At 67.9% G+C, this 110,257-nt stretch carries 110 protein-coding genes (2 of these 110 cut by a window edge); 54 read left to right on the top strand and 56 right to left on the bottom strand.

Annotated elements, in window-relative coordinates; all coding sequences use genetic code 11:
- Window positions 1-395: the 3' portion of a hypothetical protein gene (locus CLD20_RS08880; protein WP_224406257.1), read on the top strand. It extends 115 nt beyond the left edge of the window; only the last 395 of its 510 coding nucleotides appear in the window; its start codon lies beyond the left edge, outside the window; its stop codon occupies window positions 393-395.
- Here CLD20_RS08880 and moaB read toward each other — a convergent pair.
- The 5 genes from moaB to CLD20_RS08905 form a co-directional block, all read right to left on the bottom strand.
- The gene (moaB, locus tag CLD20_RS08885; RefSeq protein WP_224406258.1) at window positions 392-931 is read right to left on the bottom strand and encodes a molybdenum cofactor biosynthesis protein B; all 540 of its coding nucleotides are present in this window, start codon (window positions 929-931) and stop codon (window positions 392-394) included. The genes CLD20_RS08880 and moaB overlap by 4 nt on opposite strands.
- 10 nt (window positions 932-941) lie before the next feature.
- Window positions 942-1,958, bottom strand: a complete 1,017-nt coding sequence (gene cydB / locus CLD20_RS08890) for a cytochrome d ubiquinol oxidase subunit II (RefSeq protein ID WP_224406259.1) — start codon at window positions 1,956-1,958, stop codon at window positions 942-944.
- A 3-nt stretch (window positions 1,959-1,961) separates the two neighbouring features.
- Window positions 1,962-3,365 carry a cytochrome ubiquinol oxidase subunit I gene (locus tag CLD20_RS08895; protein WP_224406260.1) on the bottom strand — a complete coding sequence of 468 codons (1,404 nt, stop codon included), beginning with the start codon at window positions 3,363-3,365 and terminating at the stop codon, window positions 1,962-1,964.
- Window positions 3,366-3,495: 130 nt separating this feature from the next.
- Complete coding sequence (locus CLD20_RS08900) at window positions 3,496-4,764, bottom strand: MFS transporter (protein WP_224406261.1); 1,269 nt, start codon at window positions 4,762-4,764, stop codon at window positions 3,496-3,498.
- Between the two features lie 99 nt (window positions 4,765-4,863).
- A complete protein-coding gene (locus tag CLD20_RS08905; protein WP_224406262.1) occupies window positions 4,864-5,748 on the bottom strand; it encodes a uracil-DNA glycosylase in 885 nt (294 codons plus the stop codon).
- A 109-nt stretch (window positions 5,749-5,857) separates the two neighbouring features.
- On the opposite strand from CLD20_RS08905, the gene CLD20_RS08910 reads away from it, so the two are divergent.
- Both CLD20_RS08910 and CLD20_RS08915 read left to right on the top strand, forming a co-directional pair.
- Window positions 5,858-7,537, top strand: a complete 1,680-nt coding sequence (locus tag CLD20_RS08910; protein ID WP_224406263.1) for an electron transfer flavoprotein-ubiquinone oxidoreductase — start codon at window positions 5,858-5,860, stop codon at window positions 7,535-7,537.
- Between the two features lie 38 nt (window positions 7,538-7,575).
- Window positions 7,576-8,160 carry a GNAT family N-acetyltransferase gene (locus CLD20_RS08915; protein ID WP_224406264.1) on the top strand — a complete coding sequence of 195 codons (585 nt, stop codon included), beginning with the start codon at window positions 7,576-7,578 and terminating at the stop codon, window positions 8,158-8,160.
- A gap of 18 nt (window positions 8,161-8,178) precedes the next feature.
- Here the strand turns inward: CLD20_RS08915 and CLD20_RS08920 are convergent, their stop codons facing one another.
- From CLD20_RS08920 to CLD20_RS08940, 5 genes are all read right to left on the bottom strand, one after another.
- On the bottom strand, window positions 8,179-8,769 hold the full coding sequence (locus CLD20_RS08920) for a Uma2 family endonuclease (protein ID WP_224406265.1): 591 nt from the start codon (window positions 8,767-8,769) through the stop codon (window positions 8,179-8,181).
- Between the two features lie 10 nt (window positions 8,770-8,779).
- Complete coding sequence (locus CLD20_RS08925; protein ID WP_224406266.1) at window positions 8,780-8,968, bottom strand: hypothetical protein; 189 nt, start codon at window positions 8,966-8,968, stop codon at window positions 8,780-8,782.
- Window positions 8,969-8,972: 4 nt separating this feature from the next.
- On the bottom strand, window positions 8,973-9,671 hold the full coding sequence (locus CLD20_RS08930) for a S49 family peptidase (protein WP_370636845.1): 699 nt from the start codon (window positions 9,669-9,671) through the stop codon (window positions 8,973-8,975).
- A gap of 251 nt (window positions 9,672-9,922) precedes the next feature.
- Window positions 9,923-10,696 (bottom strand): tRNA1(Val) (adenine(37)-N6)-methyltransferase, encoded by a 774-nt coding sequence (locus CLD20_RS08935; RefSeq protein WP_224406268.1) that lies wholly within the window; start codon window positions 10,694-10,696, stop codon window positions 9,923-9,925.
- A 5-nt stretch (window positions 10,697-10,701) separates the two neighbouring features.
- Window positions 10,702-10,935 carry a DUF2007 domain-containing protein gene (locus CLD20_RS08940; RefSeq protein ID WP_224406269.1) on the bottom strand — a complete coding sequence of 78 codons (234 nt, stop codon included), beginning with the start codon at window positions 10,933-10,935 and terminating at the stop codon, window positions 10,702-10,704.
- 135 nt (window positions 10,936-11,070) lie between these two features.
- On the opposite strand from CLD20_RS08940, the gene CLD20_RS08945 reads away from it, so the two are divergent.
- From CLD20_RS08945 to CLD20_RS08955, 3 genes are all read left to right on the top strand, one after another.
- Window positions 11,071-12,087 carry a polyprenyl synthetase family protein gene (locus tag CLD20_RS08945; RefSeq protein WP_224406270.1) on the top strand — a complete coding sequence of 339 codons (1,017 nt, stop codon included), beginning with the start codon at window positions 11,071-11,073 and terminating at the stop codon, window positions 12,085-12,087.
- 121 nt (window positions 12,088-12,208) lie between these two features.
- Complete coding sequence (locus tag CLD20_RS08950; protein WP_224406271.1) at window positions 12,209-14,362, top strand: tetratricopeptide repeat protein; 2,154 nt, start codon at window positions 12,209-12,211, stop codon at window positions 14,360-14,362.
- Window positions 14,359-15,234 (top strand): 4-(cytidine 5'-diphospho)-2-C-methyl-D-erythritol kinase, encoded by an 876-nt coding sequence (locus CLD20_RS08955; RefSeq protein ID WP_224406272.1) that lies wholly within the window; start codon window positions 14,359-14,361, stop codon window positions 15,232-15,234. The genes CLD20_RS08950 and CLD20_RS08955 overlap by 4 nt, the downstream gene beginning before the upstream one ends.
- A gap of 88 nt (window positions 15,235-15,322) precedes the next feature.
- On the opposite strand, the gene CLD20_RS08960 is transcribed toward CLD20_RS08955, so the two are convergent.
- The gene (locus CLD20_RS08960) at window positions 15,323-15,679 is read right to left on the bottom strand and encodes a hypothetical protein (protein WP_224406273.1); all 357 of its coding nucleotides are present in this window, start codon (window positions 15,677-15,679) and stop codon (window positions 15,323-15,325) included.
- 184 nt (window positions 15,680-15,863) lie between these two features.
- On the opposite strand from CLD20_RS08960, the gene CLD20_RS08965 reads away from it, so the two are divergent.
- The 3 genes from CLD20_RS08965 to glyS are packed head-to-tail and all read left to right on the top strand — an operon-like array spanning window position 15,864 to window position 19,492.
- Window positions 15,864-16,805 carry a glycine--tRNA ligase subunit alpha gene (locus CLD20_RS08965; protein ID WP_224406274.1) on the top strand — a complete coding sequence of 314 codons (942 nt, stop codon included), beginning with the start codon at window positions 15,864-15,866 and terminating at the stop codon, window positions 16,803-16,805.
- A 1-nt stretch (window position 16,806) separates the two neighbouring features.
- Window positions 16,807-17,262, top strand: coding sequence for a hypothetical protein (locus CLD20_RS08970; RefSeq protein WP_224406275.1), 456 nt, complete (start codon window positions 16,807-16,809; stop codon window positions 17,260-17,262).
- A 7-nt stretch (window positions 17,263-17,269) separates the two neighbouring features.
- A complete protein-coding gene (glyS, locus tag CLD20_RS08975) occupies window positions 17,270-19,492 on the top strand; it encodes a glycine--tRNA ligase subunit beta (RefSeq protein WP_224406276.1) in 2,223 nt (740 codons plus the stop codon).
- Window positions 19,493-19,544: 52 nt separating this feature from the next.
- Here glyS and CLD20_RS08980 read toward each other — a convergent pair whose 3' ends face one another.
- Entirely contained in the window at window positions 19,545-20,120 is a 576-nt protein-coding gene (locus CLD20_RS08980; RefSeq protein ID WP_224406277.1) for a contact-dependent growth inhibition system immunity protein, read from the bottom strand.
- Complete coding sequence (locus CLD20_RS08985; protein WP_224406278.1) at window positions 20,117-21,652, bottom strand: phage minor head protein; 1,536 nt, start codon at window positions 21,650-21,652, stop codon at window positions 20,117-20,119. Before CLD20_RS08985 ends, CLD20_RS08980 begins: the two co-directional genes overlap by 4 nt.
- Before the next feature lie 1,050 nt (window positions 21,653-22,702).
- On the opposite strand from CLD20_RS08985, the gene nadA reads away from it, so the two are divergent.
- The 6 genes from nadA to CLD20_RS09015 all read left to right on the top strand — a co-directional run bounded on the left by nadA (window position 22,703) and on the right by CLD20_RS09015 (window position 30,961).
- Complete coding sequence (nadA, locus tag CLD20_RS08990) at window positions 22,703-23,761, top strand: quinolinate synthase NadA (RefSeq protein WP_224406419.1); 1,059 nt, start codon at window positions 22,703-22,705, stop codon at window positions 23,759-23,761.
- A gap of 23 nt (window positions 23,762-23,784) precedes the next feature.
- Window positions 23,785-24,249, top strand: a complete 465-nt coding sequence (locus CLD20_RS08995) for a GNAT family N-acetyltransferase (protein ID WP_224406279.1) — start codon at window positions 23,785-23,787, stop codon at window positions 24,247-24,249.
- A 1-nt stretch (window position 24,250) separates the two neighbouring features.
- On the top strand, window positions 24,251-25,879 hold the full coding sequence (locus CLD20_RS09000) for an L-aspartate oxidase (RefSeq protein ID WP_224406280.1): 1,629 nt from the start codon (window positions 24,251-24,253) through the stop codon (window positions 25,877-25,879).
- The gene (gene nadC / locus CLD20_RS09005; RefSeq protein ID WP_224406281.1) at window positions 25,872-26,717 is read left to right on the top strand and encodes a carboxylating nicotinate-nucleotide diphosphorylase; all 846 of its coding nucleotides are present in this window, start codon (window positions 25,872-25,874) and stop codon (window positions 26,715-26,717) included. The genes CLD20_RS09000 and nadC overlap by 8 nt, the downstream gene beginning before the upstream one ends.
- A gap of 112 nt (window positions 26,718-26,829) precedes the next feature.
- Window positions 26,830-29,511, top strand: coding sequence for a pyruvate, phosphate dikinase (gene ppdK / locus CLD20_RS09010; protein WP_224406282.1), 2,682 nt, complete (start codon window positions 26,830-26,832; stop codon window positions 29,509-29,511).
- 286 nt (window positions 29,512-29,797) lie between these two features.
- Window positions 29,798-30,961 carry a cell wall hydrolase gene (locus CLD20_RS09015; RefSeq protein ID WP_224406283.1) on the top strand — a complete coding sequence of 388 codons (1,164 nt, stop codon included), beginning with the start codon at window positions 29,798-29,800 and terminating at the stop codon, window positions 30,959-30,961.
- 36 nt (window positions 30,962-30,997) lie between these two features.
- On the opposite strand, the gene CLD20_RS09020 is transcribed toward CLD20_RS09015, so the two are convergent.
- Window positions 30,998-31,765, bottom strand: a complete 768-nt coding sequence (locus CLD20_RS09020; protein ID WP_224406284.1) for a 2-keto-4-pentenoate hydratase — start codon at window positions 31,763-31,765, stop codon at window positions 30,998-31,000.
- 106 nt (window positions 31,766-31,871) lie between these two features.
- Between CLD20_RS09020 and CLD20_RS09025 the strand changes: the two genes are divergently transcribed.
- The 5 genes from CLD20_RS09025 (at window position 31,872) to CLD20_RS09045 (ending at window position 37,013) form a co-directional block, all read left to right on the top strand.
- The gene (locus CLD20_RS09025; protein WP_224406285.1) at window positions 31,872-33,110 is read left to right on the top strand and encodes an MFS transporter; all 1,239 of its coding nucleotides are present in this window, start codon (window positions 31,872-31,874) and stop codon (window positions 33,108-33,110) included.
- Between the two features lie 56 nt (window positions 33,111-33,166).
- Window positions 33,167-34,162 (top strand): MDR family oxidoreductase, encoded by a 996-nt coding sequence (locus CLD20_RS09030; RefSeq protein WP_224406286.1) that lies wholly within the window; start codon window positions 33,167-33,169, stop codon window positions 34,160-34,162.
- An 83-nt stretch (window positions 34,163-34,245) separates the two neighbouring features.
- Window positions 34,246-35,301 (top strand): glycosyltransferase family 2 protein, encoded by a 1,056-nt coding sequence (locus CLD20_RS09035; protein ID WP_224406287.1) that lies wholly within the window; start codon window positions 34,246-34,248, stop codon window positions 35,299-35,301.
- Entirely contained in the window at window positions 35,276-36,421 is a 1,146-nt protein-coding gene (locus tag CLD20_RS09040; protein ID WP_224406288.1) for an acyl-CoA dehydrogenase family protein, read from the top strand. Before CLD20_RS09035 ends, CLD20_RS09040 begins: the two co-directional genes overlap by 26 nt.
- Before the next feature lie 10 nt (window positions 36,422-36,431).
- Complete coding sequence (locus tag CLD20_RS09045; RefSeq protein WP_224406289.1) at window positions 36,432-37,013, top strand: class I SAM-dependent methyltransferase; 582 nt, start codon at window positions 36,432-36,434, stop codon at window positions 37,011-37,013.
- A 16-nt stretch (window positions 37,014-37,029) separates the two neighbouring features.
- Here CLD20_RS09045 and fabI read toward each other — a convergent pair whose 3' ends face one another.
- On the bottom strand, window positions 37,030-37,851 hold the full coding sequence (gene fabI, locus CLD20_RS09050) for an enoyl-ACP reductase FabI (protein ID WP_224406290.1): 822 nt from the start codon (window positions 37,849-37,851) through the stop codon (window positions 37,030-37,032).
- A gap of 115 nt (window positions 37,852-37,966) precedes the next feature.
- Between fabI and CLD20_RS09055 the strand changes: the two genes are divergently transcribed.
- Window positions 37,967-39,403, top strand: a complete 1,437-nt coding sequence (locus CLD20_RS09055) for an FAD-binding oxidoreductase (RefSeq protein WP_224406291.1) — start codon at window positions 37,967-37,969, stop codon at window positions 39,401-39,403.
- Window positions 39,400-39,864, top strand: coding sequence for a GNAT family acetyltransferase (locus CLD20_RS09060; protein WP_224406292.1), 465 nt, complete (start codon window positions 39,400-39,402; stop codon window positions 39,862-39,864). Before CLD20_RS09055 ends, CLD20_RS09060 begins: the two co-directional genes overlap by 4 nt.
- Here CLD20_RS09060 and CLD20_RS09065 read toward each other — a convergent pair.
- Window positions 39,861-40,607 (bottom strand): SOS response-associated peptidase, encoded by a 747-nt coding sequence (locus CLD20_RS09065; RefSeq protein ID WP_224406293.1) that lies wholly within the window; start codon window positions 40,605-40,607, stop codon window positions 39,861-39,863. The genes CLD20_RS09060 and CLD20_RS09065 overlap by 4 nt on opposite strands.
- Window positions 40,608-40,652: 45 nt before the next feature.
- On the opposite strand from CLD20_RS09065, the gene CLD20_RS09070 reads away from it, so the two are divergent.
- The 3 genes from CLD20_RS09070 to CLD20_RS09080 all read left to right on the top strand — a co-directional run bounded on the left by CLD20_RS09070 (window position 40,653) and on the right by CLD20_RS09080 (window position 42,535).
- Window positions 40,653-41,105, top strand: coding sequence for an NUDIX domain-containing protein (locus CLD20_RS09070; RefSeq protein ID WP_224406294.1), 453 nt, complete (start codon window positions 40,653-40,655; stop codon window positions 41,103-41,105).
- Window positions 41,102-41,563, top strand: a complete 462-nt coding sequence (locus CLD20_RS09075) for a TIGR02301 family protein (RefSeq protein ID WP_224406295.1) — start codon at window positions 41,102-41,104, stop codon at window positions 41,561-41,563. The genes CLD20_RS09070 and CLD20_RS09075 overlap by 4 nt, the downstream gene beginning before the upstream one ends.
- Before the next feature lie 75 nt (window positions 41,564-41,638).
- A complete protein-coding gene (locus CLD20_RS09080; RefSeq protein WP_224406296.1) occupies window positions 41,639-42,535 on the top strand; it encodes a hypothetical protein in 897 nt (298 codons plus the stop codon).
- A 16-nt stretch (window positions 42,536-42,551) separates the two neighbouring features.
- Here the strand turns inward: CLD20_RS09080 and CLD20_RS09085 are convergent, their stop codons facing one another.
- Both CLD20_RS09085 and CLD20_RS09090 read right to left on the bottom strand, forming a co-directional pair.
- Window positions 42,552-43,973 carry an oligosaccharide flippase family protein gene (locus tag CLD20_RS09085; protein ID WP_224406297.1) on the bottom strand — a complete coding sequence of 474 codons (1,422 nt, stop codon included), beginning with the start codon at window positions 43,971-43,973 and terminating at the stop codon, window positions 42,552-42,554.
- 93 nt (window positions 43,974-44,066) lie between these two features.
- Complete coding sequence (locus tag CLD20_RS09090; protein ID WP_224406298.1) at window positions 44,067-45,389, bottom strand: dihydroorotase; 1,323 nt, start codon at window positions 45,387-45,389, stop codon at window positions 44,067-44,069.
- Between the two features lie 90 nt (window positions 45,390-45,479).
- On the opposite strand from CLD20_RS09090, the gene CLD20_RS09095 reads away from it, so the two are divergent.
- Genes CLD20_RS09095 through CLD20_RS09115 form a run of 5 tightly spaced genes read left to right on the top strand, consistent with a single transcriptional unit; the run spans window position 45,480 to window position 49,124 of the window.
- The gene (locus CLD20_RS09095) at window positions 45,480-46,331 is read left to right on the top strand and encodes a folate-binding protein YgfZ (protein ID WP_224406299.1); all 852 of its coding nucleotides are present in this window, start codon (window positions 45,480-45,482) and stop codon (window positions 46,329-46,331) included.
- A gap of 2 nt (window positions 46,332-46,333) precedes the next feature.
- Window positions 46,334-46,999, top strand: coding sequence for a YfbR-like 5'-deoxynucleotidase (locus CLD20_RS09100; protein WP_224406300.1), 666 nt, complete (start codon window positions 46,334-46,336; stop codon window positions 46,997-46,999).
- The gene (locus CLD20_RS09105; RefSeq protein ID WP_224406301.1) at window positions 46,999-47,514 is read left to right on the top strand and encodes a tyrosine phosphatase family protein; all 516 of its coding nucleotides are present in this window, start codon (window positions 46,999-47,001) and stop codon (window positions 47,512-47,514) included. Before CLD20_RS09100 ends, CLD20_RS09105 begins: the two co-directional genes overlap by 1 nt.
- On the top strand, window positions 47,486-48,532 hold the full coding sequence (locus CLD20_RS09110; RefSeq protein WP_224406302.1) for an NAD regulator: 1,047 nt from the start codon (window positions 47,486-47,488) through the stop codon (window positions 48,530-48,532). The genes CLD20_RS09105 and CLD20_RS09110 overlap by 29 nt, the downstream gene beginning before the upstream one ends.
- A gap of 10 nt (window positions 48,533-48,542) precedes the next feature.
- Window positions 48,543-49,124, top strand: a complete 582-nt coding sequence (locus CLD20_RS09115; protein ID WP_224406303.1) for a histidine phosphatase family protein — start codon at window positions 48,543-48,545, stop codon at window positions 49,122-49,124.
- 15 nt (window positions 49,125-49,139) lie between these two features.
- Here the strand turns inward: CLD20_RS09115 and CLD20_RS09120 are convergent, their stop codons facing one another.
- Window positions 49,140-49,619: an Lrp/AsnC family transcriptional regulator gene (locus CLD20_RS09120; RefSeq protein WP_224406304.1), complete on the bottom strand. Its 480-nt coding sequence runs from the start codon at window positions 49,617-49,619 to the stop codon at window positions 49,140-49,142.
- 144 nt (window positions 49,620-49,763) lie between these two features.
- Here CLD20_RS09120 and CLD20_RS09125 point away from each other — a divergent pair, with 144 nt between their 5' ends.
- From CLD20_RS09125 to ribB, 3 genes are all read left to right on the top strand, one after another.
- A complete protein-coding gene (locus CLD20_RS09125; protein ID WP_224406305.1) occupies window positions 49,764-50,783 on the top strand; it encodes a 1-aminocyclopropane-1-carboxylate deaminase in 1,020 nt (339 codons plus the stop codon).
- 158 nt (window positions 50,784-50,941) lie between these two features.
- Window positions 50,942-52,042: a chorismate synthase gene (gene aroC / locus CLD20_RS09130; protein ID WP_224406306.1), complete on the top strand. Its 1,101-nt coding sequence runs from the start codon at window positions 50,942-50,944 to the stop codon at window positions 52,040-52,042.
- Window positions 52,039-53,145: a 3,4-dihydroxy-2-butanone-4-phosphate synthase gene (ribB, locus tag CLD20_RS09135; protein WP_224406307.1), complete on the top strand. Its 1,107-nt coding sequence runs from the start codon at window positions 52,039-52,041 to the stop codon at window positions 53,143-53,145. The genes aroC and ribB overlap by 4 nt, the downstream gene beginning before the upstream one ends.
- Before the next feature lie 63 nt (window positions 53,146-53,208).
- Here ribB and CLD20_RS09140 read toward each other — a convergent pair whose 3' ends face one another.
- From CLD20_RS09140 to CLD20_RS09155, 4 genes are read right to left on the bottom strand one after another with little or no spacing between them, the layout of a single operon-like run.
- Window positions 53,209-53,490 (bottom strand): hypothetical protein, encoded by a 282-nt coding sequence (locus tag CLD20_RS09140; RefSeq protein WP_224406308.1) that lies wholly within the window; start codon window positions 53,488-53,490, stop codon window positions 53,209-53,211.
- On the bottom strand, window positions 53,491-54,564 hold the full coding sequence (locus CLD20_RS09145; protein WP_224406309.1) for a class I SAM-dependent methyltransferase: 1,074 nt from the start codon (window positions 54,562-54,564) through the stop codon (window positions 53,491-53,493). It abuts the gene before it with no gap.
- 52 nt (window positions 54,565-54,616) lie between these two features.
- A complete protein-coding gene (locus tag CLD20_RS20375) occupies window positions 54,617-55,846 on the bottom strand; it encodes a class I SAM-dependent RNA methyltransferase (protein WP_224406310.1) in 1,230 nt (409 codons plus the stop codon).
- Entirely contained in the window at window positions 55,839-56,582 is a 744-nt protein-coding gene (locus tag CLD20_RS09155; RefSeq protein WP_224406311.1) for a TlyA family RNA methyltransferase, read from the bottom strand. The genes CLD20_RS20375 and CLD20_RS09155 overlap by 8 nt, the downstream gene beginning before the upstream one ends.
- A 361-nt stretch (window positions 56,583-56,943) precedes the next feature.
- Here CLD20_RS09155 and CLD20_RS09160 point away from each other — a divergent pair, with 361 nt between their 5' ends.
- A complete protein-coding gene (locus CLD20_RS09160) occupies window positions 56,944-57,471 on the top strand; it encodes a superoxide dismutase family protein (protein ID WP_224406312.1) in 528 nt (175 codons plus the stop codon).
- An 86-nt stretch (window positions 57,472-57,557) separates the two neighbouring features.
- On the opposite strand, the gene dxs is transcribed toward CLD20_RS09160, so the two are convergent.
- The 4 genes from dxs to CLD20_RS09180 form a co-directional block, all read right to left on the bottom strand.
- Window positions 57,558-59,486: a 1-deoxy-D-xylulose-5-phosphate synthase gene (gene dxs / locus CLD20_RS09165; RefSeq protein WP_224406313.1), complete on the bottom strand. Its 1,929-nt coding sequence runs from the start codon at window positions 59,484-59,486 to the stop codon at window positions 57,558-57,560.
- Window positions 59,487-59,642: 156 nt separating this feature from the next.
- Complete coding sequence (locus CLD20_RS09170) at window positions 59,643-59,891, bottom strand: exodeoxyribonuclease VII small subunit (RefSeq protein WP_224406314.1); 249 nt, start codon at window positions 59,889-59,891, stop codon at window positions 59,643-59,645.
- 23 nt (window positions 59,892-59,914) lie between these two features.
- Complete coding sequence (locus tag CLD20_RS09175) at window positions 59,915-60,841, bottom strand: histone deacetylase family protein (RefSeq protein WP_224406315.1); 927 nt, start codon at window positions 60,839-60,841, stop codon at window positions 59,915-59,917.
- A 270-nt stretch (window positions 60,842-61,111) separates the two neighbouring features.
- On the bottom strand, window positions 61,112-62,101 hold the full coding sequence (locus tag CLD20_RS09180) for an L-threonylcarbamoyladenylate synthase (protein ID WP_224406316.1): 990 nt from the start codon (window positions 62,099-62,101) through the stop codon (window positions 61,112-61,114).
- Between the two features lie 203 nt (window positions 62,102-62,304).
- On the opposite strand from CLD20_RS09180, the gene CLD20_RS09185 reads away from it, so the two are divergent.
- From CLD20_RS09185 to CLD20_RS09195, 3 genes are read left to right on the top strand one after another with little or no spacing between them, the layout of a single operon-like run.
- The gene (locus tag CLD20_RS09185; RefSeq protein ID WP_224406317.1) at window positions 62,305-64,131 is read left to right on the top strand and encodes an acyl-CoA dehydrogenase; all 1,827 of its coding nucleotides are present in this window, start codon (window positions 62,305-62,307) and stop codon (window positions 64,129-64,131) included.
- Window positions 64,128-64,892 carry a crotonase/enoyl-CoA hydratase family protein gene (locus CLD20_RS09190; protein ID WP_224406318.1) on the top strand — a complete coding sequence of 255 codons (765 nt, stop codon included), beginning with the start codon at window positions 64,128-64,130 and terminating at the stop codon, window positions 64,890-64,892. The genes CLD20_RS09185 and CLD20_RS09190 overlap by 4 nt, the downstream gene beginning before the upstream one ends.
- Window positions 64,893-64,924: 32 nt before the next feature.
- Window positions 64,925-65,788, top strand: a complete 864-nt coding sequence (locus tag CLD20_RS09195) for an NAD(P)-dependent oxidoreductase (RefSeq protein ID WP_224406319.1) — start codon at window positions 64,925-64,927, stop codon at window positions 65,786-65,788.
- On the opposite strand, the gene CLD20_RS09200 is transcribed toward CLD20_RS09195, so the two are convergent.
- From CLD20_RS09200 to CLD20_RS09225, 6 genes are all read right to left on the bottom strand, one after another.
- Window positions 65,785-66,867 carry an MBL fold metallo-hydrolase gene (locus CLD20_RS09200; protein WP_224406320.1) on the bottom strand — a complete coding sequence of 361 codons (1,083 nt, stop codon included), beginning with the start codon at window positions 66,865-66,867 and terminating at the stop codon, window positions 65,785-65,787. The genes CLD20_RS09195 and CLD20_RS09200 overlap by 4 nt on opposite strands.
- Complete coding sequence (locus CLD20_RS09205; RefSeq protein WP_224406321.1) at window positions 66,864-67,919, bottom strand: ABC transporter ATP-binding protein; 1,056 nt, start codon at window positions 67,917-67,919, stop codon at window positions 66,864-66,866. The genes CLD20_RS09200 and CLD20_RS09205 overlap by 4 nt, the downstream gene beginning before the upstream one ends.
- Window positions 67,907-69,628, bottom strand: coding sequence for an iron ABC transporter permease (locus tag CLD20_RS09210; protein WP_224406420.1), 1,722 nt, complete (start codon window positions 69,626-69,628; stop codon window positions 67,907-67,909). Before CLD20_RS09210 ends, CLD20_RS09205 begins: the two co-directional genes overlap by 13 nt.
- A gap of 7 nt (window positions 69,629-69,635) precedes the next feature.
- A complete protein-coding gene (locus CLD20_RS09215; protein WP_224406322.1) occupies window positions 69,636-70,628 on the bottom strand; it encodes an ABC transporter substrate-binding protein in 993 nt (330 codons plus the stop codon).
- 160 nt (window positions 70,629-70,788) lie between these two features.
- Window positions 70,789-71,826, bottom strand: coding sequence for a DnaJ C-terminal domain-containing protein (locus CLD20_RS09220; RefSeq protein ID WP_224406323.1), 1,038 nt, complete (start codon window positions 71,824-71,826; stop codon window positions 70,789-70,791).
- 100 nt (window positions 71,827-71,926) lie between these two features.
- Window positions 71,927-72,397 (bottom strand): RT0821/Lpp0805 family surface protein, encoded by a 471-nt coding sequence (locus CLD20_RS09225; RefSeq protein ID WP_224406324.1) that lies wholly within the window; start codon window positions 72,395-72,397, stop codon window positions 71,927-71,929.
- 20 nt (window positions 72,398-72,417) lie between these two features.
- Here CLD20_RS09225 and pdxH point away from each other — a divergent pair, with 20 nt between their 5' ends.
- On the top strand, window positions 72,418-73,050 hold the full coding sequence (gene pdxH / locus CLD20_RS09230; protein WP_224406325.1) for a pyridoxamine 5'-phosphate oxidase: 633 nt from the start codon (window positions 72,418-72,420) through the stop codon (window positions 73,048-73,050).
- A gap of 16 nt (window positions 73,051-73,066) precedes the next feature.
- Here pdxH and CLD20_RS09235 read toward each other — a convergent pair whose 3' ends face one another.
- Both CLD20_RS09235 and CLD20_RS09240 read right to left on the bottom strand, forming a co-directional pair.
- Entirely contained in the window at window positions 73,067-73,684 is a 618-nt protein-coding gene (locus CLD20_RS09235) for a cell wall hydrolase (protein WP_224406326.1), read from the bottom strand.
- A gap of 185 nt (window positions 73,685-73,869) precedes the next feature.
- Window positions 73,870-74,766, bottom strand: coding sequence for a heme-binding protein (locus tag CLD20_RS09240; protein WP_224406327.1), 897 nt, complete (start codon window positions 74,764-74,766; stop codon window positions 73,870-73,872).
- A gap of 146 nt (window positions 74,767-74,912) precedes the next feature.
- Between CLD20_RS09240 and CLD20_RS09245 the strand changes: the two genes are divergently transcribed.
- From CLD20_RS09245 to CLD20_RS09255, 3 genes are all read left to right on the top strand, one after another.
- On the top strand, window positions 74,913-76,145 hold the full coding sequence (locus tag CLD20_RS09245; RefSeq protein ID WP_224406328.1) for a lytic murein transglycosylase: 1,233 nt from the start codon (window positions 74,913-74,915) through the stop codon (window positions 76,143-76,145).
- 33 nt (window positions 76,146-76,178) lie between these two features.
- Complete coding sequence (locus tag CLD20_RS09250) at window positions 76,179-77,129, top strand: cation diffusion facilitator family transporter (RefSeq protein WP_224406329.1); 951 nt, start codon at window positions 76,179-76,181, stop codon at window positions 77,127-77,129.
- A gap of 93 nt (window positions 77,130-77,222) precedes the next feature.
- Complete coding sequence (locus CLD20_RS09255) at window positions 77,223-77,735, top strand: BA14K family protein (RefSeq protein WP_224406330.1); 513 nt, start codon at window positions 77,223-77,225, stop codon at window positions 77,733-77,735.
- A gap of 63 nt (window positions 77,736-77,798) precedes the next feature.
- Here the strand turns inward: CLD20_RS09255 and CLD20_RS09260 are convergent, their stop codons facing one another.
- Both CLD20_RS09260 and CLD20_RS09265 read right to left on the bottom strand, forming a co-directional pair.
- On the bottom strand, window positions 77,799-78,302 hold the full coding sequence (locus tag CLD20_RS09260; RefSeq protein WP_224406331.1) for a 2'-5' RNA ligase family protein: 504 nt from the start codon (window positions 78,300-78,302) through the stop codon (window positions 77,799-77,801).
- 4 nt (window positions 78,303-78,306) lie between these two features.
- Window positions 78,307-78,984 carry an HAD family phosphatase gene (locus CLD20_RS09265; protein WP_224406332.1) on the bottom strand — a complete coding sequence of 226 codons (678 nt, stop codon included), beginning with the start codon at window positions 78,982-78,984 and terminating at the stop codon, window positions 78,307-78,309.
- Between the two features lie 97 nt (window positions 78,985-79,081).
- Here CLD20_RS09265 and thrC point away from each other — a divergent pair, with 97 nt between their 5' ends.
- The 4 genes from thrC to CLD20_RS09285 all read left to right on the top strand — a co-directional run bounded on the left by thrC (window position 79,082) and on the right by CLD20_RS09285 (window position 85,328).
- Window positions 79,082-80,488, top strand: a complete 1,407-nt coding sequence (gene thrC, locus CLD20_RS09270) for a threonine synthase (protein WP_224406333.1) — start codon at window positions 79,082-79,084, stop codon at window positions 80,486-80,488.
- Between the two features lie 10 nt (window positions 80,489-80,498).
- The gene (locus tag CLD20_RS09275) at window positions 80,499-81,764 is read left to right on the top strand and encodes a M16 family metallopeptidase (protein ID WP_370636846.1); all 1,266 of its coding nucleotides are present in this window, start codon (window positions 80,499-80,501) and stop codon (window positions 81,762-81,764) included.
- 16 nt (window positions 81,765-81,780) lie between these two features.
- Window positions 81,781-82,362, top strand: a complete 582-nt coding sequence (locus CLD20_RS09280; protein ID WP_224406335.1) for a GNAT family N-acetyltransferase — start codon at window positions 81,781-81,783, stop codon at window positions 82,360-82,362.
- Window positions 82,363-82,445: 83 nt separating this feature from the next.
- On the top strand, window positions 82,446-85,328 hold the full coding sequence (locus CLD20_RS09285) for an EAL domain-containing protein (RefSeq protein ID WP_224406336.1): 2,883 nt from the start codon (window positions 82,446-82,448) through the stop codon (window positions 85,326-85,328).
- A gap of 28 nt (window positions 85,329-85,356) precedes the next feature.
- On the opposite strand, the gene CLD20_RS09290 is transcribed toward CLD20_RS09285, so the two are convergent.
- On the bottom strand, window positions 85,357-85,953 hold the full coding sequence (locus CLD20_RS09290; RefSeq protein WP_224406337.1) for a YqgE/AlgH family protein: 597 nt from the start codon (window positions 85,951-85,953) through the stop codon (window positions 85,357-85,359).
- 124 nt (window positions 85,954-86,077) lie between these two features.
- Between CLD20_RS09290 and CLD20_RS09295 the strand changes: the two genes are divergently transcribed.
- Both CLD20_RS09295 and CLD20_RS09300 read left to right on the top strand, forming a co-directional pair.
- On the top strand, window positions 86,078-86,899 hold the full coding sequence (locus CLD20_RS09295; RefSeq protein WP_224406338.1) for a protein-disulfide reductase DsbD domain-containing protein: 822 nt from the start codon (window positions 86,078-86,080) through the stop codon (window positions 86,897-86,899).
- 131 nt (window positions 86,900-87,030) lie between these two features.
- Complete coding sequence (locus CLD20_RS09300) at window positions 87,031-87,516, top strand: peroxiredoxin (protein ID WP_224406339.1); 486 nt, start codon at window positions 87,031-87,033, stop codon at window positions 87,514-87,516.
- A gap of 28 nt (window positions 87,517-87,544) precedes the next feature.
- On the opposite strand, the gene rnhA is transcribed toward CLD20_RS09300, so the two are convergent.
- The 11 genes from rnhA to coxB all read right to left on the bottom strand — a co-directional run bounded on the left by rnhA (window position 87,545) and on the right by coxB (window position 96,634).
- Complete coding sequence (rnhA, locus tag CLD20_RS09305) at window positions 87,545-88,039, bottom strand: ribonuclease HI (RefSeq protein WP_224406340.1); 495 nt, start codon at window positions 88,037-88,039, stop codon at window positions 87,545-87,547.
- Window positions 88,036-89,004: a homoserine kinase gene (locus CLD20_RS09310; protein WP_224406341.1), complete on the bottom strand. Its 969-nt coding sequence runs from the start codon at window positions 89,002-89,004 to the stop codon at window positions 88,036-88,038. Before CLD20_RS09310 ends, rnhA begins: the two co-directional genes overlap by 4 nt.
- 9 nt (window positions 89,005-89,013) lie before the next feature.
- A complete protein-coding gene (ispH, locus tag CLD20_RS09315; protein ID WP_224406342.1) occupies window positions 89,014-89,970 on the bottom strand; it encodes a 4-hydroxy-3-methylbut-2-enyl diphosphate reductase in 957 nt (318 codons plus the stop codon).
- An 80-nt stretch (window positions 89,971-90,050) separates the two neighbouring features.
- Window positions 90,051-90,812, bottom strand: a complete 762-nt coding sequence (locus tag CLD20_RS09320) for an SURF1 family protein (RefSeq protein ID WP_224406343.1) — start codon at window positions 90,810-90,812, stop codon at window positions 90,051-90,053.
- Entirely contained in the window at window positions 90,809-91,198 is a 390-nt protein-coding gene (locus tag CLD20_RS09325; protein ID WP_224406344.1) for a DUF983 domain-containing protein, read from the bottom strand. The genes CLD20_RS09320 and CLD20_RS09325 overlap by 4 nt, the downstream gene beginning before the upstream one ends.
- 61 nt (window positions 91,199-91,259) lie before the next feature.
- The gene (locus CLD20_RS09330; RefSeq protein ID WP_224406345.1) at window positions 91,260-92,093 is read right to left on the bottom strand and encodes a cytochrome c oxidase subunit 3; all 834 of its coding nucleotides are present in this window, start codon (window positions 92,091-92,093) and stop codon (window positions 91,260-91,262) included.
- 110 nt (window positions 92,094-92,203) lie between these two features.
- Window positions 92,204-92,800, bottom strand: a complete 597-nt coding sequence (locus CLD20_RS09335) for a cytochrome c oxidase assembly protein (protein WP_224406346.1) — start codon at window positions 92,798-92,800, stop codon at window positions 92,204-92,206.
- Window positions 92,797-92,949 (bottom strand): hypothetical protein, encoded by a 153-nt coding sequence (locus CLD20_RS09340; RefSeq protein WP_224406426.1) that lies wholly within the window; start codon window positions 92,947-92,949, stop codon window positions 92,797-92,799. The genes CLD20_RS09335 and CLD20_RS09340 overlap by 4 nt, the downstream gene beginning before the upstream one ends.
- Window positions 92,950-92,960: 11 nt before the next feature.
- Window positions 92,961-93,896 (bottom strand): heme o synthase, encoded by a 936-nt coding sequence (locus CLD20_RS09345; protein ID WP_224406421.1) that lies wholly within the window; start codon window positions 93,894-93,896, stop codon window positions 92,961-92,963.
- Between the two features lie 139 nt (window positions 93,897-94,035).
- Window positions 94,036-95,682 carry a cytochrome c oxidase subunit I gene (gene ctaD / locus CLD20_RS09350; protein ID WP_224406347.1) on the bottom strand — a complete coding sequence of 549 codons (1,647 nt, stop codon included), beginning with the start codon at window positions 95,680-95,682 and terminating at the stop codon, window positions 94,036-94,038.
- A gap of 37 nt (window positions 95,683-95,719) precedes the next feature.
- On the bottom strand, window positions 95,720-96,634 hold the full coding sequence (gene coxB / locus CLD20_RS09355) for a cytochrome c oxidase subunit II (protein WP_224406348.1): 915 nt from the start codon (window positions 96,632-96,634) through the stop codon (window positions 95,720-95,722).
- 347 nt (window positions 96,635-96,981) lie between these two features.
- On the opposite strand from coxB, the gene CLD20_RS09360 reads away from it, so the two are divergent.
- The 3 genes from CLD20_RS09360 to CLD20_RS09370 all read left to right on the top strand — a co-directional run bounded on the left by CLD20_RS09360 (window position 96,982) and on the right by CLD20_RS09370 (window position 99,755).
- On the top strand, window positions 96,982-97,494 hold the full coding sequence (locus CLD20_RS09360) for an invasion associated locus B family protein (RefSeq protein ID WP_370636847.1): 513 nt from the start codon (window positions 96,982-96,984) through the stop codon (window positions 97,492-97,494).
- Window positions 97,495-97,612: 118 nt separating this feature from the next.
- On the top strand, window positions 97,613-99,481 hold the full coding sequence (locus CLD20_RS09365) for a monovalent cation:proton antiporter-2 (CPA2) family protein (protein WP_224406349.1): 1,869 nt from the start codon (window positions 97,613-97,615) through the stop codon (window positions 99,479-99,481).
- Window positions 99,482-99,536: 55 nt separating this feature from the next.
- Window positions 99,537-99,755, top strand: a complete 219-nt coding sequence (locus tag CLD20_RS09370) for a DUF2093 domain-containing protein (RefSeq protein ID WP_224406350.1) — start codon at window positions 99,537-99,539, stop codon at window positions 99,753-99,755.
- A gap of 10 nt (window positions 99,756-99,765) precedes the next feature.
- Here the strand turns inward: CLD20_RS09370 and lpxK are convergent, their stop codons facing one another.
- The 6 genes from lpxK to CLD20_RS09400 are packed head-to-tail and all read right to left on the bottom strand — an operon-like array spanning window position 99,766 to window position 105,726.
- The gene (lpxK, locus tag CLD20_RS09375; RefSeq protein WP_224406351.1) at window positions 99,766-100,776 is read right to left on the bottom strand and encodes a tetraacyldisaccharide 4'-kinase; all 1,011 of its coding nucleotides are present in this window, start codon (window positions 100,774-100,776) and stop codon (window positions 99,766-99,768) included.
- A gap of 3 nt (window positions 100,777-100,779) precedes the next feature.
- A complete protein-coding gene (locus tag CLD20_RS09380; protein ID WP_224406352.1) occupies window positions 100,780-102,084 on the bottom strand; it encodes a 3-deoxy-D-manno-octulosonic acid transferase in 1,305 nt (434 codons plus the stop codon).
- Entirely contained in the window at window positions 102,077-102,775 is a 699-nt protein-coding gene (locus CLD20_RS09385; RefSeq protein ID WP_224406353.1) for a lysophospholipid acyltransferase family protein, read from the bottom strand. Before CLD20_RS09385 ends, CLD20_RS09380 begins: the two co-directional genes overlap by 8 nt.
- A 5-nt stretch (window positions 102,776-102,780) precedes the next feature.
- The gene (locus CLD20_RS09390) at window positions 102,781-104,622 is read right to left on the bottom strand and encodes an ABC transporter ATP-binding protein (RefSeq protein ID WP_224406354.1); all 1,842 of its coding nucleotides are present in this window, start codon (window positions 104,620-104,622) and stop codon (window positions 102,781-102,783) included.
- Window positions 104,606-104,860 (bottom strand): DUF4170 domain-containing protein, encoded by a 255-nt coding sequence (locus CLD20_RS09395; protein ID WP_224406355.1) that lies wholly within the window; start codon window positions 104,858-104,860, stop codon window positions 104,606-104,608. The genes CLD20_RS09390 and CLD20_RS09395 overlap by 17 nt, the downstream gene beginning before the upstream one ends.
- Window positions 104,861-104,874: 14 nt before the next feature.
- A complete protein-coding gene (locus CLD20_RS09400; protein WP_224406356.1) occupies window positions 104,875-105,726 on the bottom strand; it encodes a 3'(2'),5'-bisphosphate nucleotidase CysQ in 852 nt (283 codons plus the stop codon).
- A gap of 194 nt (window positions 105,727-105,920) precedes the next feature.
- Here CLD20_RS09400 and CLD20_RS09405 point away from each other — a divergent pair, with 194 nt between their 5' ends.
- The gene (locus CLD20_RS09405) at window positions 105,921-106,448 is read left to right on the top strand and encodes a hypothetical protein (protein WP_224406357.1); all 528 of its coding nucleotides are present in this window, start codon (window positions 105,921-105,923) and stop codon (window positions 106,446-106,448) included.
- Between the two features lie 40 nt (window positions 106,449-106,488).
- Here CLD20_RS09405 and ubiA read toward each other — a convergent pair whose 3' ends face one another.
- Window positions 106,489-107,451, bottom strand: a complete 963-nt coding sequence (gene ubiA, locus CLD20_RS09410) for a 4-hydroxybenzoate octaprenyltransferase (RefSeq protein WP_224406358.1) — start codon at window positions 107,449-107,451, stop codon at window positions 106,489-106,491.
- Between the two features lie 121 nt (window positions 107,452-107,572).
- Here ubiA and purD point away from each other — a divergent pair, with 121 nt between their 5' ends.
- The 3 genes from purD to CLD20_RS09425 all read left to right on the top strand — a co-directional run.
- Window positions 107,573-108,835, top strand: coding sequence for a phosphoribosylamine--glycine ligase (gene purD, locus CLD20_RS09415; RefSeq protein ID WP_224406359.1), 1,263 nt, complete (start codon window positions 107,573-107,575; stop codon window positions 108,833-108,835).
- A gap of 195 nt (window positions 108,836-109,030) precedes the next feature.
- Entirely contained in the window at window positions 109,031-109,924 is an 894-nt protein-coding gene (locus tag CLD20_RS09420) for a patatin-like phospholipase family protein (RefSeq protein ID WP_224406360.1), read from the top strand.
- A gap of 124 nt (window positions 109,925-110,048) precedes the next feature.
- On the top strand, window positions 110,049-110,257 hold the beginning of the coding sequence (locus CLD20_RS09425) for a VOC family protein (RefSeq protein ID WP_224406361.1). Its footprint extends 274 nt past the window's final position; 209 of the gene's 483 nt are visible here — the first part of the coding sequence; it begins with the start codon at window positions 110,049-110,051; its stop codon lies off the right edge, out of view.

Consider the following 110,257-nt stretch of genomic DNA (forward strand, 5'->3'; position numbering starts at 1 on the left):
GCGATTCGGCATCGGAGGAGATGCTGGCCGTGACCGAGGCGGCCGGCGCGGAATTCTTCGCCCACCACCAGCTCGCCGACGCCGTGCGCACGGCGCGGGGCGACTGGCTCCTCGTGATGGAGGGTGGCGCAAGGCCGCTCGATGGCTGGATGGGAGAAGTGCGCGCCTTCGTCGCCGATGCCGACGGCGCCTCGGCGGTCTTCACGCTCGCAGGCTCGCGGCTCGGGCGGCTTGCCCATTATTTCTCAAGGCCCCCTGCCCTGCGCCGCGGTCTCCTCATCCGCCGCGAGGAAGCCGCCGAGGCGGCAAGGAGCGCGTGCCATATCGAAACGCTCGCCCGCCGGCGCGGCAGCAGGCGCCTGGCGGCAAGGCTGGAGCCACCCGCGCGGGCCTAGCTCTTCCTGCGCCGCAGATGCTCGTCGAGCCGCGGCATGATCTCCACGAAATTGCAGGGCATGGTGCGGTAGTCGAGCTGGGCCTTCAGGATGCCGTCCCAGGCGTCGCGGCAGGCGCCCGGCGAGCCGGGCAGGACGAAGATGTAGGTCGCGCCGGCAACGCCGGCCGTCGCCCGCGACTGGATGGTGGCAGCGCCGATCTTGTCGAAGGACAGGCGGTGAAACAGCGCCGAAAAGCCCTCCATGCGCTTTTCGAAGAGGGGCTCGATGGCTTCCGGGGTGATGTCGCGGCCGGTAAAGCCGGTACCGCCGGTGGTGATGACGACGTCGACCCCGGGATCGGCGATCCATTCCCGCACGATGGCGCGGATCTCCTCCACCTCGTCGCGCACGATCCGGCGGTCATGGAGGCGGTGGCCGGCTTCGGCAAGGCGCGCCTGCAGCGTGTCGCCCGAACGGTCGCCCGCCAGGTCGCGGGTGTCGGAGACGGTGAGGACCGCAATCGCGAGCGGGATGAAGGGGCGGGCTTCGGCCATTCGGGCTGCCTCAGTGATAGGTGTCGCCCGGGCGGACCCTGCCGCGGAACGTCCAGTAATTGAAGGCGGTGTAGGCAAGGTTCACCGGGATCAGCGCCAGCGCCCCGACGAGAAGGAAAAGCTGCGTTTCCGGCGAGGAGGCGGCTTCCATGACGGTGACGCCGCCCGGCCCGTCGCCCGGCGGCGGCACGATGAAGGGCCAGGTGGAGACGGCAAGGCCGAGGAAGCAGAAGAGAAAGATCCCCATCGTGCCGAAGAAGGGCAGGAAGCGCCCGTCCGCCCAGATCGCCCGCAGGACGAGGAAGGCGAGGCCCGCCGTCAGGATCGGCAGGGGCCAGAGCATGCCGATATTCGGCCAGGCGAACCAGCGTTCGGCGATGCGCGAGACCGTCAGCGGCGTCCACAGGCTGACGAGCGCGACGAAGACCATGACGGCGGCGAGCAGGGGCACGGCGAGCGCCCGCATGCGATCGCGCACGGGCCCTTCCGTCTTCAGCATGATCCAGGTGACGCCGAGCAGCCCGTAGCCGGCGATCAGCCCCAGCGCGCAACACAGGGTGAAGGCGTTGAACCAGTCGAACGGGCCGCCGGCGAAGGCGCCGTCCCTCACCACGACGCCCTGGATCAGGCCGCCGAGGATGAGCCCCTGCGCGAAGGTCGCCACCAGCGAGCCGAAGAAGAAGGTGAAGTCCCAGGCGCGGTTTTCCGAGACGACGCGGAACTCGAAGGAGACCCCGCGCAGGATCAGCGCCAGCAGCATGACGATGACGGGGATGTAGAGCGCCGGCATGATGATGGCGTAGGCCTTCGGGAAGGCGACCCACAGGCCGCCGCCACCGAGCACCAGCCAGGTCTCGTTGCCATCCCAGAAGGGCGCCACGGAACTCATCATCTGGTCGCGCTCCACCCGGTCGCGGGCGAGCGGGAAGAGGATGCCGAGGCCGAGGTCGAAGCCGTCCATCAGGACGTAGAGCGTGACGGCAACGCCGAGAAGGCCGATCCAGATCGCCGGGAGCCATTCTTCCATCGTTCAGACCCTCGCCTGCGTCGAAGGTTCGGCGCGCCCGCCGCCCGCCCCGGAGAGCGGGCGGTGCGGCACGCCATGCTCGGTGGCCGACCCCCGCTCCGGTCCCTTGTTGAGAAGCCGGTTCATGTAGAAGATCCCGGCGGCGAAGATGATGGCGTAGACGAGGACGAAGAGCGCCAGCGAAGCGCCGACCTGCGCGGCAAGCACCGGCGAGGCCGCCTCGGAGGTCCTCAAAATGCCGGTCGCCACCCAGGGCTGGCGGCCGATCTCCGTCACCATCCAGCCGGCGAGAATGGCGATGAAGCCGAGCGGCCAGGAATTGGCGGCGACGAAGAGAAAGCGGTCGGCGGAAAAGAGCCGGCCGCGCAGCCAAGCATAGCCGCCCCAATAGGCGAGCGCGATCATGAAGAGGCCGAGGCCGACCATGATGCGGAAGGAATAAAAGACCGGCCCGACCGGCGGCCGGTCCACGGGCGCGAAGGCCTTCAGGCCGGTGACCGTGCCGTTCCATTCATGCGTCAGGATGAGGCTCGCCAGATTCGGCAGGGCGATCTCGTAGCGGTTCTCCTCCGCCTCCATGTCCGGGATGGCGAATAGGATGAGCGGCGCCACGGCCTCGGCCGGCCAGTGCGCCTCGATCGCGGCGATCTTCGCCGGCTGGTATTCTTGGGTGTTGAGCCCGTGCCGGTCGCCGATGAAAAGCTGCAGGGGCGCCAGCACCATCAGGAGGCCGAGGCCCATCCTGAGCATGGTGTGCGCATCGTCGAGATGGCGGTTGCGCAGGATGAAGCGCGCGCCGACGGCCGTCACCACCAGCGCCGTGGTGATGTAGGCGGCGGTGAGCATATGGGCGAAGCGCCAGGGGAAGGTGGGGTTGATGATGATCGCCCACCAGTCGGTCGGATAGGCGATGCCGTCCTTCATCTCGTAGCCCGCCGGATACTGCATCCAGGAATTGGCGGAGAGAATCCAGAAGGCGGAAATCGCCGTGCCGAGGGCGACGAGGATGGAGGCGGCAAAGTGCACCGAACGCGGCACCCGCTGCCAGCCGAAGAGCATGATGCCGAGGAAGCCGGCTTCCAGGAAGAAGGCGGTCAGCACCTCGTAGCCGATGGCCGGGCCGATGACGTTGCCGACGACTTCCGAATAGCGGCTCCAGTTGGTGCCGAACTGGTAGGAGAGGACGATGCCGGAGACGACGCCCATGGCGAAGGAGACGGCGAATACCTTCGTCCAGTAGCGGGCGAGGTAGCGGTGCCGCTCGCTGCCGGTGGCGAGCGCATAGCCTTCCAGCGTCGCCACGAAAGCGGAGGTGCCGATGGTGAAGGCCGGGAAGATGATGTGGAAGGCGATGGTGAAGGCGAACTGCACCCGGGCGAGGATCAGTCCGTCGAGCTGCCAGTCCACAAAGCGCCTCCCTTGACGGCACGATTGTTCCCGAGAAGGGCGGCAACTTCCACCCCTGTCATGGCAGGCCCGTGACGCCATGCGCCAAAAGCCGCCAAAGACCGGACCCAGCCCGCAGCTAGGGCGCCCGTCACTCCTCGGCGAGGATTTCCTCGTCCGTGACGATCGATTCCGGATCGGGCTGGAGCACGGCCGTCTGCGGGGTCATCGCCCGCGAACTGGGCACCGCCGCGAAGCTCTCGCGCTGCTCCTGCGGCACAGGGCCGCGGCGCTGCGTGCGGTAGACGGCAAACACGGCGATGGCGAAGTGCGACACGGCCGTCAGCCAGAAGAGGCCGGATGGCCCCAGACCATCCATGGCGAGAGAGGCGACGAGCGGTCCGACCATGGTGCCGGCGCCGTAGAGCAGCAGCAGGCTGCCCGAGATCTGCACGAAGCTCTGCTGCGAGGCGTGGTCGTTCGCATGGGCGACGGCGATCGAATAGAGGGTGTAGGAGGCCGCGCCATAGACGGCGAAGAGACCGATGAGAAGAAAGCCCTCCGTCGGCTGCAGAAGGGCGACGCCCAGGCCGGCGAGGCCGGAGACGAGGCCGGCCCCGGCGATGACGAAGCGGCGGTCGAGGCGGTCGGAGATGCGCCCGGCCGGCATCTGGGCCAGCGCGCCCATGATGATGGCAATGCTCATCAGCCCGGCGATCTGCGTGGAAGGAAGGCCGATCCGGACGCCGAAGAGCGGCCCCAGCGTGCCGAAGGAGCCGTTGGCGACGCCGACCAAAAGGACGGAGACGAAGGCGACCGGCGAATTGCGGAAGAGGGCCGGCAGGTCGAGCTTGACGCCGGCGAGCGGCTGCGGGACCGCGGCGCGCGACAGCGCCAGCGGCATCAGGGCGAGGCAGAAGAAGATGGCGCCGACCATGAAGAGATGCGGCGAATGCGGATCGCCCGCGCCGACGAGGAGCTGGCCGACGACGATCGCCGCATAGGTGATCGTCATGTAGACGCCGAAGACGAGGCCGCGGTTCTCGTTGGTGGCGCGCTCGTTGAGCCAGCTCTCGATGATCATGAAGCAGGAAGCGAGGGCAAAGCCGGAGAAGAAGCGCAGGAAGATCCACGAGACCGAATTCACCCACATCCCGTTGAGCAGGACGATGACGGCGGCGGCCGCCGCGGCGGCCGCGAAAGCCCGGATATGGCCGACGGAGGCGACGATGCGCGGCGCGGCGAGGCAGCTCGCCACGAAGCCGAAGGCCCAGCCTGTGCCGACGAGGCCGAGAGAGAGCGTGGAAAAGCCCTCCATGCCGCCGCGGATCGGCAGCAGAATGGCGTGCAGACCATTGGCCGTGAGAAGGAAGGCAACGCTGAGCAATAGCGCCGCGATCGGCAGAAGTTGACGTGCCATCTTTGAATCGGGTGCGGCCAGAGTTGAGCGCTGGGCGGTAGACCCCGCAATGGCGGACGGTCAAGGCCCGGCTACATCACGGTTTACGACAGCTTGATCTCACTGCGTGTCGCCGGCCTGCGACAGCGCCTCCGAAAGCGCCAGAAGATCGCGCCAGACGAGCTTCTTCTGCATGGCGTTGCGCAGCAGATAAGCGGGGTGGAAAGTCGCCATGACGCGGATCTTGCGGCGGCCGGTGTCGAACTCCGACCAGCGGCCGCGCAGGCGCGTGATGCCCATCGTGGTATCGAGCATCTCCTTGGCGGCGGCATTGCCGAGCAGGACGAGGAAGTCGGGATCGGCGAGCTCGATCTGCCGCGAAATGAAGGGCCGGCAGATCGCCCGCTCCATCGGCGAGGGCTCGCGGTTGCCGGGAGGGCGCCAGGGAATGGTGTTGGCGATGTAGACCATCGTGCGGTCGAGGCCGATCGCCGCCAGCATGCGGTCGAGCAGCTGGCCGGAGCGTCCGACGAAGGGCAGGCCCTGGATGTCCTCGTCGCGGCCCGGCGCCTCGCCGACGAACATGACGCGGCCTTGCGGGTTGCCGTCGGCGAAGACGAGCTGGGTCGCGGTGCGCTTCAGGTTGCAGCCCTCGAAGCCTGCCATGATCTCCTTCAGCGCCTCCAGCGAGGCGGCGCTGCGGGCCGCCTCCCGGGCGGCCATGACGGCTTCCTCCGATGGAAGCTGGGCCGGGGCGACAGCGGGCGCTTGGGCATGCGCCGGCTCGCCCGCAGCAGCTTCCGGGCGCCGCGTCTCCTCGCCGCCGGAGCGGCGCTCCTCGGCTTCCGCTCCAGCCTGGCGCCGCGCGGCCTGCCGCCTTTCGGCGAGTTCCCGGCTTTCCGCATAGCGGTCGACCGGCTCCTCGGAGAGCGCGCAATCGACGCCCGCCTCCACATAGAAGCGCAGAAGCTCTTTCAGGGCCGGCTTGGAGAGGGCGGGGTTCACGGCACCACTTCTGCCACCAAGCGCGTCTTTGCGGAAGGCCAATCGGCCGCAGCAATTGAACAGGAGCGTCGCGGCAGTCTATGCGTTGAAGGACAAACGGGAGACAGTCATGGAAGCTGCCCAGACGCCGGAGGGGGAAACCCCGGAGCGCGAAAGCATGGAATACGACGTGGTGATCGTCGGCGCAGGGCCGGCCGGTCTTGCCGCCGCGATCCGACTGAAGGAACTCGACGAGAACATCTCCGTCGTCGTCCTGGAAAAGGGCTCGGAAGTCGGCGCGCACATCCTTTCCGGCGCGGTGATCGATCCGGTCGGGCTCGACAAGCTGATCCCCGACTGGCGCAATGACCCGGACCGGCCGCTGACCACCCATGTGACGCAGGACAGGTTCCTCTATCTCGGCCCCGCCGGCTCGGCGCGACTGCCGAATTTCATGATGCCGAAACTGATGAGCAACCACGGCAGCTATATCGGCTCCCTGGGGCGCATCTGCCAATGGCTCGCCGGCAAGGCCGAGGCGCTCGGCGTGGAGATCTATCCGGGCTTTGCCGCGGCCGAAATCCTGACCGACGACGCCGGCAAGGTCATCGGGGTCGCCACCGGCGACATGGGCGTCGGCCGCGACGGAAAGCCGGGTCCGGCCTACCAGCCCGGCATGGCGCTGCTCGGCCGCTACACGCTTTTCGGCGAAGGCGCGCGCGGCTCGCTCTCCAAGGAACTGATCGCCCGCTTCGCGCTCGACGAGGGCCGCGATCCGCCGAAATTCGGCATTGGCCTGAAAGAGCTCTGGGAGATCGACCCGGAGAAGCACGAGCCCGGCCTCATCCAGCATTCCTTCGGCTGGCCGCTCGACAATTCCACCGGCGGCGGCTCCTTCCTCTACCATTTCGAGGACAACAAGGTGGCGGTCGGCTTCGTCGTCCACCTCAACTATTCCAACCCGTATCTGGAGCCCTTCCAGGAGTTCCAGCGCTTCAAGACGCATCCGACGATCGCGCCCCTCTTTGAAGGCGCCAAGCGGATCGGCTACGGCGCGCGCGCCATCACCGAGGGCGGCTGGCAGTCGGTGCCGAAGCTCTCCTTCCCGGGCGGGGCGCTGATCGGCTGTTCCGCGGGCTTCGTCAACGTGCCGCGCATCAAGGGCACGCACAACGCCATGCTCTCGGGCATGCTGTGCGCCGAGCATGTCGCCGAAGCGCTCTCCGCAGGACGCAGCCACGACGAGGTCGCCGGCTACGACGCCGCCTGGCGGCATTCGGAGATCGGCGACGACCTCAAGAAGGTGCGCAACGTCAAGCCGCTCTGGTCGCGCTATGGCACGGTGGGGGGCGTGATGCTCGGCGGCATCGACATGCTGATGAATTCCTGGTGGGGATTTTCGCCCTTCGGCACGCTCTCCCACGGCAAGCCGGACTATGCGAGCCTGAAGCCGGCCGACAAGGCGAAGAAGATCGCCTATCCCAAGCCCGACGGCGTCCTCACCTTCGACAAGCCCTCCTCGGTGTTCCTGTCCAACACCAACCACGAGGAGGACCAGCCGGTGCATCTGAGGCTCGCCGACCCCATCATCCAGAAGGAGAGCGAATGGGGCACCTATGCCGGCCCCTCGGCGCGCTACTGCCCGGCCGGAGTCTACGAATGGATCGCGGAGGATGGCGCGGAGCCGCGCTTCCAGATCAACGCGCAGAACTGCGTCCACTGCAAGACCTGCGATATCAAGGATCCGAACCGCAACATCACCTGGGTGCCGCCGCAGGGCGGTGAAGGCCCGATCTATACGGGCATGTAGGCGCCCCGCTTCGCCGGGCACGCCGGAAGGAGACGCCGATGAAGCTTGAGCCCCCCTTCCGGCGCGCGACGCCGGACGACGCAGCCGCGATGGCCGAACTCGTCAACATGGCCGGCGAGGGCCTGCCCGTCTATCTGTGGTCCGGCATGGCGGCCGAGGGCGAGGACGTCTGGGCGCTCGGACGCCAGCGAGCACAGCGGGAAGAAGGCAGCTTCTCCTACCGCAACACAGTGGTCGCGGAGGCGGGCGGCAAGGTCGCCGCCTGTCTCATCGGCTATCCGCTCGCCGCCGAGCCGGAGCCGATCGGCCCCGACATGCCGGCGATGTTCGTGCCCCTGCAGGAGCTGGAGAACCTCGCCCCCGCCACCTGGTACGTGAACGTGCTCGCCGCCTATCCCGAGCACCGCGGAAAGGGTCTTGGGCGCGGCCTCCTCGCCATCGCCGACGCCATCGCCGCCGAAGCCGGGCTTTCAGGCCTTTCCATCATCGTCTCGGACGCCAATCACGGCGCGCGCCGGCTCTACGAGAGCTGCGGCTATGCCGAGATCGCGATGCGGCCGATGGTGAAGGAGGGCTGGGAGAACGGGGGCGAGAACTGGGTCCTGCTGGTGAAGCGGCTCTAGCGAGCGAACGTCCATGCCTCACCTCGCGAGGCTGGTGCCCCGATAGATATCCGAAAGTCTCGCCTCGAAGCCGAAGGCCGGGAGGCGGAGCACGTCGTCAAGCTCGGCGAGCTCGGTCATCGCCCAGCCCTCCTCGCGCGCCCACAGGCGGACGCGCACCTCGTCCTGATGGATCGCCAGGCAATAGAGATTGTCGGGGTGGCGCTGATAGAGCTCGATCTTGCGGGCGATCATCTCGGCCGTGTTGGAGGGCGACAAAATCTCCGCTGCGAGGTGAAAGATCGTGGCATACCGGCCGGACAATCTCGCCGTCGATACCACGACCACGTCCGGCTCGGGATTGAAGTCCTCGACGCCGGGGATACGCACACCCATCTCCTCGAAGGCTTCCCGGTCGGGGCAGGTCGCCTCCAAGGCGTCGTCGAGCAGGCGTGCAAGCCGCTTGGAAATGACGTGGTGAGCGGCATCAGGGGGGACCATCATCATGGCGCAACCATCCACAAGCTGCCAGCGCTCCTCGTCCGGCCGGCCCATGTAGAATTCCAGGAATTGATCGGCCGTCCAGAGCCCGGTGCCGCGACGTTCCGCCTCCTTCGCGAGAGCCGTCATCGCGCCGGCCTCAGCCCCGTTCGCGCGGGCGGTAGTGGCCGGTCTCCGGATCGCGCTCGAGCAATTCGCCGCGGTCCTCGGCGCTGACGCGCTCGGCCTCGCGGACCTTCACGTCGACGCGCGCCATCTCTTTCTTGAGCGTCTTCCAGGCGTAATAGCCGCCGGCGGCGACCAGTCCGAGAAAGATGAGCTGTGGCATCGCGCTAACCTCCGAAACGCTGCCTCAGACTACGCTCTTCAAGCGTCGCCCAAAAGCCCTCGCCGGCCCCTTCGGCAAGGCTGGCGCCGAGGCCGGTCGCCCCCTTGCCGGAGCGCAGACCGAAGAGGCCGCGCTCGGAGGAGATGATTTTCAGGCGGACTTCCTCGCCGTATTTCTCGCGCAGCACATGGCGCATGTCGCCGAGCCGGTCGGCAAGACCGAGTGAAACGGCCGTCTTGCCCGACCAGAAGGCGCCGGAGAAGATTTCAGGATCGTCGGCGAGCACCGAGCCGCGGCGCGCGCGCACGAGGTCGATGAAGAGGTCGTGCACCTCCTCCTGGATGGCCTTCAGCCGCTTCACGTCCTCCGCCTTCTCCGGCTGGAACGGGTCGAGGATCACCTTCGATTCGCCCGAGGTGTAGACGCGCCGCTCGATGCCGAGCTTGTGGATCGCCTCCACGAAGCCGAAGCCCGCCGAGACGACGCCGATGGAACCGACGATGGAAGCCGGATCGCAGATGATCTCGTCGCCGGCGCAGGCGATCATGTAGCCGCCGGAGGCGCAGACATCCTCCACGAAGACGATGACGTGCTTTTCCTTCTCCTCGGCCAGCGCACGGATGCGCTTGTAGATGAGGTGCGACTGGACCGGCGCGCCGCCCGGCGAATCGATGATGATCGCCACGGCCTTGGCGTTCTTCATCGCGAACGCCTTTTTCAGGGGGGCGGCGACGGAGGCGAGCGAAAGGCCCGGGCGAAAGCGGCTCCCTCGGCCTATGACGCCGGAGAGGCGGACAACCGGCACTGTCGGATGGCCCTGCAACGCGGCCGGCAAAAATCTCTTGATCGGGTTCGGCATGTCGGAGGCAAATCTCTGTTCGGGTGACTTCGTTCCTGAGTATCTGCGGCTACATGGTCGCGACCGGCGGCTTTGGCCAGTGGCGGCGGGCCTGCTTACGGCGCCAGAAGGGAAAAATCGGCGCGCCCGCGCAGCACCGCGTCGATCCTTTCCGTCCAGCCTCCGCCCGCCTCGTGGAGAACGAGGCCGGGAAGAAGCTTCAGCGGCGCCCTGCCCGCCAGCCTTGCGACGACGAGGATGCGGCTCGCCGGCTCGCCCGCATGCGGATGGAAGGGCAGCACGGTGACGGCGCCGAAACGGGGCGCGAGGGCGGCGAGAATTTCGCCGAGCCGGTCGGCGCGGTGGATGAGGGCCAGCCCGCCCGCGGGTTTCAGGAGACCTGCGGCGGCCGCCACCCAGCCCCGTAGCGGATCGGCGGCGGCATGGTGGGCGAAGCGGCGGCGCCCGTCCGGCGAGACGCTGGAAGCGCTCTCCACGTAAAAGGGCGGGTTGGCGAGGACGACATCGGGCCGGCGCTCGCCGGCAAGCTTTCCGGCAAGATCCTGATCCATTATGTCGCACTCCAGGAAGCCGGCGCGCGCGGCAAAGGCGGCATTGGCGGCAAGGCCGAGCGCGGCCTCGGCCTCTCCAAAGGCCACCGGATCGGCCTCCAGGCCGAGAACGGAAAGACCCGCACAGCGCGCGGTCAGAGACAGCGTGACGGCGCCCGTCCCGCAGCCGAACTCCACGGCGAGCCCTTTCGCCGAGGCGGCGAGCGCGGCCTGCAGGAGCGCCGCATCGAGGCCGGGCCGGTGGCCGGAAGCCGGCCGCACCAGCGCGACGCGATCTCCGAGAAAGCCGTGCGTGGCGGGCTCCGCCAACCCCTGCATCGCCCTCAGTGCCCCCGGTTCAGGTCGAGTTCGTCCGAAAGCCCCGCTTCCTTCAGGATGCGCTCGGCACGATCCTTCTCTCCCGCCTCAACGAGGATGCGCCGCGGCAGGACACCCAGCGAGCCTTCCATGATGCTCATATTGGCGTCCGCGATGGTGTAGCGCAGCTTCGCTTCCTTCATCAGCGCCTCGATGAAAGAGATCAGCGCGAGATCGTTGGTTCGGATAAGCTCTTCCATCCTCGCTCCCTTCCGGCGTAGAGACGGCACCCTGAAAACGCCGGCCGAGACACCGGCCGGCACGCCGCGTGCGAATCTGTCTCTTTGCTCGGCGCGGTATCCGCTCTAACGTTCGTCCCAGCAAGGAGTTCTCAATTGGGCGTTATCCTGTCGCTTGAGGAGCGGAAGTCGGGCGGAGCCACGCTCGAGCCGCTGGTCGAGATTACCCGCGCTGGCATGGATGCCGTGAACCGGCTGATCCTAGAGCGCACCGGCTCGCAAGTCACTCTGATCCCCGAGGTGGCCCGCTATCTCGTCGATTCGGGGGGCAAACGCATGCGGCCGATGCTCACGGTCGCCTGCGCGCAGGCCTGTGGCTACGAGGGCGAGGGCCATGTCCGCCTCGCCGCTTCCGTGGAGTTCATGCATACGGCGACGCTCTTCCACGACGACGTGGTGGACGAGAGCGACACGCGGCGCGGCAAGCGCACGGCGCGGCTGCTGTGGGGCAACAAGGAAACCGTGCTCGTCGGCGATTTCCTGCTCGGCCAGGCCTTCAAGATGATGGTCGATGTCGGCTCGCTCGATTCGCTGCGGGTCCTGTCGGAGGCCTCCGCCACCATCGCCGAGGGCGAGGTGATGCAGCTCGGCACGGCGAAGAATACCGAGACGACGGAAGACGAATATCTGGAGGTGATCCGCTCCAAGACGGCCGCGCTGTTCCAGGCCGCGGCCGAGGTCGGGCCCATCGTCGCCGGCGCCGACCGCGCCACGCGCGCCGCCTTCCGCTCCTTCGGCGCCAATCTCGGCATCGCCTTCCAGCTGATCGACGACGCTCTCGACTATGGCGGGGCGACGCCGGCCCTCGGCAAGAATGTCGGCGACGACTTCCGCGAGGGCAAGCTGACGCTGCCCGTCGTCCTCGCCTATCGGCGCGGCACGCCGGAAGACCGGGAGTTCTGGCGCAAGACGCTCGTCGATGGCGAAGCTTCCGACGAGGGGCTGAAGCACGCCATGGAGCTTCTGGAAAAGACCGGCGCGCTCGCCGACACGGTCGACCGCGCCAAGCATTACGGCGCCATGGCGCGCGACGCGCTCGCCCCCGTTCCGGAAAGCCAGGAAAAAGCCGCACTTCTGGGGGCAGTTGAATTTTGTGTCGCACGCGTCCATTGAACGGGTGCGGCATTCGGTCTGAAATGTGGGGGATGGGGGACGTTTCCGCCCGGCGCGGAAGCGCCCTTTGCATATATCGGAAGCCGATCACGCTTTCCTGGGCCGATATGGGAGTTCCCGCATGACCCTTTCTCGCTCGCTTCGGACGCCCGCCAGCCGGGCACGCACCCTGTTTTCCAGGGTCTCGCTCGCAGCCCTCGTCTCGGCCGGCCTCTCCTTCGCCGCCCTTTCCGCGGAGGCAAAGACGAGCGCCGAGGACCGGGTGGAGCTCACCAACCTTGCCGGCACGCTGCTGGCCGCGCGCGCGGCCGACGACAGCAAGGACATCGTCCGCGGCGCCCGCTTCTACCGCAAGGCCTACGAACGGGATCCGAGCAATCCGCTCTGGCTGGAGCGCGCGGTGGTGCTGACCACCGCCGAGGGCGACATCCGCACGGCCCTGCCTTTGGCGCGCGACCTTGCCGAAAAGGCGAGCGACAGCCAGATCGCGAGCTTCATCCTCGCCGCCGATCTCATCCGCGAGAAGAAGTACGACGACGCGCTGAGCGAGGTCGAAAAGTCCGACAAGGGCGCGCTCGCCAAGCTCACCTCCGGCCTTCTGAAGGGTTGGGTGCTCTACGCGCAGGGCCACGGCAAGGAAGCCGTTGCCGCCATCGACGCGCTTGAGGGCGAGACCTGGTACGAGCCCTTCAAGCTCCTGCATGCCGGCTACATCGCCAACCTTTCGGGCGACAAGGAAGCCGCGCTTTCGCATCTGTCCAAGGCCTTCGAGCGCGACCAGAGCGCCGTTCGCATCGTGGAGGCCTATGCGCGCCAGCTCGCCGCCAACGGCGACACGCCCAAGGCGAAGAAGACGCTGTCGGAATTTCTGGAGCGCTTCCCCGACAATGCGCTGGCGCTCCAGGCGCTTGAGGACGTCTCCTCCGGCAAGCCGGTCCGCCAGGGCGTCACCGACCCGGTCGAGGGCGCCGCCGAGGCCTTCTCCGGCATCGGCGCGGCGATCGGCCAGGAAGGCGGCTTCGAGCTCGCCGCCGTCTATCTCCGCCTCGCGCTCTATCTCGATCCCTCGACCGGCGGGGGCCTCGCGGCTCTGTCGCTCGGCAACCTCTTCGAGGCCAACGGCCTCGGCGACCAGGCGATCGCCGTGCTGCAGGCCATCCCGAAGAAGGCGCCGTTCCGGCCGCTCGGAACGCTGCGCTCGGCCATCGTCCTCGACAAGGAAGACCATGTCGAGCAGGCCCGCAACGCCTTCGAGGAGGCGATCGCGCGCAACCCGGACGACCTGCAGGCCTACATCGCCTACGGCAACATGCAGCGCGGGCGCGAGAAATACGAGGCGGCGGCGGAAATCTACGGCCGCGCCATCGACAAGCTCGGCAAGCCGACGCGCAACGACTGGACGCTCTTCTACTTCCGCGGCATCGCCTATGAGCGCTCCAAGGCCTGGCCGAAGGCGGAAGCGGACTTCAAGAAGGCTCTGCAGCTCTACCCGGACCAGCCGCTGGTGCTGAACTACCTCGGCTATTCCTGGGTCGACATGGGCATGAACCTCGACGAGGCGCTGGACATGATCAAGAAGGCGGTGGAGCTGCGTCCCAATGACGGCTTCATCGTCGACAGCCTCGGCTGGGCCTATTACCGGCTCGGCCGCTACGACGAGGCGGTGGAGGAGATCGAGCAGGCCGTCGCCCTGCAGCCGGCCGATCCGGTGATCAACGATCACCTGGGCGACGCCTACTGGAAGGCCGGCCGCAAGCTGGAAGCCCAGTTCCAGTGGCGCCATGCGCGCGATCTCGGCGCCAAGCTGCCGGAACTGGAAGTGATCAACCGCAAGATCGCCGCCGAATCGCTGGTGGAGACGGCGCCGCGCATCGAGCCGCAGAAAGACAAGGATTCCGGCCGCGCCGAGCCTGAGCAGAAGGACGCGGCGACGGAGAACGACATGAAGGCGGCCACCGCCCCGGCGGAAGAGCCGGCCGCCAAAGACGTGAAAGCTGGCGAGGCGAAGACTGGCGAGGCTGAAAAGGCGGCTACGGAAGCCGCCGGCACCGCCATGACCGCTCCGGCCTCCAATGCGGCGAGCGCGCCACAGGACGATGCCTCGCAGAAGGATTCCTACCTTGTGCAGCCGGGCGATTCGCTCTGGACGATCGCCGACCGCCTTCTCGGCAATGGCGAGGCCTATCGCTCGATCCTGGAAGCCAACCGCGACATTCTGAAGAACGCCAATGCCCTGCGCCCGGGCATGCGATTGAAGATTCCGGGCGAGCTTTGAGGCCACCGGACGAAGCCATCGCCCGGACGGCCTTCGCCAAGGTCAATCTCGCCCTGCATGTGACCGGCCGCAGGCCGGACGGCTACCACCTCCTCGATACCCTCGCCGTCTTCGCCGATATCGGCGACGACCTGCGCTTCGTCTCGGCCGAAGCGCTCTCGCTGGAGGTGACGGGCATCTTCTCGGCCGAGGTGCCGCGCGGGCCCGACAATCTCATCCTGCGCGCCGCCGAGGCGCTCGCCGCCGAATGTCCCGACCGGCGCAGGCGCGGCGCGGCGATCTTCGTGCGCAAGGAACTGCCGGCCGGCGCCGGGCTCGGCGGAGGCTCCGCGGATGCGGCCGCAACGCTGCTTGCGCTGTGTGAGCTCTGGGAGTGCGACTGCCGCACCGAAAGGCTTGTCGAGCTGGCGACGAAACTCGGGGCCGACGTGCCGATGGCGCTCTTTTCCAAGGGGCTCAGGGCCGGCGGGATCGGCGAGGACATCCGCGTCCTGCCGGATATGCCGCCCCTGCCGATGGTGCTCGCCTGGCCGGCACGGCCGGTCTCCACCGCGCGTGTGTTCTCCGCCCTCGCCTCGCATGACGGCGCGGGCCTGCCGGAAATGCCGGAAGGGCTCGCCGACGTCGCGGCCGTCGCCGACTACCTCGCCGCCACCGACAACCATCTCCAGGGCGCGGCCATGGAGATCGAGCCGGCGATCGAAGAGGCGATCCGCCTGCTGGAGGAGACACCTGCGCTGATGGCGCGCATGTCCGGCTCCGGCTCGGCCTGCTTTGCCCTCTACCGCGACGAACAGGCGGCGGATGCGGCGGCCGAGGCGCTGCGCGAGGAGCGGCCGAACTGGTGGGTGCGCGCGGCGGTGGCAAGCTGACGCCTCCCCTGCCGCGCATGTCCTGCCGCGCATGTGAGGAAACGGGCCCGCCCGAAGGCGAGCCCGTCCGGCATCCCTGCCGCAAGGCCTAGCGCGCGCAGTAGTTCATCTGCACCCGCCCGTTGATGCGGTTCAGCTCGTAGCAGTCGCGCACCGGCTGCAGATAGCCGTTGATGCGGATACGGCGCACGCGGCAGGTGCAGTCGCTGTCCGCCTTCGGCAGGATGCGACGCACGCGCCGCGTCGGGCGCGGACGCTCCGGCCGCTTGGGGTCGACATGGGTGAAGGGCCCGATATCGAGACGCGAGAAGGCCGCGCCTCCCCCGCCGCCACCGCCGCCGCCGCCGCGACCGCCGCCGCCGCCCTGGCTCTGGGCGGCCGCCATGGTGACACCGCCGATGAGGATCGCGGCCGAAACCGCAAGGGTTGCAATCTTCCTGTTCATGATCGTCACTCCTTCAGGCTCCATGCCTCGCGGAGTGGGTGGATCGGGGAGGGCAAAAGGTTCACTGCAGCGGAAGGCTCTCGCAACCGCCTTCGCCTTGACCGGCCCGCCCCGGCATGGCAGGCAGCGTGCGCGGCGCTAGGTTTCCGTCCTGAAGCGCCGCGTTTCCCGAAAGCCGAGACCGATGAGAGAGACTGCCGCTTTGGAGCATATGAGCCCGACGCGCTCCTTCCAGGGCCTCATCCTCACGCTGCAGCGCTACTGGGCCGAGCGAGGCTGCGTCATCCTGCAGCCCTACGACATGGAAGTGGGCGCCGGCACCTTCCATCCGGCGACGACGCTGCGCGCGCTCGGGCCGCGACCGTGGAACGCCGCCTATGTGCAGCCCTCGCGCCGGCCGGCCGACGGGCGCTACGGCGAGAACCCCAACCGCCTGCAGCACTACTACCAGTTCCAGGTGATCCTGAAGCCTTCGCCGCCGGATCTGCAGGAGCTCTATCTCGGCTCGCTGGAGGCGATCGGCGTCAGGGCCGACCTGCACGACATCCGTTTCGTGGAGGACGACTGGGAGAGCCCGACGCTCGGCGCATGGGGACTCGGCTGGGAGTGCTGGTGCGACGGCATGGAGGTCTCGCAGTTCACCTATTTCCAGCAGGTCTGCGGCTACGATTGCGCGCCCGTGGCGGGCGAGCTCACCTACGGGCTGGAGCGGCTGGCCATGTATGTGCAGGGCATCGACAACGTCTACGACCTCAATTTCAACGGCCGCGAAGGCGCGGAGAAGGTCTCCTACGGCGATGTCTTCCTGCAGGCCGAGCGGGAATATTCGCGCCACAATTTCGAGCATGCCAACACCGAGCGGCTGCTCACCCATTTCCAGGACGCGGAAGCCGAATGCAAGGCGCTGCTGGCGGCCGGGCAGGAAGAGGCCGAGCGCGAGGGCGGCCACCACCGGATGGTGCTGCCGGCCTACGACCAGTGCATCAAGGCGAGCCACATCTTCAATCTCCTCGACGCGCGCGGCGTGATTTCGCCGACCGAGCGGCAGAACTACATCCTGAGGGTCCGCAGCCTCGCGACCGCATGCGGCGGCGCCTGGCTGATGACCGAAGCCGGAGGCGCCTGAGATGTCCGACGAGACGAATGCAGGCGGGGAGAACCCGGCGCCCCCGCCGCCGGCCAAGCGCATCCCCATGGTCTTCACCGCCCAGTCCTGGACGGCGAGCTTTCGCCTGAACCGCTCCGGGCGCATGGAGAGCGAGGCGGCCTATGCGATCGGCGAACTCGCCTGGCGCGGCGAGGATGGCACGCACAACCAGGCCGCGCGGCTTTCGCTGGTCAAGCGCGACGCCAACGAGAGGCTGGAGCTTTCGTTCGCCCAGGAGATCGCGCGCCTCACCGTGCCGATCGACGAATCCGCCCTGCAGCGCATGATCGAGCGCATCAAGGATTACGTCAGCGGCCACGACATGCTGATGCGCGTCGTCTTCAACGCCGCCGCGGGCATGTCCCACCAGTATCTGGAGGCGGTCGACATCTCCTTCTCCTCCCGCTCGCCCAAGTCCGGGCCGGACCAGGACTGACCCAAAAATGCCCGACCTTCTCATCGAGCTCTTCTCGGAGGAAATCCCCGCGCGCATGCAGGCGCGCGCCGCGGACGACCTGAAGCGCCTCGTCACCGACGGCCTCGTCGATGCCGGCCTCACCTATGAGGGCGCCAAGGGGTTCGCGACGCCGCGACGCCTGGCGCTGACCGTGCACGGGGTCACCGCCCGCTCGGCCGACCTGAAGGAAGAACGGCGCGGGCCGCGCGTCGGCGCGCCGGAAAAGGCGCTGGAAGGCTTTCTGCGCGCCGCCGGGCTCGCCTCGATCGAGGAAGCCAAGGTGGAGAGCGATCCGAAGAAGGGCGACTTCTACGTCGCGGTGATCGAAAAACCCGGCCGCGCCGCCGAGGAGATCATCGCCGAACTGATGCCGAAGGTGATCCGCGGCTTTCCCTGGCCGAAATCGATGCGCTGGGGCGCCGGTTCGGCGCCGGCCGATTCCCCCTTCGCGGCGCCGGGCGCGGAAGGCACCGCGGCGCTGCGCTGGGTGCGCCCGCTGCGCTCGATCCTGTGCACCTTCGGGCCGGAGACGGAAGACCCGCAGGTGGTAGAATTCGCGCTCGGCGAACTCTCCTCCAGCAACGTCACCTATGGCCACCGCTTCCTCGCGCCGGAGCCGATCACGGTCCGCCGCTTCGACGATTATGTCGACAAGCTGGAGGCGGCGAAGGTGGTGCTCGACGCCGAGCGCCGGCAGAAGATCATCGAGGCGGAGGCGAAGAACCTTTCCTTCGCGCAGGGGCTGGAGCTGGTGGAGGACGAGGGCCTTCTCGCCGAGACGGCCGGACTGGTGGAATGGCCGGTGGTGCTGATGGGCGCCTTCGACGAAGCCTTCCTCGACATTCCCGAAGAGGTCATCCGGCTCACCATCCGGCAGAACCAGAAATGCTTCGTGCTGAAGGGCGCGGACGGGGCGCTGACCAACCGCTTCCTGCTCGTCTCCAACCTCGTCGCCAGCGACGGCGGCAAGGAGATCATCGCCGGCAACGAGCGGGTGATCGCCGCAAGGCTTTCCGATGCACGCTTCTTCTACGAGCAGGATCTGGCGACGCCGCTGGAGGAATGGGCGAAGAAGCTTCAAGCCGTCACCTTCCACGACAAGCTCGGCACGCAGGCGGAGCGGGTTGAGCGTATCGCCAGCCTCGCCGGCGAACTCGCGCCGCTGGTCGGCGCCAGCCGCGCGGCGGCCGAGCGGGCGGCGCGGCTCGCCAAGGCGGACCTTCCGACCGGCATGGTCGGCGAATTCCCCGAGCTGCAGGGGGTGATGGGCCGCTACTACGCGAAGGCGCAGGGCGAGAGCGCGGACATCGCCGATGCGATCCGCGACCATTACCGGCCGCAGGGGCCGGGCGATGCGGTGCCATCGGAGCCGGTGGCCATCGCCGTGGCGCTCGCCGACAAGCTCGACACGCTGACCGGCTTCTGGGCGATCGACGAGAAACCGACCGGCTCCAAGGACCCGTTCGCGCTCAGGCGTGCGGCGCTCGGCGTCATCCGCATCGTTCTGGAGAATTCGCTGAGGCTGCGGCTTCTTCCTACCATCGCAGCGCACCTCGGCACATTCGGCAGGAACGGCACAATTTGGGGGGATGCACCGAACGATCCGCTCTCTCGACCGGACAGGGGCGTCACGATCGCGCCTCTGACGGATCTGCCCGATGCCCACGCGCTCTCGGCCGATCTCCTCGCCTTCTTCGCCGAGCGGCTGAAAGTGCATCTGCGCGAGGAAGGCGCCCGGCACGACCTGATAGACGCCGTCTTCGCGCTTGCCGGCCAGGACGACCTCGTCATGATCGTGCGCCGGGTGGAGGCGCTGGCGGGCCTCCTCGATTCAGAGGATGGGCAGAACCTCCTCACCTCCTATCGCCGCGCCGCCAACATCTTGCGCGCGGAGGAGAAGAAGGACGGCACCAGCTATGCGGGCGAGCCCGACCATGCGCTCATCCACGCGAAGGGCGAGCCGGCCGAGCGCGAGCTTCTCGCCGTCATCGGGAGCGTCGAGGCGCATGTGGAAGAGCACCTTGCGGCGGAAGATTTTGCAGGGGCCATGGCCTCGCTCGCCGAGCTGCGCCCGGCGGTCGACGCCTTCTTCGACCATGTGACGGTGAACGCCGAGGATGCGGGCCTGCGCGCAAACCGCCTGAAGCTCCTCGGCCGCATCCGCCAGGCGATGCACAAGGTGGCCGATTTTTCGAAGATCGGCGGCTGAGGGTTTTTGGGCCGCTTCGGCGATAACCAGGCAGCAGCCCGGAACGGCGCCGCTAGTCCCGGCAGGCGTTGCGGCTGACTTCCAGCGCCGCGTTGATCGCCGCGCCGAACTCTTCGTCGGAGACGCTTTCGGGCAGGGTCGTCGGCCCGATGCCGGAGACGGGTTCCCAAGCGCCACGGCCCGCATAGCGCCACGGATCGACGGAGATCCGGCCGTCCTGCAACGTAAGGCTGACCGAGCCTGAGCCTTCAAAAAGCGCCTTTTGCGTCCTGATGCGCGCATGAGCCAGCTCCCGCGCCACATCTGCTCGAATCTCGTCATCCGAGCCAAACCGAATGAGCCGGTCCCATTCCGGGTGGTCCGGCGTAATGAACCGGCTCGCCCGAAGCGCCGCCCGCGCTTCGCGTCCCATATCGAGATCGGTCATCTTGGACGTAAAGCGCTTTTCATATCCGTCCGGGTCCGCGTGAACTGAGCTGTAGACGGCCTGGGAGAAAATCAGAGTATGAGTCAGGAATGCGTGGATTTTTGCCCTCTTCCGCTCTTTCGGGGGGGATGGCTTAGGTTCGAACCGTCGTTCTCGGCGAATCCTGGCTCTGAGCTGCTCGATAGCGCGTTCACGGTTCATCTTATGAAGCTCACCTTGAGTTCAACTCCCTGACTCTCAGCATACCTCACGGCACGTCGAAGCTGAACGATTTGCTCTTTGGTCGTGCCTTCGGGAACAGCCAGCTCGATTTTCTTCGTCTGGATCTCTGAGACCTCCAAGCCTTGACGTAAGCCCTCTCTTCCATCGAATGACTTTGTTCGATCAACATATCTCTTGACGGCGGAGAAAATTCTACTCGGATTCCGCGCGTATCCACCTGCCGTAGTGTCAAGAGTTTTTGCGCTCGTGGCCGTCTTGGTGACGGGGTCGTAAAAATCGATCGTCTTGAAGTTCTGCGGCAACCGCTGGCCGAACTGGCCGGTCGCCTCCAGAGCATCCTCCCAGGGAATCCCCTGCTCCTTGATACCTCGGCCCCAGACGATGCCCGGATTGTCGACGACGTTGTGGCCGACATGGCCGAGGCGGCGGCGAAGGCGAGCTGCCTCTCGTGCGAACGCCTCGACCAGGGCCTTTGCGTCGCCAGCCAGGTTCCGCAGCCGGGTGAGCTTGCCCGCCCGCAGGGCGAGAGAAACCGGCGAGACGTTGAGAAGGACGAGCGTGTCGACATAGGCCCGCTCGCGATAGGCGGCCTCAACTTCTTGGCGGGTGACAAGGCCCTGCCGATATGCCTCGTCGAGGAGCGCCGGCCGCCTCTGCAGAGCAAGGAGGTAGGCGCCGAGCGCCTTTGCCAGCTCCGGCGCGTCGCGGAAGAAGGCCTCCGCCTTGTCCCGGGCGGCCTCGCGCACGCCGTCGAGCTCGGCACGTTCGGCATCTGTCAGCTCGCCCCGCGCCTCGCGGCGCAGGAGGAAGACCAGCCGGCGCGCCGCCGGCAGGTCTTCGAGCGTCTCGCCGAGCGAGCGAAGGTTGTCGAGGGCAAAGTCGCGCGCAGCGTCCGCAACGCCGCCGACTGCCGCCCCCGAGAGCCCGAGCCGGTAGGTGAGGCCGGTCTCGGGCGGGGCTTCCGCCTCTTCCTCCACGAAGGGCTCGGCCCAGCAGCGACAGTTCCAGGCCTCGCCCGGATGGCCGCCCTCCGGCGGCTCGTCCCAGAAAAAGACCCTGTCGTCGTGGCGGGCGTGGAGGGGGCGGACCTTCTCGTCGTCGCGCGAGCGCCAGACATAGCGGTCGATGCCGAGGGCCTGCTGGCGGAGCGCGTTGATGCGCCCGGAGAAGCGGCGAAAGAGCGCCTCCTCCATGACGCGCCGCGCCTCTTCGAGGCGTTCCGGTTCCTCGACAAGATGCGCCGCAAGGCCGGAAAGGCGCCGCTCCCATTCGGCCAGCGCCGCGTCGCGCTCTTCGGAGACGTCGAGAAGATCGGATGGCCGCAGCCTGCGTCCGAGGAAATCCGGCAGGGAAGCGGCGAGGCTCGCGGCATTCCGGTGGATCTCGGCATTGAGCCGCACCCGGAAACGGAGGCGCCGCGCTTCGGCTGATGGCGGCTCGGCCGGAGCGCTCTCGCGGCGGGCGATCTCGGCGGCCTTGAAAGCGCGCAGGCGGAGACGCGCCGCAGCCATTCCCGGCCGCCATGCCGACGCTTCCCTCTGGGTTTCCGGCCGCTGGATCTCCGGCATCTCGCCTCACCTCGACAATCCGTTCGAAGTGTGCCGGCGCGGCGGAGGGCGGGGATAAGTGGGAGGCGGGCGCAGGGACGCGGGTGATCGGGCCGGGCTTGGCCGCGCAGAGGGCCCACCCTCCCCATCGCGGAGAGGGGGGCCAGCGTTGCCGACCGGTGAGGCTACGGGTTCGACACCCAAGAGAGGCCACCAGGCGGGTGATCGTTCCCGCTCGCAAAAACCTTCGCGGAACGAGGGCTCACCCTCACCCGGCATTCCCTCGCTTCGCTCGGGACTTGCCGACCTCTCCCTTCAAGGGAGAGGTTTGGCGCCGTTGCACCTGTCGCCGCCTGCACGGCTCCCGGCCGAAACCAAGCGCTCACGCGGCGCAGCGCGCTCCACCCTCTCCCCTCCGAGGGAGAGGGTGGCTGCCGGAGGCAGCCGGGTGAGGGAGAGCTCTCAGCGCGCACCGAGCCCAAGAGCGGCCGCAGCGCAGAACCCGCTCGCAAAGGACTTCACCGGACGAGACCTCACCCTCACCCGGCTCCGCGTCGCTGCGCTCCGCGCTCGCCGACCTCTCCCTTCGAGGGAGAGGTTTGGCGCCCTGCCAAAAGACACCGCCACGGCAGCTTCGGCGCCGGTCACGACACGGTGCAACTCGCTCCACCCTCTCCCCCATTTCTCGGAGGCGGGAGAGGGTGGCTGCCGGTTGAGGGAGATGCCGCAACCGGCAAGGCGCCGGCCACCAGGCAATGATGCGCAAACAAACGCCCTCCCCATCGAGGGGCAGCACCCGGCCGGCGAAACGCCGGAGTTGCGCGGCCTTTGGCGAGGAAGATGCACGCCGTGCATGGCGCCCCTGCGTCATATGACTTGCACAAAGGCCCCAGCGACCTTATTTCAACGCCATCCGGCTCTGCCGGGTTTTGTTTGGCTCAGCTTATGCTCAAACTGAGTATAAACAGGTGAAAGGGAGGGGCGAGTATGGCCCATAATAATGCGGCGACCGCGATGAAGGTGCCCGAGACCCGCCGGCTCAGCGATGCGGCCGAGCGCTTTGGCGTCAAGCCTTACCCCGACCTTGCCTACACGCCCGAGATCGCCGAGGCGACGGCGCCGATCTACGAGAAGGTCCGGCACGTCATCCCGGCGCTCGAATGGCCGGTGCACGCGCCCTACGTCTTCCACATCAACCGCCTGAAGGCGGAGCGGGGCGCGATCCTGCTCGTCCACAACTACCAGACGCCCGAGATCTTCTACGGCGTCGCCGATATCGTCGGCGACTCGCTCCAGCTCGCCCAGGAAGCGGCGAAATCGGAGGCGGAGATCATCGTCCAGTGCGGCGTGCACTTCATGGCCGAGACGTCGAAGATCCTCTGCCCGGAAAAGACCGTCCTCATCCCGGACAGCCGGGCCGGCTGCTCGCTCGCCGCCTCCATCACCGGCGAGGATGTCCGGCTCCTGCGCGAGGCGCATCCGGGCGTGCCGATCGTCGCCTATGTCAACACCTCGGCCGACGTCAAAGCCGAGGTCGATATCTGCTGCACCTCCTCCAACGCCGTGGAAGTGGTGGAAAGCCTCGGCGCCAAAGAGGTGATCCTCCTGCCCGACCGCTATCTCGCCAGCTGGGTGGCTTCCCAGACGGATGTCAAAATCATCACCTGGCACGGTGCCTGCGAAGTGCACGAGCGTTTTACGGGCGAGGAGCTCCGCGCCTATCGCGAGGCCGATCCTTCGATCCGCATCATCGCGCATCCCGAATGCCCGCCGGACGTGCTGGCGGAGGCCGATTACACCGGCTCGACCGCCAAGATGATCAAATGGGTGCATGACGAGCAGCCGAAGAAGGTGCTGATGGTCACCGAGTGCTCCATGGCCGACAACGTCGCCGGCGAGGCGCCGGATGTGGAGTTCGTGCGCCCCTGCAACCTCTGCCCGCACATGAAGCGCATCCAGCTGCCGAAGATCCTGGACAGCCTCGTCTTCATGACGGAGGAGGTGGTCATCGACCCGATGATCGCCGAAAGGGCCCGCCGCTCGGTCGAGCGGATGGTGAACCTGAGGAGCTGACGCCCGTTCATGGGAATGTCTTCATGCGCATCAGAAAGGCCGAGCCCGGCGATGCGGAGGCGATGAGTTCCGTCTTGACCGCTTCGATTGCCGAACTTTGCGTGCCCGACCATGGGGGGCTGCCCGCCAATATCGAACGCTGGACGTCCAACAAGACGCCGGAGAACGTGCGGGCGTGGATCGCGGACCCGGCATCGCGGGTGCTCGTCGTGGAGGATGGCGGCGAGATCGTCTGCGTCGGTTCGTTCGCCGGCCCCGAAGTGCTTCTCAACTACGTGAAGCCTTCGGCCCGCTTTCGCGGCGCGAGCAAGGCGCTGCTTGCCCATATGGAACAGGAAATGCGCGACCAGGGCGTGGCCGAGGCCCGGCTGACGAGTACGGCGACGGCGCACCGTTTCTATCGCGCCTCCGGCTGGACCGACGCCGGCGAGCCCGGAAAAATGTTCGGCATTGCCAAGGCACACCCGATGCGCAAACAGCTCTCCTGACGTGACCCTTTCCCCCTCCCCTTTCCCGCCCACCTCCTGGGCCGGCATCGACGATGTCGTCATCGTCGGCGGCGGGCTCGCCGGGCTCTTCTGCGCGCTGAAGCTGGCGCCGCGGCCCGTCACCATCATCACCGCCGCGCCGATCGGCGAAGGCGCCTCCTCCGGCTGGGCGCAGGGCGGCATCGCCGCGGCGATGGACGAGAGCGACAGCGTGGAGGACCATCTCGCCGACACGATCGCCGCCGGGGCGGGCCTCGTCGACGGGCCGATCGCGCGCGGCATGGCGCAGGAAGCGCCCGAGCGCATCCGCGACCTCCTCGCCTATGGCGTTCCCTTCGACCGCGATCTTGAAGGCAGGCTCACCCTTTCGCGCGAGGCGGCCCATTCGCGCCGCCGCATCGTACGCGTCGGCGGCGACCGGGCGGGCGCGGCGATCATGCAGGCGCTGATCGAGGCGGTGCGCCAGACGCCCTCCATCCGGGTGCTGGAAGGCTTCGTCGCCGAAACGCTGAAGGCCGAAGGACCCTATGTGACCGGCCTCATCGCGCGCGACCGGCGCGGCGGGCTCTCGGCCCGCATCCTGTTGCAGACGCGCGCCGTGGTTCTGGCGTCCGGCGGCATCGGCCACCTTTATGCCGTCACCACAAACCCGCCGGAAGCGCGCGGCGAAGGCCTCGGCATGGCCGCGCGCGCCGGCGCGCTCGTGGCGGATGCGGAATTCGTGCAGTTCCACCCGACGGCGGTCGATGTCGGCCGCGATCCTGCCCCGCTCGCCACCGAGGCGCTGCGCGGGGAAGGCGCGGCGATCGTCGACCGGAAGGGCGAGCGCTTCATGTTCGAGATCCACGAGGCGGGCGAGCTCGCCCCGCGCGACATCGTCGCCCGCGGCGTGCACGAGGCGAAGATGTCGGGGCGCGGCGCCTTCCTCGACTGCCGGCAGGCCGTCGGCGAAGAGTTTCCGGAGCGCTTTCCGACCGTCTTTTCCGCCTGCATGGAGGCCGGCATCGACCCGAGGACGACGCCGATCCCGATCGCGCCGGCGGCGCACTACCATATGGGCGGCGTGCATGTGGACGGGCTCGGCCGCACCTCGCTCGACGGGCTGTGGGCCTGCGGGGAAGTCGCCTCGACCGGCGCACACGGGGCGAACCGGCTTGCCTCCAACTCCCTCCTGGAAGCCGTGGTCTTTGCCGCGCGGATCGCGGAAGACGTGCAGGGGCTCCTGCCCAACCACCGGGTCATCGGCTGGTCGGGCGAATCGACGCCGGAAAGCCCTGCCGACGAGCTCAGCGAGGACGTGCTCCTGACGCGCCTCCGCCGGCTGATGGCCGCGGAGGTCGGCGTCGTGCGCACGCAGACGGGGCTGGAAAAGGCGCTGGAAGAAATCGCCACGATGGCGGAGGGAGCGCGCCATCCGAGCCTCGTCAACTCGCTCGCGGCGGCGAAGCTGGTGACGGTGGCCGCGCTGCGCCGCGAAGAGAGTCGCGGCGCGCATTTCCGCTCCGACTTTCCGCATCCCGTGCCGGCGGAGGCGCAGCGCAAATTCCTGACGCTCGGCCGCGCCGACGCCATCGCCAAGGGGATTGCGGCCGCCTACCACGACAAGCGCATCGCGGGTGCCCATGGCTGAGCTGGCGACAATCCTGATCGAGGACGCCGTCCGCGGCGCGCTGAAAGAAGATCTCGGCCGCGCCGGCGACATCACCTCGGCGGCGACGATCCCGCAGGGACGAACCGCGCGCGCGGTGCTGCGCGCCCGCTCGCCGGGGACGCTGGCCGGGCTCGCCTTTGCCCGCGAGGCGTTCCTGCAGATGGATCGGAAGGCGCATTTCGAGGCGCGTCTCGAGGATGGAGCGCGCCTTGAAGCGGGCACGGAGGTCGCCAGCATCTCGGCCGATGCGCGGGCGATGCTCTCGGCCGAGCGGACGGCTCTCAACTTCCTCTGCCACCTTTGCGGCGTCGCCAGCGCGACGGCCGCCTTCGCCGCGGCGATTGCGCACACCCCGGCCAAGATCACCTGCACGCGCAAGACCCATCCGGGGCTGAGGGCGGCGCAGAAATACGCCGTCAGATGCGGGGGCGGCTCCAACCACCGCTTCGGGCTCGACGACGCCATCCTGATCAAGGACAACCACATCGCCGTCGCCGGAGGCGTCGGCGAGGCGGTGCGGCGGGCCAAGGCCTTCGCCGGCCATCTCGTCAAGGTGGAGGTGGAGGTCGACACGCTCGCCCAGCTCCGCGAAGCGCTGGAGGCGGGACCCGACGTCGTCCTCCTCGACAACATGGCGCCGGAGCGGCTTGCCGAGGCCGTTTCCATAAATGCCGGCCGCGCCGTGCTGGAGGCTTCCGGTCGGGTCACGCTGGAGACGGTGGCGGCCATCGCCGAAAGCGGCGTCGACTACATTTCCTCCGGCTGGATCACCCATTCGGCGCCCATTCTCGACCTCGGTCTCGACATCGACATCTGATGGCCGGCGCTGAGGGGGCAGCCTTGCCCCACACCGCATTGTGCGAAGCACTCTAAGCCGTTACAGCCGGAGCGCAGCCACATCTGCGCAAAGAGAATTCCGGGGAAGACGGATGACAAAGTGGGTCTATTCCTTCGGCGGCGGTGAAGCCGAAGGCTCGCGCGAAATGCGCAATCTCCTTGGCGGCAAGGGTGCCAATCTCGCCGAGATGGCCAGCCTCGGTCTTCCCGTTCCCCCGGGCTTCACCATCACCACCGAAGCCTGCAATTTCTACTACGCGAACGGTCAGGAAATGCCCGAGGGCCTCACCGAACAGGTGGAGGCGGCCCTCGCGCGGCTTGAAGAGATCCAGGGCAAAAGCTTCGGCGGCGGCGAACTGCCCCTCCTCGTCTCCGTGCGCTCGGGCGCGCGCAGCTCCATGCCGGGCATGATGGACACGGTGCTCAATCTCGGCCTCAACGACGATACGGTCGAGGAGCTCGCCAAGAGCGCGGACCGGCGCTTCGCCTACGATTCCTACCGGCGCTTCATCCAGATGTATTCCGACGTCGTGCTCGGCGTCGACCACCACGAATTCGAAGCGATCCTGGAAGAGGAACGCGACACACGCGGCGTGGCCGGCGACACCGACCTTTCGGCCGACGACTGGGTTGAGATCGTCAAGCGATTCAAGGCGCTCGTGGACGAGGTGCACGGCGCGCCCTTCCCGCAGGCCCCGCGCGACCAGCTCTGGGGCGCGATCGGGGCGGTCTTCTCCTCCTGGATGAATGCGCGCGCCATCACTTATCGGCGCCTGCACGACATTCCCGAAAGCTGGGGCACGGCCGTCAACGTCCAGGCGATGGTGTTCGGCAATATGGGCGAGGACAGCGCCACTGGCGTCGCCTTCACCCGCGATCCGGCGACGGGCGAGAAGGCGCTCTACGGCGAGTTCCTGATCAACGCCCAGGGCGAGGACGTCGTCGCCGGCATCCGCACCCCGCAATACCTCACCGAAAAGGCCCGCACCGAGGCCGGCAGCGATTCTCCGTCCCTGGAGACGCTGATGCCGGAGCAGTTCGCCGAATTCCTGGCGCATTCCAACCGGCTCGAAGAGCATTACCGCGACATGCAGGACATGGAGTTCACCATCGAGCGTGGACGCCTGTGGATGCTGCAGACGCGCAACGGCAAGCGCACCACGCGCGCGGCGCTGAAGATCGCCACCTCCATGGCCGAGGAAGGCCTCATCAGCGAGGAGGAGGCGGTGATGCGCATCGAGCCGACCTCGCTCGACCAGCTCCTGCATCCGACCCTCGATCCGAAGGCCGAGCGGACGGTCATCGCGCGCGGCCTGCCCGCCTCGCCGGGCGCGGCATCCGGCGAAATCGTCTTCTCGCCCGACAGGGCCGACTTTCTGACCAAGGAAGGCCACACGGTCATCCTGGTGCGGCTGGAGACGAGCCCGGAGGACATCCAGGGCATGGTCTCGGCACGCGGCATCCTCACCTCGCGCGGCGGCATGACGAGCCATGCGGCCGTCGTGGCGCGCGGCATGGGCAAGCCCTGCGTCTGCGGCGCGGGCGCCCTGAAGATCGACCACAAGACCAACACCATGCTGGTGATGGGCAAGGCCTATCACGAGGGCGACCTGATCACGATCGACGGGGCGACCGGCGAAGTGATGGAGGGCCGGGTGGCGATGCTGCAGCCGGAGGTCTCCGGCGACTTCGCCAAGCTGATGGTCTGGGCGGACAGGACGCGCCGGATGCGCGTCAGGGCCAATGCGGAGACGCCGGAGGATGCGCGCGCGGCGCGCGATTTCGGCGCCGAAGGAATCGGCCTTTGCCGTACGGAGCACACCTTCTTCCAGGACGACCGCATCGTCGCCATGCGCGAGATGATCGTTGCCGAGGACGCCGAGTCCCGGCGCTCGGCGCTCGCAAAGCTCCTGCCGCTGCAGCGCCAGGACTTCCTGGAGCTCTTTCAGACGATGCGCGGCCTGCCGGTGACGATCCGCCTCCTCGATCCGCCGCTGCACGAGTTCCTGCCGAAAGGCGAGCACGAGATCGCGGAAGTGGCCGAGGCGATGGGCGCCGACCCGGCGCGGCTGCGCGACCGGATCCTGGAACTGACGGAATCCAACCCGATGCTGGGCAGCCGCGGCTGCCGGCTCCTGCTCCTGCATCCGGAGATCCCGGAGATGCAGACCCGCGCCATCATCGAGGCGGCCCAGCACGCCGCCAGGCTGACGGGCGAGCCGGTCGTTCCGGAGATCATGGTGCCGCTGGTCGGCATGCTCGGCGAATTCGAGCGGGTGAAGGCCGTGATCGACGCAACCGCCAAGGAGGTGAACGCCTCCGGCGAGCCGAAGATCGAATACAAGGTCGGCACGATGATCGAGCTGCCGCGGGCCGCCATCCGCGCCCGGGAGATCGCTTCGGCCGCGGAGTTCTTCTCCTTCGGCACCAATGACCTGACGCAGACCACGTTCGGCATCTCACGCGACGATGCGGCCTCCTTCCTGACCCACTACCAGGAGCTCGGCATCATCGAGAAGGATCCGTTCGTCACGATCGACGTCGACGGTGTCGGCGCGCTCATCACGCTCTCCGTGCGGGAAGGAAGGATGGGCCGGCCCGACCTCAAGCTCGGCATCTGCGGCGAGCATGGGGGCGACCCCGCCTCGATCCGCTTCTGCGAGGATGCCGGCCTCGATTACGTCTCCTGCTCGCCATACCGCGTACCGGTGGCGCGGCTGGCTGCCGCGCAGGCAGTCATCGGCAAGAAAACAGCATCTTCCGAGACGGCGTAGGCGCCCCTGCGCCAGCCTGGGGCAAGGTCTCGTCAATATCTTGCCCCATTCGCTGGCGATAGCGTGTCTGTGCAAGGCGGGGCTTCGGGGCAAAGGGGCACTGTCGGGCGAAACGGGTCCAAAGCTGTTCAAGGCTGAGGGCCCTAATTAACCGGTTGTAAACCGCAATTTGTTTGATTGGCTTCCATCGGACGGGAGCCGAACGCGGGCGTTCCTCGTGAGAGGACGGCTGTGCGCGCGGCAGTGGGGTACGTTGATGGCAGTAAAGCGGACTAACGCGAAATTCTTGCGTTCCGCATCCGCAGCAAGCCTGCTCGGCATCTGCGCGCTGGTCGCCGCGACCTCGCCGATCGCCTATCAGGACGCCGCTGCGATGGTCTCCGGCAACGAGCCCCAGCAGCGCTGGCAGACCCGCATCGAGGCGATGACGGCCGGCACCATCCAGCAGGCCAGCCTCTCATCCGACAAGAACGTCGGGGACGCCCGAACGGTTCCCGTCTCCGGCCTCAATGCCGAAGTCGCCATTCCGGCTCCCGAGGAAATGCCCACCACCGAGCGCGTCAACCGCGATCGCAAGGGCGACCTCCTGATGACCCGCAGCCCCGTCGCGCGAAAGAGCGACAGGCTTCCGGCCGCGGGCCAGCTCTGGAACATGGACGACATCTTCTCCGCCACAGAAGAGGCCGACCTGCCGAAGGTCGCGCTGCAGATTCCGAGCGAAAAGGACACGGCCGAGCTGATGGTCGCCTATTCGCACTTCATGCGCGAGCAGACGATCTCCACCGAGAACGGCATCCTTTTGGCGCGCAGCGGCGCCGGCACCGCCAATTCGACGCTGGTCGCCTATGCCCCGACGGACAGCGACATCGATGCGCCCTTCGACGCCGTCATCGGCTCGACGCCCGCCGACGGCACCCTTGTCCAGGAGCCTCGCGCCAAGCCGGACGATTCCCCGTCCTTCTGGGACTGGCTGCGCGGCCACCGCAGTTCCAAGCCCGAGCATAGCTGGATGCTCAACCCGCTTCCGGCCAGCGTTCACGAGGACAAAGAGCAGGCGTGCCTCGCCCGCGGCGTCTATTTCGAGGCGCGCGGCGAATCGGAGCTCGGACAGGTCGCCGTCGCCCAGGTGATCCTCAACCGGGTGAAGAACCCCGCCTATCCGGAGACGATCTGCGGCGTCGTCTACCAGAACAAGAACTGGCGCAATCGCTGCCAGTTCTCCTTCGCCTGCGACGGCATCCGCGACCGCATCCGCTCCGCCTCGGCCTGGGCGAGCGCCAAGAAGATCGCCGCGGACGTGACCGCCGGCAAGGCATGGTCGGAGGATGTGGGCGATTCCACCCACTACCACGCGACCTATGTGCGGCCCCGCTGGGCCCGCTCCATGAAGAAGACCGACCGCATCGGCCGGCACATCTTCTACCGCACCTATGGCGGCGGCTGGACGTAAGCCGCCATCCGCGTCCGGGGCCGTGAAGGCCCGCTTCTACTGCCCGAAGCGGACGCTCACCTTGCCGAGATCACCGAAATCGCCCGTCACCACGGCGCCCCTCTGCGGCTTGACGATGCCCATCGTCGTGCCGGTCGAGACGTAGTCGCCGGCCTCCAGGCGCTTGCCGGCAGCGACCAGCTGCTCCACCAGCCACAGGAGCGCGTTGAGGGGATTTCCCATCACCTTGGCGCCGGAGCCCTCATTGGTGACCTCGCCGTCGCTCAGCCCTTTTACGGCGACGCTTGCAAGGTCGACATCCGCCCAGTTCGGAACTTCCGGTCCGAGGATAAAGGCGCAATGGGCGCCGAAATCGGCAAGCACCGCCGGATAGCGCGGAAGGCCTTCGCCGGCTGTGCGCCTGCCGACCACCTCCAGCGCCAGATGGCACTGCGAGATCGCCTCCTTCAGGCTGTCGGCGCCGGGCGTCTCGCCGACCATCGGATAGGTTCGCGCCATGCGGAAGGCGAACTCGCATTCCACGCCGCGATAATGGTCCTTCCAGGCGAGCGTCGATCCGTCCTCGCGAATGTCGGTGTCGAGCAGCGGCGCGAACCAGGGACCGGGAGCGCCGGTCGCCTTCTGAGCCGCCTCGTTGGTGGCGCCGATCTTGTAGCCGACCGGGCTGCCACCGAAGGCTTCGATGGCGCTCGCCTGGACCGCTTCGGCAAAAGCCCGGTCCTCTACGGCGCCGAGGTCGAGATTGGCGTATTCGCCCGAGGTGCGCGCCGCGGCGAGCACCGCGGCCATGTCGTCATGGCTCATTTCTTCTCCAGTTCAGAATCTCTTCAGTCAGGCATGAAGGCTTTTCGTTTCCGCTGCGTCGCGCTTTGCGGATAAGTTGCGCGTTCTGTCGCATCGCCGGAGCACCATGTCCACCATCGGCCAGACCTCCAAGCCCGCCGGAACGGCGGCAACCGCCCTGCCCTGGCTGATCATCGGCTCAGCCTGCGCCGTGGCGCTGATGACCTTCGGTCCGCGCTCGGCAATGGGCTTCTTCCAGCTTCCGTTGCTGGCCGAGAAGGGCTGGGACCGCACGACCTTCGGGCTTGCGATGGCGATCCAGAACCTTGCCTGGGGCATCGGCCAGCCCTTCTTCGGGGCGCTGGCGGACCGCTTCGGTTCGGCGCGGGTCCTTATCCTGTGCGCCGTGATGTATGCGGCCGGGCTGCTCATCATGGCCTGGTCGCCGGCGCCGATCTGGCTGCATATCGGCGGCGGGGTGCTGATCGGCCTTGCCGTCGCGGCCGGCTCCTTCGGCATCGTCATGGCCGCGCTGGCGCGCCGGGTGCCGGCGGAAAAGCGCTCCTTCGTCTTCGGGCTCGCCACGGCCGCAGGCTCCTTCGGCATGTTCGCCTTCGCGCCGCTGTCACAGGCGATGATCAACGCGCTCGGCTGGTCGGACGCCCTCGTCGGGCTGGCGCTGCTGATGGGCCTCATCCCGCTCCTGGCGATCCCGCTGCGCGGCCAGCCGAGGCACCAGCTCGCCCTCGGCGAGGTGGAGCAGACGGTCGGCGACGCACTCGGCCAGGCCCTGCGGCATCCGAGCTTTCTCCTGCTCACGTCCGGCTTCTTTGTCTGCGGCTTCCAGGTCGCCTTCATCACCGCGCATTTTCCGGCCTATATCGGCGATCTCGGCCTTTCCGCGCGCTGGGCGGTGGTGGCGATCAGCCTGATCGGCTTCTTCAACGTCATCGGCTCGCTCGCCTCCGGAGCGATCGGCCAGCGCTATTCCAAGCCGCACTTCCTGTCGCTCATCTATGTGGCCCGTTCGGTCACCGTGACGGCGTTTCTCTTCGCCCCGCCGACGCCCACCTCCGTCGTGATCTTTTCGATCGTCATGGGCCTTTTGTGGCTCTCCACCGTGCCGCCCACGAATGCGCTCGTCGCCATCATGTTCGGCACCCGCCATCTCGGCATGCTGGGCGGCCTCGTCTTCTTCTCGCACCAGATCGGCTCGTTCCTCGGGGTGTGGATGGGCGGCTATCTCTACGACAAGACCGGCTCCTACGACGCGGTGTGGTGGCTCGGCGTCGCCCTCGGGCTCTTTGCAGCCGTGGTCCACTGGCCGATCAAGGAGCGCGCCGCGCCCGCCTTCGCCGCCGCATGAGCCCTTGCCTTCCCGGCTCGCCTGCGCGAGTTCATGGGAAGACAAGGGAGACGCTCATGGCAGAGACATTTCCGGCCCTCCTCATCTCGCGCGACGAGGAGAAGAAGCAGTCGGTCAACCGCGTGACGATGACGCCCGACGAACTGATGGAGGGCGACACGCTGGTGCGCGTCTCCCATTCCACGCTCAACTACAAGGACGCGCTGGCCGTCACCGGCAAGGCGCCGGTGGTGCGGCGCTGGCCGATGATCCCGGGCATCGACCTTGCCGGCGAGGTGGTCTCCTGCGAGAGCGGCGCCTTCGCCGAAGGCGACCCCGTGCTGCTCAATGGCTGGGGCCTCGGCGAGACGCATTACGGCGCCTATGCCGGCATGGCGCGGGTGAAGGCCGACTGGCTGATCCGCCGGCCGGACGCGCTGACGGCGGCCGAGACGATGGCCGTCGGCACCGCCGGCTATACCGCAATGCTGTGCATCCTGGCGCTCGAACGCCACCGCATCACGCCGGAACGCGGGCCGATCGTCGTCACCGGCGCCTCCGGCGGCGTCGGCTCGGTGGCGACCGCCATCCTCGGCAAGCTCGGCTATCACGTCATCGCCTCGACCGGCCGCACGGAGGAGGAGGATTACCTGAAGGGCCTCGGCGCCGCCGAGATCATCGACCGCAAGGAGCTTTCGGAGCCCGGCAAGGCGCTCGGCAAGGAGCGCTGGGCGGGAGGCATCGACTCGGTCGGATCGACGACGCTCGCCAACGTCCTCGCCCAGACGAATTACGGCGGCGCCGTCGCGGCCTGCGGGCTCGCCGGCGGCATGGACCTGCCGGCTTCCGTCGCCCCGTTCATCCTGCGCGGCGTGTCGCTGCTCGGCATCGATTCGGTGATGGCGCCGAAGAAGGTGCGCGAAGAGGCCTGGGCGCGGATCGCCCGCGACCTCGATCGCGCCAAGCTTTCGGCGATGACCACGACGATCGGCTTCGACGATGTGGAAAAGGCGGCGGCCGACCTTCTTGCCAACAAGGTGCGCGGGCGCACGGTCGTCAGGATAGGCAGCTAAGGCGAAAGCCGGCTATCGGCCTGCAACGGAGGGGCGCTATGCGTGTTTGGGGATGACGTTGTCGTCAAACCCCGAGGCTGTGCTTGTCCCATCGCCGTCCCGCCATCGCCGTTCCGGCCCGCAATGAGGAGAAGCGGCTCCCCCGGCTGATCGCCGCCCTCGGCAGCCAGGACTGGCTTCATGGGGGCTGGCGCCTGCCGGTGGTCATCGTCCTCAACAATTGTACAGACAATTCACGCGAAGCGGTGCTGGCCACCGCCGCGCATTTTCCGCAACTCGATATCGAGCTCTTCGATCTCACCCTGCCGCCGGCCGAGAGCCATGTCGGCTGGGCGCGGCGCATCGCCATGGATGCGGCGCTGCTGAAGCGCTGCGAGGTGATCCTGACGACGGACGCCGATGCCGAGCCGCGGCCGAGCTGGGTCTCGGCCAACCTCGCGGCCGTCGCCGGCGGCGCCGATATCGTCGGCGGGCGCCTGATCGGCGACCCCGACGAGGAGAGGCGGCACGGAAAGGCCTTCCTGCGGCGGGCGGCGCTGGTCGCCCGCCACCAGCAGCTGGCCGACCGGCTCGCCTCGCTGATCGATCCGCTCCCCTACGACCCCTGGCCGCGGCACGTGCACCATACGGGCGGCAGCCTCGCCATCCGCGCCGATCTCTACCGCCATCTGGGCGGCCTGCCGCCGCTTGCCTGCCGCGAGGATCTGGCGCTCGTCTCGCGCGCCCGCGCCGCCGGGGCGCGGCTTCGCCATGCGCCCGATGCGGAGGTCGTCGTCTCGGCCCGCCTCGCCGGCCGCACCGGCAACGGCATGGCCGAGTGCATCAGCGGATGGATCGAGGACGAGCGCTGCCGCCGGCCCATTCTCGTGGAGGACCCGGAGCGCGCCGCGGCGCGCTTCCGCCTGCGCCGCGAACTGCGTGAACTCGCCACCCCCGACGGGCGCTGGCGGAACCCGCATGCCCCGGAACGGCTTTCGCTTCTGTCGATGGCCGGCGGCCCGATCATGGAACGGCCGCTTTCGCTCATCGAGAGGATCGCAGGCGACGAGCCCGACGCTCCGTGTACCAGGCCAATCGCCGAAGCGATCGCCCAACTGGAGGAGCTGGTGAGGGATGCTGAAAGAAGCCACGCGGCCTGAGCCGTTCAGCCGCACGGAAAGGGAAAGACAGGACGCCGCCCCGGTCGATCTTGACGCCCTTGCCTGCGAGATCGCGCGCCATGGCGCGCGCCACGACGAGGACGGATCCTTCCCGGCCGAGGGCTTTGCCGCGCTCGGCCGCGCCGGGCTGCTTTCCGGTCCCCTTCTTTCGGCCGCCCGGATGGAAGACCTTCTTTTCCTGGTCGCCGCGGCCGGCCGCGGCGACCTCAATGTCGGGCGCATCTTCGAGGGCCATGTGAACGCCCTGCAGCTCCTGGAGCTTTACGGCACGGGCGCGCAGCAGAGGCGCTACCAGGCCGAGGCGTCGGAGGGCGCGCTCCTGGGCGTGTGGAACACCGACCGGCCGGACGATCCCCTGCGGCTGGAGGCCGGCGTCCTTGCCGGGGCGAAGAACTTCGCCTCCGGCGTCGACGGGGTGTCGCACGCCATCGTCACGGTGGAGATCGAAGGCGGGCGGCAGATGCTGATCGTGCCGGTCGCGGGCCGGCCGGTCGACCGCTCCTGGTGGAAGCCGCTCGGCATGAAGGCCTCCGGCAGCCACATCGTGGACTTCACCGGCTATCGGCCACGCGCGGACGAATTCCTCGGCGCGCCGGGCGACTATGTGCGCCAGCCCTGGTTCTCGGCGGGCGCGATCCGCTTCGCCGCGGTCCATCTCGGCGGGGCGCATGCCGTGGCCGAATGCGCCCGCACGCATCTTTCGCGCACCGGCCGCGCCGCAAATCCCTATCAGGCGCACCGGCTCGGCGAGATGGCCCGGCTCGTGGAAGGCGGCTATGGCTGGCTGACCCGCGCCGGCGCGGCGTGGCGCGAGGGATGCACCGGGAAAACGGGCGAAGCGGGCCATGAGCGGGCGGTGGCCAGCGCCAATGCCATGCGCGGCGCCATCGAAGAGCTCTCCATGCAGGTGCTGGCCCTCGCCGAGCAGGCCGTCGGCGCCGCCGGAATGGTGAAGCCGCACCCGCTGGAGCGCCTGATCCGCGATCTGAGGACCTATCTGCGGCAGCCCAACCCGGACGGGGCGCTTGCCGCCCTCGGAGAAGCCTACGCCTCAGGCGCCTTCCAGCCCGGCCGCCCGCTTCGCCCGCTCACCAACTGACGGCGGCACGATGCCCGTCACCGCGATCGATCCCGCCGGGTTCGAGGCCAAGTTTCGCGCCGATATCGATCCGTGGGACTACCGCGCCTCGCGGCTGGAACGGGTGAAGCGGCGCGACCTTCTCCTCGCCTGCGGCCACCGGCCCTATGGGCGCGTTCTGGAACTCGCCTGCGCCATCGGCGTCACCAGCCGCGCGCTCGCCCCGATCTCTCTGCGGCTCCTCGCCCTCGATTCCTCGCCGACCGCCATCCGGGAAGCTCAGAAGGGCGGCAAGGATCTGAAGAACGTCACATTTCGGCTGGCGACGCTGCCGGCGGAGATGCCGGCCGGCCCGTTCGACCTCATCGTCGTCTCCGAACTCGCCTATTACCTTCCGCCGGCGGAGCTTGCCCGGCTAGCGAAGATGCTGGGCGGCCGGCTTTCGCGCGGCGGCCGCGTCGTCGTTCTTCATCACCTTCGCCCCTTCCGGGACGCGGCGATCCATCCGGCGCTCGCCCATGGGCGCCTCGTCAGGCTCTTGGCGCGCGCCCTGGTGCCGGACTGGCGGCGCCAGACCGCCCGCTACCGGGTCGACGGCCTGGTGAAGCCCTAGGCGGAAAGAGCGCGCGTCAGTCCTTGACGACGGTGGAGATATCCGGCGCGTCGACGGCCTTCATGCCGACGACATGGTAGCCGGAATCGACGTGATGTACCTCGCCGGTGACGGCGCGCCCCATATCGGAGAGGAGATAAAGGGCCGACTGGCCGACATCGTCCGGCGTCACGGTCCGGCGGAGCGGCGCGTTATACTCGTTCCACTTCAGGATGTAGCGGAAATCGCCGATCGCGGAGGCCGCCAGCGTCTTGATCGGGCCGGCCGAGATGGCGTTGACGCGGATCCCCTTCGGACCGAGATCGACCGCAAGGTAGCGCACGCTCGCCTCCAGCGCCGCCTTGGCGACCCCCATGACGTTGTAGTGCGGCATCACCTTTTCGGCGCCGTAATAGGTCAGCGTCAGGATCGAGCCGCCGGGCGACATCAGCTTCTCCGCCCGCTGGGCCAGCGCCGTCAGCGAATAGCAGGAGACGTAGAGGGACTTCTTGAAGTTGTCCTCTGTCGTGTCGATGTAGCGGCCGTCCAGTTCGTCCTTGTCGGAATAGGCGACGGCGTGAACGAGGAAATCGAGCCCACCCCATTCGGAGGCGATCTTCTCGAAGACGGCGTCCATCGTGGCCGCATCCGTCACATCGCAATGGCCAACCACGATCGCGCCGAGTTCGGCCGCCAGAGGCTCCACACGCCTCTTCAGCGCATCGCCCTGATAGGTCAGAGCAAGCTGCGCTCCCGCATCGCTCGCGGCCTTGGCGATCCCCCAGGCTATCGATCTGTTATTGGCAACTCCGAGGATAAGCCCACGTTTTCCCGCCATGATACCGTTTGCTGCGGTCATGTTCCTCTCGCCGTTTCTCGACGCTACGCTTCGTTGTGCCGTGCCCTAATGGCACGGGTTTCAGGGGCCTGCAACAGCCCTTCAATCGGGCGCGGCAACTGCTATCCTGCCGCCCATGCAGCCAAAACCTGAGCCCGAGCCGGGCAACCTCGACCTGCCCGCCGCCCTCTCGGCCATCGTCGGAGACGCGCAGGTCCTCACGGGCGAGAAGGAAGTTCTCCCCTATTGCCGGGAGCTGCGCGACCTGTGGCACGGCACGCCCGCGGCCGTGGTGCGGCCCGCGAGCCGGGAGGAAGTAGCGGCAATCCTTGCGCTCGCCAACGCGCATGGCGTGCCCATCGTGCCGCAGGGGGGAAATACCGGCCTCGTCGGCGCGCAGGTGCCGGACGAGAGCGGGCGCGAAGTGGTGCTGTCGCTGGAACGCATGAAGGCGATTCGCGACGTCGACGCGGAAGGCGCGACGCTCGTCGTCGAGGCAGGGGTGATCCTGGAGGAGATCCACGCCGCGGCGAGCGAAGCGGGCCTGTTCTTTCCCCTCTCGCTCGGCGCGCAGGGCTCCTGCCGAATCGGCGGCAACATCGCCACCAATGCCGGGGGAACCGGCGTGCTCGCCTACGGCAATACGCGCGAACTCGTCCTCGGGCTGGAGGTCGTGCTTGCCGACGGGCGCATCTGGAACGGGCTCCGGCGCCTCAGGAAGGACAATACCGGCTACGACCTCAAGCAGCTCTTCATCGGCTCGGAAGGCACGCTCGGCGTCATCACGGCGGCGGCGCTGCGCCTGTTTCCCGCGCCCAAGGGCCGCTCGGTCGCCTTCGTGGCGGTCGAAAGCCCCGCCGAGGCGCTCACCCTCTTTCGCCGCTTCAGCGCCAGCGCGGGCTCGGGACTGACGGGCTTCGAGCTGATGCCGCGCATCGGCATCGAATTCACGCTGAAGCACCTTGAGGGCGCGCGCGATCCGCTCGCCGAGCCCTATCCCTGGTACGCGCTGGTGGAAATATCCTCCGGGCGCAGCGAGGAGGAGGCGGCGAGCATCATGCAGGCGACGCTGGAGGCCGCCTTCGAGGCCGAAGAGCTTCTCGATGCCGCGCCCGCCGCGAACCTGTCGCAGGCCGCCGATTTCTGGCGCATGCGGCACGGCCTTTCCGAAGTGCAACGCCACGAGGGCGGCTCCATCAAGCACGACGTCTCCGTGCCGGTGGCGAGGGTGCCGGAGCTGCTGGAGCGGGCCTCGGCCGCCGTCATCGAGCGCATTCCGGGGGTACGGCCCGTCCCCTTCGGCCATCTCGGGGACGGCAACATCCATTTCAACTTCAGCCAGCCGGAAGGCGCCGAAAAGGCGGAATTCCTCGACCGCTGGGACCAGGTCAACGAGATCGTCCATGCCATCGTGACGGAGCTTTCCGGCTCGATCTCGGCCGAGCACGGCATCGGCCGGCTGAAGCGCGAGCTTCTGAAGGAGGTCAAGGACGAGGTCGAGATCGACCTGATGCGCAAGATCAAGCGCGCCTTCGACCCGAACAACATTCTGAGCCCGGGACGGGTGCTGTGAGCGGCCCGCTCGTCATCGCGGAACTCGGGGCTGAGACCGCGGCGGAGGACGTGGAGGCTCTCGCCGCCCTGTGGGAGCGGGCCGGCCTGACACGCCCGTGGAACGATCCGAAGGCGGATATCCGCTTCGCGCTTGCCGCGCCTTCCTCCGCCATCCTCGTCGGGCGCGCGCCCGGCGAGAGCGCCATCGTGGCGAGCGCCATGGTCGGCCATGACGGGCATCGCGGCACGGTCTATTACGTCGCCACGGATCCCGCCTGCCGCGGCCGGGGTTACGGGCGGGCGATCATGCAGGCGGCGGAGGCGTGGCTTGCCGAGCGCGGCCTGTGGAAGCTCAACCTCCTCATTCGCGGCGACAACGAAGCGGCGAAGGGCTTCTACGAGGCGATCGGGTTTCAGGCGCAGGACCGCATCTGCATGCAGAAGGAGATCGGCTCCTCCAAAGGGGGCGGAACGCGCTAGAGCAGCCGCTGCTGCACGGGCTCTTGCGGCGCCTCTTCTGCCTTTTTCTCTTCCTCCCCGGCCGGATCCTCCCGCACGGGCTCGATCAGTCCCGGATCGTCGTCGACGGCGCGGTTGACGCGGCGCGAGACGGGCACCGCGACGAGGTCGGTCGCCATGCCCTGTTCGGCGAGAAGATCGAGCGCGGCCTCCGTCATCTCCTCGCCGGACAGCCACAGGTCGAAATCCTCCGGCCGGATGATGGCGGGCGAACGGTGATGCAGGGCGTCGAGCGGCGGGCCGGCGGCGACGGTGACGATGGCGGCGGTGTCGATCTCGCTGCCATCGGCCCCGATCCAGGTCTCCCAGATGCCGGCGAAGGCGAGCGTGCCCATGCCGGTCGGGCCGATGAAATAGGGCTGTTTCGGGCCCTTGCCGCGCGCCTGCCATTCGTAGAAACCGGAGGCCGGCACGAGGCAGCGGCGCCGGCGGATGGCGTTCCGGAAGGCGGGCTTGGCGCGGATATCCTCCGCCCGCGCATTGATGATCAGCGGGAACTTCGCCGTATCCTTCACCCAGGAAGGCAGGAAGCCCCAGCGCATCGGCACCGCCTCCCGGCCACGATCGCCCTCGCGGATGACGACGATCGGCTGGGTCGGCGCGATGTTGTAGCGCGGCACGAAAAGCCGCGCATCGAGATCGGCCAGACGGAAAAGCCTCTTGATGGCCTCGCCATCGGCGGTGAGAACGAAACGGCCGCACATGAGAAGCGAAGTAGCACGGGCGGCGCCGATTGGGAGATCACCGGCGTGGATTTCGACGCGAACGAGACATTCGACGGGGCAAGCATCGTACTCCTGAAACCCGGCCATGTGCTGCTGGTGCGCCGGGCAAAGCAGCCTTTCGCCGGCATCTGGAGCTTTCCGGGCGGGCGGATCGAAGAGGGCGAAGAGCCCGACGCGGCGGCGCGGCGCGAGCTTTTGGAAGAGACCGGCCTTGCCGCCGACAGGCTCTTCCCTCTCGGGGCCCACACCGCCGGCAGCGAGAGGAAGCTGCGGCTTGCCGTCTTCGCGGCCGCCTGGACGGGCGGTGAGCCGGTGGCGGCCGACGATGTGGACCGGGCCCTCTTCATCCCCTTCGAGGAGACAAGCAATCTCTGGCTGACGCCCGGCGCCACAGGCTTCATCGCCCGCGCCATCGTCTCGGGCGCCCTGCCCTCCTGCCGCGGGGAGAATGCGCCCGCAGCGCGCGGGCAGCCTTGAAGCGAAAGACGGCGCGGGACATCATGACGGCGATGCGGATTCGTCACCATGCGGCGGGGGTTCTCCTCGCCCTCTTCCTTGCGGGCGCGGCCTCGGCCGTTGCGGCCCAGGATGCGCCCGTCATCGGCGAGAGTGCGCAGCCGTCCGAGCCGCCGCCGCCCATCTACGAGCCTCGGCTCCTGCGGCTTGCAGAGATCCTCGGGGCGCTGCACTTCCTGCGCGAACTCTGCGATGCGGGCGACGGCGCGGCCTGGAAGCAGGACATGGAGGCACTGATCGCCGCCGAGGCGCCGGGGCCGCAGCGCAAGGCAAAGCTCGTCGGCCGCTTCAACCACGGCTTCGAGACCTACCATTCGGTCTACCGAAGCTGCACGCCGGCGGCGAAGGAATCGATCGCGCTGTATCTCAAGGAAAGCGCCGAAATCGCCGCCGACATCCGCACGCGCTACGGCCAGTAAGCACGAATCAGCCGGCCCGCCTCGCTCCTGCCACGGAGAGAAGGTTTGGAGGGCGGAAGCCAAGGGGAGCCAGCGGTGACGATCATCTGCAAGCGAGAGACGATTTTCGGCAGCGCCGCCCGTGCCAGGCGCCGGCCGATCCAGCTCATGGCGGCTGCAGCTTTCCTGCTCCTCGCCGGCCCGCTTCTCCTTGCCGGGCCGGGGCACGCCCAGGATACCGCTTCCGAGCCGAAAGAGGCTCCGGCCGCCGAGGCGGCTGCGCAGGCGCCGGCGGATGCACCGGCCACCGAGGCCCCGGCCACCGAGGCTCCCGCCACCGACCAGGCCCTGAGCGAGGAGCCGGCCGCGCCGACTGTGCCGGCTCCGGATTCGGCCGCTCCGGCGGAAGAAAGCGCGCCTGCCGAAGAAGCGACGCCCGAGGCAGCCCCCGCCCCCGAGGCGGCGCCCGCTCCAGATGCCGCGCCGGCCGCAACGGAGGAAGCCACCACAGCCGAAGAGCTTCCGGAATATCTCGACATCAAGCGCAGCCCCGATGCCATGCCGGAACCGGTGAGGCGCACCTGGCAGGCGCTGCGCGCCGCCGCGCTGTCGGGCGACATCGAGAGCCTTCGCCCGCTGATCGAGGCGCAGGATCCGCCGCCCGCCTTCGCCTTCGACAATGTGGGCGATCCGATCGACTACCTGAAATCGCTGTCCGGCGACGCGGAGGGCCGCGAGATCCTCGCGATCATGCTGGAGATCCTCGATTCGGGCTATCTCGACGTCGACCGCGGCACGCAGAACGAGATGTATCTGTGGCCCTACTTCGCCCGGTATCCGCTCGACCGGCTGACGCCCGAGCAGATCGTCGAGCTCTTCACGCTGATCACGGCGGGTGACTGGCAGGACATCCAGTCCTACGGGGCCTACATCTTCTTCCGTCTCGGCATCGACCCGCAGGGGCGCTGGCACTTCTTCCTCGCCGGCGACTGAGCCGGCCCGGCGGCGCCTATTCTGCGGGCGCCGGAGAGGTGCCGCGCCAGCGGGCGAGGAACTCCTTCAGGAAAATCATCGCGCCGACGACCGTGGTGTCGAGGCCGAGCAGGCGCCTTGCGGCAAGCGCCAGCCATGCCGAGCGCACCGTCAGTGCGATCGTCGTGGCGAGGGCCGCGCCCAAGACCCCGAAGGGGATGATCAGCGCGACGGAGAGCGCGGCGCTGGCGATCACCATCACCACATAGGTCCGTGCCGAGAAACTGCCGAAGCCGGTCATGTTGAGGATATCCTCTGCCGGGCCGAAGAAGGCGCGCAGGATGACGCCCGCCGCGAGGATGAGCAGCACCGGATAGCCCTCGCTGAAGCCATCGCCGAAAAGCGACAGGAGGAGCGAGCCGCACAGCACGACGGCACCCGTCGCAAGGGCCGAGGAAACGAAGGTGAGCAGACTCACCTCCCGCGTCAGGAGCTTCAGGCGCGGCGCGTCACCGTTGGCGTGGGCGGCGGAGAAGAGATGCGCCGAGCCGACCGCCGCCGCATAGGGGATGAGCGCCACCACCTGGATGATGCGCGTCGCGGCGAAGAAGACGCCGATATGCACGGGGCTGACGAAGAACGACATGACGATCACGGACATGAAGCTGAACAACGGCTCCATGCCGCGCATGATGGCGAAGGGCGCCGAGCCGCGCAGCCATTCGCGGATGCGATAGACGCGCGGGCCGGGTGGGACGACCTTTCTCAGCTTGGCATAGATGGCGATGAACTGGCCGATGCCGGCGAACGCCATGCCGAGGAAGGCGCAGGCGAAGGCGGTGACGGCGGTCGCCTCAAAGCCCATGAGCACCGCGGCCAGCATGAACATCAGCAGGAAGCCGTGGCGCAGGACGTAGATCGGCACCAGCGCCGAGACGGTCCAGAAATGGGCGCGGCCGACATCCTCCAGATAGGCCTGCAGGCACATGAAGGGGATGACGGCGGCCATCATCATGATCGGCAGGACGTAGGCGCTCTGCATCAACGGCGCGGCGAACCAGACGCCGCCGGCAAGGGCGAGGCCTATCGCCAGCGGCAGGAGCGAGGACATGAGAAGCGCCAGGCGCAGGAAGCCGCGCAGTTCGTCGGGGGTGCCCCTTTCGCGCAGGGCCGGCACGTAGCGCACGCAGGAATCGGCGAAGCCGAAGGTGCCGATCGACTGGAAGACGAGCAGCCAGACCCAGGTGAAGGCGAAGATGCCGTATTCGAACTGGCCCATCAGGCGGGCGAGCACGACCTGCGTCACATAGGCGAGGACGGCGTTGAGGACGCGGATGGCGAGAGCGAAGATGGAGGCGCGGCGGGCCTTGCCGCGCTCGTCGGCGCTCGTCAGCGCCCTCAAGCCGATGGCGAGGACGCCGCCGAGGCGGCCAGACGGCATCTTCCCATTCGCGCTCAAGCAAGGCTCCAGCATGTCCCGAAGCCGAGACTTAACAGGCGCCTGTTAATTGCAGCTAAAGCGGCCCGAATACGGTTAAGCGAGCCCGGCGCCCTAGGTGGAGGCGAAGCGCACCGGCTCGCCGAGGCCGGGGGCGACAATCTCGCCCTCCCACATGACGCGCCTGCCGCGGATGATGGTGCCGACGGGCCAGCCCGCCACCTCGTAGCCGTCATAGGGCGTCCAGCCGGCGCGCGAGCCCATCATGGCATCGGTGATGGTTTCCTGCCGGCCGAGATCGACGACGGAGAAATCCGCATCGTAGCCGACCGCGATACGGCCCTTGCCGCGGATGCCGAAAAGGCGCGCCGGACCGGCGCTGGTCATGTCCATCAGGCGCAGGAGGCTCAGCTTGCCGCGCGCCGCATGGTCGAGCATCACCGGCAGCAGCGTCTGCACGCCCGGCATGCCGGAGGGCGAAGCGGGATAGGGCTCGGCCTTTTCCTCCAGCGTATGGGGGGCGTGGTCGGAACCCAGAATGTCGGCCGTGCCGTCGGCGAGGCCCTGCCAGATGCGGGCGCGGTGGCGCGCGGCGCGGATCGGCGGGTTCATCTGCAGGCGCGTGCCCAGAAGGGCGTAGTCCTCGGCGGCGAAGGTGAGGTGCTGCGGCGTCACCTCGAGCGAGGCGATGTCCTTGTGATCGCGCAAGAAATCCATCTCCTCGCCGGTGGAGATGTGGAGGATGTGGATGGAGGCGTTGTGGCGGGCGGCGATGGCGACGAGCCGCCGCGTGGAGGAAAGCGCCGCCTCCTCGTCGCGCCACACCGGATGGCTCGACGGATCGTTGGCCCGGCGCTCGTCGAGGCGCGCGCGAAGGCGCATCTCGTCTTCCGAATGGAAGGCGGCGCGCCGGCGGGTGCGCCTCAAAATCTCTTCCACGCCCGCATCGTCCTCCAGCAGGAGATCTCCCGTGGAGGAGCCCATGAAGACCTTGATGCCGGCCGCGCCCGGCAGGCGCTCCAGCTCCGGCACGTCGGCGGCGTTCTCGCGCGTGCCGCCGACCCAGAAGGCGTGGTCGCAATGCATGCGGCCCTTCGCCCGGGAGAGCTTGTCGGCCAGCGCCTCGGGGCTCGTCGTCAGCGGGTTGGTGTTGGGCATCTCGAAGACGGCGGTGACACCGCCCAGCACTGCGGCGCGCGAGCCGGTCTCAAGGTCTTCCTTGTGCTCGTTGCCCGGCTCGCGGAAATGCACCTGGCTGTCGATGACGCCCGGCAGGATGGTAAGGCCGGTGGCATCGATCACCTCGCCCGCGTCGGCGGCGTGGAGGCTGCCGAGCGCGGCGATGCGCCCGTTCGTGACGCCGATGTCGCGCAGGCCGATGCCGTCGTGGTTGACGATGCTTGCGCCGCGGATGAGGAGGTCGAAAGTCTGTGTCATGGCACGCTGCTTGCCAATTGCCGGCAGGGAGCGCAAGCGGCATTGCCCCCGCAGGCGATCCGCCTTAGCTGAGAACCGGAGGACGAGGCGATGGCGCTGGCACGACTGACAGAGCGGACGATCCTGAAGGTGGGGGGGCCGGAAGCCCGGCACTTCCTCGCCAATATCGTCACCTGCGACCTGCCGCCGGACGAGGGCGGCCTCGCCTACGGCGCGCTGCTGACGCCGCAGGGAAAGATCATCGCCGACTTCTTCATCCACAGGCTGGGCGAGGGCTTTGCGCTCGATATCGCGGCGGCCGCGGCGCCGGACCTTTTGAAGCGGCTGACGCTCTACCGCCTGCGGGCGAAGGTCGACATCGCCGAAGCGGGCGAGGCGCTCGCCGTCTTCGCCGGCTGGGACGGGGCCGCGCCGGAGGGGGCCCATGCCGATCCCCGGCTCGAAGCGCTCGGCTGGCGGATGGTTGCCGCGCCGGATGCGCTCTCGCCCGACACGGACGCGGTCGCCTATCACGCCCGCCGGGTCCTGCTCGGCGTGCCGGAGGGCGGCACCGACTTTCTCTACAACGACGCCTTCCCGCACGACGCGGCCATGGACTGCCTTCACGGCGTCGCCTTCCGGAAGGGCTGCTATATCGGCCAGGAGGTCGTCTCGCGCATGCAGCACCGCGGCACCGCCCGCCGGCGCATGGTGCTTCTCACCGCCTCCAATGGCGGCGCGCTGCCAGAAACCGGAGCAGATGTGCTGGCCGGCGAGAAGGTCGTCGGACGGCTCGGTTCCTCGGCAGATGGCAAGGCGATCGCTCTGGTGCGGATCGACCGGCTCGGCGAGGCGATCGCCGCGGGCCAGGAGATCAGCGCGGGCGGCACGCCCGTCGCCGCCGCCCTGCCGGACTGGGCGTGCTACACATGGCCGGAGGCAACGGCCGGCGGACAGGGATAGCCATGCCCGATCGTTCCAGCGCCCCGGGGCGCGCCTGGCAGCGCATGCTCTCGGGAAGGAGGCTCGACCTCCTCGACCCTTCCCCGCTCGACGTGGAGCTGGAGGATATCGCCCACGGGCTTGCCCGCGTGGCGCGCTGGAACGGCCAGACGCATGGCGACCACGCCTATTCGGTGGCGCAGCACTCGCTGCTGGTGGAAGCCGTGCTCGCCCTTCTCCTGCCCACGCTCGACGCGCCGGCGCGGCTCACCGCGCTTCTCCACGACGCGCCCGAATACGTGATCGGCGACATGATCTCGCCGTTCAAGGCAGTGCTCGGCGGCGAGTACAAGGATGTGGAGCGGCGCCTCCAGCACGCGGTGCATCTGCGCTTCGCGCTGCCGGCCGAATGCGAGCCGAAGCTGAAGAAGCAGATCAAGAAGGCCGACCAGGCCGCCGCCTATTGGGAGGCGACGCTGCTTGCCGGCTTCGCCGAGAAGGAGGCGCGTCGCTATTTCGGCGATCCCTCCGTCTCCCGCGAGGCGGTCGGCGCGTTGCTCACGCCCTGGCCGGCGACGGAGGCGGAGCGCCGGTTCCGCGAGCGATTTATCGAGGTCGAGACGGGACTTGCAAAAAGGGCGGAGGCACCGGCCGCGCGCCCCGCCGCCCGGCAGCGGAGGAGCGCCTGATGCCGGCCATCTATGTCTGCCCGCTGGCGCACCTTGCCGCCACCGTGAGGGCCACCGGCGCCCGCCACATCGCCACGCTCATCAATGCCGGCACCAACGTGCCTCGGCCAGAAAGCGTGCCCGCGGAGAACCATCTCTTTCTCGGCCTCAACGACATCTCCATGGAGGTGGACGGCATGATCCTGCCCGGCGAGGAGCATATCGCCCGCTTCGTCGCCTTCGTGGAGGAATGGGACCGAAAGGCGCCGCTTGTCGTGCATTGCTGGGCGGGCATCAGCCGCTCCACCGCCGGCGCCTTCACCGCCTATTGCGCGCTGCGGCCCGACGTTTCCGAGGAGGTCGTCGCGCGGCGCCTTCGCGCGCGCTCGCCGCAGGCCACACCCAATGCCCGCATCGTCGCGCTCGCCGACCAGTACCTGAAACGCGAGGGCCGCATGGTCGCCGCGATCGAGGGGATCGGCCGCGGCGCCAACGCCTTTGAAGGCAATGTCTTCGCGCTCCGCATCGACGAGTGAGCCGGGGCCCGCCGCGGCGCTGCCGGCGGCCGGGCGCGAGGCTCCCGCGCGCATCGAGATCGGCCTCAACGCGGCCATCGTCGCCGTCGACCGGCTGACGCCGCTCATCCTCGTCACCCAGCCCGGCGCGAAGGGCCGCGAAGAGGGCCTGCCCTTCGGCCCGTTCGACCCGCTCGAGCACCGCACCATGGAGATCGGGCTCCGCGCCTTCGTGGAGGAGCAGACGCGCCTGCGCCTCGGCTATGTGGAACAGCTCTACACCTTCGGCGACCGGGGCCGGCATGCAAGGCGCGGCGACACGGCCGCGCATGTCATGTCGGTCGGCTACCTCGCCCTCACCCGCCGCGACGAGGACGGCGAGGAGGCGCTGAAGGAGAGCGGCGCGGACTGGCGGCCCTGGTACGGCTATTTTCCCTGGGAGGACTGGCGCACGGGCCGGCCGCCGATCCTCGACGCGGCCATCGAGCCGGCGCTGGAGCGCTGGTGCGCCATGGCGCCCTCCGCCGAGCGGCCCGACCGGCCGCTCGCCCGGCGCGAGCGGGTGCGCCTCGCCTTCGGCTGGGGCGGCGTGCCCTTCGACGAGGAGCGGGTGCTCGACCGCTACGAGCTTCTCTACGAAGCCGGGCTGGTGCCGGAAGCGCGGCGCGACGGGCGCGCCAGCGCCGCCCTGTGGAAGGACCTTCCCCCCATCGGCCGGCCGATGCGCTTCGACCACCGGCGCATCCTCGCCACCGCCATCAGCCGCCTGCGCGCCAAGCTGAAATACCGGCCTGTCGTCTTCGAGCTCGTCGCCGATTCCTTCACACTGACCGAACTGCAGAAGGTGGTGGAGGCGATTTCCGGCCGGCATCTGCACAAACAGAACTTCCGGCGGCTTGTGGAACAGACCCGACTTGTGGAACAGACGGGCGAGACGAGCATCTCCACGGGCGGGCGTCCGGCCGCCCTTTTCCGGTTCCGGCGGGAAGTGATGAAGGAAGGCGCCTTGGCCGGTCTCCGGCTCCGCGGCCGCCCCTAATGGAGTTTTCATGACCGGCGATGTCATCCTGCTGCTGCGCCACGGCCTGACCGACTGGAACGTGGAAGGCCGCTTCCAGGGCGTGCGCGAAATCCCCATCAACGCGATCGGCCGGCGCCAGGCGGCGCGCAACGGGCGGGTGCTGCCCTCGCTGCTTGCCGATCACGAATGGAAATTCGTCGCCTCGCCGCTCGGGCGCGCCATGGAGACGATGCAGATCGTGCTGAAGAACGCCGGTCGTGCCGACCAGCCCTTCACCACCGATCCGGCGCTGCGCGAGGTCTCCTTCGGCGACTGGGAAGCGCATACGATCCGCGAATTGAAGGAAGAGCACCCGGAGGCGGTGGCCACACGCAAGGCGGACAAGTGGAACTTCGTGCCGCCGGCAGGCGAGAGCTACGCCATGCTGGCCGAGCGTTTCGCCGAGTGGATGAAGGGCCAGAGCGGGCGCACCGTCCTCGTCGCCCATGGCGGCATCACGCGCGTCGCCCTCCACCACCTCATCGGCCTGCCGGCAGCCTCGGCGCCGCAATTCTACGTACCCCATGACCGCATCATCGCGGTCTTCGAGGGCAAGGCCATGATGATCTGAGCGCCCCGGCGCGCCTCAGAACTCCAGGGGCGCGTTGTCGACCACTTCCTTCATGACGAAGAAGGTGCGCGTCTGACGCACGCCGGGCAGCGCGATCAGGCGCTCGCCGTGCAGCCGGTTGAAGCCGGCGATGTCCTGCACCCGGATCTTCAGGAAATAGTCGAAATCCCCGGCGACGAGGTGGCAGTCGAGCACGAAGCGGAGCTTGGCGATGGCCGCCTCGAAGGCCGCGAAGCTCTCCGGCGTTGAACGATCGAGCACCACCCCGACGATGACGAGGGCCTCGCGCCCCACCTTGTCCGGCGCGATCTCGGCCCGCACATGCCGCACATAGCCCTCATCGAAAAGGCGCTGGGTGCGGCGGTGGCAGGTGGCGGGGCTGACATTCGCGGCCCTGGCGATCTCGGCGTTGCTCATCCGCCCGTCGCGCTGCAGCAGCGCCAGGATACGTCGATCGACCCGGTCGAGGCCCGGAGCCGCGGAAGCCTCTTTCATTCCTGGCCTCACCCTGCGGATTTCTCATTCATTTGCGCCGCAATGTGATCGAAGAGCGCCGCTGGAGGCAATAACTTCGGGAGCACCTTTCACAAGAGCTTCGCTATGAATGAGCGACGATGACCCCTGCGCCTGGAGGGCCGAATGCTCCGCCTCGACAAGTTCGAACGATACCCCCTCACCTTCGGCCCGACGCCGATCGAGCATCTGCCGCGCCTTTCGCAGGCGCTGGGCGGCAAGGTGGAGATCTACGCCAAGCGGGACGACTGCAATTCCGGCCTCGCCATGGGGGGCAACAAGCTGCGCAAGCTGGAATACATCGTGCCTGATGCCATCGCCTCCAACGCCGACACGCTGGTCTCCATCGGCGGCGTGCAGTCGAACCATACGCGCCAGGTGGCCGCGACGGCGGCCAAGCTCGGCATGAAATGCGTCGTCGTGCAGGAAAGCTGGGTGCCGCACGAGGACGCCGTCTACGACCGCGTCGGCAACATCCTCCTGACCCGCTTGATGGGCGCCGATTCGCGCATCCTGCCGGACGGCTTCGACATCGGCATCCGCAGGAGCTGGGAGGAGGCGATCCAGTCGGTGAAGGATGCCGGCGGCAAGCCCTACGGCATCCCGGCCGGCGCCTCGGTGCACAAACTGGGCGGGCTCGGCTATGTCGGCTTCGCGGAGGAAGTGCGCGCCCAGGAAAAGGCGATGGGCGTCACCTTCGACTACATCATCGTGTGCGTCGTCACCGGCTCCACGCAGGGCGGCATGATCGTCGGCTTTGCCGCCGACAACCGCGCCGACAGGGTGATCGGCATCGACGCCTCGGCGACGCCCGAGCAGACGCGGGCGCAGGTGCGCCAGATCGTCGACGGAACGGCGGAACTCGTCGAGCTCGGCCGGCCCGTGCGCGAGGACGAGATCGTCATCCTCACCGACTACGCCTATCCGGCCTACGGCATTCCGAGCCACGAGACGAATGAGGCGATCCGCCTTGCGGCGCGCACGGAAGCGATGATCACCGACCCGGTCTATGAGGGCAAATCGATGCAGGGCCTTATCGACCTGACCCGAAAAGGCTTCTTCCCCGAGGGATCGAAGGTGCTCTACGCCCATCTCGGCGGGGCACCGGCGCTGAACGGCTACAGCTACACGTACCGGAACGGGTAGGCGGCAGCGGTTCCTGCGCGGCCCGGGAGCGCTCCCTGCCCCCTGGCGCAAGCGGGAGGGTGGTTTGTGGAGACGACGCCCCTTCAACCCGGGCCAAAAAACGCCTAGAACCGGCGCCCGTTCGCAAAGGCAAGGTGCCGGCTCAGCCCGGCAGGAACATGTCCCACAACAGCTTCGGCCATCTCTTCCGCGTCACGACCTGGGGCGAAAGCCACGGACCGGCCATCGGCTGCGTCGTCGACGGCTGCCCGCCGATGATCCCGCTCACGGAAGCGGAGATCCAGGCGGAGCTCGACCGGCGCCGGCCGGGCCAGTCGAAATACACCACCCAGCGCCGCGAGCCGGACACGGTGAAGATTCTTTCCGGCGTCTTCGAGGATGACCGCACCGGCGGGCCGGTGACGACCGGCACGCCGATCTCGCTGATGATCGAGAATGTCGACCAGCGCTCCAAGGATTATTCGGAAATCCGCGACCGCTTCCGGCCGGGACATGCCGACTATACCTACGAGGCGAAATACGGGCTGCGGGATTATCGCGGCGGCGGGCGCTCCTCCGCGCGCGAGACGGCCATGCGCGTCGCCGCCGGGGCGATCGCCCGCAAGGTGGTGCCGGGACTCGTGGTCCGCGCCGCGCTGGTGGAGATGGCCGGGATCGGCATCGACCGCGAACGCTGGGACTGGGACGAGAGGGCGAAAAACCCGTTCTTCTGCCCGGACGCGGAGGCCGCGGCACGCTGGGCGGCGCATCTCGACGAGGTGCGCAAGGCCGGCTCCTCCGTCGGCGCCATCGTGGAAGTGGTCGCCGAGGGCGTGCCGGAAGGGCTCGGCGCGCCGGTCTACGGCAAGCTCGACCAGGATATCGCCGCGGCGATGATGTCGATCAACGCCGTGAAGGGCGTGGAGATCGGCAACGGCTTTGAGGCCGCGCGCATCCGCGGCGAGGAAAACGCCGACGCCATGCGGGCGCGCAACGACGGCCGGCCAGTCTTCCTTTCCAACAATGCCGGCGGCGTTCTCGGCGGCATCTCGACGGGCCAGGCGGTGGTGGCGCGCTTTGCCGTCAAGCCGACCTCTTCCATCATGGTGCCGGTCAAGGGCATCACGCGCTCGGGCGAGGAAGTGGAGATCACCACCAAGGGACGGCACGACCCCTGCGTCGGCATCCGCGCGGTACCAGTCGGCGAGGCGATGATGGCCCTCGTCGTCGCCGACCATTATCTGCGCCACAGGGCGCAGACCGGACAATCACTGACATGAGAGACGAAGTGGAAAAGGTCGCAGAAGCGATCCGTGCCTTCGAGCGCGGGGAAATCGTCGTCGTCACCGATGACGACGACCGGGAGAACGAGGGCGACCTTTTCGTCGCGGCGAAGCACTGCACGCCGGAGAAGATGGCCTTCATCATCCGCCATACGAGCGGCATCGTCTGTGCGCCGCTGCCGCGCGACATGGCGCAGCGCTTCCAGCTGACGCCGATGGTGAGCGAGAACGACGCGCCGCTTTCCACCGCCTTCACCGTCTCCGTGGATTTCCGCCACGGGCTGACGACGGGCATTTCGGCGGAGGAACGGACGGCGACGGTGCGCGGGCTCGCCAACGAGAATGCCGGGCCGGCCGATTTCGTGCGCCCCGGCCACGTCTTCCCGCTGATCGCGCGCGACGGCGGCGTCCTGGTGCGCTCCGGCCATACCGAGGCCTGTGTCGATCTCTGCCGGCTGGCCGGCCTGCCGCCGGTGGGCGTGCTCGCCGAGCTCGTCAACGACGACGGCACGGTGTGCCGCGGCCAGGAAGTATCGGCCTTCGCCGAGAAGCACCAGCTGGTGCAGGTCTCGGTCGCCGACCTCATTGCCTGGCGCCAGCGCAACGAAAAGCTCATCACGCGCCAGAGCGAGCAGAAGGTGACGACGCCGGCGGGCCCGGCGACGGCCTATTCCTTCGCCACCCCGCTCGACCCGATGGACCATCTCGCCCTCGTCTTCGGCGATATCCGCGACGGGCGCGAGATCCCGGTGCGCATCCATCTGGAATCGGTGCTCGACGACGTCTTCGGCGCCCGGCGCATGCTCGACGAGATGATGGCCGATTTCGCCAAACGCGGACGCGGCATCATCGTCTATCTGCGCGACGGCTCGGTCGGCGTTGCCCGCCAGTCGCGGCGCACCCGCGACCTGGAGACTTTTGAGAGCCACGGATCGGCCGCCGGCCGCAAGGAAGCCTGGCGCGAGGTCGGGCTCGGGGCGCAGATCCTGAAGGATCTCGGGGTCCAGTCGATCCGCCTCCTGTCCACCCGCGAGCGCCGTTATGTCGGCCTCAGGGGCTTCGGCATCGAGATCGAGGATACGGAGATACTGGGGGACTAGGCGAACACGCCGCAAGGCGGCGGCGTGGCCAAAGTCCTTCCCGAGTTCCCCTGCTTCTGAAGCCTAGACCGCCGGCCGCCGGGGCAGCCGGCGCGGGCTCGTCTTTCGCAGAACGCGACCGAGACGGCGCCCGCCCCGGCGTTCCAGGAAGCTGATGCTCTTGTCGGCAAGCGGCACGGCGTAGCGGAAGCCGGCGACGATGCGGGTGGCGCGCCGGCTGGCCGCGATGGCGAGGACCAGCGAGGCGGCAAAGAGCGGCGCACCTAGGGGGATCGGCGTCGCGATGAAGGCAAGGCCGACCAGAAACGCCAGCAGCGCCAGGAAAAGCAGGGTCGCCTGACGCATCTATGCCGCCCGCCGGAACGTCACGATCTTGGAAAAGAACGCGGTTTCGACCTTTTCGGCAACAAGGCCATGCGGCGCAAACAGGCGCGCAAGATCCTCCTTGAGGTAGCCGTTGTAATAGGGCTCGTGAAAGAGCTGCGGGAAGACTTCCAGCAGCCCGTCATAATCGGGCGCATCGCCCGGCTGCAGGGAATCGACGAGGATGAAGGTGCCGCCCGGCTTGACGACACGGGCGATCTCGCCGGCCACCTGTCGGCGCACCTTCGGCGGCAGCTCGTGGAAGAGATAGATGGCGCTCGCCAGATCGAGGCTCGCATCGGACAGGGGAAGCGCCTCGGCCTTGCCGACCATCGGGCGGAGCGTGGCGGCACGGCCGACATGGCGGCGGGTCTCGCCGACATATTCCTCCGAAAGATCGAGGGCGATCACCGGCAGGCGCGGATAGGCGCCGCGCAGATCGCCGACGAAACGGCCCGTGCCGCAGGCGATATCGGCGGCGAGAAGCTCTCTCTGGTCGCGGCCCTTCAGCGCCTGCGCCACAGGCACCAGCGCCTGACGGCGCATGGCGCTCGCCGCCCCGTTGAAGAGAACCTCGACCTGCATGTCGTAGAGGCGGGCCGATTCCTCGCTCATCCAGCCGCCGGACTGGAAGTGGAAATTCTGCATGTAGTAACGCGGGCGATTGCCCTCGCCGCGCTTGCCGCCGACCTCCTGGCTCGCCCCTTCGCGGCGGCGGCGGGCGACCTCCGGCACATCGGCGAAGAAGGCGCGGCTCGTGGCCAGGACCCGGCCGAGATCGGCCTCTTCGGGATCGGGCATCGGGTAGAGCCCGGCGCGCACATTGGCATAGTCGCGCGCCATCAGCTTGCCGACGTCGCGCAGGAGACGGGGAAGATCCGGCACGGGCGTGGAAGGGGGCGCGACGCGCGGAGCCGCCTGCGGGTGCTTAGCGGCAATACTCTTCAGCATCCGCCGCATGGCAAGGCCATGGCCCGTATACCAGGCGACGCGCGCGCCCTGCACGGCGGCATAGCGCATCCCGTTCGCCCAATCGTCAATCGACACCGAAGCCATGATCACTCTCTTTCAGCGCAGAAATGGGGTGCCGCCAAGGCGAAGTCGAGCGCTAAGTTCGCCTGAGGAGAACGACGACTTCCGTCTCTGCCGAATAGACGAACTGATCGACCGGCACGACGCGCTCAATGCCATAGCCGCCGGCAAGGACGATGGAAAGATCGCGGGCAAGGCTCGCCGGATTGCAGGAGACCATGGCGATGCGCTTCAGCCCGGAAGCCGCCAGCATTTCCGCCTGCGCCCGCGCCCCGTCCCAGGGCGGATCGACGACGGCCGCGTCGAAGCGCTTCAGCTCATCCGGCCCCAGCGGGAACCGCAGGAGATCGCGCGAAAGCCCCTCGACCGGCTTCAATCCCTGCGCCCCGCGTGCGCCGGCAAGCAGCGCCTCGAGCGAGGCCTTCTCGGCCTCGACGGCAAGGACCGGCATTTGCCGCGCCAGCGGGAAAGTGAAGGTGCCGAGGCCGGAGAAGAGATCGACCGCCCGTTTTGCGCCGGAAAGATGCCCCGCCACGAGCGCCGCCATCGCCTCTCCCGCCTCCGCGGACGCCTGCAGGAAGGCGCCCGGCGGCGGGTCGACGAAGACGCCGGCGATGGGGATCCGCGGCGCGGCAAGCTCCATCAGCATCTCACCGTCGAGCGAAAGACGCGCGAGCGCGGCGCCGCGCCCCAGGCCGACGAAGCGGGAGACGAGCCTGGAGGTCGCCGGCGCGCCGCCTGTCACCGCGACGTCGAGACCGACGGAGGTCTCCAGGACGCTCATGCGCAGTTCGCGCTTCTCGCGCGCCAGGAGAGCGGCAATCTCGCGCAGGAGCGGAAGGGCGGCGAGGATGCGGGGGCGCACCACGAGGCATGTCTCGATATCGACGAGCCGGCGCTCGCCGCGGCGATGGAAGCCGAAGGCGACCTTCCTGCCGCTTCGGCTGGCGGAAAAGACAGCCCGGCGGCGGGAATCGACGGGCGCGCCGATCGTTTCCTCCACCTTCGCCTCGATGCCGGCGCGCAGAAGCGCTTCCTCGACGAAGCCGCGCTTGAGGCGCCGCGTCTCCTCCAGCGGCAGCATCTGAAGGGCACAGCCACCGCAGACGCCGAAATGCGGACAGGGCGGCGGCACGCGCTTCTCGGACGGCTCCAGCACCTCCAGGAGTTCGCCGCGCTTGCCGCTGCGGGCGACCTTTACCCTCTCGCCCGGCAGGGCCAGAGGCACGAAGAGCGGGCCTTCCTGCGTCTCGGCGATGCCGTCGCCGCGATGGCCGAGACGGGAGATCGTGACGGTCTCATCCACGGCAGGCACCGAGGCAATATTCCTGGTTGCCGTCGCCACCGGCAAGCGGGGCGGGCGCAATGCCTTTCACGGCCCAGCCGGAGCGGCCATCGAGCCATTCGGCGAGCGCTTCGGCGATGCGAGGCCCTTCGTCCGGATCGCGGAGGATGCCGCCCTTGCCGAGCGCTTCGCGGCCGGCCTCGAATTGCGGCTTCACCAGAAAGACGCCCCAGCTGCCGGGCGCGGCGAGTTCCAGCGCCGGCGGCAGGGCAAGGCGGAGGGAAATGAAGGAAAGGTCGGCGGTGACGGCGTCTATCGTCTGGCCTCCAAGGTCGGAGCGCTTCAGGTCGCGGGCGTTGAGGCCCTCTACCAAGCGCAGGCGCGGATCGGATGAAAGGCTTTCATGCATCTGGTCGTGGCCGACATCAACCGCCAGAACGTGGCTGGCGCCGCGCTCCAGGAGGAGCTGCGTGAAGCCGCCCGTGGAGGCGCCGAGGTCGAGAACGGATCGGCCGGCGGGCTCGAAACCGAAAGCATCAAGGCCCGCCGCAAGCTTCAGCGCGGCGCGCGAGACATAGCGGGCGGCCGGATCATCCAGGCGGATTTCCTCATCCAACCCGACCCGCGTCGCCGGCTTCGTCACCGTCCGGCCGCCGACGCGCACCGTGCCGCGCAGCACGGCATCGCGGGCGCGCGCACGGCTCGGCAGCAATCCAGCCCGGACGAGCGCCTCGTCGAGGCGAAGGCGTTCTGTCATCGATCCAACCGGTGGTGATGGGCGGAGGGGCAGATCCGTTCAATGCAGAGTTGCGCTGACGAAACCCCGGTCAACGGCGATATGGTTGTGAGACATGCCCCGGCCCGGCGCGCCATACAACGCAAAAAGAAGCGCCATGGCCGTCAAGATGGAAGCAAAAACAACCGAAATCCAGAGCCGCATCCGAACCTCACAGGCCGGAATCGTCCCAGACTTCGCATCGCTTGGCCATCTGACAGAAAGCCGCGAGCGCCGCAAGGTCGCGGCGAACCGGCGATCCCGCGCCGGGCCGCTTCAGATGGCGGGGAACCGCGACCCCTCTGGCGAGTTCGCCTCACGGTCCGAACAGGAGGAGAACGGCATGCGCAGCTTTGCCATGGCAGCCATCGTGCTCATCGCCAGCCCGGCCCTCGCCCAGGAGGCGAGTAAGCCGGCTACGTATTCAACGGAGCTCACGGGCGCCGAAGGCACACTCGGACAGGTTGAGCTGGCCGACACGCCCGGCGGCGTCATCCTCCACCTTTCGATTCCTGCGGGCGCGCTGAAGCCGGGCATGCATGCGGTGCATTTTCACGAGAAGGGCGACTGCTCCGATGCGCCGGCCTTCAAGGCCTCCGGCGGACATTACAATCCGACGGGGCACCAGCACGGCATCCTCACGGCGAACGGCATGCATGCCGGCGACATGCCGAACTTCATGGTGGTGGAGGGTGCCAAGACCGAGGTCGAACTCTTCAACACCCAGCTCCGCTTTTCGGAAGATCCCGCGCCGCTGATGGATGCGGACGGATCGGCCCTCATCATCCACGAGGGCACCGACGATTATCAAAGCCAGCCTTCGGGCGATGCGGGAACGCGCGTCGCCTGCGCCGTCATCTCCAAGAAATAGCGCGAAAAGAAAGGGCGGCCTCGGCCGCCCTGATCGATCGCGGCAAGACAATCCCGCCCGGGGGCGATCCAGCCAAAGGCCGGGCCTCAGGCCCGCAGCGCCTCTTCCGGCACCTCGCGGCCGAGCGCCTGGAAGACGCGGGCGACGATGGCGTCCTTGTCGAGCCCGGCAAGGCGGTACATCAGCTCCGGCTTGTCGTGGTCGATGTAGCGGTCGGGGAAGGTGAGCGTGCGCACCTTCAGCCCCTCCTCCATCCTGCCGGCATTGGCGAGGAGGCCGAGGACGCGGCTGCCGAAGCCGCCTTCGGAACCCTCCTCCACCGTCACCAGGACTTCGTGGCTCCGCGCCAGCCGAAGCAGGAGGTCGGCGTCGATCGGCTTGGCGAATCTTGCATCGGCAACGGTCGTGGAAAGCCCCGCCCGCTCCAGCACATCGGCGGCGGCGAGCGAATCGGGAAGCCTTCCGCCGAGCGAGACGATCGCGACCTTGCTGCCTTCCCGGACGATGCGGCCGCGGCCGATCTCGAAAATCTCGCCGCGCTCGGGCATTTCCACGCCCATGCCCTCGCCGCGCGGATAGCGGAAGGCGATCGGGCCCTCCTCATAGGCGACGGCGGTGCGCACCATGCTGCGCAGCTCCGCCTCGTCGCCCGCGGCCATGACCACCATGTTCGGCAGGCAGGAGAGATAGGCGATGTCGAAGGCGCCGGCATGGGTCGGCCCGTCGGCCCCGACAAGGCCGGCGCGGTCGAGCGCCAGGCGCACGGGGAGCTGCTGCAGGTCGACATCGTGCACGACCTGGTCGTAGGCGCGCTGCATGAAGGTCGAGTAGATGGCCACGAAGGGCTTCATGCCTTCCGCGGCGAGGCCGGCGGCGAAGGTGACGGCATGCTGCTCGGCGATGCCGACATCGAAAGTGCGGTCGGGGAATTCGCTCTCGAAGAGGTCGAGACCGGTGCCGGCGGGCATTGCCGCCGTGATCGCCACGATCCGGTCGTCCTCGCGCGCCTCGTTGACGAGGCTGGTGGCGAAGACCTTGGTATAGGAAGGCGCGTTCGACTTGCCCTTGGCCTGCTGGCCGGTGACGACGTCGAACTTGGAGACGCCGTGATACTTGTCGGCGGAGGCCTCGGCCGGCGCGTATCCCTTGCCCTTGCGGGTGACGACGTGAAGGAGGATCGGGCCGCCCTGGGCGTCCCGCACGTTCCGCAGCACCGGCAGCAGATGGCTCAGATTGTGGCCGTCCACCGGGCCGACATAGTAAAAGCCGAGCTCCTCGAAGAGGGTGCCGCCGGTCCAGAAACCGCGGGCATATTCCTCGGTGCGCCGCGCCTTCTCGTGGATCATGTCGGCGAGCGGCAGGCGCTTGGTCAGCTGCTTGGCCGCATCGCGCAGCGAAAGGTAGGTCTGGCCGGAGACGAGACGGGCGAGATAGTTGCTCATCGCCCCGCTCGGCGGGGCGATCGACATGTCGTTGTCGTTGAGGATGACGACGAGACGCGAGCCGAGATGGCCCGCATTGTTCATCGCCTCATAGGCCATGCCCGCCGACATCGCCCCATCGCCGATGATGCAGACGACCTTGAAATCCTCTTCCTTCAGATCCCGCGCCACGGCCATGCCGAGGCCGGCGGAAATGGAGGTGGAAGAATGGCCGGCACCGAAGGGATCGTATTCGGATTCCTTGCGCTTGGTGAAGCCGGACAGGCCCTCACCCTGGCGTATGGTGCGGATACGGTCGCGCCGGCCGGTCAGGATCTTGTGCGGGTAGCACTGGTGGCCGACATCCCAGATGATCTTGTCGCGCGGCGTGTCGAAGACGCGGTGCAGCGCCACCGTCAGCTCCACCACGCCGAGGCCGGCGCCCAGATGGCCGCCCGTCACGGAGACGGCGTCGATCACCTCGGCACGCAGTTCGTCGGCGAGCTGGCGCATGTCGCGCTCGCTCAGGCGACGCAGATCCTCAGGTGACTTGACCTGATCGAGCAGCGGCGTGGAAGGGGGATTGTGGGACATGACACCCTGCGAAAAACGCGCAAGCGGATACGGCAACGGGCGGCGACCATAGCCATTCGCCGCGAGGCGCGCAAACCGTAACAATGCCGCCCCCGGCCTCCCGGCCGCGACGAAAAGCGGCGGTATCAGCAGGAATTAGGGGTTTTCCCGAGGTGCTCAGGAATCGAGCGGCTCCACCCCGGCGGCTTCGCCATCGGCGCCGGCCCGGATCTTCTCCACCCGCTCCTCGGCGCGCGACAGGAGCGCCTCGCAGCGCTTCTTCAGCTTCTCGCCACGCTCATAGAGCGCGACGGAGCGCTCGAGCGGCACCTCGCCGCGTTCGAGATCGGTGACGATCTTCTCCAGTTCGGCGAGGGCGGTCTCGAACGACATCTTGTCGATCGCTTCGCCCGTCTCTTCAGTCATCGGCAATCCTTCGCGAAGCTTTTTCAGGCGCTCATCAGCATGCGGATATGGGCGGCGGCGGAAACGGCGAGGCCGCGCAGATCGTAGCCGCCCTCCAGAAGCGAGACGAGCCTACCCTCGCAATGATGGTCGGCAAGGTCCATCAGCTTTCCCGTCGCCCAGGCAAAATCCTCGTGGCTGAGGTTGATCTCCGCAAGGGGGTCTCGCTGGTGGGCATCGAAACCGGCCGAAACGATGATGAGATCGGGGGCGAAATCCTTCACCCGCGGCAGGATGCGCTCGCAGAAGGCCTCGCGGAACATCTCCGTGCCGTCGCCGGCGGAAAGCGGCGCGTTGCAGATGTTGCCGGCGCCCGTCTCCGTCAGCGCACCGGTGCCGGGATAAAGCGGCATCTGATGCGTGGAACAGTAGAGCACGCTCGGATCGGTCCAGAAGATGTCCTGCGTGCCGTTGCCGTGGTGCACGTCCCAGTCGACGATGGCGACGCGCTCCATGCCGTGCTCGCGCTGGGCGTAGCGGGCGGCGATGGCGGCGTTGTTGAAGATGCAAAAGCCCATCGCCTGGTCGCGCTCGGCATGGTGGCCGGGCGGGCGCAGCGCCACGAAGGCATTGGAAAATTCCCGCCGATTGACGGTGTCGACGGCACGGCAGACCGCGCCGAGGCCGCGCATGGCCGCATTCCAGGAGCCGGGCGAGACGACCGTATCGGCGTCGATGCGCGCCAGCCCGACCTCCGGAATGGCAGAGCGCACCTTGTCCACATATGCCTCTGGATGGGCGAGAAGGCCGATCTCGGGTTCGGCCATCGGCGCCTCCTCGCGGGCGAGGCCGGCAAAAGCCTCGTGGTCGAGCGCGGCATGCAGCGCCTTGAGGCGATCGGGCCGCTCGGGATGGCCGGGCGCCGTCAGATGCTCCAGGAAATCGGAGTGGTGAAGAAGAAGGGTGGTCACTCCGCCGCGTCCCGCGGCCGGCGACATGTCCCCGATATGCCGTGCCGCCGCCCCGTGCGTACATCGGCCCGTCCATAGGACGGCTTTGCACAGACTTTCGCCATTTCGGCTGCCGTTTCGCTCCCCAAATATTGATTCAACGCCTAGCAGCGTCTGCCGACAAAGTCATCGGCCTGAAACACTTCCGTCAAACTAGACTGACGCCGCCCGCCGTCCAGCCGAAAGATGGTGCCGCAGCGGCTGCGGCTGCTGCGCTCGCGCCCCGGCGGCTCAGGCGCGGGGCGCGGCGGCGCGGGCGAGCCTGTCGTTGATCGCCGCGCCGAGGCCCTGCCGCGGCACCGGGGCGACGGCGATCACCGCGGCGCCGGAGCGATCGAGCTCGTGCAGGAAGGCAAAGAGGCTGGCCGCCGCCTCAACGAGGCTTCCGGCCGGGCTGAGGTTACGTGTCGCAACCGCCTCGCCGGCGTTTTCCGGAAGGGCCGGTCCGAAGGCAAGGAGCGCCTCGCCGGGCTCCACGCGCGCCGCATCGAGCCGCAGCGCGGCCCGTGGCGCGTAGTGGCTCGACATCATGCCGGGCGCCTCGATTTTCCGGGCCTCGCCCGAAACCGTCTCGGGGGCCAGGAGCCGCTCGCCGAGCACCGCCTCGATCTGAGCGGCATTAAGGCCGCCGGGGCGCAGCAGGCGGGGCGCCTGGCCGGCGAGAGAGACGATCGTCGATTCCAGCCCGACGCGGCATGGACCGGCATCGATGATGGCGTCGATGCTTTCGCCGAGGCCCTCCGCGACATGGGCGGCGCTCGTCGGGCTGAGGCGGCCGGAAGGGTTGGCGCTCGGCGCCGCGAGCGGCCGGCCGAACCGGGCGATCAATTCGGCCGAAGGGCCCGATGGCCGCCTGATGGCGATGGTGCCGAGGCCCGCCGTGACCAGCGGATGCACCGGCGCGCCCTCCGCCAGCGGCAGGACAAGCGTGAGCGGGCCCGGCCAGAAGGCCTGCGCGAGCCTTTCGGCGCGCGCATCGAAGCGCGCGCAGCTTCGCGCCATGGCAAGGTCGGCGACATGGGCGATCAGCGGGTTGAAGCGCGGCCGGCCCTTGGCGGCGAAGATCCTCGCCACCGCCTCGCCGTTCGTCGCGTCGGCGGCAAGGCCGTACACGGTCTCGGTCGGAATCGCGACGAGGCCGCCATGGGAGAGGATATCGGCCGCTTGCTTCAGCAGCTTTTCGTTGTCACCCTCCCGCCAGCGTAGAATCCTTGCGCTCATGCCGCTTCGTCATCCTTGCAGCTTACGTAAACGGCACATACAACCGGAGGCATAGATCGCCTTGGCTCTGCGGCGCTGGCCGGCCTGTCCGCATCGCCCCATATTCGGGGCGCGTCAAGGGCCGGAGAGGCTGCCGGGGTGCCGGGAGCCGGCGAGGATCGGACAAGGGCAGCGCCACGAAACGCGCCTGGGAGGGAGACCATATGTATCGTGCGCCCGTCGCGGAAATCGCCTTCACGCTGAAAGAGATCACAGGCCTCTCCAAGGCCATCGAGGCCGGACATCTCGGCGAGCTCACCGACGACCTGGTCGATGCCATCCTCGAGGAGGCGGGACGCTTCGCATCGGAAGAGATCGCCCCGCTCAACGCGACCGGCGACCGTGAGCCCGCGCGCTTCAAGGACGGGGCCGTGACGATGCCCCCCGGATGGGCCGAGGCCTACCGCAAATGGTGCGAGGGCGGCTGGGCCGCGCTTTCGGCGCCGGAGGAGTTCGGCGGCCAGGGCCTGCCCCTGATGCTGCAGGTCGCCGCCTTCGACATCTGGAACGGCGCCTCGCTCGCCTTCGCGCTCGGCCCGACGCTGACCGTCGGCGCGGTGGAAGCCCTGCATCTGCATGCCAGCGACGAACTGAAGGCGCGCTATCTTGCAAAGCTCGTCTCCGGCGAGTGGACGGGCACGATGAACCTCACCGAGCCGCAGGCCGGCACCGATCTCGGCGCGCTGCGCTGCCGGGCCGAGCGCCGCGACGACGGCACCTACCGCCTCTTCGGGCAGAAGATCTTCATCACCTATGGCGAGCACGACATGACGGACAACATCGTCCACACCGTGCTCGCGCGCCTGCCCGACGCGCCGGACGGCACCAAGGGCATCTCCCTCTTCCTGGTGCCGAAATACCTCGTCAACGAAGACGGCTCGCTCGGGGCGCGCAACGACGTGGTCGCCGCCTCCATCGAGCACAAGCTCGGCATCCACGCCTCCCCGACCTGCGTCATGCTCTATGGCGAAGGGCGGGCTGGCGCCGGGGGCGTCACGGAAAAGGGCGCCGTCGGCTATCTGATCGGCGAGGAGAACCGGGGCCTCGCGGCCATGTTCACGATGATGAACAATGCCCGCCTGATGGTCGGCATCGAGGGCGTCGGCATCGCCGAGCGGGCGACGCAGCAGGCCAGCGCCTATGCGGCCGAGCGCCGGCAAGGCCGCGCCGTCGGCAGCGGCGACAGCGAGATGAGCCCGATCATCGTCCATCCCGACATCCGCCGTACGCTGCTCGCCATGCGCGGGCTGACGAGCGCCAGCCGGGCGATCTGCTACGCCTGCGCGCATGCGATCGACATGGCGAAGGCCGGCGCGCCGGCGCCGGAGGGCGCGGGCGGAGAGAAGTTCTGGGGCGAGCGGGCGGCGCTGCTGACGCCGATCGCCAAGGCCTTCTCCACCGATGCGGGCGTGGAGGTCGCCTCGCAGGGCATCCAGGTGCATGGCGGCATGGGCTTCATCGAGGAGACCGGCGCGGCGCAGCACCTCAGGGATGCACGCATCACGCCGATCTACGAGGGCACCAACGGCGTGCAGGCCATCGACCTCGTCACCCGCAAGCTGCCGCTCTCGCAGGGCGAGGCGATCCGCCTCTATCTTGCCGAGCTCGGCGAGATCGCCGAGGCGGTCCGCGCCTCCAACCGGCCCGAGCTCGGCCATATGGGCGAGGCCGTCGCCGCCTCCCTCAAGGATTGCGCGCAAGCCAGCGAGCACCTGCTTTCGGAGCTTCTCGCCGGCCATGTCGAGGCGGCGCTCGCCGGGGCGACGCCGTTCCTGAGGCTCTTCGGCCTTGCCGCCGGCGGCGCCTATCTCGCCAGGGGCGCCCTCGCCACCGACATGGAGGGCGGCGACGCGGCGAAGCTGCGCATCCAGGTGGCGCGCGCCTTCTGCGAGCGCCTCGCCCGCCAGACACGGGGACTGAAAGAGGAGGTCGTGGAAGGCGCCGACGCTGTGCTCACGACCTCCGGCGAACTTCTGGCGGCCGCATCATGAGCGACCTTCTGATCGAGGACCGCCCCGCCGACAGCGGCTCCATCCGCCTCATCCGGCTCAACCGGCCGCACAAGAAGAACGCCCTGACCACCGCCATGTACCACGACATGGTGGAGGCGCTGCGCGAGGCCGGAGAGGACGCCGACATCGCCGCCTGCGTCTTCCTCGGCCATCCGGGCGTCTTTTGCGCCGGCAACGACATCGCCGACCTCAAGAATGCCGGCACCGACCGAGAGGGCAGCTTCGGCCTCGCCGCCGATATCCTCAACTTCCTCAAGGAGCTGGCGCTCAGCGAGAAGCCGCTGATTGCCGGCGTCGACGGGCTCGCCGTCGGCATCGGCACGACGCTTCTCATGCATTGCGACTATGTCGTCGCCGCCGAGACGAGCACCTTCAGGACGCCGTTCGTCGATCTGGCGCTGGTGCCGGAAGCCGCCTCCAGCCTGCTGGCACCGCGGGTGATGGGCCACCAGCGCGCCTTCGAGCTGCTCGTCATGGGCTCGGCCTTCGACGCGCGGAAGGCGGAGATGGCGGGCCTCGTCAACACCATCGTGCCGGAAGGGGCGGCGGAGGAAGCCGCGCTGAAGGCGGCGGGCATCCTGGCGGCCAAGCCGCGCGAGGCGATGCTGGTGTCGCGCCGGCTCCTGCGCGGCGACCGCGAGGCGGTGCTGGCGCGCATCGACGCGGAGGCCGAGCTCTTCGGCGAGAGACTGGCGAGCCGAGAGGCGCAGGCCCTCTTCGCGGCCTTTCTCGGTTCCTGACCCAACCCCATCCGACCAAGCGGAGACATTCCATGAGCCTTGCCGGCAAGACCCTCTTCGTGACCGGCGCCTCGCGCGGCATCGGCCTCGCCATCGCGCTGAAGGCGGCCGCCGACGGCGCCAATGTTGCTGTCGCCGCCAAGACCGCCAAGCCGCATCCGAAGCTGGAAGGCACCATCTTCACCGCCGCCGAGGAAATCGAGAAGGCCGGCGGCAAGGCGCTGGCGCTCGAAGTCGACATCCGTGAGGAAGAGGCGGTGAAGGCGGCGATCGCCAAGACGGCCGAGACCTTCGGCGGCATCGACATCGTCGTCAACAACGCCTCGGCGATCCAGCTGACGAAGACGCCCGACACGCCGATGCGCCGCTACGACCTGATGCATCAGGTCAATGCCCGCGGCACCTTCATGGTGACGAAGACCGCCCTGCCCTTCCTGGAGAAGGCGAAAAATCCGCATGTGCTGATGCTTTCGCCGCCGCTCGATCTTTCAGAGCGCTGGTTCGCCCCGCATGTCGCCTATTCGATGGCGAAATACGGCATGAGCCTGTGCGTTCTCGGCTTTGCCGGCGAGTTCCGCTCCAAGGGGATCGCCGTCAACGCGCTGTGGCCGCGCACGACGATCGCGACGGCCGCGATCAAGCATGTCGTCGGAGGAGAGGCGATGATGCGCGCCTCGCGCAAGCCCGAGATTCTCGCCGACGCGGCCTACCGGATCTTTCAAAAGCCGGCGGACGAATTCACCGGCAACTTCCTCATCGACGACACATTCCTCGCCGGCGAGGGCGTGACCGATTTCGATCCGTACCGCGTCGATCCGACCGTCGCGCTGCAGCCGGATTTCTTCGTGCCGGCCGATTCGGTGCCGCCCGCCTCGCTGAAACCCGCCGGAAGCTAGCCGACAGCGAATTCGCCCGAGATATCGACCCGGGCGGGCGTGAAGGCCTCTTTCCAGGCCGCGAGATGATCCGGGTTGCCGAAAGCCGGCACGACGCGGCTGGCGCCGACGGCGGCGGCAAGGCGCGCATTTTGCGCCAGCGTCGGATGGACGTTGTAGCGCCGGAAGACCGCCTCTCCCGCTTCCACCATGCGATAGCCGCGCGTCTGTGCGTGAAGGTGGCCGGTGAAGACGGTCGAAAGCCCCGGGATGGCGCGATCCAGGATCTCGGCCGTCACGCCGGAATCGCCATCGGCGTCTGCCGAGAGATAGACCTCGGCATCGGCATCCGGATCGGCCGCATCGGCGGCCGTGCGCGCGAGCTTTTCCGCCCGTTCCGCCACGCCCGGCGCGGCATAGGCGCTGTCGGGGCCCGCCACCCGCGTGAGATATCTGCGAACCTCGCCATCGACGGCGATCCGGCGTCCGGCCTCGTCCATGATCAGCGCCAGCTCGATGCCGCGCCCATCGGCCGGGATCGGGATCAGCACACGGCCAGCCTCCGCCAATTGCAGGATGTCGCCAAGCTGCGCGGCACGCGGCTCCTGCGCCGCTCCGTAGGAGGCGTCGAGGACGATGGTGGCGGCGGGCGGCGGCGGATCGAAGGCGAAGACGTTCGATTCGTCGCTGTGGTCGCCCATGTAGAGGAAGCCGCCGCCGGCATCGATGCGCGTCCAGACGCCGCCGATGGCGTGGCCGCCGCGCCCCGTCTCGGCGGCGAGGCCTGCGATCTCCGTCCGCCCGCGCACGGGAAGCTCGAAGGCGTTGCCGCGCGGGCCGAGCCGGGCGAGCACAGCGGCCGTGGCGTAGAGGGGCGGATCGCCGAGCATCGGAAGAAGGTCGAGCGCCCCGATGTGGTCGTGATGGCCGTGGCTAAGGACGACAGCGTCGACGCGGCCGATGCCGGAAAGGTCGGCGCGCCTTCCGGTCGCCTTCTCCTCGCCGAGATCGAACAGGATGCGCCGGCCCTCGGCCTCCACCAGAAAGGTGGCGGGCTGTTTGGGGCCGAGCCCGGAGATGGCCTTGAAGCGCAGCGTCACGCGCCGACCTTTCCCGGCAGAAGCCAGCCATCGCGCAGGCAAACATGGACCAGATCGCCCTCTGCGGGCGGCGCGCCATGACATTCGAGCGTGAGCGCCTCCTCGCCGGCCTCCGCAAGGACGGTGACAACCGTGGCGGCTCCCTGGAAGGTGGCCGCGGTGACGCGGGCGGCGATGCCGGAAGCGCCAAGGCCGAGATCGGCCGGACGCACGCAGAGAAGCCGCTGCTCTCCCGCCTCCCCGCTGCCGCGCACGCAAACCGGCGATCCAAGGGCTTCGGCGACAATAAAGCCGTTCTGCCGGCCGCGAACCGTCGCCGGCAGGAGCATGCCGCGGCCGACGAAGCGGGCGACCATCTCGGTCGCCGGCTCCCGGTAGAGGCTTTGCGGCGCCGCGACCTGCTGCAGGGCGCCCCTGTCCATGACGGCGATGCGGTCGGCGAGCGCCATCGCTTCGTTCTGGTCGTGGGTGACGTAGACGAAGGTCGCGCCGATCTCGCGGTGGAAGCGGCGGAACTCGGCCTGCATCGATTCCCGCAGATGCGCGTCGAGATTGGCGAGGGGCTCGTCGAGGAGAACGACGGCGGGCCGCATGGCGAGGCAGCGCGCGAGCGCCACGCGCTGCTTCTGCCCGCCGGAGAGCTGCGCGGGCTTGCGCTCGGCGAAGCCGCCGAGACCGACGAGATCGAGCGCCTCGGCGACGCGGCGTCTGCGCTCGCCGGCCGCAACGCCGCGCACCCGGAGCGCGAAAGCGACATTTCCCGCCACCGACATATGCGGCCAGAGCGCATAGGACTGGAAAACCATGCCGACGTTGCGCGCTTCCGGGGGCAGCGCCCAGCCGGCGCGGGCGACAATCTGCCCGCCGAGGCGCAGCTCGCCCGCATCGGGTACCTCAAAGCCCGCCAGGAGCCGCAGGAGCGTGGTCTTGCCGCAGCCGGAAGGCCCCAGCAGCGCCAGGAACTCGCCGTCCTCGATGGCAAGGTCGACGGCCTTCAGCGCCTCGGTCCGGCCGAAGCGCTTCGTCAGGCCAGAGGCCGTCACGCCCGCCATGGCACCATCCCGGAAGGCAGTTTTCGCGCGAAGAAGGCGGCGATGCCGGCAAGCCCGAGCGCGGCGATCAGCGCCAGGGTGGCGAGCGCGGCGGCGGCGGTGGTGTTTCCCTCCCGGTGCAGGAAGAAAACCATGACGCCGAGCGTTTCCCAGCCGCTCGACCACAGGAGCGCGGAAACCGTCAGCTCGTTGAAGGCCTGCATGAAGATGAGGAGACCGCCGGCGGCGAGCGTCGGCGCGACCAGCGGCGCCAGCACCGCCCTCAGCCGCATGAACATGCCGGCGCCGGCGGCGCGTGCCGCCTCGTCCATGCCGGGATCGAGGCTCTCCATGGCGGCGACGGTCGGGCGCAGGACGAGCGCGAGGAAGCGGGCGAGATAGGCGATCAGGATGATCCATCCCGTGTTGTAGAGGCTGACGCCGAGGCCGGGCAGCGGCGGCAGGAAGACAATGATGATGGCGATGCCGAGGACGGTGCCGGGAATGGCATAGGGCGCATCCGCGACGACGTCGAGGAGGCGCGCGACCGGGCGCCGCTCCACGACCGAGAGGTAGGCGAGCGGCAGCGCGACGGCGGCGCTGATCGCCGCGGCGGCGAGCGCTAGGCCAAAGGAGTTACGGAAGGCGCGCTCCGCCGCCTCGTAGCCGAAGAGGACGAAGCGATAATTGTCGAGCGTGACGGTATCGAGCGTCAGCGGCACGCCGAGCGCCGGCAGGAGCGAGGTGCCGAGGAGGGCGAAGAGCGGCAGGACGGCGATGACGAGGAGGAAGAGCCCGATGCCCGCCTCCGCCGGCAGGCGCCAGCGGCCGAGCGGAAATGGCACAAGCGGGGCGCTGGAACGCTCGATCGCCGCCCCCAGACGGCGCGCGGCGAGGCTGCGGGCCAGAAGGCCCACGGCCGCAATCAGCGTGAGGATGACGGCAAGCGCCGCGACCTGGCCGAGAACGCGGGGGCCGAAGCCCTGCAGGCGCTGGTAGATGAGCGTCGTCAGCATGGTGTAGCGGCCGGGGATGCCGAGGAGCGCCGGCACGCCGAAATTGCCGATCGAGGCGACGAAGGCGAGCGCGCCGCCGCTGAGGACGGCGGGAAAGGCAAGGGGCAGCAGGATGCGCAGGGCGATCCTGAGCGGCCTTGCCCCGGCCAGCCTTGCCGCCTCGACGATGTCGGAGGGGAGCGAGGCGAGGGCCGCCCGAACCGTCAGAAAGACGAGGGCGGCATGCTCCACCCCCATGACGAGGACGATCCCCCATTTGGAATAGAGCGGATTGGTGGTGCCGGCCTCCGGCGCAAGGCCGAGCGGCGTCAGGACCGGGCTCGTCGGGCCGGTCAGCTCGATCCAGGCGAGCGCGGTGATCTGCGAGGGGATGAGCAGCGGCAGGAGGAGCATGAAGACGATGACGCCCTTGCCGCGCATGTTGGTGAGGACGAGCATCGTCGCCGTGACCGTGCCGATCGCGACGGAGACGACGGTGGAGAGAAGCGAGGCTTCGAGCGTGTTGGTAAGCGCCCGGATGGCCGCGCGGCTCTGCCACTGGTCGAGGAAGACGCCGAAGAGCTCGCCAGCCTTGTTGGGCGCCAGCGCCTCGGCGAAGAGGCGCGCCAGCGGCCAGAGGGCGAAGGCGGCGAGGTAGAGCGCGACGAGGACGAGGAGAAAATGGCGCTCGACAAAGCGCCGGAAAGGCGGGCGCGCGAAGGCCGCGCCCGCCAGACCTCGATCAACCGCCGAAGAGCTCAGCGAATCTCTCCTTGTTCGCCTGGTCGTCCTTCAGGAGCGCTTCGGCATCGGTCGGCAGGATCTTCAGCGTGCCCACCTTCGGATAACCCTCCGGCGGCGTGACGTCGTCGAAGATCGGGAAATAGCCCTGGCCCACCGACTGTTCCTGCGCCTTTTTGGAAAGCTGCCAGTCGACGAAGGCCTTGGCCGCCTCCTCGTTGTCCGTCGATTTCAGAATGGCTACCGGCTGCGAGATCGCCGTCACGCCCTCCGCGGGAAAGACGAACTCGACCGGCGAGCCCTTCTTCTTCGCATTGAAGGCCATGTATTCGATGATGATGCCATAGGCCTTCTCGCCGCGCGCGACGGCCTCGATCACCGAGCCGTTGCCCTGGCCGGCGACGGCGCCGTTATCGGCGAGCGTCTGGTAATAGTCCCAGCCGAATTCGGGCTGCTGCACCATGGTACCGACATGGATGACGGCGGCGCCGGAGTAAAGCGGCGAGGGCATGATCGTCTTGGCCGCAACGGCTTCGGCCGTCAGGTCCTTCCAGGAGGCCGGCGCGTCTTCGACCAGCCCGGTGTTGTAGACGATGCCGGTGGTGATGAGCTTGGTGCCGAAGAAGGTATGGTCGGGATCGATCAGCGCGTCCGGGATGTCTTCGATCGGCGCATCGTCATAGGCCATGAGCCGGTCGTCGTTCTTCAGCTGCGTCATGGCGACCGCGTCGGCGATCAGGACGACGTCGGCAGGCGAGGAGCCGGCGGCGAATTCCGCCTGCAGCTTGTTCATCACCTCGGTCGTGCCGGAGCGGAAGAGCTCGACGTCAACGTCCGGATAATCCTTGTTGAAGGCTTCGATGACGGTCTGCATCTGCTCTGTCGGCTGCGAGGTGTAGACCGTGAGCGTGCCGGCGGGCTCGGCATGGGAGATGCCGGTGGCGCCGGCAAAGGCGATGGCCAAAGCGGCCAAGCCGGTAAGCGGCCTGAACATGGGGCGTTTTCCTTCTGCGGTGAAAGATTGGTGCAAGGCTGGAACCCCGGCTAGCAGAGCCGTGTGACGCTTTTCTAACGGCTGTTCCAGCGTCCTTCACGGCGGAAGCACGCGGCCGAAGCGCGCTGCGTGCAGCCCAAGCCGGGGCCCCGACGAATGCTCAGGCGGAGGCCTTCCTGGAGGAGGCACCGGCCTCGCGCCATTTGCGCATCAGCGCTTCAAGCTCCGGATCGGTGTGGTCCGGCAGTTCGATGCGCAGCGTGACGAGCAGGTCTCCCCGCCCCTTGTCCGTCGGCAGGCCCTTGCCCTTGAGGCGCAGCACGCGCCCGCCGCTCGTATGGGGCGGGATGGTGAGGCTGACGGATCCCTGCAGCGTCGGCACGGTCGCCTTGCCGCCGAGGACCGCCTCGTCGAGCGCCACGGGCACCTCGATCCTGAGATCGGAGCCATCGACGCGGAAGCGCGGATGCGGCACGAAGCGCACCGTGACGAGCGCATCGCCCGGCGGACCGCCCGTCGGCGAGGCATGCCCCTGCCCCTTCAGGCGGATCACCTGGCCGTCCCTGACGCCCTTCGGCAGGGTGAGCGCCACATCGCGCCCGCCCGGCAGGCTGACCGTCGGCTTGGCGCCCGAGGCGAGGTTTTCCAGCGTGACGGCGATCTCTGCCTTCACGTCCGTGCCTTTCTGCGGCCGGGCGCGCGGCGGCTCCTTGGCACGTCCGCCCCCGCCGCCGAAGGCGCCGAAAATCGAATTGAGGATGTCCTCGTCTCCTGCCGAGCCGCCCGTATGCGTCGCGCGGCCGCCCGGACCGGTGGCGAAGCGGAAGGTGCGGGAGCGCCCGCCACCGGGGCCACCGGCCCCGCCGCGGGAAAAACTCTGAAAGACGTCAGAGAAGTCTCGCGGGTCGAATCCGCCCGCCCCGCCGGGGCCGCCCGGGCCACCGCCGGCAAAGCCCTCGAAGCCGGCAAAGCGCGGCTTGCCTTCCGCGTCGATCTCGCCGCGGTCGAACTTCTCGCGCTTTTCCTTGTCTCCAAGGAGCTCATAGGCGGCGTTCGCTTCGGTGAAGCGCTCCTGGGCTTTCTTGTCGCCGGGATGATGGTCCGGATGGTTGGCCTTGGCCAGCTTGCGATAGGCGCGCTTGATCTCCGCCGCGCTCGCGCTGCGTGAAAGACCCAGAATGTCGTAAGGGTCGCGCATCTCATCCATTCCCAAGAATTACGATTGGTTTCACGGGGAATATGGGAATGGAAAGGGCCGGATGCCAACCCTTGGGCGGCTTATCGGGCCTTGTCGCCGGCTAGCTCGCCGAGCCGGTCGCCTCGATCTCGACCTGGCCGGTGGTCTCGTCCTTGCAAAGCGTGCCGCCGTAGCGATGCACGCCGCCGATGCTGGTTACCGTCGCCTCGATGTCACGGCAGGTGCGCGCTTCCTGCTGGACGGGAGAGGACAGGGGACGCACGACGCCGGCCGAGCCGGTGACCTCGTTGATCCAGTCGATTCCGTCCTTCGGCATGACGTCGAGGCCGGCAATTCCCGCCGTCTGGCCGATCCGCGCCGCATCGGAATAGGACAGAGCATCCGGCAGCGGCTCGTGCACGGTGACGGCCGGCGCGACGGAGCCGGTGGTGATGGCGGCCGAATCGGAGGAGCCGCCGGAAAACGGCATCGTCACCGTGCCGCATCCGGAGAGCGAGACGGCGAGGATGGCCGCGATGGCAGCTTGCCTGTGGAGAATGACGGGCTGACCGTGGTAGGGGCAGTAACTCAACGCAGCTAACCGACACCGATATGACACTTCGCGAGCAAGATGCCTCTGCACAGTTAACAAGCCGTGACTTCACCGAGCGTGGAGACCCGATCGCGCTTTTTTCCGAATGGCTTAAGGAGGCCGAAGCTTCCGAGCCGAACGATCCGAACGCCGTCGCGCTGGCGACGGCGGATGCGGACGGCCTGCCCGATGTGAGGATGGTGCTGCTCAAGGCCTACGACGAGGACGGCTTCGTCTTCTACACCAACCTTGAAAGCCGCAAGGGCGAGCAGCTCGCCGCCAATCCGAAGGCCGCGCTGTGCTTCCACTGGAAGTCGCTCGCCCGCCAGGTGCGCGTTCGGGGGAATGTGAGCCCCGTTTCCACCGAGGAGGCCGACGCCTATTTCGCCAGCCGGGCGCGGCTTTCGCGCATCGGCGCCTGGGCGAGCCGCCAGTCCCGGCCGCTGGAGAGCCGCTTCGCGCTGGAAAAGGCGGTCGCCACCGAAACGGCGCGCTTTGGAACCGGCAAGATCCCGCGCCCGCCCTATTGGAGCGGCTTTCGCATCGCCCCGGTGCAGATCGAGTTCTGGAACAACGGCGCCTTCCGCCTGCACGACCGGGTGCGCTTCACGCCGCATGGCGATGGCTGGATGAAACAGCGGCTCTATCCGTAAGCCCGAGCTCCACGCCTTACGCCCGCGCTTCGTAGAAGAAGCGGTGCAGGCCCACCTCTCCGGTCGGGCGCATGCGCTTTGCCCAGCCCGGGCTCACATAATTCGCATGGTAGTGGGTGGAGCGCCACAGGGCACCCCGCCAGATCGGCGTGTCGGCGCATTCGGAACGGCAGGAGAGCAGCCAGTCGGCGCGCTGCACGATCTCCCGCCACAGCTTCGGGTCGGCAACCTTGTCGGCCTTGCCGTCGCAGGCGAAGGAGAACTGGCAGCGATTGCGCTTCTTCGCATTCTGGAAGACGACGCCGCAGATCGTATCGGGATAGCGCTCGTCCTTCACCCGGTTGAGGATGACGCGGCCGACCGCAATCTGCCCCTTGGCGGTCTCGCCGCGCGCTTCGAAATAGAGCGCCTTGGCCAGGCAACGGCGCGGCGTGCGCGCGGCCGCCGGTGCGCCGGCCTTCGCTTTGCCGGCCATTACGGAGGAGGCCCGCTCGGCCGGCTTCGGCCGTGGCAGCTCGACCAGCGCGGAGGATGCCCGAGGCCCCGCATGGGCCGTGCCGCCGACTCCAACCGCGAGGATGGCGAGCGCGAGCGCCAAGGCGCCGCCACGCCTCGCGCGAACGGTGTTGTACATGAAGATCCCTTTGCCGCATCGGAGGCGGTCGAACCGCCCCTCTTCTTCCCGCAGCCGGCTTCTGCGGGAAACGAGGCGACAATGGGGACCTCAGGTGGAGATTTCCCGACCCGCTCGCCTCAAATGAGGCGAGGAGCTGGCAGGGGCTCTCAAGGCTGGCGCGGGCCTTGCGCCAGCCGCGGAAGTCAGCCCTTCTCCACCTCGATCATGATCTCGTTGCGGCGCAGGAAGCCGGGCACCATCGGCGGATTGTAATAGGCGTAGACCGGCTCGCCCTTCGCGGTCAGCTTGCGATCGGCGATGAACATGCGCAGCGCGGCAAGGTTTTCCAGCGCAAGCCGGTCGCTCATCTTTCCGGCGAAGGTGACGGAGGCGACGCGGCGCGCCGGCACTTCCTTGAGATCCACCTCCTCCTGGACCGGCTCGGGCAGATCGGCCCGGCCGAGCTTGGCCGGCATCAGGAACTGGACGCGCCAGCCACGGCGGGCACCCGTCTCGCCGACGACGGGAACCTGCATGACAGGCGCCGTCATGGCGATCTTCCGGCCGGGGCGCTGACGGGCGAAGATATAGTCGGCGAGGCGCTGGAAGGCCGCGCTCGCAGCCTGCTCGCGCCGGCCGGCCGCATGCGTCTCGGCGACAATCTGCGGGCCGTAATCGCGCACCTCGAACTCGCTCTCCTTGTCGACGACGTCGTAGTCCGGCTCCTCCACGTAGAGGGAGGTTCGGCGCGCCGCATAGATCGCCCCGCCAACGAGGATCAGCGCGGCGCCGGCCGCGACGAGGCCGGTCATCGTCGGACGCTCGCGGGCATAGTTGGCGCCGGCCCGCGCATATTCGGCGCCGAGCTTGGCGCCCGCCCGGGCATAGCCCGCGCCCGAGCGGGCATAGTCGCCTGCCGTCTCGCTGCCCTCGCGGTACCATTCGGCCGGCCGGTCGTACCAATGCTTGGGCTGGCGCCGCCACGGCGCGGCGCCTTCAATCCGTTTCGGCAGGGATCGACCGGCATCCTCCAGCTTCTCCTGGAGTTCGTCCAACTGGTCGCGGATTTCGGAATACGAACGGGAAAGCGCGTTCGCCATCATGATCCTCCTTGGCGCCCTGTGGTGAATCCGGGGCGCGAATGTTGCGTGTCGCCTCACCAACGCGCGCGCCCGGTTCCGGTTGCCGGCCGAGGCCGGTGGCGAAAAAGGGTTCCGGTCGCGCGGCCGACATGCTTCCATCCGGCATGCTGAATCGGAGCCCCTTCCCCCGCCCCCTGCGGCGAGGCCTTTGCATCGCCGTCGCGCTGCTCGCGGGCGGCATCCTGCCGACGCTTGCCCATGCCGACACGGCCTGCCGGGGCGGGCAGAGCTTTTCGGCCTTCCTCGCCGCCTTCCGGCAGGAGGCGGGGCGCAAGGGCATCTCAGAGAGGACGCTCAAAAACCTCGACGGGCTGACCTTCGACGAAAAGGTCCTGTCGCGCGACCGGGGCCAGCCGACGCTTTCGCTCAGCTTCCTGCAATTTGCCGACCGGCTCGTCTCGAAGAGCAGATTGCAGCGGGGCCGCGCCATGCTGGAGCGCCACCGCGCCACCTTCGCGAAGATCGAGCGCGAATACGGGGTGCCCGGACCGGTGATCGCGGCCTTCTGGGGGCTGGAGACCGATTACGGCGCCTATATGGGAGACTTCTCGTCGCTGCGCTCTCTGGCGAGCCTTGCCTATGATTGCCGGCGCTCGGAGCTCTTCTCGGACGAACTGATGGCGGCTCTCACCCTCCTGGAGCGCGGCGACCTTGCGCCGGCGGAGATGCACGGCGCCTGGGCGGGCGAACTCGGACAGGTGCAGTTCACCCCCTCGAACTACCTGAAATTCGCCGTCGACTACGACGGCGACGGCCGGCGCGACCTCGTCGGCAGCGTGCCCGACGCGCTCGCCTCGGCGGCGAAGTTCCTCCTCCATCTCGGCTGGAGGGCGAACGAGCCCTGGCTCGAAGAGGTGGAGGTCGGGCCGAAAGTGCCTTGGGAGCATGCGGGAAGAAAGCGCTACAAGCCGCGCGCCGAATGGGCGGCGGACGGCGTGAAGCGTCGCGGCGGCTCGGCGCTGCCGGCCGACAATGCCCTTGCCGCACTCGTCCTGCCGATGGGGCGCGCGGGGCCCGCTTTCCTCGCCTATCCCAATTTCGACATCTACTGGGAGTGGAACAACTCCTCCAACTATTCGCTCGCCGCGGCCTATCTCGCCACCCGGCTCGCCGGCGCGCCGCCGATGCAGCGCGGCGATCCGGCCGCGATGCTCTCTTCGGCGGAGCTCGCTGAAGTGCAGAAGCGGCTCAATGCGCGCGGCTGGGATGCGGGGCCGGCCGACGGCAGGCTCGGCCAGAAAACTCGCGACGGCGTACGGGAGGCACAGCTCGCTTTTGGCATGCCAGCGGATGGATATCCGACGCGAGACCTACTAGACCGGCTTCGCCGCAACTAGCCGCACCCGCCGCGAGAGACGAGCTCCCCCAAGATGAACGCCCCGACCAAGACCGCCGCCACCCCGGCGAGCTTCGCGCTCGGCTCCATTGCCGTCGCCATCGCCGGCATCCTGCTGAAGGCCTTCGCCTGGCAGCTGACGGGCTCCGTGGCGCTCTTTTCCGACGCGCTGGAGAGCCTGGTGAACCTCGCGGCAGCCTGCGGCGCCTATATCGCGCTCCGCCAGGCGGCGCGCCCGCCCGACGTCTCCCATCCCTTCGGGCACCACAAGGCGGAGTATTTCTCCGCCGTGGTGGAAGGCGTCCTCATCATCATCGCCGCGCTCCTGATCATGAAAGAGGCGTGGGACGTGCTCTTCGATCCGCGCCCGTTGCAGGATCTCGGCGTCGGCCTCTTCGTCAACAGCCTGGCGGCGATCCTCAACGGGGCATGGGCCTGGCACATCCTGCGCCGCGGACGCGCCTTCCGCTCGCCCGCCCTCGTCGCCGACGCCAAGCATCTGTTCGCCGACGTCGCCACCTCCATCGGCGTCATCATCGGCGTCATCGCGGCGGGCATGACGGGCTGGTACATCCTCGATCCGCTGCTGGCGGCGGCCGTCGCCGTCAACGTCCTGTGGTCCGGCTGGCACCTGGTGCGCGATTCGGTGGGCGGGCTGATGGACGAGGCGGCACCCGAGGAGATCAGGCAGGAAATCCACGAACAGATCCAGCTGCATGGCGCCGGCTCCATCCAGGCGCATGACCTGAGGACGCGCGTCGCCGGGCAGCGGACTTTTCTGGAATTCCATCTCGTCGTGCCCCGCGACATGCGCGTCGCCGACGCGCACCGCATATGCGACGCCATCGAGGACGGACTGCGCGGCAAGCTTGGCGACATCCATATCGCCATCCATGTGGAGCCCGCGGAGAAGGCGAAACCAGAGGCCGAGGTCATTATCGCGGAGAGCCCACCACCGCCCGCGAACCCAGCTTCCGCCGGCTAAGTTACGCGACTGTCATCTTTTTTCATGGAACGCTGGCGTACCCTTCCCGATTGTCGGTCCGAAGGGGCTTTGCAAGCAAGCCAGGAGAACAAGATGAAGAAGTTGACCCACCGCGCGGGTCTGACCGCGCTGGCGGCCAGCATCGTGCTGACCATGGCGCCGATCGCGGCGGGAGCGGCGCCGCTCATGCCGAACGCAATGCCGGGCGCCAGCGACGTCGTGCAGATCCAGGGAGAGCGCTGGATGCAGAATCGGCCCGGAGCCCGAACCGAGCGCTTTGGGGAGCGCTCCGGAGATCGCACCCGCCATCGCGATTCCCGCGCTTCCAACCATTGGGACCGCAATCGCCACGGCCCGCGCTACCGCAATCGCAGGAACGGCTACACGCATTATCACGACGGCTACTACTACGCGACGCCCTGGTGGCTCGCAGCCGGCGCCATCGGTGCCTTCATCGGCGCACAGACGCAGCCGAATCGCGGCGGCGAGCGGGCGCACGACGATTGGTGCTCGCAGCGCTACAAGAGCTACAATCGCCGCTCCAACACCTTCCTGGGCTATGACGGCCGCCGTCACGCCTGCAACAGCCCCTACGACAACCGCTGACAGGCCCTGAGCGGCCAGCCAGAACGAGCCCCGGCGCCAGCGCCGGGGCTTTTTCGTGCCGCCTCAGCCGCGGAAGGGAAACTGCGCCTCGCGCAGCCACGGCCCGCCGAGATAGCGCCAGAGGAGAAGGCCCTCCCCCTTCGCCCCGAAGGGCCGGAAATCCTTCTGGAGCTCGCGCCTCAGCGCCTCGCCTTCCTTGACCGGGACCTTGTTCTGCACGGTCACATGCGGCGAGAACCCGCCACGATCCTGCATCGTCAGGAAGGGCTCCATCTCCCGCTGAAGGGCTTTTCGGAGCGCCGACAGCGCCGGGGCCTGCAGGGTGAAGGCGGTACCCCCGCCGAGCGACTTGACGCCCGTCACCTTCATATCGATACGCCGCTGGTCCCGGGCCGCGCCCGCAAGGAGCGGACGGATCGTCGCCATCTCCTCGCCCGGCAGGGCATGGAAGAGCGTCAGATGCGCCGGGACCTGGTTGCGCTCCGGCGGAAAATGCCGCCGCCGCAACGCGTCGAAAAAGGCGAAGCTCTTCTCGTCCAGCTTCAGCGTCAGGACGAAGGCGTCCATCGCCTCAGGCGAGCGCCGACCAAGCGGCGAGCGCCGCCACCGTCTGCGGCACGAGAGCGAGGCGGTTGACCACGGTGACGGCGCCCGCCTCCGTCAGCGCATCGGCATGGCCCGGCCAGGAATGCGAGGCGCCGGTGAAGCCGATGACGCGCATCCCCGCCGCCACGGCGCCGGCGACGCCATGGGTGGAATCCTCGACGACGATGACCTCGGCCGGATCGGCCGAGAATTCCTTCGCGGCATGAAGAAAGACGTCGGGCGCCGGCTTCTGCTTTCCCTCGCCAAGGTCGCGGGCCGAATAGATGAACGGGCGGAAGCGGTCGTAAAGGCCGGTCTTGCGCAGTTCCATTTCCAGCCGCGCCGAGGTGGAGTTGGAGCAGATGCAGATCGCCGCATCCAGCCTGTCGAGCATCTCCTCCACGCCGGCCACGGGGGAGAGGCCCGCTTCCAGCGCCTTGTCGATCTCCTCCTCCGAACGGCCGCGGATCGCCTGCGGCACCGGGCGGCCGAGCTCGGCCTCGGCAAGATCCCAGATGCGCTCGCCCGTCAGTCCGGCGAAGCGCGTCGCCATTTCCTCGGGCGAAATCTCATAGCCCGCCTCCGTCAGAAGGCGCGCCTCCACGCGTGCGGCGATGATCTCTGAATCGACGAGCACGCCGTCGCAATCGAATATGACCAGCATGGGCATAGCCAATAGGGCACGCACTCCTTGCGGCAAAGGCCCGGACGGTCCAAAAAGACCGCCCGGCCCCACTGCGCCGGACGATGAGGAGATCTTGTTGCGTTACGTTTCCACGCGCGGCGAGGCCCCGGCGCTGGGTTTCCGCGACGTTGTCCTGAACGGCCTTGCGTCGGATGGCGGGCTCTACCTGCCTGAGGAATGGCCGTCGTTTTCGCGGGACGAGATCGCCGCACTCGCGAACCGCCCCTTCCAGGACATCGCATTCGCCGTCATGTCGCGCTTTGCCGGCGGCGAGATCGCCGATGCCGCCCTGAAAGACATCATCGCGGAAGCCTATCGGGGCTTCCGCCACCCGGCCGTGACGCCGCTGGTGCAGATCGCCCCGGCGCATTTCCTGCTGGAGCTCTTCCACGGGCCGACACTCGCCTTCAAGGACGTGGCGATGCAGCTGCTGGCCGGGCTGATGGATCACATCCTGGCCGAGCGCGGCGAGCGGGCAACCGTCGTCGGCGCCACGTCCGGCGATACGGGCGGCGCGGCGGTGGAGGCTTTTCGCGGCCGCGAGCGGGTCGATGTCGCGGTCCTCTTTCCCGATGGCCGCGTCTCGGAGGTGCAGCGCCGGCAGATGACGACGCCGGAGGACGAAAATGTCCGCGCCATCGCGATCCGGGGCCATTTCGACGACGCGCAGGCGCTCGTCAAAGCGATGTTCGCCGATACGCCCTTTCGCCGCGAGGTCTCGCTGTCGGGCGTCAATTCCATCAACTGGGGCCGCGTCGCAGCACAGACCGTCTACTATTTCGCCGCCGCCACGGCGCTCGGCGCGCCCAACCGGAAGGTCGCCTTCACGGTGCCGACGGGCAATTTCGGCAACATCTTCGCCGGCTATGCGGCGATGCGCATGGGCCTGCCCATCGACAAGCTCGTCATCGCCACCAACATCAACGACATCCTCGACCGGACGCTGAGAACCGGACGCTACGAGGTGGGAGACGTCGTGCCGACCGCCTCCCCCTCCATGGACATCCAGGTTTCCTCCAATTTCGAGCGCCTCCTGTTCGAGGCGGAGGAGCGGCAGGCGGAACCGACGCGCCGGCTGATGGGCGGGCTCAAGCAGTCCGGGACCTTCCAGATCGAGGAAGGAGCGCTTGGCACGATCCGCGGCCTCTTCGCCTCCGGCCGCTCCGACGAAGAAGAAAACGCCGCCACGATCCGGCGGGTGCATGAGGAGACCGGCCTTCTCCTCGATCCGCACAGCGCCATCGGCGTCGCCGTCGCTGAACGCAACTTGAAACCGGGCGTGCCGATGATCACCCTCGCCACAGCCCATCCGGCCAAGTTTCCCGATGCCGTGCAAGCCGCGAGCGGCATCCGCCCCGCCCTGCCGGAAAGCCTTCAGGACATGATGCGAAAAAAAGAACGATACGAAGTCCTGCCCGCCGAGCTCGGCGCGGTGGAGGATGCCATCCGCTCCCATAGCCGCGCCACCCGGATCGGGGCCTGAGCGGATGAGCATGCAGCTGACAAAGCTCGACAACGGGCTCACCGTCGTCACCGAGACCATGTCGCATCTGGAAAGCGCGGCGATCGGCATCTGGGTCAATGCCGGAACGCGCTCGGAAGAGGACCGCGAGCACGGCATTTCCCACCTGCTCGAGCACATGGCCTTCAAGGGCACGACGCGGCGCACGGCCCGCGATATCGCCGAGACCATCGAATCGGTCGGCGGCGAGATCAACGCCGCCACCTCCATCGACCATACCGCCTTCTATGCGCGGGTCCTCCGGGACGACATCCCGCTCGCCGTCGACGTTCTCTCCGACATCCTCGTCAATTCCACCTTCGCGCCGGAAGAGCTGGCGCGCGAGCGCCACGTCATCCTGCAGGAGATCGGCGCGGTGCTCGACACGCCCGACGATCTCGTCTTCGACCATTTCCAGGCCTCGGCCTATCCGGACCAGCCGATCGGGCGGACCATCCTCGGCGAGGAGGAATCGATCTCGCGCATCACCTCGCAGGATCTGAAGAACTACCTCGCCCGCCACTATCGCGGCGATTCGCTGGTTCTGGCGGCGGCCGGAGCGGTCGACCACAAAGAGATGGTGGCCATGGCCAAAGAGCATCTGTCCGGCCTTGCCCGGGACGGCACGCTCGAGCCGGAGCCCGCCCGCTATCTCGGCGGCGAGCGCCGGCTCAGGAAGCGTCTGCAGGAAGCCCAGGTGATCTACGGTTTCGAGGCGCCCTCGCGGCGCTCGGAGCGCTATTTCGCCGGCCGCCTCGTCGGCACCATCCTCGGCGACGGCATGGCCTCGCGCCTCTTCCAGAGCGTGCGCGAGGAAAACGGCCTCTGCTACTCGATCTCCGCCTTCCACTGGGCCTTTGCCGATAGCGGCGTCCTCGGCGTCCATACGGCGACATCCAAAGGCGACGTGAAAGCGGCGAATGCGCTCATCATCGAAGAACTGCTGAAAATGACGGACGGCGTGAAGGAGGAGGAACTCGCCCGCGCCAAGGCCCAGATCAAGGCGGGGCTCCTGATGGCGCTCGAAAGCCCGGCCGCCCGCGCCGGCCAGCTCGCCCGCCAGATCATGATCCTCGGCCGGCCGGTGGCTCTCGAAGAGCTCCTCGCCGATCTCGACCGGATGACATCGAAGGACGTCGCGGAAATGGCGCGCGATGCCCTGTCCTCGCCGCTGACGCTGGCCGCCGTCGGCCCGATCGGCGGCCTGCCGGATTCGGCCGCCATCTCCGGCCGCCTGCGCGGCTCCCTTCTCGTCTGAAGGCGGGGCCCGCAAGATGGCCTTTCTACGTCCCATCGCTCCCGGCGATGCCAGCCTTTCGCTCGCCGGGGATGGGATATTCCTCAGAACGCCGCAATTCTCCGACTTTCCCGAATGGTCGGCGCTGAGGGCCAAGAGCCGCGAATTCCTCGCCCCGTGGGAGCCGATCTGGCCATCCGACGACCTGACCCGGTCCGCCTTCCGCCGCCGCATCCGCCGCTACCGGACGGAAATGCGCGAGGACCAGACCTACCCCTTCTTCGTCTTCCGCAATGCCGGCGGCATCCTCGTTGGGGGAATCACGCTCTCCAACGTCACCCGCGGCATGACGCAGGCCGCCACGATCGGCTACTGGATGGGCGAGCCCTATGCCGGCCAGGGGCATATGAGCGCGGCGCTCGGCGCCCTCACGCCCTATGCGTTCAAGACGCTCCGCCTGCACAGGCTGGAGGCCGCTTGCCTTGCCCATAACGCCGCCTCGATCCGCCTCCTCGAAAAGTGCGGTTTTCAGCGCGAAGGACTTTCGCGCGGCCTCGTCTGCATCGCCGGACGGTGGCAGGACCACATCCGCTTCGCCCGGCTCGCGAGCGACGACTGATCGCTTCAGGTTGTGCGAAAGCGCTCCGCGGATTAGACATTTGCGACCTGATTTTAACGGTCCATGGCAAGAGGCATGAACGTTTGCGCCTGATCCGCCACACCCTCTCGATCCTGCTCCTCGCCGCCGCGCTTGCCGGCCTTGCAAGGCCTGCCTCGGCGCTGGAGGCGATCGAGGTGCCCCGGGGCGGCGCCACGCTCGACCTCACCGACGCCGTCGAGCATTATTCCTCCGACACCGACCGCCTGCAGGTCTCGACCGCTCCCGGCGCCGACGGCATCGTGCGGCGCATCGAGGTGCGCTCGCAGCTCGGTCCCGGCCCGTCCGACTGGCTGGTCTTCGCGCTGGCCAATACCTCCGACGAGCAGATCGACCGCCTTCTGGTGGCGCCGCACTACCGGCTCGTCGGCTCGGGCGTGCTCTCGCCCGATCTCGGCTCGGTGCGCCTCATCGCCGTGACGCCTTCGGAGGGCTTTGCGCCGGATCAGCTGAAGGAGCCGGGTTCGGATGTCTTCCGGATCACGCTCGATCCGGGCGCCGTCGTCACCTACATCGCCGAGACCTCCTCGCCCCGGATGACGGAGCTGCATCTGTGGGAGCCGCAGGCCTACGAGGCGAACGTCAACTCCTTCACCCTCTTCCGCGGCATCGTGCTCGGCATTGCGGGGCTCCTGGCGCTCTTCCTGACGGTGCTCTTCGTGGTGCGCGGCACGGCGATGTTCCCCGCCTCCGCCATCCTCGCCTGGGCCGTCTTCGGCTATATCGCGCTTGATTTCGGCGTCATCGGCCAGGTGTTCGGCATCGGCCCGGAGAGCCTGCAGGCCTGGCGTGCGGCGGTCGAAGTGCTTCTGTCGCTGGCGCTTACGGTCTTCCTCTTCACCTACCTGCATCTGCATCGCTGGCACATCCGCTACGCCCATCTCACCGGCATCTGGCTGATCGTGCTGATTGCCCTTCTCGGCATCATCCTGATCGATCCGACGACCGCGGCCGGTATTGCCCGCCTTTCGCTCGCCGCCACCGTTCTCCTCGGCCTCGGGGTGATCGCCTATCTGGCGCTGCGTGGCTTCGACCGGGCGATCATGCTGGTGCCGTCCTGGGCGATCCTTCTCTTCTGGCTGGTGATGGCCTGGCTCGCCGTCTCGGGCCGGGTCGACAATCCCTCCATCCAGCCGGCGCTGGCGGGCGGCCTCGTGCTTCTCGTCATGCTCATCGCCTTCACCATCATGCAGCACGCCTTCGCCGGCGGCGGGCTGGCGCACGGCATCGTCAGCGACGCCGAGCAGAAGGCGCTCGCCCTCGTCGGCGCGGGGCACGCGATCTGGGACTGGGACGTGGCGCGCGACCGCATCGAGATCGGCCGCGAGATCGAAAACGTTCTCGGCCTGAAGCGGGGGGCGCTGGAAGGCCCGGCACGCAACTGGCTCGGCACGCTGCACCCGGCGGACCGGGACCGCTTCCGCGCCGTGCTCGACGCGGTGATCGCGCAGCGCCGCGGGCGCATCAACCAGACCTTCCGGATGCGCGCCGCCGACGGGCGCTTCCTGTGGTTCCAGCTCAAGGCCCGCCCGATCGTCGGGGCCGACGGCGAGGTGATGCGCTGCTCCGGCACGCTCGCCGACATCACCGAGGCGCGCCTGGCGGAGGACCGGCTGCTGCACGACGCCATCTTCGACAACCTGACGGGCCTGCCGAACCGCCAGCTCTTCCTCGACCGCGTCGAGCAGGCGCTGCTTCTGGCCGAGGCGAGTTCCGGCCCCTATCCCGCCATCGTCTCGCTCGACCTCGACGATTTCCACAAGGTGAACCAGAAGAGCGGCACCTTCATCGGCGATTCGGTGCTCCTGGCCATCTCGCGGCGCCTATCGCGCCTCATCGCGCCGGCGGATACGCTCGCAAGGCTGGGCGGCGACGGCTTCGCCGTCCTCACCCATGCCGCCGCCGACGCCGAGGCGCTGAACGAACTTGCCGATGCGCTGCGCGAGGCGGTGCGGGCGGCGATCCCGATCGGCGACGAAGACATCCGCCTCAGCGCCTCGGCCGGCATCAGCCGCGCCAGCGCCGGGGCCGTGCCGGGCGATATCCTGAAGGACGCGGAGACGGCGAGCTTCGAGGCCAAGCGCCAGGGCGGCGACCGCACGGTCACGCACCGTGCCGGGCAGACGCAAAGGCGCCGGCGCGAGGATCTGGAGACGGATCTCGCAGCGGCCCTCGACGGCGGCGAAATCGACCTCGTCTACCAGCCGATCATCCGCCTTTCCGACAGCTCCGTCGCCGGCTACGAGGCGCTGATGCGCTGGGATCATCCCCGGCGCGGGGCCATCTCGCCGACGGAGTTCATCCCGCTCGCCGAGGAGACCGGGCTCATCCTGCAGCTCGGCGTCTTCACCCTGGAGCGGGCAGCGCGCGACCTCGCCGTCTGGCAGGCGGAAATCCGCAACGGACCGCTGCCTTTCGTCTCCGTCAACGTCTCGAGCCAGCAGCTCCTGCGCCACGACCTCATCAACGACGTGAAGTCGGTTCTGACGCGATCGGGCGTTGCCCCGGAGACGCTGAAGCTGGAAGTCACCGAATCGCTGTTCATGCAGAATCCGGATTTCGCCGCGCGGGTGCTGGAAGAGATCCGCCGACTCGGGGCGAGCCTGGCGCTCGACGATTTCGGCACCGGCCATTCGGCGCTTTCCTACCTGCAACGCTTCCCCTTCGACACGATCAAGGTCGACCGCGCCTTCGTCGCCAGCAATGGCTCGGCGAACCGGCCGGTCATCCTGCGCTCGATCGTGAACCTTGCCCACGAGCTCGGCATGGACGTGATCGCAGAAGGGGCGGAATCGGAGACCGATGTCGGCGAGCTGGTGCAGCTCGGCTGCGAGTTCGTGCAGGGCTATCTCTATGGCCGGCCGATCTCCTCGCAGATGGCGCACCAGATGGCCAAGGCCTCGCGCCCGCTGGCGCGCTCCGCCTAGGGAGCTTCAGAGCGGAGGGGCAGCGCTCTCAGGCGTGACCGGAAAGAGAGGAGAGGCGACCTTCCGCGACGCCGATCTTGGAGAGGGCGCGGTCGTATTTCGTCTCCATCTCGGCATCGAAGAGAATCTGCTTGTCGGCCGGGCTATTGAGCCAGCCGTTCGACTGGATCTCCGTCTCCAGCTGCCCCGGCGCCCAGCCGGCATAACCGAGGGCGAGAAGCGCCTCGGCGGGGCCGTGGCCCTCGGCGATGGCGCGCAGCACGTCGAGCGTCGCCGTCAGGCAGACCTCGTCGGAAATCGGCAGCGTCGCATCTTCCAGGAAAAAGTCGCAGGAATGCAGGACGAAGCCCCGGCCCGTTTCGACCGGCCCGCCGCGATGCACGCGGATCTGCTCGACTTCCTTCTCCGCCTCGTAGGTGATCGGCTCGCCGATTTCGAGCTGGGAGAGGAGATCGCGGAAGGAGATTTCCGGCGCCAGCTTGTTGATGACGATGCCCATCGCGCCCTGCTCGGAATGGGCGCACAGATAGATCACCGTCCGCTCGAACCGCTTGTCGCCCATGGTGGGCATGGCGATGAGGAACTGTCCGTCGAGAAAGCCGCTCTTGGCGTTGGCCGTTGTCATTTTGCGATGGTAGCAACGGCAGCGTGGATTGAACAGGCTGAGCGGCGCCGCGCCTCACCAAGATATGACCCCTTGCGACGAGAACGGCCTCGCCCTCCCGGGCCTCAGGAGGCAATCTCTATCGATGCTGTCACATGCTCTCGCAGCGGCGCTCGCGCTCGTTTCCGCCGCCCTTTTCGTCGTTCCCGACAATGCGGCCGCTGAGACGTCCGCCTGGTCGCAGGGCGACGAATCGCGCCTTCGCCTCATTGCGGCGCCGCTAAAGGACGGCACGCTCGGCGCGGCGATCGAGATCGAGCTCACCGGCGGCTGGCACACCTACTGGCGCACGCCGGGGGACGCGGGCATCCCGCCGCAATTCGATTTCTCCGCCTCGGAGAATCTCGCCTCCGTGCAGGTGCTCTATCCGGCGCCGGAACGCTACGACGACGGCACCAGCGTCTCGAACGTCTATCATGACGGCGTGGTGCTGCCGCTCAACCTCTCCCCCACGGATGCGACAAAGCCGATGACGCTGCGCCTTTCGGCCTTCTACGGCGTCTGCCGCGAGGTCTGCATTCCCGCCGAGGGCTCGGCCGAGCTCACGGTGCCCGAAGAACCACAGGCGGATGCCCGCGCGCGCATCGCCATCGCCGCGGCCCTGGCGCGCGTGCCCCGCCCCAGCCCCGGCGAGGATCTTGCCATCGGCCCGGTGAAGCTTTCCGGCGAGACGGCCGAATTCACCGTCACGGCCGAGGGCGCGGGCCGCGCGCCCGTCGTCTTCGCCGAGGGGCCGGAGAGCTGGTTCCTGCCGCAGCCGGAGATGGTGTCCGGCGAGGACGGCACCTTCCTCTACCGCCTGCCGCTCGAGGGAAGGCCAAAGGGAGCCTCGCTCTCCGGCGCGGCGCTCACCCTGACCGCCGTTCTCGGCGGGCACGCGGTGGAGCTGCATAGCGACCTTCCCTGAGCCCGCCTTTCTTTCGCCCGCAGCACGCGCGGCGCTTCAAACGCGGTTCGATCGCCCTACCTTAGGCGCTCTGATCCCGGCTTGCCGGGACGCAGCCCGACACCAATCGCGAAATCCACTGGAGACGCACCATGAGCCTTTCTGCCGGCGACCGCATTCCCGACGCCACCTTCTTCGTGTCCGGCGAGAGCGGGCCTGAAAAGCGCACCGCCGCCGAGATCTTCAACGGCCGCAAGGTGGTGCTCTTCGGGGTTCCCGGCGCCTATACGCCGACCTGCCAGAACAAGCATCTGCCGGGCTTTTTGGAGCATTACGACGCGATCCTCGCCAAGGGCGTCGACGAGATCGTCCTCGTCGCGGTGAACGACCCGTTCGTGCTGAAGGCCTGGGCCGAATCGACCGGCGCCAAGGGCAAGGTCAGCTTCGTCTCCGACGGCAACGCCGAATTCGCCAAGGCGGCCGGCCTCGACATGGACGGATCGGGCGTCGGCCTCGGCACGCGCATCAAGCGCTTCGCCGCGGTGGTCGATGACGGTACCGTCAAGACGATCCTCGTGGAGGATTCCCCCGGACAGGCCGACAAATCCTCGGCGGCCTCCATCATGGAAGCGCTGTGAGGGCTTCTGCCCGGCCCTGAAGCAAATCTCAGGCGGCGGGAGATTTCCCGCCGTCTTTGGGGCGCGCCGGCTTGAAGGGCGCCATGGCGGCGCGGGCGAGCGCATCGACGCGCTCGTTCATCTCGTCGCCGGCATGGCCGCGCACCCATTTCCATTCGATCTCGTGAGGACCGAGCGCGGCCACCAGATCCTGCCAGAGCTCGGCGTTCTTCACCGGCTTCTTGGCCGCCGTCTTCCAGCCGTTCTTCTGCCAGGAATGCACCCATTTGGTGATGCCGTCGCGCAGATACTGGCTGTCGGTGTTGAGCGTGACGCGCGAGGGCCTGGTCAAGGCCTTCAGCGCCTCGATGGCGGCCTTCAGCTCCATGCGGTTGTTGGTCGTCGAGGCCTCGCCGCCGGAGACCTCCCTCTCCTTGCCGCGATATTGCAGGACCGCCGCCCAGCCGCCCGGCCCGGGATTGCCGGAGCAGGCGCCGTCGGTGTGGATCACCACCTTCTCCCCCGCCCCGTCCGCGGCGCTCAAAGGTCGATCCCGTAGGCGCTGGCGGATGCGACCTGGCGATGAAAGCGAAGTTTGCGCACGTATTCTCCCGGATCCTTGCGAGTGACGAAGGCCCCCGGGGGGGTGGTGTTCCAGTCGTAAAGCCGCGTCAAGAGGAAGCGCAGGGCCGCGCCCCGCGCCAGCACGGGCAGCGCCGCTCGTTCGGCCGGAAGTAGCGGCCGCTTTGCCTCATAGGCGGAAAGAAGAGCCCTGCCCTTGGTGACGTTGAAGGTCGCGTCCGGCTCGAAGCACCAGGCGTTGAGGCAGATGGCGACGTCGTAGGCGAGAAAGTCGTTGCAGGCGAAATAGAAGTCGATCAGCCCGGAAAGGGCGTCGCCGAGAAAGAAGACGTTGTCCGGGAAGAGATCGGCATGGATGACGCCGAAGGGAAGGCCGGCCGGCCATTCGGCCTCCAGCGCATCGAGCTCCGACGAGACGAGGTCGTGCAGCGCCGCATCCTCCTGGCCGCAGGCCGCGTCGCGCGCCTTTTCGTAGAGCGGGCGCCAGTCGGCGAGCGCCAGCGCGTTCGCCCGGCGCATCGGAAAGTCCCTGCCCGCCTCGTGCATGGCGGCGAGCGCCCCGCCGACGCCGGCGCAGTGCATCACCCGGGGCCGGCGCACGCCCATCCCGTCGAGGAAGGAGATAATGGCGGCGGGCCGGCCGGCCAGCTCGCGCAGGGCCTTGCCGTCCCTTGCCTTCACCGGCAGCGGACAATCGATGCCGCGATCGGAAAGATGCTGCATCAGCGACAGGAAGAACGGCAGGTCCTCGCGCTTCACCCGCCGCTCGTAGAGCGTCAGGATGAAGAAGCCGGCCTCGGTATGCAGAAGGTAGTTGGAGTTCTCCACGCCCTCGGCGATGCCCTTGAAGGCAAGCACGCCGCCGAGATCGTAATCCTTCAGGAAAGCCTCGAGCTCGCCGTCCCCGATCTCGGTATAGACTGCCACGGTTGCGGCTTACGCGGCCTGTTCGCGCAGGGTGCGCGGCAGGAGGAAGGTGATGTCCTCCTCGGCCGTCGTCACCAGCTCCACCTTCACCTCGAAGCGCTGGCGGAAGGCCTCCACGACCTCCTCCACCAGAAGCTCCGGCGCCGAAGCCCCGGCGGTCAGGCCGATATCGGCAACGCCTTCAAGGTCGGTCCAGTCGATCTCGGCCGCGCCACGGATCAGCGTCGCCCGCGGGCAGCCGCTGCGCTCCGCGACTTCCACGAGGCGGCGGGAATTGGACGAGTTCGGCGCGCCGACGACGAGCATGCGCTCCACCTTGGGGGCGACGGCCTTGACGGCCGCCTGACGGTTGGTGGTGGCGTAGCAGATGTCGCCCTTCTGCGGGCCGGTGATCTCGGGAAAGCGCTCCTGGAGGATCTCGACCATCTCGGCCGTGTCGTCGACGGAGAGCGTCGTCTGGCTGATCCAGGCAAGGTTGGAGGGATCGCGCGGGGTGAAGGCGCGCGCGTCCTGCGGCGTCTCGATCAGCGTGATGGAGCCAGGCTCCAGCTGCCCCATCGTGCCTTCCACCTCGGGGTGGCCGGCATGGCCGATGAGGACGATCTCGCGGCCGCGGCGCTCGTGCAGGATCGCTTCCTTGTGCACCTTGGAGACGAGCGGGCAGGTGGCGTCGAGATAGAGCATGTTGCGGCCCTCGGCCGCCTGCGGGACGCTCTTGGGCACGCCATGGGCCGAGAAGATCACCGGCTGCCCGGTCTGCGGCACCTCGTCGAGCTCTTCGACGAAAATCGCCCCCTTCTCCTTCAGGCTGTCGACCACGAAGCGGTTATGGACGATCTCATGGCGCACATAGACAGGCGCGCCATAGCGGCGGAGCGCCTCCTCCACGACCTGGATGGCGCGGTCGACGCCGGCACAAAAGCCGCGCGGGGCGCAGAGATGGAGCGTGATCCTGGGCTTATGCATGATCGAAATCCCTTTGCCGGGAAGTAGGTTGCGAGCCTAGAGGAAGTCAAGCGCCGCAAACAGCGCAGCTGCAATGCCTCTCATGGCCTGCGCCGGCGGGCACCCACCGCGTAGGAGAGGAAGACGACCACCAGGGCGACGGCAAGACCATACCATGTCAGCGCGTATTGCAGGTGGTTGTTGGGAAAGAGCATGCGCGTTTCTCCCGCCTGCGGCAGCTCCGGCCCCTCTTCGGAGCGCAGGAGATCGAGCGTGACGGGGGCGAGCCTGCCCGTCAGGTTCTCGGCGGCGGAGATCGCTTCGATGGAGCGGGAGAAGAAGAGGTCCTCGCCCGGCTTGTTCTCCGGCGTCAGCCAGGTCGGCGGATCGTCGGGGCGGATGAGGCCGGAAATCTCGATCTCGCCCGAAGGCGGCGGCGCCCATTCAGCGCCGTCCGGCACGAAGCCGCGATTGACCAGGATGACGCCGCCGTCAGCTAGCTCGAAGGGCGTCATGATCCAGGCGCCGGGGCCGGAAGCCGGGCCACGGGCCTCGTCGGAGGGCAGCGAGGTGAAGACCCGCACCTCCTTGGCGGCAAGGTAGCGGCCGGAAAGGACGACCCGGCGGTATTCGTTCGCAGCCGCGTCCGGCTGGAAGATCACCGCGGCCGGCAAAGGCGGCATGGCCGGCCTCTCGGCGACGCGCGCGATCAGATCTTCCTTCCAGGCGAGGCGGCGGACCTGCCAGTTGCCGAGCGAGACGAGGATCGCGATGGCGACGAGCGCGACGATGCCGGTGACAACGAGGCGGACGGGACCAGCCCTGCGCGCGGTCCCTTCAGCCGTGCCGTCCTCCGCGCTCATCGCGCCGAACGGTCGATCTCGCCCTCTTTGGCCTTATTGGCGAATTGCAGGGCGATGGCCAGTCCCTTCAGGGGACGCAGAAGGATCAGCGCGAAGAAGATGATCGCCGGAGGCCAGAGAAGGATATGGACCCAGAAGGGCGGCGAATAGGCGAGTTCCACCAGAACCGCCGCACCTGCGATCAGGAAGCCGATGAAGGTCATGGCAAAAAAGGCCGGGCCATCGGCGGAATCGGCGAAGCCGAGATCGAGACCGCAGACCGGGCAAGCCTTCTTGAGCTTCAGGAAGCCGTTGAAGATGCCGCCCTTTCCGCATCGCGGGCAGCGCCCGCGAAGGCCGGTGGTGACCGGCTCCGGCGGGACAGGCGGCACATTCGAAATCGACATGAACACTCCGGGCGCAATCGCGCCCTTGCTGTTGACGGAAGGCGCGGGAGGCGCCCTGCCCTTACTCCATCACCGCGCCGGCCGAGCCCCACACGTAGATGCAGGAGAAGAGGAACAGCCAGACGACGTCGACGAAGTGCCAGTACCAGGCGGCTGCTTCGAAACCGAAGTGCTTCTGCGGCGTGAAATCGCCGCGCAAGGCACGCACCAGGCAGACGATCAGGAAGATCGTGCCGACGATGACGTGGAAGCCGTGGAAGCCGGTCGCCATGAAGAAGGTCGAACCGTAGATATTGCCGCCGAAGGAGAAGGCGGCGTGGGCGTATTCGTAGGCCTGCACGAAGCTGAACAGGATGCCGAGAACGATCGTCGCGATCAGGCCGTTGATCAGGCCGCGCCGGTCGCCTTCGAGCAGCGAATGGTGCGCCCAGGTGATCGTCGTGCCGGAGGTGAGCAGGATCAGCGTGTTGATCAGCGGCAGATGCCAGGGATCGAAGACCTCGATGCCCGCAGGCGGCCACTGACCGCCGGTCACCTCGACGCGGGTGTGCTGGATCGCCTCGCCGGCATAGAGGCTGGCGTCGAAATAGGCCCAGAACCAGGCGACGAAGAACATCACCTCCGAGGCGATGAAGAGGATCATGCCATAGCGCAGATGCAGCGAGACGACGCCGGTGTGAAAGCCCTGATGGCTTTCGCGGATGACGTCGCGCCACCAGCCGACCATGGTGAAGATGACGCCGGCGAAGCCCGGAACCACCCAGAAGATCGAGGCGCCCTTCATGGCGGCGATGGCGCCGAGGGCGAGCAGGAATGCCGAGAGCGCGCCGATCGCGGGCCAGGGGCTCGGGTCCACCAGATGATAGTCGTGTGATTTGGCGTGGGCCTCGGCCATTTTTTCCTCTTTCTCTTTCACGTCCGCGGCAGGCGCAGGATGTTCCTCTGTGCCCGCGTGCGGGGCAGTCTCATCGTTGACGGCGCCCGATTCGGGCGTTGCCCCGACCATCACAGCTTCTCGGTCGGCTTTGCGCCGCCCGCCGCCGCCACCGGCTTGGCCGGGCGATCCGGCTCCTGCGGGAAGAAGGTGTAGGACAGGGTGACCGTCGTCACCGGCTTCATGTCACTGTCGTCCATCAGCGCGGGATCCAGGAAGAACTGCACGCCCATCTCCGTACTCTCGCCGGGCTCGAGCGTCTGCTGGGTGAAGCAGAAGCAGGCGATCTTGTTGAAGTAGGCGCCGCTCTGGTCCGGAGCGACGTTGAACACGGCCGCCCCTGTCGTGGCGTGGTCGGACAGGTTCTCGGCGCGGTAGGTGACGAAATAGGTCTCGCCGACCCTGGCACGGATCGAGGCCTGCTCGGGCTTGAACTTCCAGGGCAGGCCGCCGGCGACGTTGGAATCGAAGCGAACGGTGATCACCCGGTCGAGCACCCTGTCGGCGCCAGCCGTGGCGCGCTGCGTGGTGCCGCCATAGCCGGTGACGGAGCAGAAGAGATAGTAAAGGGGTACCGCCGCATAGGCCGCGCCGACCATGGAGACGGCGACGACACCGAGAAGGGCGGCGAAGAAGAGGTTGCCCCTTGCTTTCTTCCTTACGGTCAAAGCGGCATCTCCGTGACTCCCGGGCCGAGGCGCACCAGCGTGATGACGTAGAAAATCATGACGAGGGCCGCGAGAACGACCGCGATGGCGATCGAACGCCGGCGGCGGCTCTTCTGCTGTTCCTCTGTCAGACGCACGCGATCTTCCAAGGCGATCTCCCTCATCGGCTGGCGACCCAATGGGCCAGGGAGGGCCCGACCGCCGCATCGAGGAGAAGAACCGAAAAGATCGCGAAAAGATAGACGATCGAATAGCCGAAAAGCGCCCGCGCCGCGTGATGACGGTCGGCCTCGCGCTCGCGCAGGACGCCAACGGCCCGCCAGACGAAGAGGCCGCCCAGGACGATGGCGGCGCCGCCGTAGAAGGGCGTGGCGTAGCCGAAGAGGAACGGCGTGACGCCGAGGGGAGCCAGAACCAGCGAATAAGCGAAGATCTGACGCCGCGTCGCCGCATCGCCGACGACGTTCGGCAGCATCGGCACGCCGGCCCGGCCGTAGTCCTCCTTCACGAACAGCGCCAGCGCCCAGAAGTGCGGCGGGGTCCACAGAAAAATGATGAGGAAAAGAAGCACGGGGTAGAGGCCGACATCGCCGGTCACCGCCGCCCATCCGATGATCGGCGGGAGCGCGCCGGCCGCGCCGCCGATGACGATGTTCTGCGCCGTGAAGCGCTTCAGCCACATCGTGTAGACGACGGCGTAGAAGAAGATGGTGAAGGCCAGCAGCGCCGCCGCCAGCCAGTTGACGGCGAGGCCGAGCACCATGACGGAAAAGACCGCAAGGACGAGGCCGAAGCTCTGCGCCTCCACCGCGCTCACCCGGCCACTCGGCACGGGGCGCGTTGCGGTGCGCCGCATCAGGGCGTCGATATCGCCCTCATAGGCCATGTTGAGCACGCCGGACGCACCGGCACCGACGGCGATCGCCAGCAGGCCGATGAAGGCGAGGACCGGATGCAGATGGCCCGGCGCCACGATCATGCCGGTCATGGCGGTGAAGATCACCAGCGACATGACCCGCGGCTTCATCAGATTGAAGAAGTCGCGCGGCTCCGCAAGGGTGACCGCGAGCGGCTCGCCCGGCGCGGCAGTCTGCATGGTAGGTGCGTCACTCAAGAGGTCGGCCTCTTCCTGTTCGTCGATTTGCGGTCCCGCCCGCGCGCTTGCGGCGGACCCGCCCTGTCAGGGTGCCGGCGACCGCCCGAAGGGGCGCACCGGCACGCTTGTCACATTTCGCCTACTTGATCCGCGGCAGCTCTTCCCACTGGTGGAAGGGCGGCGGGGAGGAGAGCTGCCATTCGAGCGTTGTGGCGCCCTCGCCCCAGGGATTGTCGCCGGCGACGCGCTTCTTGGAGAAGGCCTCGATGATCCCGTAGAGGAAGATGAGGACGCCGATACCGGAGAGGTAGGAGCCCCAGGAGGAGACCATGTTCCAGCCCGCAAACGCATCCGGATAGTCGATGTAGCGGCGCGGCATGCCCGCCAGACCCAGAAAATGGTGGGGCATGAAGACCATGTTCACGCCGATGAACGTCACCCAGAAATGGGTTTTGGCGACCCACGAATTGTACATGTAGCCGAACATCTTCGGGAACCAGTAGTACCACCCGCCGAAGATCGCGAAGACGGCGCCGAGCGACAGCACGTAGTGGAAATGGGCCACCACGAAGTAGGTGTCGTGCAGCGAGCGGTCGAGGCCCGCATTGGCGAGCTGGACGCCCGTCACGCCGCCGATGGTGAACAGGAAGATGAAGCCCACGGCCCAGAGCATCGGCGTGCGCATCGAGATCGACCCGCCCCACATCGTCGCGATCCAGGAGAAAATCTTCACGCCCGTCGGCACCGCGATCACCATCGTGGCGAAGGTGAAGTAGGCCTGCGTGTCGACGTCCATGCCCACGGTGTACATGTGGTGGGCCCAGACGATGAAGCCGACGGCGCCGATCGCCACCATGGCGTAGGCCATGCCGAGATAGCCGAAGATCGGCTTCTTGGAGAAGGTCGCCACGATGTGGGAGATGATGCCGAAGCCCGGCAGGATCAGGATGTAGACCTCCGGATGGCCGAAGAACCAGAAGAGGTGCTGGTAGAGGATGGGATCACCACCGCCGGAAGGATCGAAGAAGGTGGTGCCGAAATTGCGGTCCGTCAGAAGCATGGTGATGGCGCCGGCCAGCACCGGCAGGGCCAGCAGCAGCAGGAAAGCCGTCACCAGCACCGACCAGGCGAAGAGCGGCATCTTGTGCAGCGTCATGCCCGGGGCGCGCATGTTGAAAATCGTGGTGATGAAGTTGATCGCGCCGAGGATCGAGGAAACGCCCGCGAGATGGAGCGCGAGGATGGCGAAATCCATCGCCGGCCCCGGCGAGCCGTAGGTCGACAGCGGCGGATAGATCGTCCAGCCCTGACCGGCGCCGTAGCCGCCCGGATTGCCCGGCACGAACATCGAGATGAGCAGAAGAAGGAAGGCCGGCGGCAGCAGCCAGAAGGAGATGTTGTTCATGCGCGGGAAGGCCATGTCCGGCGCCCCGATCATGATCGGCACGAACCAGTTGCCGTAGCCGCCGATCATCGCCGGCATCACCATGAAGAAGATCATGATGAGGCCGTGCGCGGTGGTGAAGACGTTGTACATCTGCTTGCCGCCGTCGAGAGCGGCACCGGCGTCGTAGCCGTAGACCATCTGCGCCAGACCGGTGAAGATCTGGATGCCGGGCTCCTGCAGCTCCATGCGCATGAGGATGGAGAGCGCGCCACCGATGATCCCCGCCATGATGGCGAAGATCAGGTACATCGTGCCGATGTCCTTGTGGTTGGTGGAGTAGACGTAGCGCTTCCAGCCCGTCGGATGGGCGTGGGAATCGTGAACGGCAGCAGTTGCCATCAGTGGGTCCTTCCTCTTTTTCGGTCGCGGACGGCGCTCAGCGAGAGGCGAGCTGCGCGGCCTCACTGTCGGTATCGGTTTCAGCGTTCGCGGCGGCCTTGGCGCCGGCTTCCTCGATCATGCTGGCGAGCGTCGCGTTCGCCTTGCCGAGATCGGCGGTCGCCTCTCCCGCCCAGGTGCCGAACTGCTCCTTGGAAACCACCTGGATGGCCGCCGGCATGAAAGCGTGATCCTTGCCGCAGAGCTCGGAGCACTGACCGTAATAGACGCCCTCGCGGTCGGCCTTGAAATAGGTCTCGTTCAGGCGGCCCGGCACGGCGTCGATCTTCACGGCGAAGGAGGGCATGGCGAAGGAGTGGATGACGTCGGCGCCCGTCACCTGAAGGCGGACATAGGTGTCGACGGGAACCACCATGGCGTTGTCGACGGACAGGTTGCGCACGCCGTTCTCGCCTAGCTCGTCATCGGGGACCATGAAGGCGTCGAAGCCGATATCGCCGGTGATGCCGTTCGACTTGCTGTCCTCGTCGACCCCGTACTCGTAGCTCCAGTACCACTGATGGCCGGTGACCTTCACGGTCAGGAACTTGTCGGTCTGCGGGTTGTAGTCGGCGTAGATCTTGGAGGGATCGAACTCGCCGTAGAGAAGGCGGAAGGACGGCACCGCGATCGCCACCAGCACGAAGACCGGCAGGACCGTCCAGAGGACCTCCACCAGCGTGTTGTGCGAGAACCGCGCCGGAACCGGGTTGCGGCGATGGCCGAAGCGGAACACCGCCCAGGCAATCAGGCCGAAGACGAAGACGCAGATCGCGATCATGATGATCAGCGTGTACCAGGCGAACCAGTCGACATATTCGGCCACGCCCGTCGCGGCCGTCTGCATGTGGATCTGCCAGGGGAAGGGACCGTTCTCTGCCGGCTGGGCAAGCGTGACCGTGCCCATCGCCATGAGCCCGATTGCCGCCGAGCAGGCCCAAGCGAAACACCTCGCCAGAACTTTCATCAATGCCTTCTCCGTCTGTTGCGTCACCTGCAACGCGCTTCGATCCAGCGCAGTTGCGGCAGCGGCGTAGTGCCGCATTGGCGGGCGCGCCGCAAGTCTCGTCTGGAATAATCCTAGAGTACGTCAAGCTGCAACCAAGGCGTCAACGCGCCACATGCGGCATTTTTGCACGCAGATGCGCCGCCTGCGACAGGCGGAGCGATTCCTTGAACCCACAGGGGGGCTCTGCTACCGCTCAGGCGACGAATCGGAACCCGGCGGACGGGGCCCGCCACCGCAGAAGGTCACCGCCATTGCGCTTTCCCGCTTCCTTTCTCACGCTTCTCGGCGCCGCGCTGGTTCTTTGCGCGGCCCTCGCGCCCGGCACCGCCGCCGCACAGGGCACCGTCAAATCCAAGCACGGGGACTGGGAAGTGCGCTGCGACACGCCTCCGGGCGCGCAGAACGAGCAATGTGTCGTGATGCAGTTCGTGACGGCGGAGGACCGGCCGAATGTCGGGCTTACCGTCATCGTTTTGAAGACCGCAGACAAGCAGGCGAAGATCCTGCGCGTGCTCGCCCCGCTCGGCGTGCTCCTGCCGCGCGGCCTCGGCCTCAGGATCGACGAGGAGGATCTCGGCTCGGCCGGCTTCGTGCGCTGCCTGCCCAATGGCTGCGTCGCCGAGGTGATCATGGATGAGAACCTTCTCGGCAAGCTCAGCAGCGGCACCACGGCCACCTTCATCATCTTCCAGACGCCCGAAGAGGGCATCGGCATCCCCATCTCGCTTTCCGGCTTCAAGGACGGCTACGCCGAACTGCCCTAGACGACCGCTTTCAGCGCATCGTGCGGGAAGCATTTCGGCCGGCCGCGATAACGCCCCTTTAGGCTGCCGGGCCTAGCCTGTAGTCTGTCCGGCGCAATCCCTGAAGGGCCGAGGATACATGGCCGTTTCCCCCGCGGAAGCCGTCGCCGAAGTTACCGGCGCGACCAACGCCGTCCTCTTCGCCGAGCCGCTGATCCTGCTCGGCGCGGCCGTCATTGCCGTGCCGATCGCCAAGCGGCTCGGGCTCGGCTCCGTGCTCGGCTACCTCGCCGCGGGCGTCGTCGTCGGCCCGCTCGCCCGGATGATCTCCGAGCCCGAGCAGATCCTGCACTTTTCCGAGCTCGGCGTGGTGATGTTCCTCTTCATCATCGGGCTGGAACTCCGCCCGGCCCGGCTGTGGACCATGCGCGCCGACATCTTCGGACTGGGCGCGGCACAGGTCGGCATCACCGGCGGCCTCCTCTCGCTGCTCTTCTGGCTGTTCGGATGGCGCATCGAGCCGGCGCTCATCATCGGCTTCGGCCTTGCCATGTCCTCGACCGCCTATGGCATGCAGATCCTTTCGGAGAAGAACGACCTCAACGCCCCCTATGGCCAGAAGAGCTTCGCGATCCTGCTCTTCCAGGACATCGCCATCGTGCCGCTTCTGGCGCTGGTGCCGCTGCTTTCGCCCGGCAGCGCGGAGAGCACCGCCTCCTCCGGCCTCATGGAGATCGTCAAGCTGATCGCCGCGACGGGCCTGCTCCTGCTCGCCGGCCGCTTCCTGCTCAACCCGATGTTCCGCCTCCTGGCCACCACCAAGGCGCGCGAGATCATGACGGCGGCCGCGCTTCTCGTCGTGCTCGGCGCGGCGGCGGTGATGGACATGGCCGGCATGTCGATGGCGATGGGCGCCTTCATCGCCGGCGTGATGCTCGCCGATTCCTCCTTCCGCCACGAGCTGGAAGCCAATGTGGAGCCCTTTCGCGGTCTGCTGCTCGGCCTCTTCTTCATGGCGGTCGGCATGTCGATCAATCTTTCGAGCGTCATCTTCGCCTGGTGGCGGATCGTCCTCGTCGTGCCGATCATCCTCGTCCTCAAGGGCGTGATCCTCTACGGCCTCTCCCGCCTTTTCGGGGCGAGCCACAACACCGCCGTCAAGACGGCGACGCTGCTGCCGCAGGCCGGCGAGTTCGCCTTCGTGCTGTTTGCCTCGGCGGCGGCGGCGCGGGCGCTGTGGCCCTCCGAAACCGCCTTCGTCGCCGCCATCGTCACCTTCTCCATGGCGCTGACGCCGCTCTCGCTGTGGCTGTCCAAATACCTGCTCATCGAGGAGGACGAGGACAACATCGAGGAGGATTTCGAGGGCGCCGGCGGGCAGGTGCTGGTCATCGGCTTCGGCCGGTTCGGCCAGATCGTCAGCCAGGTGCTGCTTGCCCGCGGCATCGACGTGACCATCATCGAGGCCAATGCGGAGCGTATCCGGCAGGCGGCGCGCTTCGGCTTCCGCATCTATTTCGGCGACGGCACGCGCATCGACGTGCTGCGCGCCGCCGGTGCGGAGGACGCCCAGCTCGTCTGCGTGTGCGTCGACGATCCGCAGACGACGAACCGCATCGTCGACCTTCTGGTGGAAAGCTTCGACCAGGCGGAGATCTATGCGCGGGCCTGGGACCGGGCGCATACACTGGAGCTCATCGAGAAGGGCGTCGATTACGAGATGCGCGAGACCTACGAATCGGCTCTCGTCTTCGGCGGCGAGGCGCTGAAGGCGCTCGGCCTCGACCGCGAGGAAGTGGACGAGACGCTCTCCGACGTGCGCCGGCGCGACGCCGAGCGGCTCTCATGGCAGCGCAGCGGCGACATCTCCTCCGGGCGCCATCTCATGCATCCGCAGGTGGAGCCGGAGCCGCTCGTGCCGCCGGAGAAGCATCGCAGCCCGCGCGACGAGGAAGAGGACGACGATCCGCCTCCCTCCAGGCCGAGCAAGGAACCGGAGCGCGCTTAACGTGCAATCCTTTGGGCGCTTCAAATCGCGCCGAAATCCATTTAGGAAGAAATCCATGAACCGCTTTGAAGGGGCCGGCCGCGGCGGCGAGGCCAAGATCCGCTTTCTCGACGGGGACTTTCAGGTGATCGTGCCGGGAGCCTTCGTCACTTGCGCCGTCACGGGGATGCGCATTCCCCTCTCCGATCTTCGCTACTGGAGCGTCGACCGGCAGGAAGCCTATGCCGATGCGGCAACATCGCTGAAGCGCGAGCGGGAACTTTCGGGGCGCTGAAGCTCCGGTCTCAGGGCATCTTCTTCCGCTCGGAAAGGCGCCCGGCTATCCATCCCCAGAACCCGGCCTCGTCGGCGATGCGCGCGCGAACCGGAAACACGGCCAGGCGCTGATAGAGCGCGGCATGGGCCCCGTGCGTGCCCTTGAGGCGCGCGGCATCCTTTTCCGTCGTGACGGGCAGAAGGTCCTTCTCGTCCGCCAGATCGAGGAGCGCGTGGCAGTCCTCCTCGCTCCAGCGATGGTGGTCGCCGAAGGCCCGCCACGCGCCGAGGGTGGCACCCGCCGCTTCCAGCGAGGCGAAGAAGCGCTCCGGCGCGGCAATGCCGGCAAAGGCGAGAAGCGGCGCTTCGTCCCATCCGTCGCTCTTCAGGGGCACGAGTTCGGCGGCAAAGACCGGCAGGCCGCGCGCTCGCGCCTTTTGGGCCGCTGCCTCGCCCGGTGCGCCAGGACCCATGACGAGGACGGCGTCGGCGCGTTCGAGCTGGACGCCGAGGGGCGCCCGCAGCGGGCCCGCCGGAAACACGAAGCCGTTGCCGAGGCCGCGCGCGCCGTCGACCACGACGATCGACAGATCCTTCGACAGGCCCGGATTTTGAAATCCGTCATCCATGACGACGAGATCGACCCCGAGCCTTTCGAGCGCCTTCGCGCCGGCGACGCGATCTTGCGCGACCACCGTCGGTGCAAGCGCCGCCAGAAGCAGCGGCTCGTCGCCGACATCGCTCGCCATGTGCTTGCGCGGATCGACGCGGACCGGCCCCGTCTCCGAGCCGCCATAGCCGCGGGAGAGAAAGCCGGGTTTCAGGCCGTTCTGGATGGCAAGGCGGCCGATGGCGAGGCAGAGAGGCGTCTTGCCGCCACCGCCCATGACGAAGTTGCCGATGCAGATGACGGGCTTTGCCGCAGGCTCGCCCGCCTTGCGCATGCGCGATGCACTGAAAAGGCCGTAGAGCCAGCCGAAAGGCGCGAGCAACAGGGCGGCCGGAGCGGCGCTGCGCCACCAGAAGGAAGGCGCGCGCATGCCTCAGCCCCCCACCGGCTCGGTTTCGGGTTCTTCGGCAAGGTAGGGCGCGAGCGCCTCCAGGCTCTTTTGCAGCGCGCCGGCCGAGCCGGCGACACAGTCGGCAGCCGCCGCAGCGAGACGCTCGCGCTCGGCGGGATCGGCCAGCAGGGCCGCCGCCTCGCTGGCGAGATCCTCTGCGCCCGTGACCTCGATCGTCGCCTGTGCATCGACCAGCGCGGCAAAGATCTCGGAGAAATTATCGGTATGGGGCCCGTGCAGCACCGGCACGGCGAGCTTGGCGGGCTCGATCGGGTTCTGGCCGCCATGCTCCACCAGCGTGCCGCCGAGGAAGGCGATATCGGCGAGGCGGTACCAGATGCCCATCTCGCCGATCGTGTCGGCGAGGAAGATGCCGGTTTCGGCCTCCGGCATCTGTCCGGCGGAGCGCGAGCGAATGGCGATCCCGGCGGCGGCGGCGAGATCGAGGATCTGCGGCGCGCGCTCGGGATGGCGCGGCGCGATGATGGTGAGGAGGTCCGGATGCGCGGCGCGCAGGCCGGCGGCGGCGGCCAGCACGATCTCGTCCTCGCCCGGATGCAGGCTGGCGGCAAGAAATACGGGCCGCCGACCGATGGCGGCGCGGAAGGCGGCAAGTTCGGCAGCGGGAGCGGCGGGCTCGGGGGCGTCGAACTTCAGGTTGCCGGTGACAACAACCTTGCCGACGCCGAGGGCGCCGAAGCGCTCCGCATCCGCCTCGCTCTGGGCGAGGCAGAGGTTGATGCGGCGCATGATGGAGCGCCCGAAGGGGCCGCTCTGGCGCCAGCGGCGGAAGGAACGCTCCGACATGCGGCCGTTGACGAGGACCAGCGGTACGGAGCGCCGGTAGAGCTCGTCCATCGCCGTCGGCCACAGTTCCGATTCCACGAAGACGGCGAGATCGGGCTGCCAGTGCTGCAGGAAGCGCCTGCAGAAGAGCGGCAGGTCGAGCGGCACGTATTGATGCACCGCCCCGTTCCTGAGGCGCCTTGAGGCGATCGCCGCCGAGGTGACCGTTCCCGTGGTCAGCACGATCGACATGCCCTTCTTCTGCAGGCCGGCGATCAGCGGCAGCACCGAATTGGTTTCGCCGACGGAAGCGGCGTGCACCCAGGCCAGACGGCCGGCGGGGCGCTTGCGGCTCGCATGGCCGCGGCGCTCGGCGATACGCTCGCTCTCTTCCTTGCCGCGCCTTTCGCGCTCCTTGAGAAGCAGGCTGACGGCCGGCTGGATGACATGGCCGGCGCTGCGCCATATCGAGATCGCGAACCGATCCCAGACCTCAGCCATGGGCGATGCCCGCCAGCCTTTCGGCCCGCTTCAGCGTATCGTTGAGGGAACGCTCGGCCTCCAGGCGGCAGGCCTCCAGTTCCTCATCCTCGGCGCCCGGCGGGACGAAGATCGGCTCGCCGAGGACAAACCCGCCCCGGCCAAAGGGCAGAGGCAGGCGGGCCCGGTCCCAGCTCGGGATGTCGATGCGGAATTTCGTGGCGACGCCGACGGCGACAATGGGGCGACCGGAGAGCTGGGCGAGCTTGACGACGCCCTCGCCGCAGCGGCGCGAAACACCGCGCGGCACGTCCGCCGTCTGCGACACGGACAGACCTTCCTTCAAGGCGTCGAGCATGTTGAGCAGGCCGACGGCTCCGCCCTTCTTCGCCGATTTCAACCGGTTGCGCCCTCCCGAGCCGCGAATGACCTTCAGGCCCATGCCCTCGGCCGCGGCTGCATTGATCGCCCCGTCCGCGGAGCGCGAGACGAGGACCGCGAAATCATGGTCGCGCCTGCGCATCAGCGCCACCAGAAGATGGTGGCCGTGCCAGCAGGTGGCGATGATCGGCATCTTGTCGTCGATCAGCGTATAGGGTTCGGCCGGTTCGGTGGCAAAGCGCGTCGTCGCACGCACGAGCTTGAGATAGACCGCCAGGAGGCGGCCGACGAGCGAGGTCAGGAAAGCGTTGCGCCCCAGCGACTTCAGCATGCCGCTCAACTTCCGGCCGCAGCCAGGCCAGGTGCCTCTCCCACGAACTGGGTCCGGAACATCTTGGCGTAGGCGCCGCCGCGGGCCAGCAGCTCCTCATGCGTGCCATGCTCCACGATCGAGCCGCTTTCCATGACGCAGATGACGTCGGCGCGTTTCACCGTGGAAAGGCGGTGGGCGATCATCAAGACGGTCCGACCCTGCAGCAGGCCCTCCAGCGCGGTCTGCACCTTGGCCTCCGCTTCGGCATCGAGGGCGCTCGTCGGTTCGTCCAGCAGCAGGATCGGCGCATCGCGCAGCATGGCGCGCGCAAAGGCGATACGCTGCTTCTCGCCGCCGGAAAGCCGGCTTCCCGCCTCGCCGACCACCGTCTCGTAGCCCTGCGGCAAGCGCATGATGAAATCGTGGGCCGCGGCGGCGCGCGCCGCCTCGACGATGCGACGCTCGCCGGCATCCTCCGAGCCATAGGCGATGTTGGCGCGCACGGTGTCGTCGAAGAGGACGGGATCCTGGGTCAGGAGCGCCATCGCGCCGCGCACGGAGCTGAGCGTCGCTTCCCGGATATCCTGTCCATCGATGAGAATGCGGCCCGAGGTCGGGTCGAAGAAGCGAAGCGCCAGGTTGAGGACGGTGCTCTTGCCGGCGCCGCTCGGGCCGACGAGGGCGACCTTGGCGCCGGGCTCCACGACGAGATCGAACTCGCGCAGCACCGCGCCGCCGGTATCGTAGGAAAAGCCCACATTCTCGAAGACGATGCGTCCCTGCGGCACCTTCAAAGGCTCGGCGCCCGGCTTCTCGGTCACGTACGAGGCGTGGTCGATGATGGCGAAGATACGGCTCGCCGCGGTGACGCCTTCCGAGAGCAGGGCCTGCGTCTGCGCGACGGAACGCAGCGGCTGGTAGGTCAGCATGGCGGCGGTGAGAAAGCCTGCGAAATGGCCGACGGTGACGGAGCCGTAGATGCCCTGCCAGCCGCCATAGAAGATCGCCCCGGCGATGCCGACGCCGGAGAGGGCCTCGGTGACCGGGCCGACAGCGGCGCGCGAGCGGGCCGTCTTCATCAGATAGCGGACGATATTGTCGACGATGACGCGGAAGCGTGCCGCCTCGCGGCCTTCCTGGCGGTAGGCCTTGACGACGCGCAGCGACTGCAGGGTCTGCGTGAGGAGGCTGCCGAGGTCGCCCGATTCCTTCAGCGAGCGCCGCACCGAGCCGGAGATGCGCTGCCTCTGCCGGCGCAGATAGAGATAGGCGAAGGGAATGCCCACAGAGACGATCAGCGCCAGGCGCCAGTCCATGTAGAACATGGCGGCGGTGAGGAAGATGACGGTGAGGCCATCCTTGACGAGCGACGTCATGGTCTTGGCCGCGGCCCGGTCGACCACCGGCGCGTCGTTGACGAAGGCGGAGACGAAGCGGCCCGAATGGGTGCGCTGGACCCAGGCGAGATCGGCCGAGGTCAAGGTGTCGAACATGCGGATGCGCAGATCGGCGACGAGCGTGTTGCCGAGCCAGGCATCGCTCACCTTGGAAACCCAGTCAGAGGCGCCGCGCACCGACATGACGGCGATGATGGCGACGGGCAGGAGGTAGAGGAGCACTTCGTTCTTGGCGACGAAGACCTCGTCGGCGACAACCTGCATGAGGAAGGGCACGGCGCCCGAAGTCGCGGCGCTGAGCGCCATGGCGACAAGCGTGAGCCCGGCAATGCGCCGGTTCGGCCACAGGATTTCCCAGAAGAGGCGCCGCATCACGTCCATGGTGGACATGTCGGCAACCGTCAACGTATCCGATCCGGTCTCCTGGGAGGCCGCGATCGTGGGGCCTTCCTTATCCCTTGCGGTCATGTTCGGGATCGAGCAGACGGTGCAAGTGCACGATGAAGTAGCGCATCTGGGCGTTGTCGACCGTCATCTGCGCCTTCTCTTTCCAGGCTCTGTAGGCCTCGGCGTAGTTCGGATAGACACCGACCATATCGAGGGCATTCAGATCGCGGAAATGCACCTGCTGCAGGTCGCTCAGCTCGCCGCCGAAGACAAGATGCAGGAGCTGGTCGCTCTTCGTTTCGGAAGGTTCGGACGTCATTGATTGGCTCGTCGTCAGTGGCCGGCCTTGCCGGAGGCGGCACGTTCCTCTTCCACCGTCGTCAAAGCGGCGATCAGATCGCCGTGCAGGCGCTGATTGGCGGCAGCGAGGGCTCCGTGCCGCAATTCAGCCTTGTTGTAAAGCGGCGGTCGCCCGTCCAGAGCGGTCAGGCGGCCTCCGGCTTCGTGCACCAAAAGATCGCAGGCCGCAAGGTCCCAGTCATGGGCACGGGGGCGCGCAAAGGCCGCATCGAAGGTGGCGTCGGCAACACAGGCGAACCGCCAGGCGAGGGAGGGCAGGTAGCGGCCCGGCCTGACCTCGCGGGAGCGCCAGACCTCGCTGTTCAACCATGAACTCGGGCCGGCGATGGCGCAGCCGGAAAGAGCGCCGCGGCGACTGACGCGGATCGGCGCGCCATCCTCGCTGGCTCCTTCGCCGAGGGCAGCCGTCATCAGCCGCCCGAGGGCGGGCGCGAACAGGGCCGCGGCCTGCGGCCTTCCCTCGCAGACGACCGCGATGGAGACGCACCAGTTCGGATCGCCCGCCAGAAAGCCGCGGGTTCCGTCGATCGGATCGACAATGAAGATGCGCTCACGGCGCAGCCTGTCCGGGTGGTCGACCGTCTCCTCGGAAAGCCAGCCATAATCGGGCCGCGCGGCTGCCAGCTCGGCGTGGAGGAAGGCGTCGACCTCCATGTCGGCGACGCTGACCGGCGAGCCGCCCTGCTTCTGCCAGCTCTCCGGGTTCCTGCCGAAAAAGCGCAGCGCCAGCGCGCCGGCCGCCCGCGCCGCCTCGGCAAGGAGGACACGATCAGCCCTGTTGGTCTCGACGGTCTCGGAAATCTCTTCGGTCTCGCGCGCTTTCATCGACCCGCCATATCGTGTCGAACGCGCCCTGTGCAATCGTCACGCGGCATGTTGAGAGTTTACTTACCTTAGGTTAGGTAGACCGCCTCTTAACCACGCCCCTTAAGCGAATGTCCAATCGCGGGGGGCATGGTCGTCGCATGACAGCGACAGATGCCCAAAAGAACAATCCTGAGCCCACCAGGCCGGAGGAAATGCGTCAAACCGAGCGTGACATCGCGCAGGTAGAGGAGACGGGCCCATTCGAATGGCGGCCTGCCCTCTTTGAAGCGTTCCAGTGGTATCCCGCATCGACGACTTCCGGCGAGCGCGTCCTCGTTCTCTTCGCCAGCGACCGGCTGGTGGTCGAGACGCAGTCCGGCGACGGGCCCTCGCTCGAGGACCATGCGGCACAGCACTTCATCGGGGTCAGCATCGCCCGCACGCCGGGCGGCTACCTTCTCACCATCGAGCATGCAGAGCGCGAACGCTCGCTGACGCTGGCGCAGACCTTCCTGTTCGAAGACGCGCAGCGCTTCCGCGATCGGCTTGCGGCGCATCTCACCCGCCCGTTCCTCGGCGAGATCCGGATGGCGGCGCGCGTGCAGGGCGGACAGTCGATCGATACGCGCCGGCGGCGCCTGCGCAATCCGCTGCGCCCGCGCTTCCTCGTCCGACGCAAGGCAGGGCTCGTCCGCGCCGCGCCGCCGCTTGCGGCCAGCGAGATCATCGCGCGCAGCTAGGCGATCTCCGCCGGCTCAATTCCTTCCAGAAATCAGACAGTCAGCCGAAGATGGCGCGCACCAGCGCGTCCAGGCACAGGCCCGCGAAGATGATGGTGCCCGCATCCCGGTTGGAGCGGAAGCGCGTCAGGCAGTTGTCGGCATCGTCGATATCGAGCGTCAGGACCTGCCAGGCGAAATGCCCGGCCGCGGCCAATAGCCCGATGAAGGCGATGACGCTGGCATCGACCAGCACGAAGGCGATCGCCATCAAGAGGATCGTCAGCGCGAAGAAGCCCGCCAGCGCAGGCCGGGTAAACTCCCCGAAGACCTGCGCCGTGGAGCCGATACCGATGAGGGCGTCGTCCTCCTTGTCCTGGTGGGCGTAGATCGTGTCGTAGGCCATCGTCCAGGAAATCGCCCCGAGATACAGAAGCACCGGGGCAACGGCGAGCGAGCCGAAAACCGCCGACCAGCCGACCAGCGCGCCCCACGAGAAGGAGATGCCGAGCACGATCTGCGGCCAGTGCGTCACCCGTTTCATGAAGGGGTAGATCGCCACGAAGACGAGCGAGGCGAAGCCCAGCATGATGGTGAAGGCGTTGAACTGGACGAGGACCAGCAGGCCGACGAGGCATTGCAGGAAGAGGAAGAGCAGCGCCTGCTGCCACGACACGGCGCCCGAAGGGATCGGCCGGGCCCGTGTGCGGGCGACCTTGGCATCGATATCCTGGTCGACGAGGTCGTTGTAGGTGCAGCCGGCCCCGCGCATGGCCACGGCGCCGATCAGGAAGAGGATCATGTGCCAGATGTTCGGAAAGGCGCCCTCGGCCTGGACGGAAGCAAGCGCCGCCGACCACCAGCATGGCCACAGAAGCAGCCACCAACCGATCGGCCGGTCCCATCTGGCGAGGCGCCCGTAAGGCTTCAGCCAGTCCGGCGCATAGCGGTCGAGCCAGTGCCGCGCTACCGAATCGGGCAACGCGCCGGCCGTCGTGGCGCCAGGGGCAGCTTTTTCCAGCATCGTCCCTGCTCACCGAAACGGGCTGCCTGCGTCAAGCTTTTTCCCGCGACAATTCACGCGGCGTTTCGCCATGGGCCACATCGTGCTAGAGGCCCGCTCGGCATTTGGAAGGGGCAGTTTCGTGCGGGTTCTATTGCTTGGGAGCGGGGGGCGCGAGCACGCGCTCGCCATGAAGATCGCGGCCTCGCCGGCACTTGAAAAGCTCTTCGTCGCGCCGGGCAATGCCGGCATCGCCGCATGCGCCGAATGCCGCGCGCTCGACCCGGCCGACCACGTCGCGGTCATCGCCTTCTGCCGCCAGGAGCGGATCGACCTCGTCGTCGTCGGGCCGGAGGCGCCGCTGGTGGCCGGCCTGGTCGATGCGCTGGAGGAGGCCGGCATCGCCGCCTTCGGCCCGCGCGCGGCGGCGGCCGAGCTGGAAGGCTCCAAATCCTTCACCAAGGCGATCTGCGAGAAAGCCGGGATACCGACCGCCGCTTTCCGCACATTCGACGCGCTCGCGCCCGCCCTCGCTTATCTCCGCGCCCAGCCCCTTCCGATCGTCGTCAAGGCGGACGGGCTCGCCGCCGGCAAGGGCGTGACCGTCGCCGACAGCCTTGCATCGGCCGAGGAAGCGCTGGCGGCGATCTTCGCCGAACCGGGCGGCAAGGCCGTGATCGAGGAATGCCTGGTCGGCGAGGAGGCGAGCTTCTTCGTCCTCTGCGACGGCCGCACGGCGCTGCCGCTCGCCACCGCACAGGACCACAAGCGCGCCTATGACGGCGACGAGGGGCCCAATACCGGCGGCATGGGCGCCTATTCGCCCGCCCCGGTGATGGACGAGGCGACGATCGCCCGGACGATGCGGGAAATCGTGGAGCCGACGCTCGCCGCCATGGCGGCGGCCGGCACGCCCTATCGCGGCGTTCTCTATGCCGGGCTGATGATCACCGCCGAAGGGCCGAAGCTGATCGAATACAACGTCCGCTTCGGCGATCCGGAATGCCAGGTGCTGATGGTGCGGCTCGAGAGCGACCTTCTCCCCCTCCTCCACCGCGCCGCGACCGGCCGGCTGGAAGGCGCGAGCGCGCGATGGCGGCCCGCGGCGGCGCTGACGGTCGTGATGGCCGCCCGCGGCTATCCGGGTGCGTACGAGAAGGGGAGCCGGATCGGCGGGCTGGCGCAAGCCGGCGGCCTTGCCGGCGTCACCGTCTTTCATGCCGGCACGAAGCGCGAGGGCGACGCGATCCTCGCCAATGGGGGGCGCGTCCTCAACGTGACGGCGATCGGGCCGACGATCGGCGAAGCAAAGGCGCGCGCCTACGAAGCGGTCGCCCGGATCGACTGGCCCGAAGGCTTCTGCCGCTCCGATATCGGCGAGCGGGCCCTCGCCCGCGAGGCCTGAACACCGCGCTTGCGCCGAACCTTGCCTGAAAGCCGACGCCTCCCCATCTGAAAGGGTGCGCGAGCGTTCCCTTTCCCTCGCCGCAGCCGATTCGCAAAAGAGTCACGCCGGTCCGTTACGTTCCGACTCAAATCTTGATTGTGATCGGCCCGCGGGAAGGTGTGAGTATCGCAGCACGGCGGGGCGGAGAAACGAATGAGCGTTGACCACAATATCGGCCTCGTGCTTGGCGGAGGGGGGGCCAGAGGCATGGCCCACATCCTCGTCTGCGAGGTCTTCGATGAACTCGGGGTGAAACCGGCGCAGATCGCCGGCACCTCCATCGGCGCCATCATCGGCCTCGGATATGCGAGCGGCATGAGCGGGCGGGAGATGCGCGAGGCCTCGCTGGAATTCTTCGCCCAGAAGCGGGAAATCTATTCGCGGCTCTGGCAGGCGCGTCCCATCGGCGTCGGCGACATCTTTCGCGGACGGCTGCTGCAGGCGCAGTTCGACCCCTTACGCGTCCTCGACATGTTCGTGCCCGGCATCGAGCGCACGCCGGAGACCTTCGAGGAGCTCGCGATCCCGCTCAAGGTGGTCTCCTGCGACTTCTACGGCTGGTGCGAGACGATCATGGATCATGGCCCGATCCGGCCGGCCGTCGCCGCCTCCATTGCCATCCCCTCCGTCTTCAAGCCCGTCCTGATCAACGGCCGGCTGCAGATCGATGGCGGAGCGGTCAATCCCCTGCCGATCGACCTCTGCCTGGAGCAGGATCTCATCATCGCCTCGGACGTGGCCGGCGGGCCGACGGGCGATGCGGACAAAACGCCCGGACTTCTGGAGACGATCATCGGCACGGCGCAGATCTCCATGCAGGCCGTGCAGGCGGAAAAGCTGAAGCGGCGCAAGCCCGACATCCTCTTCCGGCCGGCGATCAACGACTTCTTCGTCCTCGACTTCCTGAAAACCGATCAGATCCTCGCCATGAACGAGCCGCTGAAGGACGACCTCAAGCGGCGCATGGAGCACATGGTCGATTCGCCCTTCGAGCGGGAGCCGATGCGCATCGGCGTGCCGATGCCGGAAATCAGCCTCGCCCACTAGCTCCTGACCTCCCCTTCCGGGCCCCGTCGAAAACGGGACGCAGAAACTTCCATTCAATTATGTTGACTTCAACGTATTTAGCCCCCATCCTGCCGCCACGACACCGAGGGAGGAGGTGAGTTCAATGACCCGAGCGAAAGTGCGTACCTGCCTTTTCCTCAAGCGCGAGGCGGAAGAAGCGGCACGGTTCTACGTCTCGCTGCTGCCCGAGAGCGCCATCGAGACGAGCTACCGGCCCGATCCGGCCGGCCCGCCCCTCGTGGTGGAATTCACGCTTGGCGGCGCGCCCTATATGGCCCTCAACGGCAACCCGGAGGTCGTCGCAAGCCACGC

Origin of the sequence: Afifella sp. IM 167, from assembly GCF_020144925.1 — a bacterium.
GTDB lineage: Bacteria > Pseudomonadota > Alphaproteobacteria > Rhizobiales > Afifellaceae > Afifella.

Excerpts from the sequence above, each read along its gene's own strand:
- CLD20_RS08915 (WP_224406264.1), top strand. The coding sequence starts at position 7,576 with ATGAAGCTTGAGCCCCCCTTCCGGCGCGCGACGCCGGACGACGCAGCC.
- CLD20_RS09250 (WP_224406329.1), top strand. The coding sequence starts at position 76,179 with ATGAACGCCCCGACCAAGACCGCCGCCACCCCGGCGAGCTTCGCGCTC.
- CLD20_RS09205 (WP_224406321.1), bottom strand. The coding sequence starts at position 67,919 with ATGGCGGGCGTGACGGCCTCTGGCCTGACGAAGCGCTTCGGCCGGACC.
- CLD20_RS09055 (WP_224406291.1), top strand. The coding sequence starts at position 37,967 with ATGCAGCCAAAACCTGAGCCCGAGCCGGGCAACCTCGACCTGCCCGCC.
- CLD20_RS09195 (WP_224406319.1), top strand. The coding sequence starts at position 64,925 with ATGAGCCTTGCCGGCAAGACCCTCTTCGTGACCGGCGCCTCGCGCGGC.
- CLD20_RS09420 (WP_224406360.1), top strand. The coding sequence starts at position 109,031 with ATGAGCGTTGACCACAATATCGGCCTCGTGCTTGGCGGAGGGGGGGCC.
- aroC (WP_224406306.1), top strand. The coding sequence starts at position 50,942 with ATGTCCCACAACAGCTTCGGCCATCTCTTCCGCGTCACGACCTGGGGC.
- fabI (WP_224406290.1), bottom strand. The coding sequence starts at position 37,851 with ATGACCGCAGCAAACGGTATCATGGCGGGAAAACGTGGGCTTATCCTC.
- CLD20_RS09300 (WP_224406339.1), top strand. The coding sequence starts at position 87,031 with ATGAGCCTTTCTGCCGGCGACCGCATTCCCGACGCCACCTTCTTCGTG.
- CLD20_RS09385 (WP_224406353.1), bottom strand. The coding sequence starts at position 102,775 with ATGCTGAAGTCGCTGGGGCGCAACGCTTTCCTGACCTCGCTCGTCGGC.
- CLD20_RS09380 (WP_224406352.1), bottom strand. The coding sequence starts at position 102,084 with ATGGCTGAGGTCTGGGATCGGTTCGCGATCTCGATATGGCGCAGCGCC.
- ctaD (WP_224406347.1), bottom strand. The coding sequence starts at position 95,682 with ATGGCAACTGCTGCCGTTCACGATTCCCACGCCCATCCGACGGGCTGG.
- CLD20_RS09370 (WP_224406350.1), top strand. The coding sequence starts at position 99,537 with ATGAACCGCTTTGAAGGGGCCGGCCGCGGCGGCGAGGCCAAGATCCGC.
- pdxH (WP_224406325.1), top strand. The coding sequence starts at position 72,418 with ATGACACTTCGCGAGCAAGATGCCTCTGCACAGTTAACAAGCCGTGAC.
- coxB (WP_224406348.1), bottom strand. The coding sequence starts at position 96,634 with ATGGCGATGGGCACGGTCACGCTTGCCCAGCCGGCAGAGAACGGTCCC.
- CLD20_RS08940 (WP_224406269.1), bottom strand. The coding sequence starts at position 10,935 with ATGGAAGAGCTTATCCGAACCAACGATCTCGCGCTGATCTCTTTCATC.
- CLD20_RS09160 (WP_224406312.1), top strand. The coding sequence starts at position 56,944 with ATGCGCAGCTTTGCCATGGCAGCCATCGTGCTCATCGCCAGCCCGGCC.
- ribB (WP_224406307.1), top strand. The coding sequence starts at position 52,039 with ATGAGAGACGAAGTGGAAAAGGTCGCAGAAGCGATCCGTGCCTTCGAG.
- CLD20_RS09235 (WP_224406326.1), bottom strand. The coding sequence starts at position 73,684 with ATGTACAACACCGTTCGCGCGAGGCGTGGCGGCGCCTTGGCGCTCGCG.
- CLD20_RS09170 (WP_224406314.1), bottom strand. The coding sequence starts at position 59,891 with ATGACTGAAGAGACGGGCGAAGCGATCGACAAGATGTCGTTCGAGACC.
- CLD20_RS09025 (WP_224406285.1), top strand. The coding sequence starts at position 31,872 with ATGTCCACCATCGGCCAGACCTCCAAGCCCGCCGGAACGGCGGCAACC.
- lpxK (WP_224406351.1), bottom strand. The coding sequence starts at position 100,776 with ATGCGCGCGCCTTCCTTCTGGTGGCGCAGCGCCGCTCCGGCCGCCCTG.
- CLD20_RS09320 (WP_224406343.1), bottom strand. The coding sequence starts at position 90,812 with ATGAGCGCGGAGGACGGCACGGCTGAAGGGACCGCGCGCAGGGCTGGT.
- CLD20_RS09100 (WP_224406300.1), top strand. The coding sequence starts at position 46,334 with ATGCCCGATCGTTCCAGCGCCCCGGGGCGCGCCTGGCAGCGCATGCTC.
- CLD20_RS08980 (WP_224406277.1), bottom strand. The coding sequence starts at position 20,120 with ATGAACCGTGAACGCGCTATCGAGCAGCTCAGAGCCAGGATTCGCCGA.
- ispH (WP_224406342.1), bottom strand. The coding sequence starts at position 89,970 with ATGCATAAGCCCAGGATCACGCTCCATCTCTGCGCCCCGCGCGGCTTT.
- CLD20_RS09245 (WP_224406328.1), top strand. The coding sequence starts at position 74,913 with ATGCTGAATCGGAGCCCCTTCCCCCGCCCCCTGCGGCGAGGCCTTTGC.
- CLD20_RS09120 (WP_224406304.1), bottom strand. The coding sequence starts at position 49,619 with ATGAAAGAGGCTTCCGCGGCTCCGGGCCTCGACCGGGTCGATCGACGT.
- CLD20_RS09140 (WP_224406308.1), bottom strand. The coding sequence starts at position 53,490 with ATGCGTCAGGCGACCCTGCTTTTCCTGGCGCTGCTGGCGTTTCTGGTC.
- CLD20_RS09030 (WP_224406286.1), top strand. The coding sequence starts at position 33,167 with ATGGCAGAGACATTTCCGGCCCTCCTCATCTCGCGCGACGAGGAGAAG.
- CLD20_RS09240 (WP_224406327.1), bottom strand. The coding sequence starts at position 74,766 with ATGGCGAACGCGCTTTCCCGTTCGTATTCCGAAATCCGCGACCAGTTG.
- CLD20_RS09110 (WP_224406302.1), top strand. The coding sequence starts at position 47,486 with ATGTCTTCGCGCTCCGCATCGACGAGTGAGCCGGGGCCCGCCGCGGCG.
- CLD20_RS08985 (WP_224406278.1), bottom strand. The coding sequence starts at position 21,652 with ATGGCTGCGGCGCGTCTCCGCCTGCGCGCTTTCAAGGCCGCCGAGATC.
- CLD20_RS09295 (WP_224406338.1), top strand. The coding sequence starts at position 86,078 with ATGCTGTCACATGCTCTCGCAGCGGCGCTCGCGCTCGTTTCCGCCGCC.
- CLD20_RS08920 (WP_224406265.1), bottom strand. The coding sequence starts at position 8,769 with ATGACGGCTCTCGCGAAGGAGGCGGAACGTCGCGGCACCGGGCTCTGG.
- CLD20_RS09330 (WP_224406345.1), bottom strand. The coding sequence starts at position 92,093 with ATGGCCGAGGCCCACGCCAAATCACACGACTATCATCTGGTGGACCCG.
- CLD20_RS08970 (WP_224406275.1), top strand. The coding sequence starts at position 16,807 with ATGTCCGACGAGACGAATGCAGGCGGGGAGAACCCGGCGCCCCCGCCG.
- CLD20_RS09400 (WP_224406356.1), bottom strand. The coding sequence starts at position 105,726 with ATGAAAGCGCGCGAGACCGAAGAGATTTCCGAGACCGTCGAGACCAAC.
- cydB (WP_224406259.1), bottom strand. The coding sequence starts at position 1,958 with ATGGAAGAATGGCTCCCGGCGATCTGGATCGGCCTTCTCGGCGTTGCC.
- CLD20_RS09280 (WP_224406335.1), top strand. The coding sequence starts at position 81,781 with ATGGCCTTTCTACGTCCCATCGCTCCCGGCGATGCCAGCCTTTCGCTC.
- CLD20_RS09345 (WP_224406421.1), bottom strand. The coding sequence starts at position 93,896 with ATGCAGACTGCCGCGCCGGGCGAGCCGCTCGCGGTCACCCTTGCGGAG.
- CLD20_RS09390 (WP_224406354.1), bottom strand. The coding sequence starts at position 104,622 with ATGACCGCAAGGGATAAGGAAGGCCCCACGATCGCGGCCTCCCAGGAG.
- CLD20_RS09045 (WP_224406289.1), top strand. The coding sequence starts at position 36,432 with ATGCCCGTCACCGCGATCGATCCCGCCGGGTTCGAGGCCAAGTTTCGC.
- CLD20_RS09275 (WP_370636846.1), top strand. The coding sequence starts at position 80,499 with ATGCAGCTGACAAAGCTCGACAACGGGCTCACCGTCGTCACCGAGACC.
- glyS (WP_224406276.1), top strand. The coding sequence starts at position 17,270 with ATGCCCGACCTTCTCATCGAGCTCTTCTCGGAGGAAATCCCCGCGCGC.
- CLD20_RS08965 (WP_224406274.1), top strand. The coding sequence starts at position 15,864 with ATGAGAGAGACTGCCGCTTTGGAGCATATGAGCCCGACGCGCTCCTTC.
- CLD20_RS08930 (WP_370636845.1), bottom strand. The coding sequence starts at position 9,671 with ATGAAGAACGCCAAGGCCGTGGCGATCATCATCGATTCGCCGGGCGGC.
- CLD20_RS09180 (WP_224406316.1), bottom strand. The coding sequence starts at position 62,101 with ATGAGCGCAAGGATTCTACGCTGGCGGGAGGGTGACAACGAAAAGCTG.
- CLD20_RS09020 (WP_224406284.1), bottom strand. The coding sequence starts at position 31,765 with ATGAGCCATGACGACATGGCCGCGGTGCTCGCCGCGGCGCGCACCTCG.
- CLD20_RS09365 (WP_224406349.1), top strand. The coding sequence starts at position 97,613 with ATGGCCGTTTCCCCCGCGGAAGCCGTCGCCGAAGTTACCGGCGCGACC.
- CLD20_RS09090 (WP_224406298.1), bottom strand. The coding sequence starts at position 45,389 with ATGACACAGACTTTCGACCTCCTCATCCGCGGCGCAAGCATCGTCAAC.
- moaB (WP_224406258.1), bottom strand. The coding sequence starts at position 931 with ATGGCCGAAGCCCGCCCCTTCATCCCGCTCGCGATTGCGGTCCTCACC.
- CLD20_RS09290 (WP_224406337.1), bottom strand. The coding sequence starts at position 85,953 with ATGACAACGGCCAACGCCAAGAGCGGCTTTCTCGACGGACAGTTCCTC.
- CLD20_RS08995 (WP_224406279.1), top strand. The coding sequence starts at position 23,785 with ATGCGCATCAGAAAGGCCGAGCCCGGCGATGCGGAGGCGATGAGTTCC.
- CLD20_RS08900 (WP_224406261.1), bottom strand. The coding sequence starts at position 4,764 with ATGGCACGTCAACTTCTGCCGATCGCGGCGCTATTGCTCAGCGTTGCC.
- CLD20_RS09040 (WP_224406288.1), top strand. The coding sequence starts at position 35,276 with ATGCTGAAAGAAGCCACGCGGCCTGAGCCGTTCAGCCGCACGGAAAGG.
- CLD20_RS09065 (WP_224406293.1), bottom strand. The coding sequence starts at position 40,607 with ATGTGCGGCCGTTTCGTTCTCACCGCCGATGGCGAGGCCATCAAGAGG.
- dxs (WP_224406313.1), bottom strand. The coding sequence starts at position 59,486 with ATGTCCCACAATCCCCCTTCCACGCCGCTGCTCGATCAGGTCAAGTCA.
- CLD20_RS08935 (WP_224406268.1), bottom strand. The coding sequence starts at position 10,696 with ATGCAGGGGTTGGCGGAGCCCGCCACGCACGGCTTTCTCGGAGATCGC.
- CLD20_RS09260 (WP_224406331.1), bottom strand. The coding sequence starts at position 78,302 with ATGGACGCCTTCGTCCTGACGCTGAAGCTGGACGAGAAGAGCTTCGCC.
- CLD20_RS09125 (WP_224406305.1), top strand. The coding sequence starts at position 49,764 with ATGCTCCGCCTCGACAAGTTCGAACGATACCCCCTCACCTTCGGCCCG.
- ubiA (WP_224406358.1), bottom strand. The coding sequence starts at position 107,451 with ATGCTGGAAAAAGCTGCCCCTGGCGCCACGACGGCCGGCGCGTTGCCC.
- CLD20_RS09395 (WP_224406355.1), bottom strand. The coding sequence starts at position 104,860 with ATGACGTCCGAACCTTCCGAAACGAAGAGCGACCAGCTCCTGCATCTT.
- CLD20_RS09325 (WP_224406344.1), bottom strand. The coding sequence starts at position 91,198 with ATGTCGATTTCGAATGTGCCGCCTGTCCCGCCGGAGCCGGTCACCACC.
- CLD20_RS09215 (WP_224406322.1), bottom strand. The coding sequence starts at position 70,628 with ATGTTCAGGCCGCTTACCGGCTTGGCCGCTTTGGCCATCGCCTTTGCC.
- CLD20_RS08910 (WP_224406263.1), top strand. The coding sequence starts at position 5,858 with ATGGAAGCTGCCCAGACGCCGGAGGGGGAAACCCCGGAGCGCGAAAGC.
- CLD20_RS09405 (WP_224406357.1), top strand. The coding sequence starts at position 105,921 with ATGCGTCAAACCGAGCGTGACATCGCGCAGGTAGAGGAGACGGGCCCA.
- nadC (WP_224406281.1), top strand. The coding sequence starts at position 25,872 with ATGGCTGAGCTGGCGACAATCCTGATCGAGGACGCCGTCCGCGGCGCG.
- CLD20_RS09095 (WP_224406299.1), top strand. The coding sequence starts at position 45,480 with ATGGCGCTGGCACGACTGACAGAGCGGACGATCCTGAAGGTGGGGGGG.
- CLD20_RS08925 (WP_224406266.1), bottom strand. The coding sequence starts at position 8,968 with ATGCCACAGCTCATCTTTCTCGGACTGGTCGCCGCCGGCGGCTATTAC.
- CLD20_RS09185 (WP_224406317.1), top strand. The coding sequence starts at position 62,305 with ATGTATCGTGCGCCCGTCGCGGAAATCGCCTTCACGCTGAAAGAGATC.
- CLD20_RS09155 (WP_224406311.1), bottom strand. The coding sequence starts at position 56,582 with ATGACAGAACGCCTTCGCCTCGACGAGGCGCTCGTCCGGGCTGGATTG.
- CLD20_RS09145 (WP_224406309.1), bottom strand. The coding sequence starts at position 54,564 with ATGGCTTCGGTGTCGATTGACGATTGGGCGAACGGGATGCGCTATGCC.
- nadA (WP_224406419.1), top strand. The coding sequence starts at position 22,703 with ATGAAGGTGCCCGAGACCCGCCGGCTCAGCGATGCGGCCGAGCGCTTT.
- CLD20_RS08950 (WP_224406271.1), top strand. The coding sequence starts at position 12,209 with ATGACCCTTTCTCGCTCGCTTCGGACGCCCGCCAGCCGGGCACGCACC.
- CLD20_RS09265 (WP_224406332.1), bottom strand. The coding sequence starts at position 78,984 with ATGCTGGTCATATTCGATTGCGACGGCGTGCTCGTCGATTCAGAGATC.
- CLD20_RS09220 (WP_224406323.1), bottom strand. The coding sequence starts at position 71,826 with ATGCGCGACCCTTACGACATTCTGGGTCTTTCACGCAGCGCGAGCGCG.
- CLD20_RS09255 (WP_224406330.1), top strand. The coding sequence starts at position 77,223 with ATGAAGAAGTTGACCCACCGCGCGGGTCTGACCGCGCTGGCGGCCAGC.
- CLD20_RS09105 (WP_224406301.1), top strand. The coding sequence starts at position 46,999 with ATGCCGGCCATCTATGTCTGCCCGCTGGCGCACCTTGCCGCCACCGTG.
- ppdK (WP_224406282.1), top strand. The coding sequence starts at position 26,830 with ATGACAAAGTGGGTCTATTCCTTCGGCGGCGGTGAAGCCGAAGGCTCG.
- CLD20_RS09115 (WP_224406303.1), top strand. The coding sequence starts at position 48,543 with ATGACCGGCGATGTCATCCTGCTGCTGCGCCACGGCCTGACCGACTGG.
- CLD20_RS09190 (WP_224406318.1), top strand. The coding sequence starts at position 64,128 with ATGAGCGACCTTCTGATCGAGGACCGCCCCGCCGACAGCGGCTCCATC.
- CLD20_RS08960 (WP_224406273.1), bottom strand. The coding sequence starts at position 15,679 with ATGAACAGGAAGATTGCAACCCTTGCGGTTTCGGCCGCGATCCTCATC.